The organism is Microtetraspora malaysiensis (assembly GCF_050947145.1).
Classification (GTDB): Bacteria; Actinomycetota; Actinomycetes; order Streptosporangiales; family Streptosporangiaceae; genus Microtetraspora_A; species Microtetraspora_A malaysiensis.
This window is the reverse complement of the sequence record NZ_CP191998.1, coordinates 6,159,971-6,273,952: the sequence shown is the minus strand read 5'-3', so window position 1 is coordinate 6,273,952 and position 113,982 is coordinate 6,159,971. Positions and strand designations below refer to the sequence as shown.

General features: G+C 69.6%; 106 protein-coding genes, 1 tRNA gene and 1 pseudogene (2 of these 108 only partly in view). 66 read left to right on the top strand and 42 right to left on the bottom strand.

The genetic code is table 11. The features are described from left to right. From scpB to ACQP1V_RS29575, 8 genes are all read left to right on the top strand, one after another. Positions 1-239, top strand: partial view of an SMC-Scp complex subunit ScpB gene (gene scpB, locus ACQP1V_RS29610; protein WP_067128708.1) — the 3' portion only. 352 nt of this gene lie to the left of the window's left edge; 239 of the gene's 591 nt are visible here — the last part of the coding sequence; the start codon falls outside the window, past its left edge; the stop codon is at positions 237-239. Next, positions 239-1,840, top strand: a complete 1,602-nt coding sequence (locus ACQP1V_RS29605; RefSeq protein ID WP_433413328.1) for a pseudouridine synthase — start codon at positions 239-241, stop codon at positions 1,838-1,840. Before scpB ends, ACQP1V_RS29605 begins: the two co-directional genes overlap by 1 nt. 84 nt (positions 1,841-1,924) lie before the next feature. After that, positions 1,925-2,284: a chorismate mutase gene (aroH, locus tag ACQP1V_RS29600; RefSeq protein ID WP_066946862.1), complete on the top strand. Its 360-nt coding sequence runs from the start codon at positions 1,925-1,927 to the stop codon at positions 2,282-2,284. A gap of 204 nt (positions 2,285-2,488) precedes the next feature. Beyond that, on the top strand, positions 2,489-3,580 hold the full coding sequence (locus ACQP1V_RS29595) for a prephenate dehydrogenase (protein ID WP_433413327.1): 1,092 nt from the start codon (positions 2,489-2,491) through the stop codon (positions 3,578-3,580). 166 nt (positions 3,581-3,746) lie between these two features. Next, on the top strand, positions 3,747-4,394 hold the full coding sequence (cmk, locus tag ACQP1V_RS29590; protein ID WP_387408970.1) for a (d)CMP kinase: 648 nt from the start codon (positions 3,747-3,749) through the stop codon (positions 4,392-4,394). An 85-nt stretch (positions 4,395-4,479) separates the two neighbouring features. Further along, complete coding sequence (der, locus tag ACQP1V_RS29585; protein WP_067128714.1) at positions 4,480-5,901, top strand: ribosome biogenesis GTPase Der; 1,422 nt, start codon at positions 4,480-4,482, stop codon at positions 5,899-5,901. Between the two features lie 126 nt (positions 5,902-6,027). Next, positions 6,028-7,275, top strand: a complete 1,248-nt coding sequence (locus tag ACQP1V_RS29580) for a sensor histidine kinase (RefSeq protein ID WP_433413326.1) — start codon at positions 6,028-6,030, stop codon at positions 7,273-7,275. Continuing rightward, positions 7,266-7,913: a response regulator gene (locus ACQP1V_RS29575; protein WP_067128719.1), complete on the top strand. Its 648-nt coding sequence runs from the start codon at positions 7,266-7,268 to the stop codon at positions 7,911-7,913. The genes ACQP1V_RS29580 and ACQP1V_RS29575 overlap by 10 nt, the downstream gene beginning before the upstream one ends. 7 nt (positions 7,914-7,920) lie before the next feature. On the opposite strand, the gene ACQP1V_RS29570 is transcribed toward ACQP1V_RS29575, so the two are convergent. The 4 genes from ACQP1V_RS29570 to ACQP1V_RS29555 all read right to left on the bottom strand — a co-directional run bounded on the left by ACQP1V_RS29570 (position 7,921) and on the right by ACQP1V_RS29555 (position 12,149). Continuing rightward, on the bottom strand, positions 7,921-8,376 hold the full coding sequence (locus tag ACQP1V_RS29570; RefSeq protein WP_433413325.1) for a hypothetical protein: 456 nt from the start codon (positions 8,374-8,376) through the stop codon (positions 7,921-7,923). Between the two features lie 154 nt (positions 8,377-8,530). Beyond that, on the bottom strand, positions 8,531-10,084 hold the full coding sequence (locus tag ACQP1V_RS29565) for an MFS transporter (protein ID WP_433413324.1): 1,554 nt from the start codon (positions 10,082-10,084) through the stop codon (positions 8,531-8,533). Positions 10,085-10,088: 4 nt separating this feature from the next. Next, the gene (locus tag ACQP1V_RS29560; protein WP_433413323.1) at positions 10,089-10,760 is read right to left on the bottom strand and encodes an LppX_LprAFG lipoprotein; all 672 of its coding nucleotides are present in this window, start codon (positions 10,758-10,760) and stop codon (positions 10,089-10,091) included. A gap of 309 nt (positions 10,761-11,069) precedes the next feature. Then, positions 11,070-12,149 (bottom strand): Gfo/Idh/MocA family protein, encoded by a 1,080-nt coding sequence (locus ACQP1V_RS29555; protein WP_433413322.1) that lies wholly within the window; start codon positions 12,147-12,149, stop codon positions 11,070-11,072. A gap of 90 nt (positions 12,150-12,239) precedes the next feature. Here ACQP1V_RS29555 and ACQP1V_RS29550 point away from each other — a divergent pair, with 90 nt between their 5' ends. Continuing rightward, complete coding sequence (locus ACQP1V_RS29550; protein WP_433413321.1) at positions 12,240-12,842, top strand: TetR/AcrR family transcriptional regulator; 603 nt, start codon at positions 12,240-12,242, stop codon at positions 12,840-12,842. 91 nt (positions 12,843-12,933) lie between these two features. Here ACQP1V_RS29550 and ACQP1V_RS29545 read toward each other — a convergent pair whose 3' ends face one another. The 3 genes from ACQP1V_RS29545 to ACQP1V_RS29535 all read right to left on the bottom strand — a co-directional run bounded on the left by ACQP1V_RS29545 (position 12,934) and on the right by ACQP1V_RS29535 (position 15,606). After that, positions 12,934-13,407: a MarR family winged helix-turn-helix transcriptional regulator gene (locus ACQP1V_RS29545; protein ID WP_433413319.1), complete on the bottom strand. Its 474-nt coding sequence runs from the start codon at positions 13,405-13,407 to the stop codon at positions 12,934-12,936. Positions 13,408-13,480: 73 nt separating this feature from the next. Next, positions 13,481-14,143 (bottom strand): 4'-phosphopantetheinyl transferase family protein, encoded by a 663-nt coding sequence (locus tag ACQP1V_RS29540; RefSeq protein ID WP_433215241.1) that lies wholly within the window; start codon positions 14,141-14,143, stop codon positions 13,481-13,483. A 71-nt stretch (positions 14,144-14,214) separates the two neighbouring features. After that, positions 14,215-15,606, bottom strand: coding sequence for an aminopeptidase P family protein (locus tag ACQP1V_RS29535; protein WP_433413318.1), 1,392 nt, complete (start codon positions 15,604-15,606; stop codon positions 14,215-14,217). 212 nt (positions 15,607-15,818) lie between these two features. Here ACQP1V_RS29535 and ACQP1V_RS29530 point away from each other — a divergent pair, with 212 nt between their 5' ends. After that, positions 15,819-16,247, top strand: coding sequence for a CBS domain-containing protein (locus ACQP1V_RS29530; protein ID WP_067129066.1), 429 nt, complete (start codon positions 15,819-15,821; stop codon positions 16,245-16,247). Positions 16,248-16,364: 117 nt separating this feature from the next. Here ACQP1V_RS29530 and ACQP1V_RS29525 read toward each other — a convergent pair whose 3' ends face one another. Continuing rightward, complete coding sequence (locus ACQP1V_RS29525; protein ID WP_433413316.1) at positions 16,365-19,706, bottom strand: S8 family serine peptidase; 3,342 nt, start codon at positions 19,704-19,706, stop codon at positions 16,365-16,367. A gap of 244 nt (positions 19,707-19,950) precedes the next feature. Between ACQP1V_RS29525 and ACQP1V_RS29520 the strand changes: the two genes are divergently transcribed. Further along, positions 19,951-20,205, top strand: coding sequence for a Smr/MutS family protein (locus ACQP1V_RS29520; protein WP_433413314.1), 255 nt, complete (start codon positions 19,951-19,953; stop codon positions 20,203-20,205). Between the two features lie 223 nt (positions 20,206-20,428). Then, on the top strand, positions 20,429-21,127 hold the full coding sequence (locus ACQP1V_RS29515) for a hypothetical protein (protein ID WP_433413312.1): 699 nt from the start codon (positions 20,429-20,431) through the stop codon (positions 21,125-21,127). 94 nt (positions 21,128-21,221) lie between these two features. Here ACQP1V_RS29515 and ACQP1V_RS29510 read toward each other — a convergent pair whose 3' ends face one another. From ACQP1V_RS29510 to dhaK, 3 genes are all read right to left on the bottom strand, one after another. Next, the gene (locus ACQP1V_RS29510; protein ID WP_067128736.1) at positions 21,222-21,596 is read right to left on the bottom strand and encodes a PTS-dependent dihydroxyacetone kinase phosphotransferase subunit DhaM; all 375 of its coding nucleotides are present in this window, start codon (positions 21,594-21,596) and stop codon (positions 21,222-21,224) included. Positions 21,597-21,659: 63 nt separating this feature from the next. Then, positions 21,660-22,313, bottom strand: coding sequence for a dihydroxyacetone kinase subunit DhaL (gene dhaL / locus ACQP1V_RS29505; RefSeq protein WP_433413310.1), 654 nt, complete (start codon positions 22,311-22,313; stop codon positions 21,660-21,662). A gap of 27 nt (positions 22,314-22,340) precedes the next feature. Continuing rightward, positions 22,341-23,333 (bottom strand): dihydroxyacetone kinase subunit DhaK, encoded by a 993-nt coding sequence (gene dhaK, locus ACQP1V_RS29500; RefSeq protein ID WP_433413308.1) that lies wholly within the window; start codon positions 23,331-23,333, stop codon positions 22,341-22,343. A 400-nt stretch (positions 23,334-23,733) separates the two neighbouring features. Here dhaK and ACQP1V_RS29495 point away from each other — a divergent pair, with 400 nt between their 5' ends. The 4 genes from ACQP1V_RS29495 (at position 23,734) to ACQP1V_RS29480 (ending at position 26,935) form a co-directional block, all read left to right on the top strand. Continuing rightward, the gene (locus tag ACQP1V_RS29495; RefSeq protein WP_433425989.1) at positions 23,734-24,081 is read left to right on the top strand and encodes a phosphatase PAP2 family protein; all 348 of its coding nucleotides are present in this window, start codon (positions 23,734-23,736) and stop codon (positions 24,079-24,081) included. A 104-nt stretch (positions 24,082-24,185) separates the two neighbouring features. Next, a complete protein-coding gene (locus tag ACQP1V_RS29490) occupies positions 24,186-24,326 on the top strand; it encodes a hypothetical protein (RefSeq protein WP_433413307.1) in 141 nt (46 codons plus the stop codon). Continuing rightward, positions 24,323-26,095 (top strand): thiamine pyrophosphate-binding protein, encoded by a 1,773-nt coding sequence (locus tag ACQP1V_RS29485; RefSeq protein ID WP_433413305.1) that lies wholly within the window; start codon positions 24,323-24,325, stop codon positions 26,093-26,095. Before ACQP1V_RS29490 ends, ACQP1V_RS29485 begins: the two co-directional genes overlap by 4 nt. An 84-nt stretch (positions 26,096-26,179) precedes the next feature. Then, positions 26,180-26,935, top strand: coding sequence for a lysophospholipid acyltransferase family protein (locus ACQP1V_RS29480; RefSeq protein ID WP_433413304.1), 756 nt, complete (start codon positions 26,180-26,182; stop codon positions 26,933-26,935). Between the two features lie 149 nt (positions 26,936-27,084). Here the strand turns inward: ACQP1V_RS29480 and ACQP1V_RS29475 are convergent, their stop codons facing one another. Beyond that, entirely contained in the window at positions 27,085-29,532 is a 2,448-nt protein-coding gene (locus ACQP1V_RS29475) for a M14 family metallopeptidase (protein ID WP_433413302.1), read from the bottom strand. 297 nt (positions 29,533-29,829) lie between these two features. Here ACQP1V_RS29475 and ACQP1V_RS29470 point away from each other — a divergent pair, with 297 nt between their 5' ends. The 4 genes from ACQP1V_RS29470 (at position 29,830) to ACQP1V_RS29455 (ending at position 33,360) form a co-directional block, all read left to right on the top strand. Continuing rightward, positions 29,830-30,624: an alpha/beta fold hydrolase gene (locus tag ACQP1V_RS29470; RefSeq protein ID WP_433413301.1), complete on the top strand. Its 795-nt coding sequence runs from the start codon at positions 29,830-29,832 to the stop codon at positions 30,622-30,624. A gap of 64 nt (positions 30,625-30,688) precedes the next feature. After that, a complete protein-coding gene (locus tag ACQP1V_RS29465) occupies positions 30,689-31,705 on the top strand; it encodes a serine hydrolase domain-containing protein (protein WP_433413299.1) in 1,017 nt (338 codons plus the stop codon). A gap of 285 nt (positions 31,706-31,990) precedes the next feature. Beyond that, positions 31,991-32,686 (top strand): VOC family protein, encoded by a 696-nt coding sequence (locus ACQP1V_RS29460; protein WP_433413298.1) that lies wholly within the window; start codon positions 31,991-31,993, stop codon positions 32,684-32,686. A 341-nt stretch (positions 32,687-33,027) separates the two neighbouring features. Continuing rightward, positions 33,028-33,360, top strand: a complete 333-nt coding sequence (locus tag ACQP1V_RS29455) for a putative quinol monooxygenase (protein WP_433413297.1) — start codon at positions 33,028-33,030, stop codon at positions 33,358-33,360. A 224-nt stretch (positions 33,361-33,584) separates the two neighbouring features. Here ACQP1V_RS29455 and ACQP1V_RS29450 read toward each other — a convergent pair whose 3' ends face one another. The 4 genes from ACQP1V_RS29450 to ACQP1V_RS29435 form a co-directional block, all read right to left on the bottom strand. After that, positions 33,585-34,685 (bottom strand): DUF222 domain-containing protein, encoded by a 1,101-nt coding sequence (locus ACQP1V_RS29450; RefSeq protein WP_433413296.1) that lies wholly within the window; start codon positions 34,683-34,685, stop codon positions 33,585-33,587. 146 nt (positions 34,686-34,831) lie between these two features. Beyond that, positions 34,832-34,996, bottom strand: coding sequence for a hypothetical protein (locus ACQP1V_RS29445; protein ID WP_433413294.1), 165 nt, complete (start codon positions 34,994-34,996; stop codon positions 34,832-34,834). Positions 34,997-36,542: 1,546 nt separating this feature from the next. Continuing rightward, on the bottom strand, positions 36,543-38,168 hold the full coding sequence (gene pruA / locus ACQP1V_RS29440) for an L-glutamate gamma-semialdehyde dehydrogenase (RefSeq protein ID WP_433413293.1): 1,626 nt from the start codon (positions 38,166-38,168) through the stop codon (positions 36,543-36,545). Beyond that, on the bottom strand, positions 38,168-39,079 hold the full coding sequence (locus tag ACQP1V_RS29435; protein WP_433413292.1) for a proline dehydrogenase family protein: 912 nt from the start codon (positions 39,077-39,079) through the stop codon (positions 38,168-38,170). Before ACQP1V_RS29435 ends, pruA begins: the two co-directional genes overlap by 1 nt. Before the next feature lie 83 nt (positions 39,080-39,162). Between ACQP1V_RS29435 and ACQP1V_RS29430 the strand changes: the two genes are divergently transcribed. Further along, complete coding sequence (locus tag ACQP1V_RS29430) at positions 39,163-40,233, top strand: PucR family transcriptional regulator (RefSeq protein WP_433413291.1); 1,071 nt, start codon at positions 39,163-39,165, stop codon at positions 40,231-40,233. Here ACQP1V_RS29430 and ACQP1V_RS29425 read toward each other — a convergent pair. From ACQP1V_RS29425 to ACQP1V_RS29415, 3 genes are all read right to left on the bottom strand, one after another. Beyond that, positions 40,187-41,854 (bottom strand): glycoside hydrolase family 16 protein, encoded by a 1,668-nt coding sequence (locus ACQP1V_RS29425; RefSeq protein ID WP_433413290.1) that lies wholly within the window; start codon positions 41,852-41,854, stop codon positions 40,187-40,189. The two genes, ACQP1V_RS29430 and ACQP1V_RS29425, sit on opposite strands and share 47 nt — an antisense overlap. Positions 41,855-41,983: 129 nt before the next feature. After that, positions 41,984-43,069, bottom strand: a complete 1,086-nt coding sequence (locus ACQP1V_RS29420; RefSeq protein ID WP_433413289.1) for a glycosyltransferase — start codon at positions 43,067-43,069, stop codon at positions 41,984-41,986. Between the two features lie 157 nt (positions 43,070-43,226). Further along, the gene (locus ACQP1V_RS29415) at positions 43,227-45,035 is read right to left on the bottom strand and encodes a SpoIIE family protein phosphatase (protein WP_433413288.1); all 1,809 of its coding nucleotides are present in this window, start codon (positions 45,033-45,035) and stop codon (positions 43,227-43,229) included. Between the two features lie 83 nt (positions 45,036-45,118). Here ACQP1V_RS29415 and ACQP1V_RS29410 point away from each other — a divergent pair, with 83 nt between their 5' ends. After that, on the top strand, positions 45,119-45,844 hold the full coding sequence (locus ACQP1V_RS29410; protein WP_245658162.1) for a GAF and ANTAR domain-containing protein: 726 nt from the start codon (positions 45,119-45,121) through the stop codon (positions 45,842-45,844). A 1-nt stretch (position 45,845) separates the two neighbouring features. On the opposite strand, the gene ACQP1V_RS29405 is transcribed toward ACQP1V_RS29410, so the two are convergent. Further along, positions 45,846-46,229: an STAS domain-containing protein gene (locus tag ACQP1V_RS29405; protein ID WP_433413287.1), complete on the bottom strand. Its 384-nt coding sequence runs from the start codon at positions 46,227-46,229 to the stop codon at positions 45,846-45,848. A gap of 217 nt (positions 46,230-46,446) precedes the next feature. Here ACQP1V_RS29405 and ACQP1V_RS29400 point away from each other — a divergent pair, with 217 nt between their 5' ends. From ACQP1V_RS29400 to ACQP1V_RS29390, 3 genes are all read left to right on the top strand, one after another. Next, positions 46,447-47,316, top strand: coding sequence for a SigB/SigF/SigG family RNA polymerase sigma factor (locus ACQP1V_RS29400; protein WP_084258671.1), 870 nt, complete (start codon positions 46,447-46,449; stop codon positions 47,314-47,316). Between the two features lie 116 nt (positions 47,317-47,432). Next, positions 47,433-47,846: an ATP-binding protein gene (locus tag ACQP1V_RS29395; RefSeq protein WP_433413286.1), complete on the top strand. Its 414-nt coding sequence runs from the start codon at positions 47,433-47,435 to the stop codon at positions 47,844-47,846. An 18-nt stretch (positions 47,847-47,864) separates the two neighbouring features. Next, a complete protein-coding gene (locus tag ACQP1V_RS29390) occupies positions 47,865-49,202 on the top strand; it encodes an NAD(P)/FAD-dependent oxidoreductase (RefSeq protein ID WP_433413285.1) in 1,338 nt (445 codons plus the stop codon). Between the two features lie 57 nt (positions 49,203-49,259). Here the strand turns inward: ACQP1V_RS29390 and ACQP1V_RS29385 are convergent, their stop codons facing one another. The 3 genes from ACQP1V_RS29385 to ACQP1V_RS29375 all read right to left on the bottom strand — a co-directional run bounded on the left by ACQP1V_RS29385 (position 49,260) and on the right by ACQP1V_RS29375 (position 51,041). After that, the gene (locus ACQP1V_RS29385) at positions 49,260-49,877 is read right to left on the bottom strand and encodes a CBS domain-containing protein (RefSeq protein WP_433413284.1); all 618 of its coding nucleotides are present in this window, start codon (positions 49,875-49,877) and stop codon (positions 49,260-49,262) included. A gap of 42 nt (positions 49,878-49,919) precedes the next feature. Continuing rightward, the gene (locus ACQP1V_RS29380; protein WP_433413283.1) at positions 49,920-50,165 is read right to left on the bottom strand and encodes a hypothetical protein; all 246 of its coding nucleotides are present in this window, start codon (positions 50,163-50,165) and stop codon (positions 49,920-49,922) included. A 450-nt stretch (positions 50,166-50,615) separates the two neighbouring features. After that, positions 50,616-51,041 carry a hypothetical protein gene (locus tag ACQP1V_RS29375; protein ID WP_433413282.1) on the bottom strand — a complete coding sequence of 142 codons (426 nt, stop codon included), beginning with the start codon at positions 51,039-51,041 and terminating at the stop codon, positions 50,616-50,618. An 89-nt stretch (positions 51,042-51,130) separates the two neighbouring features. On the opposite strand from ACQP1V_RS29375, the gene ACQP1V_RS29370 reads away from it, so the two are divergent. Beyond that, positions 51,131-51,204: transfer RNA gene (locus tag ACQP1V_RS29370), tRNA-Pro, on the top strand. A gap of 535 nt (positions 51,205-51,739) precedes the next feature. Here ACQP1V_RS29370 and ACQP1V_RS29365 read toward each other — a convergent pair. The 4 genes and pseudogenes from ACQP1V_RS29365 to ACQP1V_RS29350 all read right to left on the bottom strand — a co-directional run bounded on the left by ACQP1V_RS29365 (position 51,740) and on the right by ACQP1V_RS29350 (position 55,086). Next, entirely contained in the window at positions 51,740-52,291 is a 552-nt protein-coding gene (locus tag ACQP1V_RS29365; protein ID WP_433413281.1) for an HAD domain-containing protein, read from the bottom strand. Between the two features lie 607 nt (positions 52,292-52,898). Next, positions 52,899-53,036: pseudogene (locus ACQP1V_RS29360) on the bottom strand (integrase core domain-containing protein); the annotation flags it as partial. Between the two features lie 24 nt (positions 53,037-53,060). Then, entirely contained in the window at positions 53,061-53,213 is a 153-nt protein-coding gene (locus ACQP1V_RS29355; RefSeq protein WP_433413280.1) for a hypothetical protein, read from the bottom strand. Between the two features lie 643 nt (positions 53,214-53,856). Beyond that, positions 53,857-55,086 carry a CynX/NimT family MFS transporter gene (locus tag ACQP1V_RS29350; RefSeq protein ID WP_433413279.1) on the bottom strand — a complete coding sequence of 410 codons (1,230 nt, stop codon included), beginning with the start codon at positions 55,084-55,086 and terminating at the stop codon, positions 53,857-53,859. Positions 55,087-55,401: 315 nt separating this feature from the next. Here ACQP1V_RS29350 and ACQP1V_RS29345 point away from each other — a divergent pair, with 315 nt between their 5' ends. Further along, positions 55,402-56,757, top strand: coding sequence for an IS701 family transposase (locus tag ACQP1V_RS29345; protein WP_433413278.1), 1,356 nt, complete (start codon positions 55,402-55,404; stop codon positions 56,755-56,757). Between the two features lie 364 nt (positions 56,758-57,121). Here ACQP1V_RS29345 and ACQP1V_RS29340 read toward each other — a convergent pair whose 3' ends face one another. Next, positions 57,122-58,981, bottom strand: a complete 1,860-nt coding sequence (locus ACQP1V_RS29340; RefSeq protein ID WP_433413277.1) for an NAD(P)-binding protein — start codon at positions 58,979-58,981, stop codon at positions 57,122-57,124. Between the two features lie 933 nt (positions 58,982-59,914). Between ACQP1V_RS29340 and ACQP1V_RS29335 the strand changes: the two genes are divergently transcribed. The 12 genes from ACQP1V_RS29335 to ACQP1V_RS29280 are packed head-to-tail and all read left to right on the top strand — an operon-like array spanning position 59,915 to position 74,332. Further along, the gene (locus ACQP1V_RS29335; RefSeq protein ID WP_433413276.1) at positions 59,915-61,024 is read left to right on the top strand and encodes a ring-opening amidohydrolase; all 1,110 of its coding nucleotides are present in this window, start codon (positions 59,915-59,917) and stop codon (positions 61,022-61,024) included. A 12-nt stretch (positions 61,025-61,036) separates the two neighbouring features. Then, the gene (locus ACQP1V_RS29330) at positions 61,037-62,062 is read left to right on the top strand and encodes a dihydrodipicolinate synthase family protein (RefSeq protein ID WP_433413275.1); all 1,026 of its coding nucleotides are present in this window, start codon (positions 61,037-61,039) and stop codon (positions 62,060-62,062) included. A gap of 11 nt (positions 62,063-62,073) precedes the next feature. Beyond that, a complete protein-coding gene (locus ACQP1V_RS29325; RefSeq protein WP_433413274.1) occupies positions 62,074-63,015 on the top strand; it encodes a hypothetical protein in 942 nt (313 codons plus the stop codon). A 40-nt stretch (positions 63,016-63,055) separates the two neighbouring features. Beyond that, positions 63,056-64,303 carry a hydantoinase/carbamoylase family amidase gene (locus tag ACQP1V_RS29320; protein WP_433413273.1) on the top strand — a complete coding sequence of 416 codons (1,248 nt, stop codon included), beginning with the start codon at positions 63,056-63,058 and terminating at the stop codon, positions 64,301-64,303. Between the two features lie 2 nt (positions 64,304-64,305). Beyond that, positions 64,306-65,070 (top strand): ABC transporter ATP-binding protein, encoded by a 765-nt coding sequence (locus tag ACQP1V_RS29315; RefSeq protein ID WP_433413272.1) that lies wholly within the window; start codon positions 64,306-64,308, stop codon positions 65,068-65,070. Continuing rightward, on the top strand, positions 65,067-65,786 hold the full coding sequence (locus tag ACQP1V_RS29310) for an ABC transporter ATP-binding protein (RefSeq protein ID WP_433413271.1): 720 nt from the start codon (positions 65,067-65,069) through the stop codon (positions 65,784-65,786). The genes ACQP1V_RS29315 and ACQP1V_RS29310 overlap by 4 nt, the downstream gene beginning before the upstream one ends. 39 nt (positions 65,787-65,825) lie before the next feature. Further along, the gene (locus tag ACQP1V_RS29305; RefSeq protein WP_433413270.1) at positions 65,826-66,698 is read left to right on the top strand and encodes a branched-chain amino acid ABC transporter permease; all 873 of its coding nucleotides are present in this window, start codon (positions 65,826-65,828) and stop codon (positions 66,696-66,698) included. 47 nt (positions 66,699-66,745) lie between these two features. Continuing rightward, positions 66,746-67,744 (top strand): branched-chain amino acid ABC transporter permease, encoded by a 999-nt coding sequence (locus tag ACQP1V_RS29300; RefSeq protein WP_433413269.1) that lies wholly within the window; start codon positions 66,746-66,748, stop codon positions 67,742-67,744. Positions 67,745-67,754: 10 nt separating this feature from the next. Beyond that, positions 67,755-69,086 carry an ABC transporter substrate-binding protein gene (locus tag ACQP1V_RS29295; RefSeq protein ID WP_433413268.1) on the top strand — a complete coding sequence of 444 codons (1,332 nt, stop codon included), beginning with the start codon at positions 67,755-67,757 and terminating at the stop codon, positions 69,084-69,086. Beyond that, the gene (locus ACQP1V_RS29290) at positions 69,076-70,497 is read left to right on the top strand and encodes an amidase (RefSeq protein ID WP_433413267.1); all 1,422 of its coding nucleotides are present in this window, start codon (positions 69,076-69,078) and stop codon (positions 70,495-70,497) included. The genes ACQP1V_RS29295 and ACQP1V_RS29290 overlap by 11 nt, the downstream gene beginning before the upstream one ends. After that, the gene (locus ACQP1V_RS29285; RefSeq protein ID WP_433413266.1) at positions 70,494-70,961 is read left to right on the top strand and encodes a (2Fe-2S)-binding protein; all 468 of its coding nucleotides are present in this window, start codon (positions 70,494-70,496) and stop codon (positions 70,959-70,961) included. Before ACQP1V_RS29290 ends, ACQP1V_RS29285 begins: the two co-directional genes overlap by 4 nt. Next, the gene (locus ACQP1V_RS29280) at positions 70,961-74,332 is read left to right on the top strand and encodes a molybdopterin cofactor-binding domain-containing protein (RefSeq protein ID WP_433413265.1); all 3,372 of its coding nucleotides are present in this window, start codon (positions 70,961-70,963) and stop codon (positions 74,330-74,332) included. The genes ACQP1V_RS29285 and ACQP1V_RS29280 overlap by 1 nt, the downstream gene beginning before the upstream one ends. Positions 74,333-74,342: 10 nt before the next feature. Here ACQP1V_RS29280 and ACQP1V_RS29275 read toward each other — a convergent pair whose 3' ends face one another. Further along, positions 74,343-75,113, bottom strand: a complete 771-nt coding sequence (locus tag ACQP1V_RS29275; protein ID WP_433413264.1) for an IclR family transcriptional regulator — start codon at positions 75,111-75,113, stop codon at positions 74,343-74,345. Between the two features lie 235 nt (positions 75,114-75,348). Here ACQP1V_RS29275 and ACQP1V_RS29270 point away from each other — a divergent pair, with 235 nt between their 5' ends. The 7 genes from ACQP1V_RS29270 to ACQP1V_RS29240 are packed head-to-tail and all read left to right on the top strand — an operon-like array spanning position 75,349 to position 80,522. Beyond that, positions 75,349-75,555 carry a ferredoxin gene (locus tag ACQP1V_RS29270; protein ID WP_433425987.1) on the top strand — a complete coding sequence of 69 codons (207 nt, stop codon included), beginning with the start codon at positions 75,349-75,351 and terminating at the stop codon, positions 75,553-75,555. A 7-nt stretch (positions 75,556-75,562) separates the two neighbouring features. Further along, positions 75,563-76,768, top strand: a complete 1,206-nt coding sequence (locus tag ACQP1V_RS29265; RefSeq protein ID WP_433425985.1) for an NAD(P)/FAD-dependent oxidoreductase — start codon at positions 75,563-75,565, stop codon at positions 76,766-76,768. Between the two features lie 3 nt (positions 76,769-76,771). Beyond that, on the top strand, positions 76,772-78,079 hold the full coding sequence (locus tag ACQP1V_RS29260; RefSeq protein WP_433413263.1) for an aromatic ring-hydroxylating oxygenase subunit alpha: 1,308 nt from the start codon (positions 76,772-76,774) through the stop codon (positions 78,077-78,079). Next, the gene (locus tag ACQP1V_RS29255; protein ID WP_433413262.1) at positions 78,076-78,573 is read left to right on the top strand and encodes an aromatic-ring-hydroxylating dioxygenase subunit beta; all 498 of its coding nucleotides are present in this window, start codon (positions 78,076-78,078) and stop codon (positions 78,571-78,573) included. The genes ACQP1V_RS29260 and ACQP1V_RS29255 overlap by 4 nt, the downstream gene beginning before the upstream one ends. 34 nt (positions 78,574-78,607) lie before the next feature. After that, positions 78,608-78,808, top strand: a complete 201-nt coding sequence (locus ACQP1V_RS29250; protein WP_433413261.1) for a hypothetical protein — start codon at positions 78,608-78,610, stop codon at positions 78,806-78,808. 50 nt (positions 78,809-78,858) lie between these two features. Further along, positions 78,859-79,770, top strand: a complete 912-nt coding sequence (locus ACQP1V_RS29245; protein WP_433413260.1) for a VOC family protein — start codon at positions 78,859-78,861, stop codon at positions 79,768-79,770. Then, complete coding sequence (locus tag ACQP1V_RS29240) at positions 79,764-80,522, top strand: SDR family oxidoreductase (RefSeq protein WP_433413259.1); 759 nt, start codon at positions 79,764-79,766, stop codon at positions 80,520-80,522. Before ACQP1V_RS29245 ends, ACQP1V_RS29240 begins: the two co-directional genes overlap by 7 nt. Before the next feature lie 43 nt (positions 80,523-80,565). Here the strand turns inward: ACQP1V_RS29240 and ACQP1V_RS29235 are convergent, their stop codons facing one another. Next, positions 80,566-81,795 carry an IS110 family transposase gene (locus ACQP1V_RS29235; RefSeq protein WP_433413258.1) on the bottom strand — a complete coding sequence of 410 codons (1,230 nt, stop codon included), beginning with the start codon at positions 81,793-81,795 and terminating at the stop codon, positions 80,566-80,568. Positions 81,796-82,057: 262 nt separating this feature from the next. On the opposite strand from ACQP1V_RS29235, the gene ACQP1V_RS29230 reads away from it, so the two are divergent. From ACQP1V_RS29230 to ACQP1V_RS29215, 4 genes are all read left to right on the top strand, one after another. Further along, positions 82,058-83,530 carry an NAD-dependent succinate-semialdehyde dehydrogenase gene (locus ACQP1V_RS29230; protein WP_433413257.1) on the top strand — a complete coding sequence of 491 codons (1,473 nt, stop codon included), beginning with the start codon at positions 82,058-82,060 and terminating at the stop codon, positions 83,528-83,530. A 126-nt stretch (positions 83,531-83,656) separates the two neighbouring features. Next, a complete protein-coding gene (locus tag ACQP1V_RS29225) occupies positions 83,657-84,883 on the top strand; it encodes a CaiB/BaiF CoA transferase family protein (protein ID WP_433413256.1) in 1,227 nt (408 codons plus the stop codon). Continuing rightward, positions 84,880-85,623, top strand: a complete 744-nt coding sequence (locus tag ACQP1V_RS29220; protein WP_433413255.1) for an enoyl-CoA hydratase/isomerase family protein — start codon at positions 84,880-84,882, stop codon at positions 85,621-85,623. Before ACQP1V_RS29225 ends, ACQP1V_RS29220 begins: the two co-directional genes overlap by 4 nt. Before the next feature lie 173 nt (positions 85,624-85,796). Beyond that, entirely contained in the window at positions 85,797-86,924 is a 1,128-nt protein-coding gene (locus ACQP1V_RS29215) for an XdhC family protein (RefSeq protein WP_433413254.1), read from the top strand. A 140-nt stretch (positions 86,925-87,064) separates the two neighbouring features. On the opposite strand, the gene ACQP1V_RS29210 is transcribed toward ACQP1V_RS29215, so the two are convergent. Continuing rightward, positions 87,065-87,460, bottom strand: coding sequence for an amidase family protein (locus ACQP1V_RS29210; protein ID WP_433425983.1), 396 nt, complete (start codon positions 87,458-87,460; stop codon positions 87,065-87,067). 86 nt (positions 87,461-87,546) lie between these two features. Here ACQP1V_RS29210 and ACQP1V_RS29205 point away from each other — a divergent pair, with 86 nt between their 5' ends. The 3 genes from ACQP1V_RS29205 to ACQP1V_RS29195 all read left to right on the top strand — a co-directional run bounded on the left by ACQP1V_RS29205 (position 87,547) and on the right by ACQP1V_RS29195 (position 90,065). Next, the gene (locus ACQP1V_RS29205) at positions 87,547-88,002 is read left to right on the top strand and encodes a hypothetical protein (protein ID WP_433413253.1); all 456 of its coding nucleotides are present in this window, start codon (positions 87,547-87,549) and stop codon (positions 88,000-88,002) included. A 327-nt stretch (positions 88,003-88,329) separates the two neighbouring features. Next, on the top strand, positions 88,330-88,842 hold the full coding sequence (locus ACQP1V_RS29200; RefSeq protein WP_433413252.1) for a hypothetical protein: 513 nt from the start codon (positions 88,330-88,332) through the stop codon (positions 88,840-88,842). A 1,097-nt stretch (positions 88,843-89,939) separates the two neighbouring features. After that, the gene (locus ACQP1V_RS29195) at positions 89,940-90,065 is read left to right on the top strand and encodes a hypothetical protein (protein ID WP_433413251.1); all 126 of its coding nucleotides are present in this window, start codon (positions 89,940-89,942) and stop codon (positions 90,063-90,065) included. Between the two features lie 159 nt (positions 90,066-90,224). Here ACQP1V_RS29195 and ACQP1V_RS29190 read toward each other — a convergent pair whose 3' ends face one another. Next, positions 90,225-91,682 carry an IS1380 family transposase gene (locus ACQP1V_RS29190; RefSeq protein ID WP_433425981.1) on the bottom strand — a complete coding sequence of 486 codons (1,458 nt, stop codon included), beginning with the start codon at positions 91,680-91,682 and terminating at the stop codon, positions 90,225-90,227. 126 nt (positions 91,683-91,808) lie between these two features. On the opposite strand from ACQP1V_RS29190, the gene ACQP1V_RS29185 reads away from it, so the two are divergent. The 10 genes from ACQP1V_RS29185 (at position 91,809) to ACQP1V_RS29140 (ending at position 99,890) form a co-directional block, all read left to right on the top strand. Further along, on the top strand, positions 91,809-92,402 hold the full coding sequence (locus ACQP1V_RS29185) for a hypothetical protein (protein WP_433413250.1): 594 nt from the start codon (positions 91,809-91,811) through the stop codon (positions 92,400-92,402). Positions 92,403-93,121: 719 nt separating this feature from the next. Next, positions 93,122-93,517 carry a hypothetical protein gene (locus ACQP1V_RS29180; protein WP_433413249.1) on the top strand — a complete coding sequence of 132 codons (396 nt, stop codon included), beginning with the start codon at positions 93,122-93,124 and terminating at the stop codon, positions 93,515-93,517. A gap of 39 nt (positions 93,518-93,556) precedes the next feature. Next, complete coding sequence (locus ACQP1V_RS29175; RefSeq protein ID WP_433413248.1) at positions 93,557-93,727, top strand: hypothetical protein; 171 nt, start codon at positions 93,557-93,559, stop codon at positions 93,725-93,727. Beyond that, entirely contained in the window at positions 93,724-94,038 is a 315-nt protein-coding gene (locus ACQP1V_RS29170) for a hypothetical protein (RefSeq protein WP_433413247.1), read from the top strand. Before ACQP1V_RS29175 ends, ACQP1V_RS29170 begins: the two co-directional genes overlap by 4 nt. A gap of 100 nt (positions 94,039-94,138) precedes the next feature. Next, complete coding sequence (locus ACQP1V_RS29165; protein WP_433413246.1) at positions 94,139-94,612, top strand: hypothetical protein; 474 nt, start codon at positions 94,139-94,141, stop codon at positions 94,610-94,612. Between the two features lie 72 nt (positions 94,613-94,684). Then, the gene (locus tag ACQP1V_RS29160; RefSeq protein ID WP_433413245.1) at positions 94,685-95,737 is read left to right on the top strand and encodes a DUF4192 domain-containing protein; all 1,053 of its coding nucleotides are present in this window, start codon (positions 94,685-94,687) and stop codon (positions 95,735-95,737) included. 177 nt (positions 95,738-95,914) lie between these two features. Continuing rightward, positions 95,915-96,478 (top strand): hypothetical protein, encoded by a 564-nt coding sequence (locus ACQP1V_RS29155; RefSeq protein ID WP_433413244.1) that lies wholly within the window; start codon positions 95,915-95,917, stop codon positions 96,476-96,478. 199 nt (positions 96,479-96,677) lie between these two features. Further along, complete coding sequence (locus ACQP1V_RS29150; protein ID WP_433413243.1) at positions 96,678-97,229, top strand: hypothetical protein; 552 nt, start codon at positions 96,678-96,680, stop codon at positions 97,227-97,229. Positions 97,230-97,315: 86 nt separating this feature from the next. Beyond that, positions 97,316-98,338, top strand: coding sequence for a DUF932 domain-containing protein (locus tag ACQP1V_RS29145; RefSeq protein WP_433413242.1), 1,023 nt, complete (start codon positions 97,316-97,318; stop codon positions 98,336-98,338). A gap of 403 nt (positions 98,339-98,741) precedes the next feature. Beyond that, on the top strand, positions 98,742-99,890 hold the full coding sequence (locus ACQP1V_RS29140) for a hypothetical protein (protein ID WP_433413241.1): 1,149 nt from the start codon (positions 98,742-98,744) through the stop codon (positions 99,888-99,890). Here the strand turns inward: ACQP1V_RS29140 and ACQP1V_RS29135 are convergent. Then, a complete protein-coding gene (locus ACQP1V_RS29135) occupies positions 99,884-100,600 on the bottom strand; it encodes an HAD family hydrolase (protein WP_433413240.1) in 717 nt (238 codons plus the stop codon). The genes ACQP1V_RS29140 and ACQP1V_RS29135 overlap by 7 nt on opposite strands. 163 nt (positions 100,601-100,763) lie before the next feature. On the opposite strand from ACQP1V_RS29135, the gene ACQP1V_RS29130 reads away from it, so the two are divergent. Next, the gene (locus ACQP1V_RS29130; protein WP_433413239.1) at positions 100,764-101,249 is read left to right on the top strand and encodes a hypothetical protein; all 486 of its coding nucleotides are present in this window, start codon (positions 100,764-100,766) and stop codon (positions 101,247-101,249) included. Between the two features lie 667 nt (positions 101,250-101,916). On the opposite strand, the gene ACQP1V_RS29125 is transcribed toward ACQP1V_RS29130, so the two are convergent. The 9 genes from ACQP1V_RS29125 to ACQP1V_RS29085 all read right to left on the bottom strand — a co-directional run bounded on the left by ACQP1V_RS29125 (position 101,917) and on the right by ACQP1V_RS29085 (position 112,980). Next, positions 101,917-102,783, bottom strand: a complete 867-nt coding sequence (locus ACQP1V_RS29125) for a C40 family peptidase (protein WP_433413238.1) — start codon at positions 102,781-102,783, stop codon at positions 101,917-101,919. Beyond that, positions 102,774-103,625, bottom strand: a complete 852-nt coding sequence (locus ACQP1V_RS29120) for a replication-relaxation family protein (protein WP_433413237.1) — start codon at positions 103,623-103,625, stop codon at positions 102,774-102,776. Before ACQP1V_RS29120 ends, ACQP1V_RS29125 begins: the two co-directional genes overlap by 10 nt. Further along, the gene (locus ACQP1V_RS29115; RefSeq protein ID WP_433413236.1) at positions 103,622-105,985 is read right to left on the bottom strand and encodes a type IV secretory system conjugative DNA transfer family protein; all 2,364 of its coding nucleotides are present in this window, start codon (positions 105,983-105,985) and stop codon (positions 103,622-103,624) included. Before ACQP1V_RS29115 ends, ACQP1V_RS29120 begins: the two co-directional genes overlap by 4 nt. Further along, positions 105,985-107,475, bottom strand: coding sequence for a VirB4 family type IV secretion system protein (locus ACQP1V_RS29110; protein ID WP_433413235.1), 1,491 nt, complete (start codon positions 107,473-107,475; stop codon positions 105,985-105,987). The genes ACQP1V_RS29115 and ACQP1V_RS29110 overlap by 1 nt, the downstream gene beginning before the upstream one ends. Next, positions 107,472-108,658, bottom strand: a protein-coding gene (locus ACQP1V_RS29105) for an IS3 family transposase (protein ID WP_433412153.1) whose coding sequence is annotated in 2 segments (ribosomal slippage) — positions 107,472-108,386 and positions 108,389-108,658 — 1,185 coding nt in all. Because the reading frame shifts where the segments join, the coding sequence is not laid out codon by codon here. The genes ACQP1V_RS29110 and ACQP1V_RS29105 overlap by 4 nt, the downstream gene beginning before the upstream one ends. A 65-nt stretch (positions 108,659-108,723) precedes the next feature. Then, positions 108,724-109,035 carry a hypothetical protein gene (locus tag ACQP1V_RS29100; RefSeq protein ID WP_433413234.1) on the bottom strand — a complete coding sequence of 104 codons (312 nt, stop codon included), beginning with the start codon at positions 109,033-109,035 and terminating at the stop codon, positions 108,724-108,726. Continuing rightward, positions 109,032-109,970, bottom strand: coding sequence for a PrgI family protein (locus ACQP1V_RS29095; RefSeq protein ID WP_433413233.1), 939 nt, complete (start codon positions 109,968-109,970; stop codon positions 109,032-109,034). The genes ACQP1V_RS29100 and ACQP1V_RS29095 overlap by 4 nt, the downstream gene beginning before the upstream one ends. Continuing rightward, entirely contained in the window at positions 109,967-111,499 is a 1,533-nt protein-coding gene (locus tag ACQP1V_RS29090; RefSeq protein ID WP_433413232.1) for a conjugal transfer protein TrbL family protein, read from the bottom strand. The genes ACQP1V_RS29095 and ACQP1V_RS29090 overlap by 4 nt, the downstream gene beginning before the upstream one ends. Positions 111,500-111,687: 188 nt before the next feature. After that, positions 111,688-112,980, bottom strand: coding sequence for a hypothetical protein (locus tag ACQP1V_RS29085; protein WP_433413231.1), 1,293 nt, complete (start codon positions 112,978-112,980; stop codon positions 111,688-111,690). Between the two features lie 281 nt (positions 112,981-113,261). Here ACQP1V_RS29085 and ACQP1V_RS29080 point away from each other — a divergent pair, with 281 nt between their 5' ends. Beyond that, positions 113,262-113,783 (top strand): XF1762 family protein, encoded by a 522-nt coding sequence (locus ACQP1V_RS29080; protein ID WP_433413230.1) that lies wholly within the window; start codon positions 113,262-113,264, stop codon positions 113,781-113,783. Then, positions 113,780-113,982: the 5' end (the start) of a DNA-methyltransferase gene (locus ACQP1V_RS29075; protein WP_433413229.1), read on the top strand. The gene runs 829 nt beyond the window's last position; the window shows 203 of its 1,032 coding nt (coding positions 1-203); its start codon is at positions 113,780-113,782; its stop codon lies off the right edge, out of view. The genes ACQP1V_RS29080 and ACQP1V_RS29075 overlap by 4 nt, the downstream gene beginning before the upstream one ends.

The following is a 113,982-nucleotide window of genomic DNA, read 5'->3' as shown; positions in this document are numbered from 1 at the left end:
AGCCGGTCAGCCGGGCCAGGGTGGCGGCGGTCCGCGGCGTCAACAGCGACGGGGTCATGCGCACCCTGGTGGCGCGCGGCCTCGTGGAGGAGGCCGGCACCGATCCGGAGAGCCAGGCCGTGCTCTACCGGACAACGAGTTACTTCCTGGAGAGGTTGGGCCTGCGGGACCTCGGCGAACTGCCGGAGCTCGCCCCCTTCCTCCCCGACGATGTGGAAACCCTAGAGGAGCAGAAGTAGTGGACAGCAGGCGTACCCCGTCCGGTGATGGACGCGGTCGGAGCCGGAGCACCGGCGGGCGCGACGGCAGCACGCGAGGCGGATCCCAGGGCGGGTTCCGCGCCGGACGCGGCGGCGGGTTCCGTTCCCAGGCACCCCGTTCTGACAGATACGGCGACCGTGAGCGCCGGAACGACGACGACCGCGGCGGGTCCTTCCGCGCGGGCGACCGCCAGCCCGGTCGGGGCGGCGAGCGCGACGACTCCCGCGGGTTCTCCCGCGACCGCGGCCCCGCCGGGGCCGGCCGGGGCGAGCGGGACTCCTTCCGCGCGGGGCGGTTCGGCCGGTCGGCCGGCGACCGTGACCGTGACCGTGACGTCCGCGATCGGGATTCTCGTGAGTCCCGCGACTTCCGCGATCGCGACCGTGACTTCCGGGACCGTGACCGCGATCGCGGTTCACGTGACCGCGACTTCGGCCGGCGTGACGCCCGTGACCGGGACAGCCGCGACCGGGACGGGCGCGACCGTGAGCCGCGGGACGTCCGGCGCGACGACCGCGAGCGCGACGGGCGCCCGTCCGGATCGCGCGGGCGGTACGGCCGCCCCGAGGGCGAGCGCCGCGACCGCCGTGAGCGCCGCGACGACGTGCAGACCATCGGCCGGACCGGCGGCGGGGAGCGGGGCGGCTCTCGCGGCCGCTTCGGCAAGGACAGCTCGCGCCGTGAGCTGCGCGAGGGCGGGCGCCCCGACTTCCGGGCCAAGCCGGCGGCTGGGCGGCCCGGCGGCCGCGGGGCCGCTGCGGGCGAGAACCCGTTCAAGAGCGCCCGGCAGCCGCTCCGGGACCCGGACTTCTACGAGGCCGGCTACACCGACGAGCGCGACACCACCGAGGTGCCCGGCGGCGACCGGCTGCAGAAGGTCCTCGCCCAGGCGGGCGTGGCCAGCCGCCGCGCCTGCGAGGAGATGATCGGCGACGGCCGCGTCACCGTCGACGGGCAGGTCGTCCGCCGTTTCGGCGCGCGGGTCGATCCGTCCAAGCAGGTCATCCACGTGGACGGCAAGCGCATCCCGACCGCGTCCGACCTCGTCTACTTCGCGCTCAACAAGCCGATCGGCGTGGTGAGCACGATGGAGGACCCCGAGGGACGGCCGTGCCTGCAGGACTTCGTGCAGGATCTCGCCCCGCGTCTCTTCCACGTCGGCCGGCTGGACACCGAGACCGAGGGCCTGCTGCTGTTCACCAACGACGGCGAGCTCGCCCACCGGCTCACCCACCCCAGCTACGGCGTGAAGAAGAAGTACTGGGCGAAGGTCCCGGGCCCCATCCCGCGCGACCTGCACCGGGTGCTGCGCAAGGGCATCGAGCTGGAGGACGGCCTGGCCAAGGTGGACGAGTTCCACATCGTCCAGGAGCACGCCCAGCAGGCGCTGGTCGAGGTGGTCCTGCACGAGGGGCGCAAGCACATCGTCCGCCGCCTGCTGGAGGAGACCGGCCACCGGGTGATCGACCTGGCCCGCATCGAGTTCGGCCCGGTCAAGCTGGGCCGGCTGAAGCCGGGCACGGTCCGCGCGCTCACCCTGCAGGAGGTCGGCGACCTCTACGCGGCGGTCGGCCTGTAGCCTGACCGGACGAAAGACGGCGGCGCCCCCGAGCGGCGGAAAGAGCGGCGGAGCGGGAGCGCGGTGGAACGAGAAGGGGATGACATGGTGCGGGCGATCCGGGGAGCCATCCAGGTCGACGGCAACGATCGCGAGTCGATCCTGGCCGGGACGACCGAGCTGGTGACCGAGGTGATGGCGCGCAACAAGCTCACCACCGACGACGTCATCAGCGTGATCTTCACGGCCACGCCGGACCTGACGGCGGAGTTCCCCGCGCTGGCCGCGCGGAAGCTGGGCTTCCACGACGTGCCGCTGCTGTGCGCGAGCGAGATCGACGTGCCGGGCGCCCTGCCGCGCGTGGTCCGGTTGATGGCCCACGTGGCCACCGACCGGCCGCGGCAGGAGATCCAGCACGTCTATCTCCGGGGCGCGGTCGCCCTCAGGGTCGACATCGCCCAGTAGATCGCCCGGGCCGACGAGGCCGGCCCGGGCCCCCGGGAGGCGGGCACGCCGCTCGGGTGAAGCGAGCACCATAAGTTGGGCCAGGTATCGCAGCCGGAGAGGGCGGCACGGAACGCCTCGGGTACGACGGAGCCTGGCGACAGGGATCTGGACGGGCCTCCCGCGAGCCGAGGCCCTCACGACACGGCACGGTAGGGCAGCATCATGACTCCCATCCAGGACGGCACGATCGGCAGCGTTGTCGTTGTCGGCACCGGTTTGATCGGCACCTCCGTCGCGCTGGCGCTGCGCGAGCACGACGTGCGGGTCTACCTCGCCGACCGCGACCCCGCCGCCGTACGGCTGGCGCGGGAGCTTGGCGCGGGTGAGGAGTGGACGCCCGGCGTCACCGCCGACCTCGCGGTCATCGCCGTGCCGCCCCAGTTCGTCGCCGCGCAGCTGCTCGACCTGCAGAAGAACGGCGCCGCCCGCTGCTACACCGACGTGGCGAGCGTCAAGGCGCTCCCGGTGAGCGAGGCGGAGGAGCTCGGGTGCGACCTGGCCACGTTCGTGCCGGGCCATCCGCTGGCCGGGCGCGAGCGGTCGGGACCCGCCGCCGCCCGGGCCGACCTGTTCCTGGGCCGTCCCTGGGCGCTGTGCCCCAATTCCGGCACGTCGGCGGACGCCGTACGGACCGTGCGGGAGCTGGTGGCGCTGTGCGGCGGGAACGCCGTCACGGTGAACGCCGCCGAGCACGACCGGGCGGTGGCCGTCATCTCCCACGCCCCGCACGTGACCGCGGCGGCCGTGGCGGCGCGGCTGGCCGAGGCGTCGGAGACGGCGCTCGGGCTGTCCGGGCAGGGCGTGCGCGACGTCACCCGCATCGCGGCGGGCGACCCCGGGCTGTGGACCGGCATCTTGTCCGGCAACGCCGTACCGGTGGCCGAGGTGCTCGAACGTGTGGCCGCCGACCTCGCCGCCGCCGCGCGCTCGCTGCGCGGCCACGCGGGGGAGGGCACGGCCGTCTCCGAGGTGACCGACCTGCTGACCCGCGGCGTGGTGGGCACCGGGCGGATCCCCGGCAAGCACGGCGGCCCGGCCCGTACTTATACGGTCGTCCAGGTCGTGATCGGCGACCGGCCGGGCGAGCTGGCCCGGCTGGTGCAGGCCGCGGGCGAGACCGGGGTCAACATCGAGGACATCCGGCTGGAGCACGCGCCGGGGCTGCCTCTCGGTGCCGCCGAGCTGTACGTCCAGCCGGAGGCGGCGGCCGGGCTGGCCGAGGCGCTGCGCGCCCGCGGCTGGCAGGTGCCCTGACGCGGGGCCGACCTCCGGCGTCGTGGCCGCCTCGTGATCGTTGGCGCTCGCCGCCGATGCGCGGGGGATCGGCGAGTGCCGGTACTCTCGGGGGCGGACAACGGCAGAGTGCATCTTGACGCGCTCTTGAGGCAGAGGAGCGATCGTGTCGGGTCTGGTCGTCGCGATGGACGGGCCTTCCGGGTCGGGTAAGTCGAGTGCGTCGCGCGGCGTCGCGCGGGCGCTGGGGCTGCGTTACCTCGACACCGGCGCGATGTACCGCGCGGTCACCTGGTGGATGCTCCAGCAGGGGGTCGACCTGGCGGACGCGGACGCGATGGCGAGCCGGGCGGGCGACCCGCGGCTGGTCATGAGCACCGACCCGGACGCCCCGGGCGTCACGGTGGACGGCGTCGACGTGAACGGTCCGATCCGCGAAGCCGCGGTCACCGGGGCGGTGTCCGCGGTGAGCGCCGTCCCCGAGGTGCGCGCCCGGCTGGTCGCACTGCAGCGCGAGATCATCGCCGGGGCGCTCGCCTCCGGCGGCATCGTCGTGGAGGGGCGCGACATCGGCACGGTGGTGGCCCCGGACGCCGCGGTCAAGGTCTTCCTGACCGCCAGCGCCGAGGCCCGCGCCGCCCGCCGTACGGCCGAGCTGAACGGCACCACGGTGGCGGCGCAGAAGGTCGAGATGGCGCGGCGGGACAGACTGGACTCAACCCGGCGGGCGGACCCGCTGGCCAAGGCGGCGGACGCCGTCGAACTGGACACGACGCCGCTGGACCTCGACGAGGTGATCGCCGAGGTGCTGCGGCTGGTCAAGGAACGAGCCTGATCGCCGAAAGGGCCGGGATCCCCGGCCCTGACGGGCAGGAGGGCACGAAGCGAACCTGATCCTCTCCGGATCGGGAGAGGAAGCGATGAGCAGGGACGTGACGGGGGAATACGGAGACGAGGCCGGCTGGATCGAGGCCGAGCTCGCCGATCTCGCCGCAGACGAGGCCGAGGAGGCGCCCGACACCGGGCCGCTGCCGGTCGTGGCCGTGGTCGGCCGGCCCAACGTGGGCAAGTCCACGCTGGTCAACCGGATCATCGGCCGCCGCGAGGCGGTCGTCGAGGACGTGCCGGGTGTCACCCGGGACCGGGTCACCTATGAGGCGACCTGGCGGGGGCGCCGGTTCACCCTGGTCGACACGGGCGGCTGGGACCCGGACGCCACGGGCATGGCGCTCCGCATCGCCGAGCAGGCGCAGATCGCGGCCGAGCTGGCCGACGTGATCCTGTTCGTGGTGGACGCCAGTGTCGGCGTGACCGACTCCGACGAAGCGGTCGGCGCCGTGCTGCGGCGGGCCGGCAAGCCGGTCGTGCTGGCCGCCAACAAGGTGGACAACCAGCTCATGGAGCTGGAGGCGGCCGGGCTGTGGTCGCTCGGCCTGGGCGAGCCGCAACCGGTGTCGGCGCTGCACGGCCGGTCCAGCGGCGACCTGCTCGACGTGGTGCTCGACGCGCTGCCCGAGACGCCGCCGCAGACATTCGGCGCGCAGAGCGGCCCGCGCCGGGTCGCCCTGCTGGGCAAGCCCAACGTCGGCAAGTCGTCCCTGCTGAACAAGGTGGCGGGCGAGGAGCGGGTCCTGGTGGACCCGATGGCCGGCACGACCCGCGACCCGGTGGACGAGCTGGTCGAGCTGGGCGGCCGGACGTACCGCTTCGTCGACACGGCCGGCATCCGCCGCCGCGACCGCGAGCTCAAGGGCGCCGACTTCTACGCGGCGATGCGCACGCGGGCCGCGCTGGAGCGCTCGGAGGTCGCGGTCGTGCTGATCGACGCCTCGGACACGCTGACCGAGCAGGACCTGCGTATCATCAGCCTGGTGATCGAGTCCGGCCGCTGCATGGTCGTCGCGTTCAACAAATGGGACCTGGTCGACGAGGACCGGCGCTACTACCTGGAGAAGGAGATCGACCGGCAGCTTGTCCGCACGCCGTGGGCGCTGCGGGTCAACATCTCCGCCAAGACGGGCCGGCACGTCGAGAAGCTCACTCCGGCGATCGAGCGCGCGCTCGACTCCTGGGGGACGCGGGTGCCCACCGCGCGGCTCAACCAGTTCCTCACCGAGCTGGTGCAGGCCACGCCGCCCCCGGTGCGCGGCGGCAAGCAGCCCAAGATCCTGTTCGCGACCCAGGCGTCCAGCGAGCCGCCGAAGTTCGTGCTGTTCACCTCCGGCTTCCTGGAGGAGACCTACCGCCGGTTCATCGAGCGCCGGATCCGCGAGGAGTTCGGCTTCGCCGGGTCTCCGATCGAGGTCACGATGAAGATCCGGGAGAAGCGCAAGGGCAAGTGACCCCTTCGGTGCGCCCCGCCGCCGACACCGGCGGGGGCGCCGAGCCGGTTGGTAGGGCTGGCCCTACCAACCGGACGCCGGTGGGCAGGCTCGTCCGCCGGTCCGGAAAATCCTAGTTTGATTGACATGCGACGTTCTCTGCGCCGGCTCACCGCCGACACCGCCTACCTGCTGATCGGTTTCCCCCTCGCGGTCGCCGTCTTCTGCGTGCTCATCGTCGGAATCTCGGCCGGCCTGGGGACGGCGGTGACGCTGCTCGGCATCCCGGTGCTCGCCGTCACTCTGCTCGGGGTCCGCACTTTCGGTGACATCGAGCGGGTGCGGATCAGCGGCGTGCTCGGCAAGCCGGTGTCCCGGCCGCGTTACCCGGAGGCGCCCGCGGGTGCCGGCTGGCTGCGCCGTACGGCCAACCCGATCCTGAGCGGCCAGTCCTGGCTGGATGCGCTGCACGCGCTCCTGATCTTCCCCGTGGCGATCGGGACGTTCGTCCTGACCGTCGTCTGGTGGGCGTTGGCGCTGGTCGGCCTGCTGTACCCCCTCTACGGCGGGATCACCTCCAACATCCCGGGCAACCATCAGCTCCCCGAACTGCTCGGGCTCGGGACGGGATACGTCACCGACAGCGTCTTCTACGTCATCCTCGGGCTCGTCTTCGCGATCACCCTCGCCCCGGTCATGCGCGGCTGTGCCGTACTGCAGGCGTCGCTGGGCCGGACGCTGCTGAGCGGGGTGGCGGAGCTGCAGGAGCGCATCGAGGGGCTGACCGAGGGCCGCAACGCGGCCGTCCACGCGGAGGCGGACGCGCTGCGCCGGCTGGAGCGCGACATCCACGACGGGCCGCAGCAGCGCCTGGTGCACCTGGCGATGGAGCTGTCCCGGGCGCAGCGGGAGCTGCAGCGGGACGCGTCCGCGGCGCACGAGACCATCGGCCAGGCGATCACCGCGACCCGGGACACCCTCGACGAGCTGCGGGCGCTCTCCCGCGGCATCGCCCCGCCGATCCTCGCCGACCGGGGGCTGGCCCCCGCGCTGGCCGCCCTGGCCAGCCGGTGCACCGTACCGGTGGAGCTGGACGTGCAGGTCGAGGAGCGGTTCCCGGCGCTGGTGGAGAACACCGTGTACTTCCTGACCGCCGAGGCGCTCACCAACGTGGCCAAGCACAGCCGGGCCACCACCTGCGCGGTGTCCCTCATGAGGGTCGGGGACTCGCTGCTGCTCACCATCGGCGACGACGGGGTCGGCGGCGCGCACGTCGCCAAGGGGCACGGCCTGGCCGGGCTGGCCGACCGGGTCCGCGTGGTCGAGGGTGAACTGACCGTAAACTCGCCGGCCGGTGGGCCGACGATGATCATCGCGGAGGTGCCGTGCGCGTAGTCGTGGCGGATGACGCCGTCCTGATCCGGGCGGGCCTGGTCCGCCTCCTCGAGGAGTTCGGCTGCGAGGTGGTGGCGGCGGTCGGCTCGGGCGAGGATCTCGTGCGGGCCGTCGTCGAGCTGCGGCCGGACGTCTCCGTCGTGGACGTGCGGATGCCGCCGTCCTTCACCGACGAGGGGCTGCGGGCCGCCGTCGAGGTCCGGCAGAAGGTGCCCGGCACGCCGGTGCTGATCCTCTCCCAGTACGTCGAGGTCTCCTACGCCGACGACCTGCTGGCCGACGCCCGGGGCGCGGTCGGCTACCTGCTGAAGGACCGGGTCGTCGACGTCGAGGAGTTCATGGAGGGGCTGCGCCGCGTCGCCGGGGGCGGCACCGTCTTCGACCCGCAGGTGGTCTCCCAGCTCATGGTGCGCCGCCGCAGGGACGACCCCCTGGCCTCGCTCACCCCGCGTGAGCGCGAGGTGCTCGGCCTGATGGCGGAGGGCAGGTCCAACCCGGCGATCAGCCGCCAGCTCGTGGTCACCGAGGGCGCGGTCGAGAAGCACGTGCGCGGCATCTTCCAGAAGCTCGGCCTGTACGCCGAGGACACCGACCAGCACCGCCGTGTCCTGGCGGTGCTGGCCTACCTGCGCTCCTGAGCCGCCGTCAGGCGCGTGCGGCCGCGGGCGTGGCGGCGACGGCTCCCTTTGCGAGCGCCCGCGCCCGGTGGACCAGGACGGCGGTGACGCCGAGGACGGCGACCCCCACGAGGGAGTGGAACCCGAGGACGATCAGCCCGCCCGTGGTGCTCCGTTCGTCGGTGTGTCCGGCCATCTCGGCGAGTGAGAAGACGACGAAGAGCTGGATCGCGACCAGCGCGAACGGCGTGATCGACAGGGTGACCAGCCGGGCGCCGGCCCGGGCGATCGCCGCGACGATCGTGGTCAGCAGCGACAGCAGCGGGATGACCAGCTCGCCGACGATGATGTGGTAATCGATCAACGCGCCGGCCGATCCCGGCAGCGGCGCCGGCCGCTCGAACGCGCCGAACGTGACGAGGTAGAAGAGGACGAGCACGGTGACCAACTGGACCACCGTGCAGCCGTAGTAGACCTTGCGCATGGGGCTCCTCGGATGAGTGGAACGGGGCCCCGGGGGTTCGTGCGGACGGGGCGATCGCGCTCATCCTGCGCCGCGCCGTGTCCCGTCCGCACGGGTGCGACGTCCCTCCGGACCGGGAGGGATTCCGGGCCGTCCCGGGATCGTCCGGGGCCGGCTACGGTCGCCTGGCGGCCCGGCGGGGGAGAAGCAGGGCCCACAGCGCGCCCGCGGCGCACAGCACCGCGGTGATCAGGAAGATCTCGGTGTACTCCGCGTGCAGCGCCGAGTGCACCTTGGCCGTGTACTCGGCGAGCCTCCGGGCGTACTCGGCGGCGTCCACCCCGATCGGGAGCGGCGTGTCGAGGTGGGCGGTGAGCGACTGGAACCGGTGGAAGCCCCACGCGGACAGCGCGGCCACCCCCAGCAGCATGCCCATCATCCGGGCCACCACGACCGCCGCCGAGGCGACGCCGTGCCGCGCGGCCGGCACGACCCGCAGCACCGCGGAGGACACCGGCGCGACGACCAGGCCGAGCCCGAGCCCGGCGACGACCAGGTCGACGTCCATGCGCGAGCCCGCCGAGGCGAGGTCCAGCGGCCACTGGGAGATCCGCACGTAGCCGACGGAGGCGACGGCCAGGCCGCACGCGGCGACCGCGCGCTCGCCGAACCTCCCCGCCAGCAGGCCGCCGAGCAGCGCGGCGACGGCCAGCGCGACGAGGAACCGGGTCAGGACGAGCGCGCCGCCCACCGTGTCCAGGCCGAGCAGGGTCTGCGCGGTGAACTGCACGTCCACCAGCGTGACCAGCAACGCGGCGCCGGCGAGGAAACTCACGCCGAGAGTCGCGATCACCGGTCGCCGCGCCGTCCCCGACAGGTCGAGCAGCCGGACCGGCGAGCGGGCCTCCCAGGCGGCGAACGCCGCCGCCGCGACCAGCCCGGCCACCACGCACGGCACGCCCCACGGCGGGAGCACGCCGCTGTCGGGCGAGGGGTTGTACAGGCCGGCGACGAGCAGCCCGAGGGCCGCGGCGAGGAGCAGGCCGCCGATGACGTCGACCCTGGCCCCGCCGTACGGCGCCCGGCCGCTGGGAACGCCGCGCTGGACGGCCACCGCGGCGAGGGCGGCCAGCGGGATGTTGACCCAGAAGATGAGCCGCCACCCGCCGGTCGGCAGGCCCAGCCAGGCCGTACCGGCGGGGATCAGCGAGGCGAGGGCCACGCCGTACAGGGGGCCGAGGACGCTGCCGAGCTCCTGCGCGGCGCCCACCGCGCCCAGCGCCGCGGGGCGGGAACGTTCCTCCCACAGGTCGCCGATGAGCGCCATCGTGATCGGGAGCAGCGCGCCGCCCGCGACGCCCTGGAGCGCGCGGCCCACGACCAGCATGGGCACGTCCCCGGCCAGCGCGGTGACCAGCGAGCCGGCGGCGAACCCGGCCAGGCAGGCGTGGATGAGGGGACGCCTGCCGTACCGGTCGGACAGCCCGCCGAGCAGCGGCATCGCGGCGACGTAGCCGAGCAGGAACCCGGTCACGATCGGCGTGGCCCGCTCCAGGTGGTTCAGCGGGACCCCGGCGTCCCTGGCGACGTCGATGAGCACGGTGACCACGACGTACGCGTCGAGCGCGGCGAGCAGTACGGCGGTGCCGCCGACGCCGAGCGCGATCCTGCGGGCGGTGGGCGCGGGGGCGGCGGCGGGCACGGCGTCCGGCGAGGGGGAGGCGGTCATGCGGTCAGGACGCCGGCGGCGTGATCGTCACCGGCGCGTCGTAGTCGGAGAGGTTCACGACGACCTTGCCTCCGGTGAGCGGGAGGTCCATCTTGAGCAGCCGTCCGGTGGCCTTGTCGAGCCAGACGGTGCCGTTGACGCCCTGCGCGATGCCGGGGATCAGCTTGGCCAGGATCTGCTGGGAGAGCGTGACCGGGACGCGGTAGGCGTCCGTGCCCGCGACCTTCTCGACGGCCTCGGTCCGCGCGTCGACGGCGCCGGACAGCAGCGCGGGCAGCCCGGTCAGCACGGCGGAGGGGTCGTAGAGCGCGGCGAGCTCCTCGCGGGTCATCCGCTGGAAGCCGCCGGTCGGGCCCTTGAAGTGAACCGCGTCCCCGACCAGGACGAACTCCAGCTCCTGGAGTGAGCCCATGATGTCGATCTGGAGGATGCCCTTCGCGTCGCCCTCTTTGGTGAGGCTGCCCTCGGCGTGCTTGACCGTCACAGACGGATTGCCCTCGGTCGCGATGGTGAACGCGACCGTCTTGACCGCCGCCATCGCCGTGGCGGCCTTCTTCATCAGGTCGGGCCCGGCGGGCAGGCCGGCCTCCGCCGACCCCCCGCAGGCCGGCACCAGGAGGACGGCGAGGACGAGCCAGACGGTGCCTGCCAGGCGTCGTGTCAGGAGTCTTGTCACACGCGGATCGTAGCGATCGGGGCCGCGCCCGGCGCGGGGTCGCGACGTATCGGTTTGGCACCATGCCCGACTGCGGCCGGCATATCCGGCATACGGCCCACGCAGGGCCTACCGGGGGTCGGCCAGCATCGGAACGAAAAGCCGCGCCGGCGGGCTCGGCCGAGTTGAGTGAGCGCGGATGCTCGTTCCGATGCGTCTGAGCTGGGTCTTCGGGTTGGTGTCCTACTTTCTTGGGCTATGCCAGTTGTGTTCTTGAGTGATGAGGAAGCCTCCGCCCAGCCGGTGTCGGTGCGCGTCGCGCCGGGCGAGTTACGAGATTTCCCGGGCGATTCCATCGGCCGCGGACCGTTCGATGGCGGCGAGGAGCCGGTGGTGGCGCAGGGCGGTCTCGAAACTGGGGTGCGGCTGCCGGGCTTCGGCGATGGCCTGGGCGACCTCCTGGTAAAGGGCCGCGATGTTGGCCGGCGGGCCGGACGGGACGCCGGCGGGGACGGTGCGATAGGTGTCGGGCACGGTGAGGACCTCGTCTCCGATCCTGATGTCCCAGTCGCCCCAGTGGATGAACATCCCGGGCTGGGCCGGGGTGGCGGTCAACGTCCCGTCGCTGCCGACGAGCTTGAGAAAGAACCCGCCCTGGGTTGGCCCGCTGCCGCCGTGCACGGCGACGGAGGCGGTGGCGCCGCTCGTCAGCACTCCGTGCAGCAGCACGTGGCTGGGCGTGGAGTTGGGCACGGTCCGCTCCGTCCCGGCGACCAGCACGCGGTCGTGCGTGCGGGGCAGTCGTGCGGAGACTTCGGCCAGCGGGCCCGCGATCCGTTCGAGTGTGGCCAGGAAGTGGCCGGCCATGATGGTCAGGATGTTGGTTCCCTCCGAGGGGTCGAGGCCGAACACCAGGTTCGGCCAGATTCGACTGCCGCCCCAGGGCGCGCCCTCCGCTACCAGCGCGACCGATTCGAGGGTGCCGATCCGGCCCTCGGCCAGGAGGTCGGCAGCGAAGCGGGCGCTCGGGGAGTGGTGGCCCTGGAGGACGACCGCGTGGACGACGCCTGCGGCGGTGGCGGCCTCGGTCAGCTCGTTCGCCTCGTCGGAGTCGACGCCCAGCGGCCACTCGGACACGACGTGCTTGCCGGCGTTGAGCGCGGCCCTGATCACGGCGGCATGCCCGGAGGCTTTCACCGAGACGACGACCAGGTCGACGTCGGGGTGCGCGGCGAGCTCGCCTGCGTCGGCGAAGGCGTGCCGTACGCCGTGGGCGGCGGCCGCCCGGTCCGCGCTGGCCTGATTGGTGGTCGCGACCGCGATCACGTCGAACGCCTCAAGCGCGGCGAGTGCGGGTAGGTGCGAGCCGTCCGCCCAACCGCTGGCCCCGACAACTCCGACTCGGATCATGCGTCACCCCTTAGTTATGTACCTTCCGGTATAAAACTAGGGTGGTGCGACGCTCCCGCGCAAGAGGTAATGTACTGATAGGTATAAAACTTGGGAGAGAGCTCGGAGGACGGCATGCCCGGCGGACGCCCACGCTCGTTCGACGCGGGCACCGCACTCGACCGCGCGCTGGAGGTGTTCTGGCGGTACGGCTACGAGGGCACCTCGCTGACCGACCTGACCGCCGCGATGGGCATCAACAAGCCCAGCCTCTATGCCGCCTTCGGCAACAAGGAGGAACTGTTCGGCAAGGTCCTCGCCCGCTACCTCGACGGCCCCGGCGCCTACACCGTCGACGCGCTGGACGCGCCCACCGGCCGCGAGGCCATCGAGCGGCTGATCCGCGGAGCCGTGGACCTGACCGCGGGCGAGAACACGCCCCACGGCTGCCTGTGCGTCAACAGCGTGCACGCCTGCGGACCCGACGCGCACGCCGTGCGCCAGGACGCCATCGCGGTGCGCAAAGCCGGTGAGGCAGCGCTGCGCAGGCGGCTGGAGCGGGCCACCGATCTACCCTCCCGCTACGAACCGGCCGCCCTGGCCGCACTCGTCCACACGATCTCCGACGGCATCGCTGTCCAGGCGGCAGCCGGCCGTAGCCACGACGAGCTGCGACAGATCGGTGACTTGGCACTGCGCGCCCTGCTGGACTGAAAGCCCTCAGACCACCGCCGCGTCGCGTCCCGAGGCCCCCTGCCAGGCACGCAGAACGATCAGTCGTTCCCATGCCGCCGGGCGGCGACGGTCAGGAGGCCTTTCCGGAGCGGACCCGCTGGAGGTGGGCCACGATCGGGGTGTAGATCGTCTCAAGGGCGGTGACCTGGTCGGCGGTGAGCCGGTCGATGAAGTGGTGGCGCACGCCCGCCACGTGGTTCAGCGCGACCCGCTGGATGGTCTCCCAGCCCAGGGCGGTGAGCACGGCGAACGTGCCGCGCCGGTCGTCCTCGCAGTGCTCCCTCGTCACCAGCCCGGCCGCCTCCATGCGGGATATCTGGTGGGAGAGCCTGCTGCGCGACTGCACGGTGGCGTCGGCGAGGTCGCTCATGCGCATCCGGCGCCCGGGGCTCTCCGAGAGGTTGACCAGGATCTCGTAGTCGTTCAGCGACAGACCGGCCTCGTGGAGCTCGCGGTCGAGCTGGTGGGACAGCAGCCGGTGAACGGTCAGGTGCGTGCGCCAGGCCCGCTGCTCCTGAGGGGTGAGCCAGCGAGGGTCGTCCATGCCGACCAGCATAAGATCACGCCGCCCCGTGTCCCGCGACGAGGGCACACGCGGCACGACCCGAGGAGTCGGGTCACACCCGGGCTGCGGCCCGGCCGCCGAGGAGCCGCAGCCGGCCGGGGCTGTCGGTGATCGCGCCCGCGATGACGCTGCCCGCCGTCCACTCGAGCAGGTGCCTGCCCTCCCACTCCAGGGTGGCGGCGTCGTCGTCGAACGGCAGGCCGGACAGGTCGGTCTCCCGCAGCTGGTCGAGGGTGAGCTCGCCCCGCTTCACCAGGGCCTCCTTGCGCACCCACTGCCGGATGAGCTTGCGGTTGTCCCGTCCCACCAGGTGGGCCTCGGCCGGGCTGAGCGCGACGGCGGCCAGGCTCTGGTCGGCCGGACCCTCCGTGGCGTGCTCGGCGTCCACGCCGACCCGGCCGTGCCCCACCGCGGCGCACACGTACCCCCTGGTGTGGGACATGCTCACGGACAGGTCCGGCTCCTCCGCGAACCCCGGCCGGCCGTGCGGCCCGCCGCACTGCTCGCAGCGCTGCACCAGCGTGAGCAGGCAGGCGCGGGTGCCGAGGAACTCGGCCGCGCAGTGCCGTACGAGAAGGTGGGCGGCGACGAAGTCGAGCCGGTCCTGCTCGCGGTTGAAGCGGTCGGCGCGGGCACGCTCGGCGTCCGTGAGCGTCCCCCCGACCATGTCGAGGACCTCGTCGGTGTGGCCGGCGAAGATCAGGGGGGAGCGCACGGCCTCACCTTATTCGAGCATTGTGACCAACGCGTAAATCGCAGGCGTCCTGTTCGGCCGGGCCGGGGGGGTCAGCCGAGCAGCCCGGCCATCCACGCCTCGATCTCGTCCGCGCGCCTGGGCAGGCCCGCCGACATGAGACGCGCGCCGTCCGCGGTGATGACCAGGTCGTCCTCGATGCGCACGCCGATGCCGCGCAGCTCGGGCGGCAGCGTGAGGTCGTCGGGCTGCAGGTAGAGGCCGGGCTCGACGGTGAGCACCTGGCCCTCCTCCAGCACGCCGTCGAGGTAGGCGCCGGCCCGCGCCCCCGCGCAGTCGTGGACGTCCAGGCCGAGCATGTGCCCGCTGCTGCAGAGGGTGTAGCGGCGGTAGAGGCCGCTCTCCAGGTCGGGGTTGGACAGCACGCCCCAGTCGTGCAGGCCCTCGGCGATCACCCGCATCGCGGTCAGGTGGAACTCGCGGAACCGGGCGCCCGGACGCAAGGTCGCGATCGCCGCGTCCTGCGCCGCCAGGACGAGGTCGTACACCTGCCGCTGCAGCGGGCTGAACCGGCCGGACAGCGGCAGCGTGCGGGTGATGTCGGCGGTGTAGAGGTTGTCGCTCTCCACGCCCGCGTCCAGGAGCAGCAGCTCGTCGGGGTTCAACCGCCCGTCGTTGCGGATCCAGTGCAGCACGCAGGCGTGCGCGCCCGAGGCCACGATCGACTGGTAGCCGACCGCGTTGCCCTCCAGCCGGGAGCGCAGCCCGAAGATCCCTTCGATGTACCGCTCGCCGCGCGGGTGGGCGATCGCCGCGGGCAGCGCCCGGACCACGTCCTCGAAGCCGCGGGCGGTGGCGTCCACCGCGTGCTGCAGCTCCGCGACCTCCCACTCGTCCTTGACGAGCCGCATCTCCGCCAGGAACGTGGCGAACTCGCCGTCGCCCTCCCCGGGCGTCACCAGGGCGTCGATCGAGCCGTCCACGCCGCGCAGCACCCGTGCGGGCCCGGAGAGCGCGTCGGGCAGGCGGTCGATGTGGACGCACTCGATCTGGTAGAGCTCCCCGGCCTCGGCGAGGTCGGGGCGGCGGCCCACCCAGAACTCGCCGTACCGGCGGTCGCGGTAGAACTCCTGCCCCGCGGAGCGGGGCGAGCGCGGCCGCATGAAGAGGCGTGCCGCGCCGGACGGCTCGACCACCAGCACGTTGTCCGGCTCCTGAGCCCCCGTCAGGTACGTGAACGCGCTGTGTGCCCGGAACCGGTAGTCGTCGTCGTTGCTGCGGACCTTGAGCGTCCCGGAGGGGATGACCAGCCGCTCCCCGGGAAAGCGCGAGGCGAGCGCGGCCCGCCGCTTGGCGGTGTACGCGGCGAGGGGCAGCGGATGCGCGTCGGTCCGGCTGGTGTCGGCCCAGTCGGTCGCCATGAACTCCGCGAGGGCCTCGGTGATCGGAAGGTCGTGGCTTCCGGTGTTGAGCTTGTCCGTCATCGTTGTCTCCGGGTGGCGGGCATTAGTGGTATTTCACACATTACTGCTTGGGCGCTGGTCACCCGATTGTCCTCCATCGAGGCCGGACCGCTCTCCGGCGGGGGCTCGGTCCCGCAGCGGCCGGGCGTCACTGATCCGCAACGCGCATAGGGGGAGGGTGTCGAGGGCAATGGTCAGGGAAAACATGCCGGGCCGGAGCCGAGGTGGTGCCGATGCTGATCAGAACTGTTCTGCGGCGCAAGGGTACGGACGTGGTGACCGTGCCGCCGGACGCCACGGTCACCGAACTGCTGGCCGTCCTGGCGGAGCGGAACATCGGGGCGGTGGTCGTCTCGGAGGACGGCCTGGCCATCACCGGCATCGTCTCCGAACGCGACGTCGTCCGCCGGCTGGCCGACCGCGGCGCCGCGGTCTTCGACCTCCCCGTGTCCGCGATCATGACGACCGAGGTCCACACCTGCACCCCCGAGGCGAACGTGGACGAGCTCCGCCGCACCATGACGAACCACCGCGTCCGGCACGTCCCGGTCGTCCGCGAGGGGCGGCTCGCCGGCATCGTCAGCATCGGCGACGTCGTCAAAAGCTCCATCGACGATCTGGAGACGGAGAACGAGGCCCTGGTCGGCTACATCCGCGGCTGACCCGGCCCGATCGGAAAGGGGAGGGGCCCGGCGCGTGCCGGGCCCCTCCTCGTCTCGCGGATGGGATCCGGGTCGGGTCTCGCGGTCCGGCCGGGCGGCCGGACCGCGAGACCGGCCTCATTTGACGGTGATCTTGTCCACCTCCACGGTGACGCCGCGTACCTGCGGGGTCGAGGTCGCCGTCGTCACCTCGCCGGTGCCGGCGGACGAGCCCTGGACCGTGAACGAGTAGGTCAGGGCCCCGCCGGGCGCGCCCGGCGTGCTGGCGATTCGGTAGTCGCTGGTGGGCGCACCGGTGATCTGGCCGCCCGCCGTGCCGTCGGCGTTCTCCGCGCCGACGGTCAGGCCGTAGTCGTCACCCGGGTAGGGCGGACGCGCGGCCGGGTTGTAGGCGAAGCTGATGTCCTCGGTGCCGTTGACCCCGATCCACTGCTGGAAGACCCGTACGGCGCTGTCCCCGTACAGGCGGACCTGCCACTCGATGACCACCCAGCGGTGGACGCCGTCCGTCAGCGTCCCCGCGTACACGCCCGGCGCCCCGCGGCCGTCCAGGTCGGTCCAGTACGGCGCGAGCACGTTGTTGGGCGGGGTCGGGTCGGGCAGCGTCTGCGGAGCGTACGCGATGTCCGCCGAACCGGTCGTGCCGCCCGCGACGGTGTAGCCGTTCGAGACGACCCCGAGCCGCGTGTACGTCTTGCCGGCGTAGACGAAGGCCGGGACGGTGAAGTTGATCGCCTCCTCGTCGCCGATCGGCGTCGGCGTGAGGCCGAGGCTCGCCAGCGGGAGCCAGCCGCCCGCCGGGTTGGTCCCCGGAGCGATGCCCGGCCGGTCGGGCTGCCGCCCCGCGAGGGTGGTCTTCGCCGTGACGACGCGGTTCCCGGTCAGGGTCGCGCCGGTGGCCCCGGTGGCCTTCAGCTTCGTGCTGAGCGTGCTGACCGCGGTGACCTCGGCGTCCTGCAGGGTGGTGTTCTGCACGGACACGGTGCAGGTGGAGACGCCGGTGTTCTTCACGATCGTGTCGGGCGCGCAGGTCTGGTCGATCGGCACCGCGCCCTGCTGACGGTAGAACGCGACCGGCAGGTGCTGCGCCCGGTCGCCGTTGACCTGCTTGAGGTCCACCTGGCCGAAGTACTGCCCCTCGGGCAGGTCCGGCGCGGCGATGACGATGGTGATCGTGGCGCTCTTGCCGGGCTTGACGTTGAACACCGACGGGGACACCGTGATGCTCGCCCCGCTGACCGTGCTGCCGCTCGCGCGGTAGACGACCGTCTTGTCCGTCGTGTTGACGAGCGTACGCTTCGCGGTGATCACACCGGGCATGATCGGCGCGTTCACCGAGGGCAGGTTGAGGTCGATCCGGCCCATCGGGTCGGTCGCCGAGGCCGCGTAGTTGGCCGCGGTCTCGTCAAGGGTCAGCCCGGTGTCGGCGGCCTTGGACAGGTCGACCCGGCCGCCGCCGTAGTCGAACGGGTCGGCGGGCGTGGTCCGGTCCTGCTTGGTGACCTTCGTGGTGGCCGTCGTCTCCAACGCCGACTTGATCTGGCCGGGCGTCCAGCCCGGGTGCAGGGCCGCCATCAGCGCCCCGGCGCCCGCCACGTGCGGCGACGACATCGACGTGCCGGCGATGACCTGGTACAGGTTGCCGGGCGGACCTTCGAGCTCCGACTCCGGCGTCGGGGTGTTGCCGGCGAGGATGTGCAGGCCGGGCGCGGTCACGTCCGGCTTGAGGAAGTCGCCGCCGGGGCCGCGCGAGGAGAACGTGGTCATGGCGTCGCCCTGCCACGTCGCCTTCTCGCCCTGCGTGAAGGTCGCCGTCGCGCCCGCGTGGGCGGCGACGAAGGCGAGCAGCGCGTCGGTCTCCGGCTTGTCGATGTGAACGGTGGGCACCCAGTGGTTGTCCGTCATCACGTCGAGCGGCGAGGAGTTGTAAAGGATCATCCCCGCGGCGCCGCCCTTCTTGACCGCGGCGCCCTTGAGCACCCGGTTCGGACCCCGCTGACAGGCGACGATCTTCCCGGTGAACAGCCCGGCCGGAGGCGTCCGCACGCACAGCGCGTCGCTGTACGGCGGGGCCGAGGCGAGCACGATCGGCAGCGGCGTCCCCGCGCCCGACGTGATCGACGCGCCCTTGATCGTGGCGGTCGCGCCGTCGCCGGCGAGGGTGATCGTCGACTGGAAGGTGCGCGACTGGGTCGAGGCGGCCACCGTCGTGACCCACGGGCTGCGGTGGTCGGTCGTGTTCGCGCCCGGGCCGGAGTTCCCGGCCGAGGCGGACACGAAGACGCCCGCCGCGTACGCGTCGAGGAACGCCAGCTCGACCGCGTCGCTGTAGGGGTCCGACCCGCCGGAGATCGAGAAGTTGATCACGCGGACGCCGTCCGCGATCGCCTGGGCCACCGCGGCCGCGGAGTCGGACTGGTAGCAGCCCTCGGCGCCGCACACCTTGTACGCCGCGACGTGGGCGGCCGGCGCCACGCCGTGAATCGCGCCGCGGTCGATGCCGAGCGGGTCCGCGTGCTCGACCGGGCCGCCGGCCGAGGTGGTGGCGGTGTGCGTCCCGTGGCCGTTGGAGTCACGGGCGCTGTCGGGGTAGACCTCGCCGCCCACCTGCGCGTTGTACGTCGCGAGGAAGGGCTGGCCGGAGATCAGCTTGTTGTTGCAGACGAAGACGTCCGCCGTCGGGGTCAGCGGGTTGTCCCCGAAGGAGCAGGTACGCGGGGTGCCGTCGGCCTTGGGCGGGGGAGCGGGCAGGTTGCCCGGGTCGGCGAACGACGGGTGCTCGGGCCAGACGCCCGAGTCGAGGATGCCGACGATCACGCCCTTGCCGGACGATTTCGTCCCGCCGAGCCGGTTGTATATCGCGTCGGCGCCCATGAACGAGGCGCTGGAGTCGGTGAGCGGCTGCTCCAGCTTGTCCTGCTGCACCGCCGCGACCCCGGGGAGCTTCACCAGCTCGGCGGCCTTCTCGCCGGGCAGGGTGAGGGCCACGCCGCCGTACACAGTGCGGAGCCGCTGGCCCACCTTGGCGTCGGGGATCTTCTTGGACAGCTCGCCGAGGAAGGCGTTCTCGACCTCCTCGATGTGCTTGCCGTATTTGGCCGCGTCGGCGCTCTTGAGATCGAGGGACTTTCCGGTGACCGACGGGCTGGTGCCGGGCAGGCCCGGCAGGTCACCCTGGTACGCGGCGAGCGAGTCGTAGTCCAGCTTCACGACGACGTTCACCGGCGCCGACGAGCGCGACTTCAGCAGTTGCGCGTCGCTCTTGGCCAGCCGCCCGCTCGGCGACTTGGCCCCCTGGACGTGATCACCCGCGGTGAGCGCGGTGGCCGACCAGGATCCGGTGGGGTCGGGGGTGGGATCCGCCGTCGCGGACGCCGCGGGAACCGTGGCCGCGACGAGTGTGAGACCGCTCGCGACGGCGGCCAGGCGTAAGTAGGTGGACGAAGTCTTCCTTGGCACGAACACCTCCCATGAGGGCACTGCGCTGATCGCCGCCCGTGAGGTGGGTGTCGTGCACCGCCGCCCTGAACGCGCGGGAAGGCGTACGACCCTCCCCCTCGGGCGACGAGCGGCCAGCCGCCCCGCAAGGCGGCTGGGCCTGACTGGGAGTCTAACTAGAGATCAAAAATAGGTATAGATCACTATTTATGCCGACTTTATGTGGCTCCTTGGGTGGAAGTTGCCAAGTCGTACACTCGATCTCGTGAAGCTCAAACTTGATCTCCATGACATCTACAACAGCAGCCGCGAGATCGACCGGGCGCTGCACGGAGTGATCCAGGAGGCGGTACGGATCAAGGCGACACAGGTGGAGATCATCCCCGGAAAGGGATCGGGCCAGCTCAAGAAGAAGGTGCTGCGGTTCCTGGAGCAGAAGGAGATCAAGGCGCTCTATCACCGCATCGACAAGGACGCGAAGAACCACGGCCGGCTGTTCGTGTACTTCCAGTGGAAATGAGCGCACGAGGCGTCTACCGGGCGTAACCCTTGCCTCGGCGGGCTCGGCGGGCTCGGGGACACGGTGCCCGGCGGGAGCCCCGCTTCCGGGACGCCCGGCCAGCCCAGCAGGGTCGGTCAGCTCGCAGCGGGGATCGGCGATATTGCTCACCGTGTGGGCGTCTTGCCATACTCGGCCGTGCCGAGGGGGCGGCCTTTCCTTTACGAGAAAGGCGGAGAGACGGATGAGCGAGCAACCGACAGGCCGGTCGGACGGTCCGGACAGCGGTCCGCCTCCCGTCTGGGGTCAGCAGCCGGGGCCTGCCCAACCCGCCTGGGGACAGCAGCCGGGCCAACCGGGGCCTGGCCCGTACGCCTGGGGGCCACCACCGGCGGCGAGGCCGAAAAGCGGCCTGTCCAGGGGCTGCCTGATCGCGCTCGCGGTGGCCGGAGTCATCGCGGTCCTGGTTATCGGTGGCGCCGTCGCCGGTGGCCTGTTCTTGGCGAAGAAGGTCAACGACGTCGCGGGTCAGGGGTCGCCCGGATCCGACAAGCTGCCGCAGACGATCGACGGTCTCAAACTCAGCAAGGGGGGCGTGACCGGGTTCGCGTGCAGCCTCGGAGGGAGCACGATGAACGACGTTTCCGAGGACGGCAGGATCGGTTCGTACTGCTACGTCGCGGAGGAGGGCAGTGGGTTCGCCATGGCCCTCGCGGGCAAGGGCGAGGCCTTCGACATCACCGGGTCCTCGATGCTCTCCGCCGCCGGTGGCGGGGCAGAGCCGAAGAACGTCAACGGCGCCCGGTGCGCCCATGACACGGATGCCGCGACGGTCTGCGTCGCGAGCAAGGGGGACGTCTCGGCCCTCGTCGTGACCTCGGGTGACGTCGGTGAGGACACCGCGGCCAAGATCGCGGTGGTTGTCGCCGAGAAGGTCGGCTGAGCCGGCTCCACGCCGAATGCGCCCTGCCGGTGACCGCGCGGAGGCATGGTCCGCCCGATGAAACGGCTCGCGGCGGGGGCCGGGAGGTCCGGGGTCACAGCTTGCGGAAGGAACGGGCCTCGGCCGCGGCGGCGAGCACGCCCTCAAGCGAGGCGCCGCCCGCGGCGGCGACCGCCGCCGAGATGGCCCCCTCGACGAACGGCACGTCCGCGATCACCACGGAACCGGGGCTCTCCAGGAGCCGCGCGGTCAGCACCGAGCTGCCGAGATCCGGGATCAGGACCACGCCGTCCCCCTGGTCCACCTCGTCGACGGCCGCCGCGACCTTGTCCACGCTCGTGCCGACCCCGCCGTCGTCCGCGCCTCCCGCCGCCGCCACCGGCACGTCCACGCCGCAGACGCTCCTGGCCAGCTCGGCCGCCTCCGAGGCCAGACCGTGGCTGTGTGAAATGAGAACGATGCCCACCATCGCAGTCTCCTGTGCGCTCCTTCCGCGTTCCCGTGGGTCTGCCCCACGGTCGTGCTCTCCCGTTCAGGGGCGGCTCTTCGAGCGCGGCGATCGGCGGGTCGCGACGGCCCTGAGCGCGCCGACGATGAGCGCCGTCGAAGCCGCCCCCGGGTCCTCGTGCCCGGCGCTGCGTGCCCCGAGATAGCTGGCCCGCCCCTTGCGCGCCACGAGCGGGACCGTCGCCTTCGCGCCCTCCTCGGCCGCCGCCGCGGCCGCCGCGAACGCCACCTCCGGATCGCCGCCCCCGCCCACGCTGCGCGCCATCGCCCGCGCGGCCGGGGCCAGCGCGTCCACCATCGTCTTGTCGCCCTCCTCCGCGCCGCCCAGCCTGCGTACGCCCGCGACCCCCGCCTCCAACGCGGACGCGAGATCGGCGGCCGACACGTCGGCGGCGTCGCCGAGCGTCTTGCCCATCTCACGGAAGGCGGTGCCGTACAGGGGGCCGGAGGCTCCGCCGACCTTGCGGATCAGCGTGGACCCGGCCAGGACGAGCACGCCGCCCGGCGTGTCCGGCGGGCGGGCAGCCAGCGCCTCGGCGACGGCGGCGAAGCCCCGGTCGAGGTTGGTCCCGTGGTCGGCGTCGCCGATGGCGGCGTCCAGCCGGGTGAGATGGTCGCGACCGGCCCGTACGGCGGCCGTGATCTCCTCCATCCAGATGACGAAGAACCGCGTGTCCAAGGGGGACTCCTGAGGGTCGGGTGTCGGTCAGCGGCCCCAGCGCAGCGCCGGTGTCTCCACCGGAGCGTCCCACAGCCGGGTGAGCTCGTCGGTCAGCGCGCACGTGGTCACCGAGAAGCCCTGCATGTCGAGGCTGGTGACGTGGTTGCCGACCAGGCGGCGCGCGGCGGTCGCGCCCCTCTCCTCCAGGTACGCGGCCACCTCGGCGAAGACGATGTACAGCTCCATGAGCGGCGTGCCGCCCATTCCGTTGACCATGACCAGGGTCTCACCGGAGAGCGGGAGGTCGTCGTCGATCGCGTCCATCGCGATGCGGACGAGCTCGCGCGCCCCCCGGAGCGCGGCGCGGGTGCGGCCCGGCTCGCCGTGGATGCCGATGCCCAGCTCGATCTCCGTCTCGCCCAGCTCGAACGTGGGCCTCCCGGCGGCGGGGGTGGTGCAGGCGCTCAGCGCGACGCCGAAGGAGCGGCTGCGGTCGTTCACCTCCCTGCCGGCCCGGGCCACCTCGGCCAGCGGGGCCCCGGCCTCCGCCAGCGCACCGGCGATCTTCTCCACGAAGACGGCGGCCCCGGTGCCCCTGCGGCCGGCCGTGTAGAGCGAGTCCCGCACGGCCACGTCGTCGTCGACCAGGACCCGGGTCACCTCCACGCCCTCGTCGCCGCTGAGCTCGGCCGCCATCTCGAAGTTGAGCACGTCGCCGGTGTAGTTCTTCACGATGTGCAGCACGCCGGCGCCGCCGTCCACGCCGGTCGTCGCCCGTACGATCTGGTCGGGGACGGGCGAGGTGAAGATCTCGCCGGGACAGGCGGCGTCGAGCATGCCGTATCCGACGTAGCCGCCGTGCAGCGGCTCGTGGCCCGAGCCGCCTCCGGAGACCAGTCCGACCTTGCCCGGCCGGGGCGCGTCCCCCCTAAAGACGATCTTGTTCTCGACGTCCACCTTGAGCGAGGGGTGCGCCGCCGCGACACCGCGCAAGGTGTCGGTGACCACGGAGCCGACATCGTTGATGAGCTTCTTCATGTCGCCGTCCTCGTGTGGGGGGCCGTCTCCTTTACGCCTGCCCGGTCACACGGGACGGCACGCCTCGATTTCCCGGCGCAGGGCGACCGCGATGCATCTCAGCCCGCGGCGCTGTGGGAAGGTCCGCCACATGGGCGCTGGAGACGTGGCGTGCGAAGGCGCGCAGCGGGCCGCCTTCCAGGTGGAAGTAATGCCGTATGAACCTCTCCGCGGAACGGCGGGCGTCGGCGAACGCGGGATGATCGCGATCCGGCCGGCCGGAATGGCGGTGATCGCATTGCGGGATGTCCGCTGTCTCGTGATCGGGCAACTCCAGTGTCCAATCGGCTCGGCGTGGCCGTGCGGCACGCCCTCCGGCACCAGTTCGTTAACCGGGGCACCCAGGAGGAACGCGGTGACGATGGCTGCGAAGGCGGCGCGGCCTCGCGCCGGCGAGTCCCGACTCGCCCGGCTCGTCACCGAGGTCCTCAGCCCCTTCCACGTGGTGATCCCGCTTCCCGCGGCGGTGGGCTGGCACCAGTCCCATCCGGCCGCCACCGGGCTCCTGTGGGGCCTCTTCGCCGCCGTGGCGGGAGCCGTGTCCATCCTCACGGCGGAGTTCGGCGCGTGGGCGTGGGCCTGCTGGCCACTCGTGGCCTTGGCCGGCTGGTCGCGGATCGCCCTGCGCGACCACACGCCCGCGCAGGTCGTCGCGGGCGCGGTCGCCGGGACGGCCGTCTGCTGGCCCGTCTACGCCCTGATCGGCTGATCCGCGGCCTCCGTACGGACCGGGCGGAAGCGCGGATGATCTGGCGCTCACGACGGCGGGTGTAGGAGGATTCTGGGGATCTGCGACGGATGGGAGGCGGGCGCATGTCAGTGGTGCGGGATCTCGTGGAGGGCATCGGAGGCGTGGAGGCCGAGCACGTCACCGCCCGGGAGGCCGAGCACGGCCCACTGCCCGGCGACGGCCCCGACAGCTCGGCCCGCGTCGTCGCCCCGGTGGCGCGGTGAACGTCGCCGAGGCCGTGGGCGCGGTCCTCGCCTCGCTCGGAGTCGACACCGCCTTCGGCGTCGTCGGCAGCGGCAACTTCCACGTGACCAACGCGCTCGCCGAGCACGGCGTGCGCTTCGTGGCCGCCCGCCACGAGGGCGGCGCGGCCACCATGGCCGACGCGTACGCGCGGATGAGCGGCTCCCTGGCGGTGCTCAGCGTCCACCAGGGGCCGGGCCTCACGAACGCGCTGACCGGCATCGCCGAGGCGGCCAAGAGCCGCACCCCGCTGCTGGTGTTGGCCGGGGAGGCGACCGCGCCGCGGTCGAACTTCCGCATCGACCAGCCGGGCCTGGTGTCGGCCGTGGGCGCCCTCGCCGCCCGGGTCGACTCGGCCGAGAGCGTCGTCGAGGACACGGTCCTGGCCTTCCTCACCGCGCTGCTCGGCCGCCGCGCCGTCCTGCTCAACCTCCCCCTCGATGTGCAGGGCGCGGTCCTGCCCGACGACGTCGCCCAGGCCGTACGGGAGCTGCGGTCGAGCCGGATCGCCGACGTGGGGGAGCAGGGGAGCCGGGCCTGGGCCGCCGTCCGCGACCTGCGGGACCGCGCGTGGCGCGACCTCGGGGACGGAGAAGGCGAGCCGTCCGAGCCGGCGTCCTCCGACCTCGCGGAGCCGGTGGCGACGGGGCCGGCCCCGGCCGACTCCGTGAGCGAGCTGACCCGCCTGATCGCCGCCGCGCGGTGCCCGGTCTTCGTCGCCGGGCGGGGAGCGCGCGGCGCGAGCCGGGACATCGAGGTGCTCGCCGACCGGTCCGGAGCGCTGCTCGCCACGTCGGCGGTCGCGCGCGGGCTGTTCCGTGGCAGCCCGTGGGACCTGGACGTGAGCGGCGGCTTCGCCTCTCCGCTGGCGGCCGAGCTGATCCGCGGCGCCGACCTGGTCGTGGCCTGGGGCTGCGGGCTCAACGTGTGGACCACCCGGCACGGCTCGCTGATCGGCCCGGACGCGACCGTCGTCCAGGTCGACATCGATCCGGACGCGCTCGGCGCGCACCGGCCGGTCGATCTCGGCGTGATCGGCGACGCGGCGGAGACCGCGCGGGCCGTGACCGAGGCCCTCGGCGCCCCCCGCGACGGGTACCGAAGCCCCGAGCTGGCCGTCCGGGTCGCGCAGGAGATCCGCTGGCGGGACGTTCCGTACCAGGACGAGAGCGGGGGCGGGCGCATCGACCCGCGGACGCTCACGATCGAGCTGGACGACCTGCTGCCGGCCGAGCGGATCGTCTCCGTGGACTCCGGAAATTTCATGGGATATCCGACGATGTTCTTGTCGGTGCCGGACGCGAACGGCTTCTGCTTCACCCAGGCGTTCCAGTCGATCGGCCTCGGCCTGGCCACCGCGATCGGTGCCGCGCTCGCCCGCCCGGACCGCCTGCCGGTGGCCGCGCTGGGCGACGGCGGAGCCCTGATGGGCGTCGCCGAGCTGGAGACCGTGGTACGGCTCGGCCTGCCGATGATCGTCGTGGTCTACGACGACGAGGGGTACGGCGCGGAGGTCCACCACTTCGGCCCGGAGGGGCATCCGCTGGACACCGTCACCTTCCCGGCCGCCGACATCGCGGCCATCGCCAGGGGTTTCGGCTGCCAGACGGTGACCGTACGCGAGCGGGCCGATCTGGCGGGGGTCGCCGAGTGGCTGAAGGGACCGCGCGAGGCGCCCCTGGTGGTCCACGCGAAGGTGACCCGCGACCGGGGCGCGTGGTGGCTGGAGGAGGCGTTCCGCGCACACTGAACTGGACGGCCCCGCCCCCGGCGGGCGGGGCCCTCGTGAGGGGCCGGATCAGGAGGTTACGGTCGCGTAGGTTAGCGTTCGGTCATGGCTGAGATCGTGTATCCCCCGGTGATCCGGACCGCGCTCGTGCTCTTCAAGGCGCTGGATCTCAAGATCCGCATCGAGGGCGCCGAACACGTGCCCACAACCGGTGGCGCGGTGCTGGCCAGTAACCACGTGAGCTACCTCGACTTCATCTTCGCCGGACTGGCCGCCTGGCCCTCGCGGCGGCTCGTCCGGTTTATGGCGAAGAAGGAGGTCTTCGCCAACCCGGTGGCCGGGCCGCTGATGCGTGGGATGCACCACATCTCGGTGGACCGTTCCGCCGGGGCGGGCGCCTTCGGCGCGGCGGTGCGAGCGCTGAAGGACGGCGAGATCGTCGGCAACTTCGCCGAGGCCACGATCAGCCGGTCGTTCACGATCAAGGACATCAAGAACGGCCCGGTCCGGATGGCGGCCGACGCGGGCGTCCCGCTGATCCCGGTCGCCGTGTGGGGTCCGCACCGGCTCTGGACCAAGGGCCGCCCGCGCAGGCTGCTCCAGCGGCACGTGCCTGTCACGATCCTGGTCGGCGAGCCGATGCGCCCAGAGCCGGGCACACCGCTCGCCGACACCACGGCGGAGCTGCGGCAGCGGATGTCGGAGCTGCTCGACCGGGCCCAGCGGACCTACCCCGAGATCCCGCCGGGCGTCTGGTGGCAGCCCGCCCACCTCGGCGGCACCGCCCCCACCCCCGAGGAGGCCGCCGGCCTCGACACCTCCGCCAGGGCCCGCCGCGTGGAGCCCGACGCGGGCGTCTAGCGTGCCTCGGCCGGGGCGGCCACTTCGCTCGCTCCGCTCCCTCGATCCCGGGTGAACGTCGGCGGACAGCGCATGAGGCGGGCGGACCCCCGGGCGGCCGGTGAGGGCCGCCCGGGGGTCCGTAGATCCGGTGGGTACCGGGTACGGGGTCAGCGGCCGTCGCCGACCACGACCCTGGCCTTGTTGTAGTTCTTGCCGTTGCCGTCCGGCTTGTAGTTCTTCTCGGTGTTGCCGGCGATGTCCACGGCGAACCAGTGCACCTCGGTGGTCGTGCCGACGGTGATCTGCTGCGCCCCCTCACGCATCCCGGCCGCCGTCAGCTTCGGCGAGGAGAGAGTGGGCCGGCTGCCGTCCAGCGTGTAGTAGATGTTGGCCGGCTCGTCCACGGCGAACGTGAACGAGGTCGAGTCGGCGCTCTTTCCGGTGATCTTCAGCTCGGACGACGGCTGCTTGTGGTCGTTCGCGTACCCGCGGGCGACCTCGAGGATGGCGACCTGCCCGGAGGAGAACTCCATCGCCTCCTCATGGCCCTCGCCGAACGCCGGCTGGAAGCCCACGGCCTGGAACCGCTTGGTCGCCGGGTTGTAGACGTCCGCGCCGACCTCGAAGTCCCAGCCGATGATGCCCCGGTTGTACCAGTGCTCGTCGGCGCTGTTCCCGGCCGCCGAGTAGAGGACGTCCGGGACCGGCCCGGTGCGTCCCGGCCAGATCGCGGTGCCGCGCCAGGTCTGCACGGCGGAGAGGATGTGGCTGGAGGCGTTCCAGAAGAAGTTCTCGGTGCCGTAGTCCACCCGCGGCAGCAGCTCACGCCCGGCCGTCTTGTACGCCCCCGGAGGCCACATGAAGTAACCGCCGTAGGAGTGCGTGTTCATCGCGAACTTGATGTTCTGGAACTTCTGGGTCAGCCACACCTCGTTCTTCGCCTCGGGTTCGGACAGCTCGGCCGGACCGGCGAAAGTCTCGCCGGTGCAGGTCGTCGAGGCGCCGCTGTACCCGTCGAAGATCGACCCGACCGAGAAGTTCCGGTTCAGGTCCACACCCCAGGAGTTCCGCGAGGCCGGGTCCGCGGAATTGGCCTGGCAGTAGTTGATCATGTTCTTGCGCTGCATGTTGTAGTCGTAGAACGAGTAGTGCGCGCCGTCGGGGTTGACCGTCGGCAGGATGAAGATGTCGAGGTCGTCCACCAGCTTCTTGGTGTCGGAGTCCCCGGCGTAGTTGCGCAGCAGCCGCTCCGCGGTCTCCACACAGGTCAGCGGGGTCACCCACTCGCGCGCGTGCTCCTGGCAGTAGAGGAACACGCCGGTCTTCGCCCCGTCTCGCTGCTTGCCGATGCGCAGCGCCTTCATCTGGAACGGCTCCCGCGAGACGGAGGCGGGCGCCTTCAGGTTGTCGGTCAGCCGCGTCGCCGGTGCGGCGGCCACCAGGCCCGTGCCCGCGTTGCCCCGGTACGTCGCGGCGCCCACGAGCGCGGACGCGGCCGCGTCGCCGTTGATCGCGTCCACGACCTGTTTGGCCGTGCTGGACACCGCTCCCGCGGCGTCCGTGGCCAGGTTGACCACGATGTCCTTGCCCGTGACGGAGACGCCGAGCGGGGAGGAGGCGGCCTGCGGCTTCGCCAGCGCGACGCTGACGTCGTTGCCGCCCTCGTGCCCGAACGCCTTGGAACTGACGTACAGCGTGCTCGCCGCGACCGTGCCGAACTGCGCCTGCGCGGCCCGGCGGTACCCGTTCGTCTTGTACGGCAGGTTCACGATCTCCGCGAGCTTGGGGAACTCGCGGGCCAGGGAGGTGATCCGGTCGGTGACCTCGGTCGGGTCCATGTAGTGGTCGACGAAGTCCGCGACGTAGTGCTTGCCCGGCGGCTTGCGCGGCTGCCCCAGCCACTTGGTCACCGGGACCGTGACGGAGCCGCCGCGGTTGCTGGTGATCGTGGCCGTCGTCGGTGCCTGCGTGATCGACAGGGGAGTGCTGAAGCGGTGGTACATGTACGCCCCGGCGTCGGTGAACCGCGACATCGTGGCGGAGCCGCCGGAGTCGGGCGCGGTGCCGGGGCCGCTGTCCCAGGTGACGGTGAGCACGGTCTGCGCGTCGGTGGCGCTCGACTTCACCTCGACGGACAGGAAGCGCTGGTCGTCCAGGCTGGTGAACCACTCGGCGCGCAGCGGGGTCAGCGTGTCGGTCTCGGCCGTCGCCGCGGCCGCCGACCGCAGCGCCTCGGTCCGCTCGGCCAGGTTCTCGGCGTTGTCGGTCTGGTCGGATATCACGCCTTGGACGTCGAAGCCCTCGTCGCGCAGGCGGCGTGCCTCGTCGGGGCTGAGCACGGCGTGGATCTCGATGCCGTTGTCCAGGGGCTTCTTGTACTCGGCGAGGTCCACGCCCATCGCGTTCAGCCGGTCCACGTCCGCCTGGTCGGGGACGACGATCCGCATCAGCGCGACGCCGTTCTGGGCGGTGGTGGACTGGCGGTCCGGGACGATCTCGCCAGGGGAGGGGGAGGGTTCGGCGAGCGCCGGGAGCGCGCTCAGGGTGAGTGCCAGGGGCAGGGCGAGCGCGACGGCGACGCGGCGCGCCCTCCTGCGGTCCAGAGGACTCCTCATCAGAGACTCCTTCTCCGGCGTGCTCCGTCCGGGTAGGGGGTCAGCCCGGCGGGCGCACGCGAGTGGAAGAAGTCTTGATCGGCGACATATTGCCGTCAACACCCTGATATCACCGTGTTATATCGCTTTTGCTGTTATGAGCTGATATTCAGGATTTTGAGGGATAAATCGCCCTAGTTGGCAGAAATTCGGGTGGGCTGTGGCGTGGCCCGCTACGCTGGCCGTTTCGGGGCTGTTCCGGCCGCGCGGGACAGGACGACGCGGACATCGGGGACGCCCGGGAGAGGAAGGACGGCGATGCCCGCCGAACGCCACGCGGCCGTGCGCGGACTACGCCTCGCATACCTCGACTTCGGCGGGCCGGGAGAGCCGGTGCTCGCGCTGCACGGCCACTTCGGGCGGGCCCGCATGTTCGCGCCGCTCGCCGCCGCCCTCGCCCCCGGCCACCGCGTGATCGCCCTGGAACAGCGCGGCCACGGCCACAGCGAGCGGGACGGCGACTTCGCACCCGACGCCTACGTCGCCGACGCCGCCGCGTTCCTGCGCGACCTCGGCCTCGGCCCGGTGACCGTGCTCGGCCACTCCATGGGCGGCGTCGTCGCCTTCCGGCTCGCCGCCCGGCACCCGGACCTGGTCCGCGCCCTCGTCGTCGAAGAGGGAGGCGCGCTCAACCGGCCGCCGGACGCCCCGAACCCCGTCCTGGACGTGAGCGGCTGGCCCCGGCGCGCGGCCACGCTCACCGGGCTGCGCCGGGAGGTCGAGTCGCGGGGCATCCCCGACGCGAGCTACTTCCTGGAGAGCGCCGCCGAGCGCCCCGACGGCTGGGGCTTCCTCTTCGACCCCGCCGACATGATGGAGTCCCAGCGGGCGCTGATCGGCGACTGGTGGCCCGACTGGCTCGCCTCCACCTGCCCGGCCCTGCTCGTCCACGGGCGGGACAGCTTCGTCATGCCCACCGCCATGGCCGTCGAGATGGCCGAGCGCCGCCCCGGCACCGTGCTGCGCGAGTTCCCCGGCTGCGGCCACTGGGTCCACGATGACGACCCCGACGGCTTCGCCGACGCCGTACGGGAGTTCCTCGCCGCACTGTGACGGATGCGCCCGGATCGGTCATCGGGTGGCGAAATTCCGTTTTCCCCCGAATTGGAGGCATCCCATGTGGCAGCGGATCGACCCTGGAGCGGCGGGCTTCGCCCCCGATCTCGCCGAGCGGCTCGACGCCCTCATCGAGGAGGGCCGGGCGCCGGGCCTGCACGGCGTCGTGGTCGCCAGGCACGGCCGTCTCGTCCTGGAGCGCTACGGCAGAGGCGAGGATTACGCCTGGAACACGCCGCTCGGCGTGGTGGACTTCGGCCCCGAGACCCGCCACGACATCCGCTCGGTCACCAAGAGCGTCGTCGGCCTGCTGTACGGCGTCGCCCTCGCCGCGGGCCTGGTCCCGGAGCCGGGCGAGCCGATCCTGCGGCACTTCCCCGAGCATGCCGACCTCGCCGCCGACCCCGGGCGGGCGGCGCTCACCGTCGAGCACGCCATGACGATGACCCTCGGCCTCGAATGGGACGAGAGCGCGCCGTACACCGGGCCGGAGAACTCCGAGATCGCCATGGAGGTGGCCGAGGACCGTTACCGGTTCGTCCTGGAATGTCCGATCGTCGAGGAGCCGGGGAAGCGGTGGTCCTACAGCGGCGGCGCGGCCGCCCTCGTCGGCGGGCTCATCGCCCGCGGCGTCGGCCGTCCGCTGGAGGAGTTCGCCCGCGACGCGCTCTTCGCGCCGCTCGGCATCACGTCCTTCGAGTGGATGGCGGGGGAGGACGGCGTGGCGTCGGCCGCCTCCGGGCTGCGGCTCGCCCCGCGCGACCTCGCCCGGATCGGCCAGGCCGTGCTCGACGCGGAGGTGATCCCCGCCTCCTGGATCGCGGACATGCTGCGGCCGCGGGTGCCCACCTGGGACGGGTTCTCCTACGGCTACCTGTGGCATGTGGGACCCGACCGTCCGGAGGAGCCGTCCCTCCGGCGGGCCATGGCCGTGGGGAACGGCGGCCAGCGGCTCTTCCTCTTCCCCGATCTCGACCTCGTCGTGGCCGTCACCGCGGGCATGTACAACGGGGGCGAGCAGGACGCGGCGGCCCGAGCCGTCCTGGACGAGGTGCTCCTGCCGGCCCTGACCTCCTGACACCCGGTCTGGCACTCCGGCGGCCCCCTGGTCTGCCGGCCGGGTGGGGGCCGGCGGGGCTGGTAGATCTCGGTGCCCTTGTGGCGGCACGGTCCCGTGGCCGGGTGTCCGGGCCGGCTGAGTGGTTGGTGGGGTGTCCACGGACCTTGTCCGGGCCGGTCACTTCGCTGGAAGGAACCTGCGGTCCGCGCGAAGCCCGCTTCGCCGGGCCTTCCCTCCGGTCCTCGCTCCCTTTCCCGACTTCGGCGGCGGTGCGGAACCCCGATGGGCCGCGAGAATTCCGGCATGGAACAGAAGTTGAGCCGCCGGGAAGCCTCGGATTCGGTCAGCCACTTGGGATGGCGCTATCTGCTCGGCACTTTGCGCACGTCGGTCCCGGTCGGGTCGCTGGCTCGGGCGGTCGAGGTGGCCGCGAGTGCGGTCGCGGTGTGCGGTGACGACGCCGATCGGCACCTCCGCGTCGACCTCCGGCCAGACCGGGTCGTCCTCACCCTGCAGTCGCTGGACCTGGCGGGGCTGACCGCTCGCGACGTCGATCTCGCGCATCGGATCTCCGCCGCCATGCACGAGGGCGGACTACGGGCGGAACCCGAGATCGGCACGGGGGCACCGCGGTCGGTCCAGATCCTGGAGATCGCGATCGACGCGCTCGACATCGCGGCGATCCGGCCATTCTGGAAAACGGTGCTGGGCTACGCCGACGAGGCGGGAGCAGACGGCCCCGAGGATCCGGTCATCGACCCGGTCGGGCAGGGCCCGGTGATCTGGTTCCAGCAGATGGATCAGCCACGCTCACAACGCAATCGCATCCACTTCGACATCTGCGTCCCACACGACGAGGCTTCCCTGCGGATCGAGGCCGCGCTGGCCGCCGGTGGCCGACTCCTGTCCGCGTCCCGTGCCCCCGCCTTCTGGGTGCTCGCCGACATCGAGGGCAACGAGGCCTGCGTGACGACCTGGCAGGGGCGCGACGGCTCATAGCCGTTCGTTGACAGCGGAGATGTGGCCGGGCATGCCGCTCATCGCGCCGGGTGCATGACGGGGGCATCCGGACGGGGCCGCCCGGGACGCGAGCGGCTGTGGTTCGACCCGGTGGTCCCAGCCGGAACGATCGCCGCTCAGGGGTCTGATCGGATGGATACCGGCCAGGACAAACGCGGACGACCGCGGGGGCGAACGCCAGGGCCGGCAACCGCGGTCCCTTTGCCGGGACGTCCAGTGTCCTTGGGCATCGTGGGACGGCCCGGCCGTACGCGAATTGGTATGGTCGGCCGGTTCAGATCGGCTCGCCGCCGATGCCGCTATTCATGGGGACGGATTGCATGATCTTCATTACCGCCAAGTTCCGAGTGCTGCCGGAGCACGCCGACCGGTGGCCCGAGATCAGCGGTGATTTCACCCGGGCGACCCGCCAGGAGCCGGGCTGCCTGTGGTTCGACTGGTCGCGCAGCGTCGACGACTTGAACGAGTACGTCCTTGTCGAGGCGTTCCGCGACGACGCGGCCGGGGCCGCGCACGTTCAGTCGGAGCACTTCAGGGAGGCCCAGCGGACCCTGCCGCCGTACCTCGCCGAGACGCCCCGGATCGTCAACACCACGATCCCGCAGGACGACTGGTCCCTCCTCGGCGAAATGGCCGTGCCGGAGCGGGGCTGACTCCCCGGCCCGGACGGCATCCGTCCGGGCCCGCCCGCTCATGTGAGCCGCTCCATCGCACTGCCGCCGACGATATGGTCGCCGGTCGCCGGTCGCCGGTCGCCGGTCGCCGGTCGCCGGTCGCCGTCTGCGGCTCACGGCTCACCGTTCGTGGCTCATGGCTCGTGGCGCGCGCTGCTCGCGCCGTTCGCTGTTCGCGGGATGGCTGTTCGCGGGATTGTTGGTCACTGTCTGTCGGTCCAGCGTCGGGGGCGGAGCTTGGAATACCGGTGGAAGCGCATTGAGACGGTCCCGTCCCCTTGATCGATCACCTCTACCCGGTCGGGGTGGCGGGACTTCCATTTGTTGTCCGCGGCGCACAACGGTGCGAGGTTGTCCAAGTTGGTGCGGCCGGTCGGATACCACGGTTCGATGTGGTCGATCTCGGCCAGGTAGGCGGGGACGTCACACCCTTCGCGGCAGCAGGTCCGGTACATGGCCAGGATCGCTTCCCGCTGGTCGGCCGAGGCCAGCCGACGTGCCCGCCCGAAGTCCCGCATGATCCCGTCCGCGTCGCGGAGCACCCGCCGTAGTTCAGCGGTGTAGGCCATCCGGCGCGCATCCTGCGCCGGGATAGCCGTGCCGTCCTCCAGAAAGGCTGGCTCCTCCGACTGGCCGGTCAGGGTCTGCTCGGTCACCGACACGTGCATCACGGTCCGCCGCCCGCCCTGCGATAGGCGGATGGCGAGGGCGTCGGCCATGCGGCGGGGGCGGCTACGCAGGTCGGTGCTGTCGGTCTTCACCGCCAGCGGTTCCAGCCACGTCTTCAGCTGCATCTTCAACTCCGGGTCAAGCAGCCCGCGCAGGCGGCCCATCCCATCGGCGGTGTCGGAGATCGTCAGGTGCTGGCGTTCGGTCTTGGCCGCCGCCCGCGCCAGCCTCCCGTCCGGGTCGATCGTCTCGATGATGGTCTGGCCGGCGCGGGCCACGTCCTCCACCGTCGACGCCGACGCTTGTGCCAACCGCACCAGGATCGGTTCCGCCAGTTCGGTTTCGGCGTCATCCAGATGCCGGGTGGCGGACGCGATCGTCGCCGCATACCCGAACGACAGACGGCCGCAGGCGAACAGACCAGCGGTGCGGGGCAGGCGCGGCAGCTGCCGCGAGAGTGTGACACGTTCCCCTGCGCGGGCGGTGCGTGAGCCGGTAGCTGCTGCCAGCCATGCTCCGATCGACCGCCGCCCGAACAACTGGTGACCCTTCCCGGCCTCGGCTATCGGGAGGCGGGTAGCGATCGCGGCTTCGGCCAGGTCGATCGCCCGCGCCAACGCGACGATCTCCGCCATCGCCACCTCGACCTCGGCACCGGCCCCAGCCCCGGCGTCGGTGTCGGTTTGGCCCAGAACCTTCCCCGCAGCCGTGGCCAGCCGCTCGGCACGGGCGAGCAGGTCGATGACGTCGCGTCCGGCCAGGTTCAGATCGGGCCAGTCCGCTACCCGGCTATCACCACCAGCAGCATCCGGGCCCGCACCATCCTGGCCGTCATCGCCAGCACTGCCTGCACCAGCGTCTCGGCGGTCGGTGGCAGCGCCCCGGCCGACAGCGTCCTGGCCATCCCGACCAGCGCCCTGGCGAGCACCACCAGCGGCCGGGCCATCACCTTCTAAGCCCTGGCCAGCGCCCCGGTCATCAGCACCCCGGCCATCGGCGGCAGTATCCCCACCGGCCCACCGGTCACCGCGCCGAGCGTCACTTCCTTGCCGAGCCTCGTCCCAGCGGCGCCGGCCCTGTTCGTACGCGTCCTGCCGGCCCGAGCCGTTCCGCTGGCGATCATCCCGACCGGCCCGCAGGGGACGGTTCACGGACGGCTCCTCCAGGCTGGGGCGGCGGCCTTGCCAGATCCCATCCCAGGCAGACAGGTCGTCACGGTCGCACCCGGGCCGCGGTAGCTCGTCCCGACTGGAAGGGGCACCGCCATCGCTCCCGAGGCGCTGCGGCTCTTCCCCGCCGTCAGGCTTCTGGTCTTCTGGCGCGTCTGGGAGGCCGAGCAGCCGCCGCGCCCAGGACAGCGCGGGCGACCTCTGACCCCACGCCACGCTGCCTGGCCACGACGTCTCGCTCGGCTCGCCGCGTTGCCCACCTCGCCCGTCGGAGCGCGCCGTGGCGTCCGGCTGACCGCGTCGCGCGGCTCGCCCCTCGGGGCGGGTCGTGTCGTGTGGGGCGGGATGAGCGGCTCCTTCGCGGCCGCCGGAGCCGCGGGCGTGATCGAGGAGCCCGGAACTGCGAGCGCGGTCGAGGAGCACCGCCCCGTAAGAGTCACCGGAGAAACGATCCGATCCGATGAACGGCGTATGCCGCCTGGGCCCGCGCCGACGTGGGGATGCGGCGGGCGTGTCGGACGGCCGGGACGGAGGAGCGTCCTCCGGTCGGCGCGACAGCAGCACACCACCCGAAAGCATCATCTCTTCGCACCTCCCCTTCCGATCCGACGGTCGACCCTCTGCGAGGATATCGTTCACGCGTTCGATAGGCAACTCTAAGTAATCACGCTTGCACTATTTGTGACTATCGCGTACGGCATTCCGATTGGTGGGCATTCGCGAGCGCAGAGGTCACAGCGGCTCGCCACCGGAGGTCGGCTTCCCTGCCGTCGACGTCATCGCTGCCCGACTCCACGCGGAGAGGGGCACAGCCGCCGCCAGCATCGCTGACCCTGCCCGGCTTGGACACCTTGCACTCGCGCGCCAGCCCCAGCGCCAACCCCAGGACCGAAGCGTTCTCCTGCCGTGAGACCGAGTAACTGAAGGTCGGCGGCGGAATGGCTGCGGTAGTGGCCGCTCACCCATCGCCCGGCTCTTGCCCGAACCGGCCGGGTCGACCAGGACATTGATCTGACGGCCTGGGGTGAGTACCCCATCCACCGCGGCGGCCTGGTCGGCACGCGCAGTCCGCTCCACCAGGCGACGTCGGGCGACCCCGCACGCCCCTTCGACGATCCCGCACCACCGCCCGGGACCGGCGGTGCGGGTGCGTTTCTGCCGAGCCGAGAGAGGCCGTTTCTGCCGAGCCGGGAGAGGCCGGGACCCGTCGCCTGAACAAAACGAAGCGGGCCCGGATCTCGTGAGATCCGGGCCCCCTTCGGTGGGGCCGCCTGTCGAGGGTGACAGCTCGCGAGGGTGATCCCTTCGCGGCGGGCTCGACGGTCAGCCCATGTGCGGATAGCGGTGGTCGGTCGGCGGGACGAAGGTCTCCTTGATCGTGCGGGCGTTCACCCAGCGGATCAGGTTGAAGATCGACCCGGCCTTGTCGTTGGTGCCGGAGGCGCGGGCGCCACCGAAGGGCTGCTGGCCGACGACCGCGCCGGTGGGCTTGTCGTTGACGTAGAAGTTGCCCGCCGCGAACCGCAGCCGCTCCGACGCCGACGCGATCGCATACCGGTCCTGCGCGATGATCGAGCCGGTCAGCGCGTACGGCGAGACGCTCTCCATCTGGTCGAGCACCGAGTCGAACGCCGAGTCCTCGTAGACGTGGACCGCGAGGATCGGGCCGAAGTACTCCTTCACGAAGATCTCGTCCGTGGGGTCGGAGCACTCCAGGACGGTCGGCTTCACGAAATATCCGACCTCGTTGTCGTACGAGCCGGTGAGAACGTTGATCGCGTCAACCGACCTGGCCCGGTCGATCGCCTCGCGGTGCTTGGCGAAGGCGCGCGCGTCGATGACGGCGCCCATGAACGTGGACAGGTCGCCCGCCACGTCGCCGACGGTCAGCGACTCGGCGGTGGCGACGAAGTCGTCCCGCATCTTCGACCAGAGCGACCGCGGCACGTACGCGCGGGACGCGGCGGAGCACTTCTGGCCCTGGTATTCGAAGGCGCCCCGGATCAGCGCGGTGGACAGCACGTCCGGCGACGCCGACGGGTGCGCGAGGACGAAGTCCTTGCCGCCGGTCTCGCCGACCAGCCGCGGGTAGCCCCGGTAGCCCGTGATGTTCTCACCGACGGTGCGCCAGAGGTGCTGGAACGTGCCGGTCGAGCCGGTGAAGTGGATGCCGGCGAGCACCGGGTGGGTCAGCGCGACCTCGGAGACCGCCGTGCCGTTGCCGGTGACCATGTTGATGACGCCCGGAGGAAGCCCGGCCGCCTCCAGCAGCCGCATCGTGAAGTGCGCCGCGAACTGCTGCGTCGGCGACGGCTTCCACACCACGACGTTGCCCATCAGGGCCGCGGACGTCGGCAGGTTTCCGGCGATGGCCGTGAAGTTGAACGGCGTGATCGCCAGGACGAAGCCCTCAAGCGGCCGGTACTCCAGCCGGTTCCACACACCCGGCGACGACACCGGCTGCTCGGCCAGGAGCTGCCGGGCGTACGCCACGTTGAACCGCAGGAAGTCGATCAGCTCGCACGCGGCGTCGATCTCGGCCTGCTGCGCCGACTTCGACTGGCCGAGGATCGTGGCGGCGTTGAGCGTGGCACGCCAGGGGCCGCTCAGCAGGTCGGCGGCCTTCAGGAAGATCGCGGCCCGCTCGTCGAACGACAGCGCGCGCCAGGCCGGAGCCGCGGCGAGCGCCGAGTCGATCGCCGTCCGCACGTCGGAGGCGGTCGCCTCGGACGTCCGTCCCAGCAGGGAGGCGTGGTTGTGCGGCTGCACCACGTCGATGGCCGAGCCGCCGCCGAGCCGCTGCTTGCCGTCGATCGTCATCGTGAGCTCGAGCGGCGCGCCGCTCAGCTCCTTGATCCGGTCCTCCAGGGAGGCCCGCTCGGCGCTCCCCGGCGCGTAGCCGTACGTCGGCTCGTTGGCCGGAACCGGAACATTGCTGATCGCGTCCATCACTTACCCCTCAAAGACCGCAGGAAGAAGGCGACGTTGGCCGGGCGCTCCGCCAGGCGGCGCATGAAGTAGCCGTACCAGTCGTCGCCGTAGGGTACATAGACCCGGACCGTGGCACCGGCGCCCGCGAGCGCCTCCTGCTTGTCCGTCCGGATCCCGTAGAGCATTTGATACTCGTAGCTGTCCTGGCTCCGGCCGTACCGGTCGGCCAGCGTCTCGGTGATCGCGATGAGCCGGTCGTCGTGCGTGCCCACCATGGGATATCCCGTACCCGCCATCAGGATGCGCAGGCACCGCACATACGCCCGGTCCACCTCGGCCTTGCTCTGGTGCGCGACCGACGCGGGCTCCCGGTAGGCGCCCTTGACCAGGCGCACCCGTGAGCTGGAGAGGTCGCGGCAGTCCTCCTCGCTGCGGAAGAGGTAGGCCTGGATCGCCACCCCGGTGCCGGGGAAGTCCTCCCGCAGGGCGCGCAGGATCGAGAGCGTGGAGTCGACCGTGGTGTGGTCCTCCATGTCGAGCGTGACGGTGGTTCCGCAGTCCCGGGCGGCCGCGCAGATGCGCCGCGCGTGCTCCAGCGCCAGCGGCTCGTCGAGCGCCTGTCCGACGGCCGACAGCTTCACCGACACCTCCGCGCGGCGGCCGAGGCCGAGCGGGGCGAGCGCGTCGAGCAGGGAGACGTACGCCTTGGCCGTGAGGGCGGCCGCCTCCGTGTCACGGATCTCCTCGCCGAGGTGATCGATCGTGACGGTCAGGCCGGCGTCGGTCAGGCGGCGTACGGCGGTGACCGCGTCGCCGGCGGACTCGCCGGCGACGAAGCGGTCGACGACGCGGCGGGTGGGCGGAAGAGCCGAGACGGCGCGCCGCGCCAGCGGATTCCGCGAAGCCGCGAGAAGCAGGGAACCGAGCATGGCTCAAGCGTAGATCCGCAGTTCAGAGCCGGTCCACGGACAGGCGTCACAGCATTTTCAGACAAATGCACAATAATGATGGCATGCAGGAAATCGTCGATGAGATCGCCCGGTTGCTGGACGCGTCGGTCACGATCGAGGACCGCTCGTTCCAGCTCCTGGCGTACGGCGCCCAGAGCGGCGACATCGACGCCGTCCGCCAGGAGTCGATCCTGCGCAGGAGGGCCAGCGACGAGGTCCGGGCCCATTTCGAGGCGTACGGCATCGCCACCTCCACCGTCCCGGTCCGCATCCCCGGCCTGCCCGGGATGCTGGACCGTGTCTGCGTGCCGCTGCGGCACGGCGGCGTGACCTACGGCTACCTGTGGCTGCTCGACTCCGGCGCGCTGACCGACGCCCGGCTCGCCGCCGTGGCGCCGCTGGTCGAACGCGCCGCCTCCGTCCTGGCCAGGGAGGCGCGCACCGGACGGCCCCGGCTGTGGGACTTCTTCTCCACCGACCCGGCCACCCGGGCCGCCGCCGCGCTCCAGGTCACCGGCCCCGTCGCGGCGATAGCCGTACGAACCGTGCCGGACCGGGCGGCCGGGGCGATATGGCGGCTCCCGCGCGGCGTGCTCGCCGAGCCCGGCGACGGTCCCGAGCTCCTCACCGCCGTCCTCGCGCCCGCGTGGCAGGCCGGCGCCGTCGCCGGCACCCTCCAGAGCGCGTACGGCACGGCCGCCGGTGTCGGCGGGACCCGCGAGGACCCCGGCGACGCGTGGGAGAGCTGGGGCGAGGCGGTGCTCGCGCTCCGGATCGCCGAACATGTGCGGGGCGCCGGGCCGGTCGCGAGCTGGGCCGACCTCGGCGTGTACCGGTTCCTGGCCCGGCTGCCCAGGAGCGAGATCGCCGAGCTGGCCGTCGAGTCGGCCTCTCTGGGCGACCTGGCCGGCACAGTCGAGGCCTATCTCGACCGGGCCGGTCAGGTCCAGGAGACGGCGGCCGCGCTCGGCGTCCACCGCCAGACGCTGTACTACCGGCTGGGCCGCGCCGGGCAGCTCACCGGCCTCGACCTCGCCGACGGCCGGAACCGGCTGCTGCTTCACCTGTCGCTGAAGGCGGCCGCCCTCATCGCGGAGCCCGGTAGACACGCACCCAGTCGACGTCCATCGTGACCGTCGCCGGGGTGGACGCGTTCCGGCACAGGGCGCCGTCGCAGATCACGTCGTTCTGGAGGGCCAGGCCCATCGTCCGGTTCTTCGGCACCAGCGGGCCGGTGTAGTTCCACACCATCTTGCCGTCCAGCCAGAACGTCAGCCGGTCAGGCAGCCAGTCCACGGCGGCCGTGTGCCACTGGGTGAAGTCGGCGCGCATCGAACCGGCCGCCCGCTGCCCGTTGCTGCCGTGGACGAAGACGCCGCTGAGCTGGCGGGGGATGTCGCCGACCTCGACGAAGTCGACCTCGGCGTAGTTGGACGGGGTCACGTCCTCCGGCATCAGCAGCGCCACCGCGGAGTAGCCCGCGCCCGCGTCCGTCCGCAGCCGCACCTCCCACCGGCCGTACTGCTGGAGCAGGGTGCTCGCCACGCCGCCGGACAGGTCCTTGCCGCCGTAGACGCCGCCGGTCATGCGCAACATCCCGCCGGAGACGCTCGTCGCCCGCGCGGTACGGGGGTTGGTCCGGGCGTTCGGCGAGTCGTAGACCCCCCACTTGCTCTCGTCGATCCGCGTCCCGTTGAAGTCTTCGACCAGGATCGGCGCACCCCACTCGGGGCCGGTCGTCTGCCCCGCCAGAGTTCCGGTACCGGTCCCGGTAACGGTCGCGCCCGTGGCCCCGGTCGCGGCTCCGGCGCCCGCTGTGCCCGTTGTGGTTCCCGCGCCGGTTCCCGTCCCGCCTCCGGCCGCGGCTCCCGCCTCGGCGCCGGTGACGCCTGTGGCGCCGGTCGTTCCTGTTGTGCCTGTTGTGGTTCCCGCGCCGGTGGCCGTTCCCCCCGATCCGGTGCCGGGAGCGGGATGGATCACGGAGGAGCTGTCCGACTGGCCCACCGGAACCGGGGATCGGACACGGGAGGCGTCGGAACCCGCGGAGCCATAGGAGCCCGACCTGTCGGCACCTGTGGCGATGTTCGAGTCCGAGGCATCGGAACCCGCGGATCCATAGCCCTGCGCGTCGCCGTCCGCGTACTCGTTCTCGTAGGCGCCGCCGTAGCGGTCCGCGTACCCGTCGCCGGAGCCGCCCCAGTAGCTGCCCCAGTAGCCGCTCCGGTATCCGCCCGGGTACCCGTACGGGTAGCCGTCGTCCTGGGCGCGGAGCCGGTCGTCGGGGTAGCCGAGGGAGCCGTCCGGCCAGGCGCTGTCCGTGCTCGACCCGTACGGGAAGGTGTAGTCCGGATAGACCGTGACCCGGTCGTCCGGCAGCGTGAAGGAGCCGTCCCGGCCGGTGCGTCCAGAAGGGGGCCGAAGCGCGGCCTCCCCGGCGGAGGACCCGGAGGACGAAACGGTGGAGGATCCGGCGGAGGGCTCCGGCGGCAGCACGTTGGTTGCGTCGCGTTCCCGCACCCGTCTGGGCCGGTGGTCCACGGTCGCGGCCCGTGGTCTCGACCGGGAGGACGGCGTATCGGAGGCCGCCCGTGCCGCTCCGGCGGCGGGTTCCCCCTCGCGGTGGCGGCCGGACGCGGAGGCGGCGGCCGGGGATGTGGGCACTTCGGTGGCGGATTCGCCGGCGGCGGTGAGGACCGACGCGGGTTCCGCGCTCGCGCAGGCGGTGGCGGCGGCGATCACCATCGCCGCCGCCACGGCTAAGCCAGGTCCATGAAGTGACATGAACGCATCAAAGCACCGTTCCCACGTCAATTACAGGACCATGCCGGTTGGGCATCCGAGCAGCGTTCCCGGCGGATCCAGGACCTTCCGGCACGTGGCGGGTCAGGCGCAGGTCCGCTCGTAGACGCGGAGCAGCTCCATGCTGATCCGCTCCAGGGAGTACCGGGAGCGGGCGCGGTCGGCCGCCGCGTACCCCATCGCCGTACGCAGGGTCATGTCCCCGAGCAGCTCGCGGATCCGGATGGCGGTCTCGGCCGGACGGCCGGGCCGGGTGAGGAAGCCGGTGACCCCGTCGACCACGGAGTCCAGGTGCGCGCCCACGGCGGACGCGACGACCGGGATGCCGCAGGCCATCGCCTCCAGGGCGGCGACGCCGGTGGGCACGGTCGGGGCGAGGGACAGCACCAGGTCGGCGCTGCGCATCAGCTTGGGCATGGCGGTGTGCGGGACCGGGCCGAGCAGGTCCACGCGGTCGCCGACCGCGTGGTTCCTGGCGATCGCCCGGAGCCGCTCGATGCTGAGGTCGTCGCCACCGGCGATCACGAGCTCGGTGTCGGGGATGGCGGCCAGCGCGGCGATCGCGGTCGCCGCGCCGCTCACGGCGATCTCGCCGGGGTCGCTGCCCAGGCCGACGTGCAGGAGGCGCGGCCGGTCGCCGTGCGGGAACGCCGGTCCCTGGCGGCGGAATCGCTCGACGTCGATCCCGCTCGGGACGACCGAGATGTTGCGGCGGGGCACGCCCATCCGGATCAGCTCGGACTCCTCGTCGGCGCAGGTGGCGATCACAGCGCGGGCGTGGCGGCCGATCGCGCACTCCAACCGCCGTACCGGCGTCTGCCCCTCGTGGAAGTGCCCGTGGAACGTCTGGGTGACCGGTACGCCGAGTCCCTCGGAGCCCGCGATGGCGGCCAGGCCGCCCGCCCAGGAGTGCGCGTGGATGATGTCCGGCCGCTCCTTGTTCCAGCGGCTCTTGAGCCCGGCGCTGAAGTCGGGAATGTAGGGAAGCAGGTCGCTCTCGGACAGCTCGACGTCGGGCCCCGCCACCACCTGCTCGATGGCGACGCCCTTGGACGGCTGGCCGGTGGCGGAACGGGTGTAAACCGTCACCCGGTGGCCACGGCCGAGTTCGCGGGCGATAGCGGGAGTGTCGGACGTCAGGGCCTGCGCGGAAACAATGGCGATATTCATGGCACACCTCAAGCTAGAGAGCTTGGAAAAAGGGTGTACCTGCGTCTTAGGCACCATCTCCTTCGCTGAGTTTACCGCGCTCCAACTCGCGCTAAACCCCCAAATCGGTGGAAATCGCCCAGAATCGGTCTCTGGTGGCAGCCCACAGCGGCGCGGGTCAGCGGGAGCGACGGAGCGTGAGTACGGTCATCTCGTCGAGGACGCGGTCGCCGGAGAACTCCCGGTGGTCCTCCTCGATCGCCTTCACCACGATTCCCGGCGGCTGGCCAGCGCACCGGGCCAGCACCTCGGTGAGCCGGCCCTCGCCGTAGCTCTCGCCGTCCGGTCCACGGGAGCCGACCAGACCGTCGGAATACAGCAGGAGCGTCTCGCCCGGCGCCAGGGTCAGCTCCTCGGTCGCGGGGACCGCGCCCTCCTCGAACCCGAGAGGGACGCCGCCCCCTTCGGCGAAGCGGACGCCGCCGTCCGGGAGCAGCAGGGCCGCCGGGTGGTGCCCGGCCGAGGCGAGCCGTACCCGGCGGTCGCGCACGAAACCCACCGCCGCCATCACGAACAGGCCGGTGTTCTGGGCGACGAGCGCGTCGTTGACCTTGCGCAGCGCCTCGCCGGGGTCGTCCTCGCGCACGCTGACCACGCGCAGCCCGCCGCGCACCATGGCGGTGACCGACGCGGCCTCCTCGCCCCGCCCGGCCGCGCCGCCGATGACGAACCCCCAGCCGTCCCTGACCGGGAACACGTCGTAGAACTCGCCGCCGATCGCGCGCGGCCCGGAGCCCGGATGATAGACCGCGGCCGTCTCGAATCCCGGGATGTCCGGCAGCGTACGGGGGAGCACCCCGGTCTGGAGCGTCTCGGCCGCCTCCGACCTGCGCTGGAAGTCGCGCTGGGCCCGCATCGCCAGACCGAGCTGTGCCCCCGCCTCCTCCAGCATGGCGAGGTCGGCGAGCCCGAACGGCACGCGGTCGCGGAGCCGTACCAGCGTGAGGACGCCGAGGATCTCCCGGCCGGTCCCGATCGGTACGGCGAGCAGCGATCCCGCGCGCATCTCGTCGAGGACGCCGGGCCCGAGGAGCCCGTCGTCGGCCAGCATCTCGTGCGCGGTCCCGCTGCCGGTCTCCAGCACCTGGCCCACGACCGGCGCGCCCGCCGGGTCGAGCGCCTCGACCGCCCGCTGCAGGCGGGTGACCGGCTCGCTGGCCGGCGGGACCACGGCCGCCCGGTGCAGGGAGCCGTCGCGGACGACGTCGGCGATCACCCAGTCCGCGGTCTCGGCGCCGAGCAGCCGGGCCGCGCGGATGAGGGCGACCGGCTCGCGCAGGCTCTCCTCGTCCAGGAGCAGCCGGGTGAGCCGGGCGAGCAGGTCGTGCCGCCGCGCGGCGGTCATGGTGGCCGAGTCGTCGGGGACCGGCTCGTCCGGGCCGGACGCCTCCGGGAGCCGCACGCCGGCCGGCAGCGCGACCGCCGCGACCATCTCCCGCGGGTCGCCCGGCATCCGCAGCCTGCCGAGCACGAGCCGCACCGTGTGGGTGCGGCCCTGATGAGCCAGCCGGGTCTCGAAGGTCGCGCTCTCCTCGCCGTGCAGCACGGCGGTCAGGTGGGAGCGGAAGGCGGCGCGGCTGGAGGCGTCGACCAGCAGCGGGAACGGCCGTCCGAGCAGGTAACCGGCCGGGCTGCCGAGCAGGCGCGCGGTCTCGTCGTTGATCCGCCGCACCACGCCGCCGGTGTCCATGATGATCACTGGGACGGGAATCGCGCGGAAGATCTGGCGCAGCAGCTTGTGCTCGCGCTGGTTGCCACCGTCCCCGCGCCGGTGGCTCCTCCCGAGTTCCGCGAGCGCCGACCGGAGCAGTTCCTCCGCCGCCTCCAGCTCGTCGAGCGCGGGGCCGGGCGCGGACGTCTCGCGGAGCGCCGCGATGCGGGCGGCCATGCCGCTCAGCTCGCGTTCCAGCTCGGGTAGGTCGGTCAATATTCGCCCCCTTTCCTGCTTCGACGGTACGACACCGGACTCCGCCGATCGACGGGGTCCGTATGAAGGCGGAAAGTAGGGGAATGACGGGTCCTGTCATGGAGACGACTCCGAGTCTCGCCCGCGATCTCGCCGCCCTGGGCAGGGTGACCGAGGGCGTTTCGTACGAGAGCGTGCTGCGCGGCGTCACCGAGGCCGTGGCGCGCGGCGTCCCCGGATGCGCGGCGGGCACCGCCGAGCTGTGGCAGGAGGGGAGTGCCCTGCTCGCCGCCTCTCACAGCGAGCTGATCGCCTTGACGGACAGGGAGCGCGACCTGCGCGAGGGCCCGTCGCGGGAGGCGCTGGCCACCGGACGGCCGGTGCTGATCGCCGACGTGATGCGCGACCCGCGCTGGCCCTGCTACGCCGCCACCGCCGTACGGCACGGCGTGCGCTCGGTGCTGGCGCTGCCGATCGAGGTGGACCGCGCGGTGGTCGTCATCGGCCTGTACGCGGTGCGGCCCGGCGCCTTCGCCGGAGGAGGCCCCCTGATGACCATGCTCGCCGAGCAGGTCACCGTGGTGCTGTCCAACATCTGGGAGTACGACGACGTGGTGACGGGGGCCGCCCAGATGCAGGAGGCCCTGGCCGGCCGTTCGATCATCGACCAGGCCAAGGGCATCATCATGTCGGCGAGCGGCTGCTCGGCGGAGGCCGCGTTCGACGAGCTGAGGCGGGTGTCCCAGCACCGTCAGGTCAAGGTCGCCGACCTGGCCAGGCTGCTTGTCACCGAGCACCAGAACAAGCACCGTGGCGGACGCGCTGAGTGAGCTATCCGCGCTCTCCGGCCGCCGCGAAGGCGGCCAGCGCCTCGTCCAGCGTGTCGTAGAGCGGCAGCCGCTGGGAGAGGCCGGTCACCCACATGACCTTGGAGCTGGGGTATCGCACGCCGACGAGAGCGAAGTCGCCGCCGGCCGCGGTCGCGCGCTGCCAGTGGTGGACGATGAGCCCGAGCGCCCGCGAGTCCATGAACGTGACCCCCGCCATGTCGAGGATCAGGCTCGGGCCCTGATCGTCGGCGACGGAGTCGAGATAGCCGGAGAACTCCTCCCGCGTCGTGGCGTCGAGCATCCCGGTGACATGGACCGCGACGACGCTGCCCACGGGCGTGGCATGCGCCGTGGAGTGGAGGGACAGCGCCTCAGGCTTTGGCACCTCGCGCCTCCTAGAGGGACGGAGGCCTCACCGTGTGAAGCCTGTTCGGCAACTTTACTGGCGCTCAGGGGGTGGTGATACTTCCGACTTTGGGGGAATATCGGAGTAGAGGTCCAGCAGAGGGCCATGTCTCGATGTTGTAGCGAGGCGCGCCGTCTGCATGGGCTTGGTCCCGGCTCGGCGTCGCTCGTGACGCGAGTACGAGGAGATTTCCAAGATGGCTGCCGAGGTTCGAGTAGCGACCATCCCCCAGCAGGCCGGAGCGGCGAGCGGACGCAAGGCGTCGCCGTCGTCGCGGGCGAAGCATGCCCGCCCCGCCGAGCGGACGCACGACGAGGACCGGCCGACCGCCGAGGAGTTGCTCGCCGAGCTCGCCAGCGAGGACCTGCCGCAGGAGCGGCGCGAACGCCTGCGCGAGATGGTCGTCGAGATGCACCTGCCCATGGCGCGGGACGTCGCGCGCCGATATCTGCACCGCGGCGAGCCGCTGGAGGACCTCCTCCAGGCGGCCTACGTGGGGCTGATGAAGGCGATCAACGGGTACGACCCGAACCTTGGGCACGGCTTCCGCGGCTACGCCATGGTCACCATGACCGGAGAGGTGAAGCGGCACTTCCGCGACCGGACCTGGGCGGTCCGGGTACCCCGGCTCTACCAGGAGCGCCGCTCCGAGCTGAACCGGCTGGTCGCGGACATGACCCAGGAGCTCGGCCGGTTCCCGACGGTCGCCGAACTGGCCAAGAAGATGCGCATCTCCGAGGAGGACATGCTCCTCACGATGGACGCCTCCGCGGCGTACAGCACGCTGTCCCTGGACGCGCCCCTGGGCGCGGACGAGGACGCGGCCGCGCTGGGGGACGTGCTCCCGGAGGAGGACGACGCGCTGGCCACCCTGGTCGACAGGGAGGCCGTCAAGCCGCTGATCGACGAGCTGCCCGAGCGGGAGAAGCACATCCTGCTGCTCAGGTTCTACGGCAACCTGACCCAGGCGGAGATCGCGGCGGAGTTCCACATATCGCAGATGCACGTCTCGCGGATCCTCCGGAAAGTTCTCGACCAGCTCCGGTCGGAACTCGTCGCGGGGTGATCGCGCGGCCCCGCCCCGGGTGCGGCGGCGTCGGGGCGTCGCCGTCCCGGGGTATGTTCGAGTTCCGGCATCGTGTGGCGGACGGTGCGGATGTGCCCTGTGGGAGGCGTTACCCGGTGAGCGAGGACGACGTCCCCCTGTCCGCTCCCGACACGGCCAAGGAGCTCACGTTCTCCCTGGACGACCTGCCCGAGGTGCGGGAGTTCGCCGCCGTACAGGCGCGCAGCAAGGGGATGCCGGAGGACGCCGTCGGGGACTTCGTCGTCGCGCTGAACGAGGTGGCGACGAACGCGGTGACCCACGGGGCACCCGAGGCCCGGCTGCGCCTGTGGGGCGACCGTGACGGCCTGGTCGTGGACATCCACGACGAGGGCAAGGACTGGCATCCCGAGGGCTGGCCCGGACGGGCCGGCCCGCCCGATAACGCCACCAGCGGCATGGGACTGTGGGTGGCGCGCAAGCTCAGCACTGACATCTATCTCAAAACGGGGAGCAACGGGACAACCGTCACGATGCGTTTCGCGGTCTGACAGGGGTAGTAGCCCCGCATGACTGTTCCCCGCATACTCGTGGTCGGCGGTGGCTACGTCGGCATGTACGCGGCGCTGCGGTTGCAGCGCAAACTCCGCCGCGCCGAGGCGCGCGTCACGGTCGTCAACTACGACTCCTACATGACCTATCAGCCGTTCCTGCCCGAGGCCGCGGCCGGGAGCATCGAGCCCAGGCACGTCGTCGTGCCGCTACGCCGGGTGCTCTCGCGGTGCGAGATCCTCAACGGCACGATCCTGCGGGTCAGCCTTGCCGAGAAGACCGCGGAGTTCCGCCCGCATGAGGGGCCGGAACGAGTCCTCGGCTTCGACTACCTGGTGTTCTCTCCCGGGTCGATCTCACGAGTGCTGCCGATCCCCGGTCTCGCCGAGCGAGGGATCGGGTTCAAGACCGTGGAGGAGGCCATCCACCTCCGCAACCACGTCCTCGGCAAGCTCGATGTCGCCGCGTCCAGCTCGGACGAGCGGCTCCGCCGGCGGGCGCTCACGTTCGTCTTCGTCGGCGCCGGGTTCGCGGGAGTCGAGGCGCTCGGCGAGCTGGAGGACATGGTCAGCGACGCCGTGAAGTACTTCCACGGCCTGCGCAGGCAGGACATGCGCTGGTTCCTCATCGAGGCGACCGACCGCATCCTGCCCGAGGTGGGGCCCGACATGGGCCGCTGGACCGCGGAGCAGTTCCGCAGGCGCGGCATCGACGTGCGGCTGCGCACCCGGCTGCTGTCCGCCGAAAACGGGCACATCGTCCTGGACGACGGCGAGGAGTTCGACGCCGAGACGCTGGTGTGGACCGCCGGAGTCAAGCCGCACCCGCTGGTCAGATACGGTGACCTGCCGCTCGACTCCCGAGACCGGGTCCTCGCCAACGAGTTCCTGCAAATCCAGGGCGCCCGGTTCGCGTTCACCGCCGGTGACACCGCGGCCATCCCGGACCTCACCCGCCCCGGCGAGTTCTGCCCGCCGAACGCCCAGCACGCCGTACGGCAGGCCCGGCGGATGGCGGACAACATCCTCGCCACGATCAGGAGCCGGCCCTGCAAGCCGTACCGGCACAGGAACGCGGGCTCGGTGGCGGCACTGGGGCTGCGCAAAGGCGTCGGCCAGATCTACGGCCGGGAGCTGCGCGGGATCGTCGCGTGGCTGATGCACCGCACCTACCACCTGTCCCGGATGCCCACCTTCAACCGGAAGAGCCGCATCCTGGCGGACTGGACGCTCGCCCTGTTCTTCCGCAGGGAGATCGTGTCGCTCGGCGCTCTGCAACGGCCGCGCGAGGAGTTCGAGCTCGCCGCCCGCACCACCACCCCGCACCGGCCCGCCCGCGAGCCCGTCACCCACTGACCGCACTGTGCGCCTGGTCCCCGGCCTGGGAGAGGCCGGGGTGCTCGTCGGGCGTCGTCACTCGTTCGGCGGCGCGGCGCAGATGTCGGACAGCGCCGAGGTGGGGTCCCACTCCACCGCCAGATCGCCCAGGGAGACGATGCCGATCGGGTGCCCCTTCTCCACCACCGGGATCCGTCGGATCGCCTTCTCGCGCATCAGCCGTACCACGTCGTCGGCATCCTGATCCGGATCCACGGTGACGACGTGCGTCGAGCACAGCGCGCCGATCGGGGTCGCGCTGATGTCGCGCGTCTCGGCGACCGCCCGCACCACGATGTCGCGATCGGTGACCACCCCGCGCAGCCGGTCGCCCCTGGTCACGAGGACGTCGCCGATCGCCTGGTCGCGCATCAGCTTGGCGGCCCGCACCACAGGGGTGTCCTCGGGAAGCACCACCGGATCGGGAGTCATGACGTCGCGCGCCTTCTGCTTCTCGTGCGTCTTCTCCTGCGTCTTCTCGTGCGTCGCGATCCGCCCGGTGTCCCGCGTGGCCCCGGCTTCTTTGGGGGAGTAGACGGGGCCGGGGCCCTCGAACCTGCTGTGCCGTTCGGACTGTCCCTCGAACCCGGTGTCCTGCCGGACCGGCTCCTCGCCGGTGGTGACCCGGCCGGTGTCGTAACGGTCCTTCTTCATCAGCGATCAGCCTCCCTCATGTTGGAAACGGCGCGCTGGCCGTCAGATCGGGCGGGCGTGTCGACGGAGCGCTCCTGCACCTCGCTCGATTTCCTCGCGTACGCGGTGTGTACCTCCCGGCCCGGCCTTCTTCCGGCCGTCCCGCTCCCGCACCGTACGGTCGTGCTCCGAGCCGAAGCGCTCTTTCAGGAGGCGTCTGCGGTTGAGGGTGGTCATCACGACGTAACCCGCCGCCAGGATCATCACCGCGATGGCGATGACCACGACCAGCCATGCGACGGGGGTCATACAAGCCTCCAGAGATGAGTGCGTTGTCGCTTCGCACTGCCCTGGATGTGGGGGTCCAAGCGCACGCGACGGAGGAGCGCGACGGTCAAGCGCGCGTGATGCCAGGCTTCGCGGGTAGCCGGGAACGGCACTCGAAGAGCAGGGAAACCATGGGATTCCGAGCAGGTCTCGCGTTCATCGCGGTCGGCGCGGTTCTCGCCTAAGCTCCTGACGGCGGAGCCCGGTACGTCACTCGCGACCGCGGCGCAAGTGGTGGTCCTCCTCGTGAGGCGTGGACATGGGCGCCGGTTTCGACCAGCTTGACCGTCTCCTCGTTGCGCGGACGTCGCGCGTAGAGACCGCTCAGCAGCACTTCGCCGACGCCGATGAGGATCCAGCCGACAATGGGCAGGTCGATGCCGGGGACGTCGGTGAGCGGCGAGATCGGCTGTCGCGGCGCGCCTGCCGGTGCTATTCGGAGACGTCGACGACCGCCAGCGCCTCGGCGAGAACAGCGGCGACATGGGACTCCGCCGAGGCCGGGACCTCGTGAAACCCGTGCTCGGGGTCGTAGGCGATGTCGAGGCCGTTCTCAATGAGACGGTTGGCCCAGCGCAGCGCCGTATTGAGCTTCTCCTTCGGGATCGTACGGCCCTGCGCCACAGCGGACAGATTGCGGAGATTGGTGGCGGGACCGGATTGGTTGTGCTCGCGGCGGAGCTTCCAGGGAAGGGCCCTGCTGTGGTCGGTCATCCGCTTGGAGAGGCCGGCCGCTCTCTTGGCCTGGAGGATGCCGGACTCTGTCACGCCGAACCGGGCGGCGAGGTCCGCGTTCGACCACCCGGCCGCGGTCAGCCGAGCCAGCTCCTCGTGATCTACCAGCGGTTTTCTTCCCATGATCGACAGCTTAGGCCCGGCGAGGGTCTCCGTGTACGCACGTGGGCGGATTCTGCGCTAAGGTTGGTCTCGCTCGGGCAGCCGGGCAACGGGACGTAGCGCAGCTTGGTAGCGCACTTGACTGGGGGTCAAGGGGTCGCAGGTTCAAATCCTGTCGTCCCGACCGCGTTTACGCAGGTCGGAGCCGTGATCACGCAAAAGGTGATCACGGCCTTTCCGTTTCTTGTTGCTCGTTTGTTGCTCGGACGCGGCGTCAGTTGCTGACACCCTGGTGCCTGTCGTTGCCGCAGGCTGCCGCCTGTTCCAGGGGTTCGCGACCGTTTGTGGCAGCGGTTGTTCAAATGGATTCGAGGCGCACGGGCCATCGTCGTTGTGATCTACATCGTAAAGGCGTCCTGTCTTGAGCCCTCAGGGACCGGTCATGTGGACGTCGAGACCCTGTGCAGTACGGGATCAGTAAAGGCGCACGCGCAGCCCGGTGGTGGTGCCCGGCCGGGCCGCCGAGGTCAGTCCGTCCTGAGGCTCGGGTCCATCATTCAGGCGACAGAGGAAAAGGCGGATCGTCAATGCGCCATGGTCGTTGCCGAACCTCCGGGCTGCGGGAGGGAGGGGTGGCTGAGGCAAAGGCCGCCGAGAATCGTTGGCGTGTAGTCGCTGCTCTGCCCGTCAGTCATCGACAACACCGCCACTGAGGTGATTCACAGAGCTCGAAGCCATTGGTCGAGGGCTTCGAAGTCTTCCTCGGCGAGTCCTCGGGATGACTCCACGTGGTGGAGGAGAGCTTGGCCGCTATGGTGCGCGGTGACCCAGTCTCGATCGGCACCGGTGATCTCGTCGTCGACCCAGGCGAAAGGGCGTCCGGCCGCCCAGGTCACCAGGGTCCGGGTCTTCCAGTGGAGTCCGAACCATTGGTCTTGGCGTTCGTCCTCGTCGGACGACTCCGGCCAGTTCACGACAGGCAGTTGTGGCAGCCCGATCCGGGGTGCTATCTCGGCGTTCGCTTCGTCTCCCCAGGTTGTGGCCCAGACGAGCTCGCATGGCAGCGTGGCCAGCTGACGCCCCACCTCGGCGGTCAGCCGCGCCAGGCGCGAATCCGACGTGGTACCCCGTGCTTTCCGCTGCGGGTTCTCACCAAACGGGAGAAGCGGCCCGTCGACGTCGAGGAAGAGCAGCGGGCGTTCCGTGTGGTCGGTCTCCAGTACCCGGCGCTCGGCCCGATAGGCCGCAGCCTCCAGTTCGTCGGTATTCACCAACGACCTCCCGGCATTCCAGCATCCGCACTGCTGACTTGCTGGTCCCCTTCGCCATGTGACCGGCTCTCCCGGCCTCGGACTACTACGGGACCTCCGCCTCGCCTCTCGGTCACCAGTCGGCGACAGACCTGTCCCCGAACCGGACTGGCTGTCCGCATCAGGGACGACCGAGGACGGTTCCCACGTTCACCACATGACCGGTCGATCAGGGCGGTGCCCAGCTTTATCCCGACAGCATCGCCGCGACTACGCCGCAGACCTTCATCGCGGCCTCCGGGCCGACTGACGCTTCCGGCTCCGGAGACGATCCCTCGAACACAGAGGGGACCGAGCGCTGCAAACCGGCCCAGATCCGCCAGGTTCGAGCCGGCACAACCATTACGGGACTTCAGCCGCTGGTTCACTCGCGTTACACCTTCTGATCTCGCTTGCCGGACCCGGCCTGTCTGGCAGTGCCAGGCCGTCCCGGCGTTGTCGGGGCTGCTTTCCGCCCTCCCCGGTGTCCCCTGGATCAGGCTGCCCCCAGCTTCTATCGGGCTGCTGCGACAGCCCGGTGACGGTGGTCTTGCACCTCCGTGCGGTCAAATGGCGCCTCGTGGCGCACGTGCTCGTGGTTGTACCAGGTATAGAAACGCTGGCAGAAGGCGCGAGCGTCCTCGATCGAGCCGAAGCGGCCAGGGAAGTCCGGGCAGTACTTCAAGGTCTTGAAGCTCGCCTCGATATGCGGGTTGTCGTTCGATGTCGCGCCGATCAGTTCGTCACTCAGCTACCCGTCCCCGCCGTCGCGGACCAGCCCGGCCTGCTCGGCTGCCTCCACGTACCGGCGGGCGGTCTTACGGTCCACCCCGGCCTGCTGGGCGACCTTACGCAGCCCGGCCCCCGACAGCCACGCCCGCAGCACCTCTCGTACCCCGATCACCGAGACCTCCCGAAACGCCATCCCGAACCCCGCCAAATCGAACGACCTGGCGCGATTCGTAACCGGAAGTGATCGAACCCTCGAACCCGACACGCGGGGTGGTCCCACCACTGGCAACCGGGTGGTCCCACTCGTGGCAGAAATCCCCTCTCGGCGGTCCCATGAGGCTGGCCGGCGACACTCCCTGACGGTCGGAGACTGCGCACGTTAGGCGAAGCCATGGCCAAGGCCATGACCTGGACGGATGACATTATCGGCAGGCACAGAACTACGCCCGGGGCAGGACCACGACGCGCTCGCCCGGCTCGTCCTGGCGATCATCGATGGGCTGATGTGGTCCATCCTGATGCGTCCCTCCAGAGCCCACTCGGATCATCTCGCCGCCGTCGACGCCGCGGTGAACCCCGTCACCGGCCGCTCGAAATGCGCTGATTCGGTCGTACCGGCTGATCTCCGCACAGCGCTTTTCGCGTGTCCGCGCTCGGATACGCATGACGTGCTGATACCACCCCTGGTGTAGGCCCTTCAGTCGCTTGATCGTAGGCGCTGTTGCCTTCGGTTCCTTCTTCCTGTGCGCAGCCGTGTCTTTGCTGACGTTGCAGGTCAATAGGCCGCACGCCTACATGGGCCGGCTGTCCGTCAGCTACGCCGACGAGCTGCGCCCGCTCGAGACTCCCTGACCTCGGGGGCGCTTCACGTCCGTCGGTACCGGTCGCCCGGCGAGGCAGCCGAACACGAGCTGGAGCACGCACGCGCCGAGACCCGCGAGCAGCGGCAGCGTCCAGTTCCCCGACAGCTCGTGCAGGAGGCCGAAGAGGAACGGGCCGACCGCCGCCAGCGCGTAGCCGCTGGACTGGGCGACCGCGGAGAGCGCGGTCACCGAGGCTGGGTCCGGCGCCCGCAACGTGATGATCAGCATGGCGAGCGCGATGGAGGCGCCCTGGCCCACGCCGAGGACGACCATCCAGAGCCACGGGAGCGTCGCGGGAGCCAGCAGAATCCCGCTGTATCCGATGATGGTGAGGGTCACCGCCGCCACCACGTGCGGCACCTGCGACCGAACCTTCCCCGCGTGCACGGGCACAGTCAGCGTCGCCGCGATCTGGGCCAGGTTCGTCAGGCTGAGCAGGTATCCAGCCTGATCGGCAGGGAGCCCCGCGTCGCGGAAGATCGTGGGCAGCCACGCCAGCATGACGTAGAACGTCAGTGACTGCAGGCCCATGACCGCCATGAGGTACCAGGTCATTCTGCTGCGGAGCAGCGCCCGGTATGGCCGGTGCGCCGCGGCGCCGCCGGTCCCCGGAGGCTGGCGCAGCGCCTGCGGGGCCCAGAGTACCGCCGCAACGACCGCGAGCACGGCCGCCGACCCGGCCGCGGCCCGCCAGCCGAACTCGCGGGCCAGGGGGACCGTCACCGCCGACGCCCCGGCGGCCCCGGCCACCAGGCACGACACGTAGACAGCCGTGAGCGGTCCGACCCTGGTGGGGAAATGCTGCTTGACGATCGCCGGCATGGAGACATTCATGATCGCGATAGCCGTGCCGGCGATGGCGGCTCCGCCGTACAGGGCGATGAGGCCGTCGGCGCTGCGTACGGCGACGCCGGCGGCAAGCAGCAGCAACCCGACGAGCAGGGTGCGGTCCAGCCCGATGCGCCCGGCGAGCGCGGGGGCCAGCGGCCCGAGTAGACCGAGGCAGGCCACCATGACGGTGGTAATGGCGCCGCCCGTCGCCGCGCTCAGCCCCAGGTCGCCCATGATGTCGCTGAGCAGCGGAGATACTCCCGCGAGCGCCGGCCGGAGGTTCAACGCCGCGAGGGCGAACCCCGCGATCAGCAGCACCTGGCCCGGCTTGCGTAAGATTCCCCGATTCACGACGGAATAGTAGCCAGTGGCCCTTCGCGCGACCTTGGGTGGGTAGTGCACGGACCAGGGAACGAATCCGGGCCAAGGTTCGCACGACGCCCCACTGGAGAGCCGGGCCAAATGCATCGACGATGCGTCACGTGGGGCCGCGGCGACCTGTGATATCCGCAGTCAGCCAGATCCCCGGCACCCCGGATGCCCTTCGACCGGTGCTCTAATCTAGGGGAGTGTCTGATACGGCAGCTGTAGATCGAGATCGTGAGGCTGTGGTGATCGCGGGGGCGCCTGCGGGCATGAGAACGGCCACCAGCATCATGATCGTTTGTGAGAACAAATCCAGACGCGGTGGCCGCAAAGATCACCGTAGCGCATGAACACTGGCCGATCTGCTTCAACGGGCTAATGGACCGGATCGCCGACTGCTTCCCCCGCCGGGAAACCCGGATGACCTGCCGGAACATGATCGAAGCGATGCTGACGGTCCAGGAGAGCGCCAACTGCTGGACCCTCGGCGAGGCGATCGGTCACCGCGGCCCGCACGTACTGCAACGCTTCTTGTCCCGGGCCCGCTGGAATGATGACGCCGTCCGCGAACGGGTCGCCACCTGGGCAGTCGGCCAGCTCGGCGACGCGGGCGTGGTCCTCGTCGTCGACGAGACCGGTGATGAGAAATCCTCCACCGACGCCGCCGGAGCCTCCCGCCAGTACTCGGGTGCGCTGGGCGGGGTCGGCCTGTGTCAGGTGGCCGTGCACCTGTCGTACGCCACGGCGGCCGGGCACACCCTGATCGATCGGCGTCTGTTCCTGCCCAGCGGGTGGGCGGCCGATGAAGAACGCCGTGAGCTGGCCGGGGTCCCCGAGGAGGTGATGTTCGCGAGCAAGCCGCAACTCGCCGTCGACATGCTCGCCCGCCTGCCTGCCGGTGGCGTCACCGACGCCTGGGTCGCTGCTGATGAGGTGTACGGCGGCCGGGAAACCCGCACGGCGATCCGCGCCCTTGCCTACCGCTATGTGGTTGCGGTGAAGACCGACCACCGCCTGACCACCCCGGCCGGCTTCTTCACCGTCACCGACCTGGTCAAACGCTTACCCGCCCGGTCCTGGCAGCGGCTGCGGACCGGTAGCGGCACCAAGGGCGACCGCCACTACGACTGGGCGATGATCGACGTGCTCGCCGACGACACCCCCGATGGTCACCAGGCCGGGCAGAGCACCCTGTTGGTGCGCCGCCACCGCTACACCGGCACCCTGTCGTTCTATCGATGCTGGTCAGCCACACCCCGCCCGCTGCAGGAACTGGTGAGCGTGGTGTGCCGCAGATGGCGGATCGAGGAAGACTTCCAAGCCGCCAAAGGCCTGACCGGGCTGGACCAGGGACAGGTCACCGGCTGGACCTCCTGGCATCGGTGGAGCCTGATCAGCATGATCGCCTATGCGCTGTTGGCCGTCACGATCATCCTCGAACGCGACGGTACTGCCGAGACCGGGCAGGTCGAGCTCGTCCCGGTGAGCTGCCGTGAACTGGTGAAACTCCTTCGCCAGTTCACGCTTCCCTGTCCCCGGCAAGACATCGATCCCGATCATGCCCTGCGCTGGTCCCTGTGGCGGCGTCGCCATCAATATCGGGCAGCGACCTGTCATCGGCGGTGGAACGAGGTCACGGCGGCCCTGACCACGTGACCTCTGCCGCAGCACCTAACGATCTACAGCTGCCGTATCTGACAAATCATGCCCTGCTGCGCGCCGGGCAGCATTTGTCAGACACTCCCTAGCCCCCTCTGACGCCACGAAATCCGACGCCCGGTGGACCGGGCCTTCTTTTTATTTCGCCCCTTTTCGCAATATTTCGTGAAAAGGGGCGACTGGGTAATACTGCGGAGCATGGCGGTCAGCTTCGCGAAGAACACCCGGGGACTTGTCCCAGATCGGTGCCGTATCGAATGACGTACGGGTCCGCGCCCCGATCGGGGCGGTCGATACCGGCCCGACACCAGGTCTGCGTGGCCGGCGTATCACCGGGGTATCGGAACCCGGCGCCCGAGGATCAGTCGAGGTCCTTGACCGCCCGCCAGGCCTCGTCGATCGCCGAGTCCACGTAGGCGCGAGGCCCGGAGTCCGTGTTGGCGATCGCCAGGTTGCCGTACGGTCGGCGGGCCGTCGCGCTGGGCAGTGGGCCGTCCGGGTAGAAGGTCGCCCACGGCCTGCCGTACTCCAGGGCGTAGCCGTGAGCCCACCGGTTGACGGTGATCGCCTTGATGTCACGAGCCGGGTCGAAGCCACCCTGCCCCAGGCTGCGCAGCAGCAGTTCCCTGGTGGTGCGCTCGATCTGCTCGAAGGGAGTCTGGATCAGCTCGACGCGGCCCTTCACCGCGCCGATGCGCGGGTCCGGGTTGGGCAGGGCGCACGCCCGGGTGAGGTGCAGGACGATCGGCTCGTCGGGGTTGCGCGGGTGCTCGTAGCCGCCCATGCTGACCGGGAAGTCGAGCGAGGCGCCCACCCAGTACGACCCGGGGTAGCGGACGCTCTGGATGCCGAGATTCTTGAACGCCTTCCAGTCGCGGAGCACGACGTTGGTGTAGAGCAGCGGCAGCCGTACCGCTTCCTTCAGTGCGGCGCGCTGGTCCTCGGGGAGGTCGGGCACCAGGTAGGGGATCATCTGGTGCTGGCAGGCGAGGATCACCTTGGCGCCGTGGACCGAGCGGAGGCCGCCGTCCTGGACGTAGGAGACCTCGCCGTCGCCCGTGACCTGGACGACCGGGCTGGACAGGCGCAGCCGCACCTTCGAGCCCTTCACATCGAGCTGGTCGTAGCGGACCTTGGCCGTGACCAGCTTCTCCATCGTGTGCCCGGAAGCGGAGCGGGGAATCAGCGCACGGACCAGCGCCCTGGCCACTCCGGCGTTGCCGTCCGGGAAGTGGTAGATGTACTCGTCCTCGGCGTCCCAGAGCTTCCACGCGGTGGGCGAGCTGAGCCGGTGCGGCGTGGAGCTGTCGAGCTGGAGCCCGCCGAAGCCGGGGTAGCCGTCCCCCCACGCGTCCAGCGCACCGACCGCGTCGGCGCCGTAGCCCCAGTTGCTGCTCGGCATGGTCTGCACGTATTTGATCACGTCGGGGTGCACCTTGACGACCGTGCGCAGGTAATCGGTGTAGGTCAGGTCGGCCAGCCGGAGCTTCTTCTCCTCGTCCGACAACCCCTTCAGCCAGTCCTGGGAGTCGAGCCCGGCCAGGTCCTTCAGCGCGTCCGGGTGCAGCGGCGCCTTGGCCAGCCCGTCCTTGCCGATGGCCAGGTAGTCGCGGCCGAAGGTCTCCTGGTCGAAGAAGGTCGCCCGCTCCAGGCCCTTGTAGGTCTCCTTGTGGAAGTAGCTTTCGAACCGCTGCACCTCGATGCCTACGTCCTTCAGCAGGCCCTTGGCATGCTTCGAGTAGGTGGAGGGGTGGTCGAGCGACTGCGAGCCGCCGTAGCCGATCAGACTGCGCCCGCCCACCTCGAACTCGTTGCGTACGGCATGCCCGCCGAAGTCCTCGCCCACCTCCAGCAGCAGGATCGTGGCGTTGGCGTGCTTCTGCTGGTAGAACCAGGCCGCCGCCAGCCCGCTGAGCCCGGCGCCGACCACCACCAGGTCGTAGCGCTCTCCGGTCGGCTTGGCCTGGCCCATGTCGAAGGTGCCGTTGCGCAAGGCGTGCGGCACCTTCAGCATTGCGTCCGTCTGCCCTCTGAGCCCACTCTTCGAGGGCGGGTACGGCCCGGCCGCCGGCTTGTCCGCCGCCGCGGTCGATGCCGCCTGGGCGGTGCCGGCCGCAGCGCCGACCATGAGCCCGGCAGCGGCGGCGGTGAACACGACGCCGTTGAAGAAGTCTCGCCGGTTGATAGTCCGATCCATACCAAGTTCGCGATCAGAGAACATGGCATCTCCTTGATCTTGGGGGATGGCGAGGAGTCAAGCACTCGCCGGTTATACGCACAAGCACGGTGTGCGTAAGAAAGAACCGACAAGTCGTTACACGCTGTTAGATGCAACCGCAATATCCGTAAACCGAGCGAATCGGAAGTTTTGTTATTGTTCATGATCGCTCGCTCTTTTGTTTTGGCGACGCTAAGCGAAATCCGTAGAACAGGGCACCCGCGACCGGAGAACGAGGTCGCTCCCGATGAGGCGTGGCGTTCGCGCACGGTGTGCTCGATCACCGGCTTGTCGCCGACCGGCAGCATCTCCTTGGGCGTTGCCTTCGTCAGCGGCGGGAGGCGGGAGCTGAGTCGCGTGAGCGTGGCCCAAGCCCGAGCAGGGTCAGCGCCGGAGTGCAGGCCACATGCAGCCACCGTCGGGCCGATCCGATCTGGGTGGTCGTCTCATCGATGTGCAGCACGTGGACCATCGTCAGCAGCGGACGCCGAGACCGGAGAAGGCGTCGGCTGACATCGAGCCTCCGCCGTTGACGGCGAAACGCGACGGAGGTTCAGGGGGCGGCCTTTCTTCGGACGTTCGCGGCCGCCGTCTCGCCCGGTGACTCCCGGCTGGGTGGGCCATCAGGGTACGACGACCTGGTTCGTACACCTCCGGGCTGACCTTCAAATCCCGCTGGCATACCGGCTCTGCGGCGCTTCTGATGCCGCCCGACGGCGCACCGGCTGTGCGGCGCTCGGGCTCGGCGATGACGCCGTGCGGCGACATATCCATGCGCATCTCAGTTCACAGAGGGCGCCGCGGCGGCGATCCGATGAGCGGGGGAGCTCAGGAAGCCGACTCTCGGCAGGGCCTTGACAGGACCAGACGCTGGCACCAATATCTGAATACGATATCCGGATAACGGATGAAGTGCTCTCTGAATGAGGTGGCTCTTTGCATCGCGTAGTCGTTCACAAGATCCCCATGGCGGCGCCGAATGACATCTCCGGCCTCCGCTCGCTCGTGGAGTCAGGGGAGATCGTGGCCGCGAACATCGTGGGACTCATGGGCAAGACGGAGGGCAACGGTGAGGTGAACGACTTCACTCGCGCCTTCGCCGAGTCCACGTTCAAGCGGTACCTGGGTGAGCAACTGGGATGCACCGACGACGAGGTCGCGGAGCAGGTCTGCATGGTCATGTCGGGTGGGACGACGGGTCTGCTCAGCCCCCACGTCAGCGTCTTCGAGCGGGAGGACCTGCCCGACGACACGCCTCCGGTGGACTCCAAGCGCCTCGCCATCGGTGTCGCGCACAGCGTGGAGATCCTTCCCGAGGAGATCGGGAGGATCGAGCAGGTCTACAAGATCGAGGAGGCCACGCGCGTGGCCCTGAAGCACGCGGGGCTGGATCCGGCCGACGTCCACTTCGTACAGGTGAAGAACCCGAGCCTGACCGTCGACCGGATCAACGAGGCCCGGGCGCGTGGGAAGACGGTGGTCACCGACAACCTCGCCCTGTCGATGAACAGGTCGAACGACGCGGCCGCGCTGGGAGTCGGGCTGGCCCTGGGGGAGATCGAACGCGATCGCCTGACCCCCGAATCGATCTCGAAGGACTTCTCGCTGTATTCGACGGTCACATCGTCGTCCGCGGGGATCGAGAAGGTGCGCGCCGACGTCCTGGTCTTCGGCAACAGCGACAAGGCGGTGAGCGACTTCCGCATCGGTTCGAGCGTGCTCGAGGACATGCTCGACGCCGACGGCTACCGCCGCGCCCTGCGCGTGGCCGGCCTGGAGTTCGAGTTCAACCCGTCCGACGAGCAGCGCAAGCAGATCGTGAACGTCTACCAGAAGATCAAGGTCCCGGGCTCGGGATACCTGCGCGGACGGCGGTTCACGATGATGGACGACTCCGCGGTCGGCCGCAAGGCCTGCTACGCCATCGGAAGCGCCGTCGCCGCCACGGTGACCGGCGACCCGATGGTCTACGTCTCCGGTGGCGGAGTCGACGGACACCAGGGACCGCCCGGGGGCTCGCCCGTCGCCGCGATCGTCCGCCTCTGAGGGGCGGGAATCGTGAGTAAGTACCAGCCCGGGGAGGCGAGGGCGTGGGCGCGCGAGCAGCTCTCGGGGTGCTGCGGGTGCGTCATGCCGTCGTTCACCGACGACCTGTCCGACCTCAACGAAGCCGCGATCCGCCACGATGTCGCGCTCGAGAAGCAGCTCGGAATGTCGTCCGTACTCATCGTGTCCGAATGCGGCACGACCGAAGAGGAGTTCGCGCGCTTCGTCGAGATCGTGGTCGACGAAGCGGGGTCCGATCTGGCGACGGTGGTGCAGCTGGCGCAGCCGACCCTGGACCGAACCCGCGCCGCCGCCACGATGGCGTACTCGGCCGGCGTGGATCTCGCGCTGCTCTGCTACCCGCAGTTCTTCTACCCCCGCAGCGAAGACGACGTATTCGCGTTCACCAAGACCGTCGCCGACGAGACGCCGCTCGGCATCATGATCTTCGCGATGAACCTCTGGAACTTCGGCCGGCTGCACCCGGCGGGATTCTCGATGGATCTCCTGCGGCGTTTCGTCACCGAGATCCCCAACGTCGCGGCGATCAAGAACGAGATCGGCATTCCCGGCGCGGGCGGGATCAGCCACGTCTTCGAGAGCTTCCGGGACGAGGTCCTGGTGACCGATCCCATGGAGACGAACATGCCGGCCTGGGTGAAGCAGTACGGCCAGCGGTTCATGGGCACGTCCAACTACGAGTACTACGCGGACCAGACGCCGCGCATCCTGAAGCTCCTTCAGAACGCCGACACCTACGAAGAGGGAATGGCGGCGTGGTGGAAGCTTCATCCCGCGCGGCTCGCCAACGCGGCCGTCACCGCTGAGATCAGTGCGGGCACGTCGACAGTGCATCGTCTCGTGTGGAAGTACCAGGGCTGGCTCATGGGCTTCAACGGCGGCCCCGTACGACCGCCGACACCACGAATCAACGACGCGCAGATGACTCGGCTGCGCTCCGCCGCGTTGGCGAGCGGACTGCCGGTCACCGACGACGAGGACCACCTGTTCTTCCGCGGCCGGGTCGCGGCCGGTTAAGGAGACACCCAGTGCGTGTACTCACCGAAGCGGATGTGACAAGGGCGGCCGACATCGGCATGGCGCTCGCATCAGCGGAGCGCTGTGCCGCCGCCGTCGCCGGTGGTCAGGTCAGCGCTTCCCGGGCGCAAGTGAACGGGGACGGCGCCTGGATCAGGTCGCTGGTCGCCATCCTGCCCGAATCGGATGTGATGGGGTACAAAGTCCTTCTCGGCGGTCAGCGCGGCGGTGCTCGTTTCTTCTGCCAGCTCTTCCGGGTGTCGACCGGCGAGCCCCTCGCTCTGATCGACGCCGCGACGATCACTCGGCTGCGGACGTCGGCGCACGCCGCGATCGCCGTCGCCCACGCGTTTCCCGATGAGGCCATCACGGTCGGCGTCGTCGGCTCCGGCCATGAGGCGCAGCAGGCACTTCGCACGATGGCGCACAGGTCACGTGTGAAGGCCGCCTCGGTGTGGAGTCCGAGGGAATCGAGCAGGATCGGCTTCGCGACGTCGATGTCCGATGAGCTGGGTATTCCGATTCGGCCCGCCGAGTCGGTGCGGCAGTGTCTACGCGACGTCGACGTGGCCTACACGGCGACGACGTCCGGAGGCCAGGTCGTCGTGCGACAGGACGACCTGACGGGAGTCCGGATGCTGTCGACGATCGGTTCGACGACCCCTCGCCAGCGCGAGATCGAACCCGCGGTCTTCACCGGCGCGGGCCGGATCGTCGTCGACACGATGGACTGCCTGACCGATTCCGGAGACCTGCTCGCGTGCGCCGACGAAGCTCCGTCGAGCCCGATCGCCGTGGAGCTCCTGGGCCACTACCTGGAGACCGAGCCACTACCGAGCACGGGCCTGCTCGTCTACAAGTCGATCGGCAGCGCCGAGCAGGACATCCTCCTCGCTCTGGACGTATTCACCGCGGCGTCGGACCGGGGCATCGGAGCGACGCTGCCCGGATGACCCGAGCCACGGTGTGGCACTCACGAAACGAAGGCATTACATGGAACTCCATACGCGCCCGCAACGGGCGATCGACGACCTTCTCGAGCTCCGGCGGCGAACCAGCACCGCGGCGGGTGCCCAACGAGTGGCCTGGACGGAGACATGGGACTCGGCGAGGCGGCTTCTCCGTGAGAGGCTCGCCGAACTCCCGGTCGACGTCAGCGTGGACGAAGCCGGGAATCTCTGGGCGTTACTCCCCGGTGATTCGCCCGATGTCGTCATCGTGGGCTCGCACCTCGACTCGGTTCCCGATGGAGGCTGGCTTGACGGTGCCTATGGGGTCATGGGAGGGCTGGAAGTCTTGCGGGCCGCCGCGGAGCAGGCCTCGCGGCCGTACTCCTTGGCCCTCGTCGACTGGGCGGACGAGGAGGGCGCCAGGTTCGGGCGCAGTCTGTTCGGCTCGGCCGCCGCGGCCGGGACGCTGGATCTAGACAGCGTCCGTGATCTCACGGACGCCGACGGGCAGCGGCTCGTGGACGTCCTGGAGAGTTATGGGATCAGCCTGGACAAGATGAGCGCCGCGCGAGCTCGGCTGGCGAGGGCCGTGGCGTATCTGGAACTGCACATCGAGCAGGGCCCGGTGCTCGAGCACGAAGGTCTCCCCATCGGGGTCGTGCAGGGAACCGTCGGCATCGAGCGGTACGTGGTGACGTTCGAGGGGGTCGCCGCCCACGCGGGTTCGACTCCCATCGATCGCCGGCACGACGCGATGATCCCGGCGGCTCGGACCGTTCTCGCGGTCCGCGAAACCGCTGAGCGCAACAGTGGAGTGGGGACGGTCGGCTCGGTCGTCGGCGAACCGGGGATCGTCACCGCCACCGCGGAGCGCGCGACCCTCCTGGTCGACCTGCGGCACATCGACGCCGAGCGTCTGGCGGCCATGCTCGCGGACGCCAGGGAGGCCGCGGAGAAGGCCGCCGCCGCCGAGGGCTGCCGCCTCCGATGGGATCGGCTCCTCAGCCTCGCCCCGCAGCCGTTCGACCCCCGGCTTGTCGAGCGGGTCGCGGACGCCTGCACGTCGGTGTGCGGTGCCGCCTTCGAGCTGCCCTCGGGCGCGCTGCACGACGCCACATCCATCGCGCCGCATGTGCCGACGGCGATGCTCTTCGCCGCGTCCATCGACGGGCTCTCGCACAACCGGAGCGAGGACTCCCGCTACGAGGATCTCCGCGACGGCGTGGCGGCCTTCGGCCGTCTGGTCGGCAGCGTGTTGACGTCCCGTCCCCGACCGGACCAGGGCAGTTAGCCATGGACGGCTTGGCGGCAACCCGGGTCGGCCTGAGTTTCGGCGGCATCCGGGTCCTGCACGACCTCACGCTGGAGGTCCCGGCCGAACGGGTCACCGCGTTGATCGGGCCGAACGGCGCGGGCAAGACCTCGTTCTTCAACTGCGTGAGCGGGCTCTATCGGCCCAGCGCGGGATCGCTGACCTTCGACGGGCACGATCTGGTACGGCGCAAGCCACACCGGGTCGCCGGGATCGGTATCGCCCGCACCTTTCAGAACGTGGCCTTGTTTCCCCGCCTGACGGTCCTGGAGAACGTGCTGTGCGGCGGGCATCTGCAGTCTCGCGCAGGGATGATCGCGTCCGCGCTCAGATTTCCCCCGGCCGTCCGTGACGAGCGCCGACTGGTCCGTGACGCCATGGACGCGTTGACGAGGCTCGGTCTCCAGGACCTCGCCGATCACCAGCCGGGCGACTTGCCGCTCGGGACGATGAAACGGATCGAGATCGCCCGAGCACTTGTGGCCAAGCCGCGGCTCCTCATGCTCGACGAGCCGGCGAACGGGCTGGACGGCACGGAGGTCGAGGAGATGGCTCAGCTCATCCGGGACCTGCAGGCTGACCTGCGTATCGCGATTCTGCTGGTAGAGCACCACATGGGCATGGTCATGAAAATCTCCGACGACGTCATCGTGCTGGACCAGGGCCGGGTGATCGCGCAAGGCGATCCCCTGGTCGTCGCGAAGAACCCGACGGTCGTCGAGGCGTACCTGGGGGGGACCTCATGAGCGCCGGGAACAATCTGCTGGAGGTCAGGGACCTTTCCGCGGGCTACGGTCACGTGACAGTCGTGCGGAACGTCGACTTCGTCGTCCACGAGGGCGAGGTCGTGGTTCTCCTCGGTTCGAACGGTGCGGGGAAGACGACGACGCTCCGAGCGCTGTCGGGGCAGATACCGGCTCGGGGCAGCATCCGTCTCGACGGTAGGGAGATGGCCGGCCGCCGGGCGGAGGCCGTCGCACGCAGCGGTGTCGCGCATGTTCCCCAGGGCAGAGGCACCTTCGTCGATCTCACGGTCGAGGAGAATCTGCGGATCGGGGGCTACAACCTGAGCCGCGACCGGCTGCGGGAGTCACTCGCCCGGTGGTTCGACTTCTTCCCGCGGCTGGCAGAGCGCAGGCGGCAGACCGCCGGGCAGATGAGCGGTGGCGAGCAGCAGATGCTCGCGATCGCACGCGCGCTGATGTCTGATCCACGTCTCCTGCTCCTGGACGAACCTTCGCTGGGACTGGCTCCCAAGGTGATGGCCGAGCTGTTCGAAACCCTCGCCAGGCTCAACGAGTCCACGGGGCTCAGCGTCCTAGTGGTCGAGCAGAACGCCCTGCTCGCCCTTCGGATCGCCGCCCGGGCCTATGTGCTCGAGTCGGGCCGGATGTCGCCCGCATGGGCGGCGAGCGAGCTCGTCGAGTCGGACACGGTACGCCGTGCCTACCTCGGCCAATAGGCAAACCCTCGACAGGAGCCACAACGCATGCAGTTACTCATGCAGCAACTGGTCAACGGCATCGCCAACGGATGCATCTATGGAGCGCTGGCGCTGGCCCTCGTCCTCATCTACCGATGCACCCAGTTCGTGAACTTTGCCCAGGGCGAGATGGCCACGATGTCCACCTATCTGGTCTGGTCGCTCACCACGCTCGGACTGGGGATCTGGCCTGCGTTCCTGATCGCCGTGGTCGCCTCGATGGCTGTGGGAGCTCTTCTCTACCGTCTCGTTTTCAAACGCTTCGGCGTAGATGATCATCTGGCGCTGGTGATCGTCGCCATCGGACTGTTCTTCATTTTCAACGGTCTCACGCAGTTCCTCTTCGGCGCCGACGGCCAGGCCATGCCCGCCATGTTCCCGACGTCGGTGATCGACCTGGCCGGTGTCCGGGTGCCGGCGGCCGTACTGGGCGTCCTGGGGGTGCTCGCCGCTGTCAGCGTCGCGCTGTGGGCGATGTTCAAGCACACCAGGGTAGGGCTCGGATTCCGCGCCGTTGCCTCCAACCAGGACTCCAGCAGCCTGTCCGGCCTTCCGGTCCGACGTCTGCTCGGGGCCGGCTGGGCCTTGGCGGCGGGTCTCGGCACGCTCGCCGGCTGTCTCCTCACGGCCCTGGGCGTGTTCCTGAACCCGAACATGATGGTCTCGGTGCTGGTCTACGCCTTCGCGGCCGCCACGCTCGGTGGATTGGACAGCCCCGCCGGCGCCGTGACCGGTGGCCTGCTCCTGGGCGTGCTGGAAAGCCTGGCCGCGGCCTACGTGCCGGTCATCGGATCAGATCTGAAGCTCGCCGTCGCCTTCGTCGTGCTCGTCCTTGTCATGCTCATCCGGCCCACGGGCCTGTTCGGTCGTCAGGTGGTGGTGCGGGTATGACGCCGTCCTCGAGTTCTCGGCGCGTCAAGAGGGGGCTCGGAGCGCTGGTGATCGTCGTCGCCCTGGCGTACCCGTTCCTCAACGAGCCGCCCGCGGTCGAACGGCTGGGTCTCGTCCTCGTCCTGTCGATCGCGGTCGTGGGCCTGAACCTGCTCACGGGCTACACCAACCAGATCTCCATCGGGCACAGCGCGTTCTTCGGCGTCGGCGCCTATGCGGACGCCATCCTGGTGAGCAAGGCGAACTGGCCGCATGTGGCGGCGCTTCCGGTGGGCTTTCTCCTGGCCTGCCTGGCCGGTGTGGTGTGCGGTCTGCCGGCCCTGCGAATCCGCGGCATTCACCTGGCCGTGGTCACCCTCGCCGTCGCGACGGTCTTCCCGGCCATCGTGACCCGGTTCGAGGGCCTCACCGGAGGAAGCCAGGGGATCGTCGTTCCCGCGTTGACCGCTCCCTCGTGGACCGGCCTCGCCGACGACCAGTTCGCGTACCTGGTCGCGCTGGCGGTTCTCCTCATTTCCATGCTGGTGCTGCGCAACATCGTCAGCAGCAAGGGCGGCCGGGCACTGGTGTCCTTGTCGGACAACGAGATGGCCAGCCAGTCCATGGGCGTCAACGTCGCCGTGATGAAGGTGACGGCATTCGGGCTTTCCGCCGGGATGGCCGGAGTCGCCGGCGGGCTGTTCGCGGCGACGCATGGCTTCGTCTCGTCCCAGACGTCCTTCCTGACTCTGCTGGGCTCGATCCAGTTCCTGACGGCGATGGTGGTGGGCGGAGTAGCCAGCTTCGTGGGGCCGGTGATCGGAACCTATGTGACTCAGTTGGTGCCTGATCTGCTGTCCCAGTTCAGCCCGGGCCTCTCGCAGGTCCTGTACGGCGTCCTCCTCGTGCTGCTGATGCTCATCGCACGTGACGGCCTGGTGGGCCTGGCCAAGCGCGCATTCACCCGGCTGAAGCGCAGCCGAGGACCTCGCGACGCGCTCGGACCGAGCGAAGAGCCCGCGCCCCCGAGAGCCGTTCCCGTCTCGACCAACTCCTCACCCGAGTAAAGGGGAAGAAATGACCGTCGCTCGCAGAGCATGTGCTCTCGCTGCTGCCACGGCGATGGTGGCGACCATTGCCGGCTGCGGAAGGACCAGTACGGATTCCCGCCAGGACGGCGACTCCGGTGACCACGTCGTCTCCATCGCGAAGTGCCAGGACTACCAGCCCACGGCCGGTATCACCAAGGACAAGATCCTTCTCGGCTCGAGCTTCCCCAGCTCCGGCCCCCTGGCGGTCCTGGCGAAGCTCGCTCAGGGCTACCGCGCGTACTTCAAGTACGTCAACGCCAAGGACGGTGGCATCGGCGGACGCAAGATCGAGGTCGTGAGCTACGACGACGCGTACGACCCGTCCCGCACCGTGAGCAACGTCAACCGCCTGATCAACGAAGACAAGGTCTTCGCGCTCGTCGGCGTGCCCAGCACCCCCGGGAATTTCGCGTTCTGGGACCGGACGGAGGCGAGCTGCGTCCCGAACCTGATGGCGTCGACGGCGGCCGCGGATTACGCGACCACGATCAAGCATCGGTGGACGTTGAACGGTCTCGTGCCCTACCACACCGAAGGGCAGGCCCTGGCCCAGGCTCTGCATGAGCACTCCGGCGCGAAGAAGGTGGCGGTCCTCTACCAGGCGGGCGACTTCGGCGGCTCGATGCTGAAGGGCGTCGAGGCCGAGAGCAGCGCTCTGGGGATGACCGTCGTGAGTAAGGAGTCGTTCCAGGCCACCGACCCGTCGGTCACGACGCAGATCACCAGCCTGGCCGCGACCGGCGCGGACGCGCTGGTCGTCGTCGCGGCGGGCACCCCGTGCGCGCAGGCGCTCGACGCGGTGAGCAAGACGTCGTGGAAGCCGCAGGTCGCGGTGTCCTACACCTGTACGTCGCGGGCGCTGATGAAGCTGGCCAGTCCGGCGGGCAGCGAGGGCATCCTGAGCGTCACGCCCTTCAAGGATCCCTCGGCACGCCGCTGGAGCTCCGATGAGGGCGCCAAGACCTACCGCGAGTCCGTCAAGACGTATGAGCCCGACGCCGACCCCGAGGACTCCTTCGTCGCCAATGGCTGGTTCTATGGGGAAGTGGTGTACGCCATCCTGAAGAACGCGCGCAGCCTGACCCGCCAGGACGTGATGGACTCGGCGCTGAGCTTGTCCGGTGTCACCGCATCCATGGCACTGCCCGGCGTCACGCTGACCACGGGCTCCGCTGACGCGACCCCCGTGGAGAGCGTGCAGCTCCAGCGGTACGACGCGGCGACCCACGAGTGGCAGTTCATGGACGGCGGCTCGCCGCTTCAGGACGGCCAGACGAAGATCCTCACCTTCGACTATGCCAAGTCGAGTGCCCGCTAGCGTCCCCGGCCCGCCAGCGGCCGCCCGCAGCGAGCTCGTCAGCGCCCGTCATCTGGCGGACGCACTCGTCGCCGGAGAGCTGTCCGCCCGAGAGGTCCTGGACAGCCACCTCGCCACGATCGAGGCGACCAACCCACAGGTCAACGCGATCGTGACGCTCGACGGCGAGGGCGCCAGGCGGCGGGCGGCCCAGCTCGACGCGCTGCACGCCACGTCCGGGCCAGTGGGCCCGCTGCACGGATTGCCGGTCGCCATCAAGGACACCCACCCGACGGCCGGCATGCGGACCACGTTCGGCAGCCCCGTGTTCGCCGACCACGTACCCCAGAGCGACGCCCTGATCGTGGACCGGCTGAAGCGCGCCGGCGCCATCGTGGTCGGCAAGACCAACACACCGGAGTTCGCGGCAGGGTCCCAGACGTACAACGCTGTGTTCGGGGCGACGCGGAACCCCCATGACCTGACGAAGACCGCAGGAGGGAGTTCGGGCGGCTCGGCCGCCGCCGTCGCGTGCGGGATGGTGGCCCTGGCCGACGGCAGTGATCTCGGGGGATCGCTGCGGAACCCGGCCAGCTTCTGCAACGTCGTCGGCATGAGGCCGAGCCCCGGCCGTGTTCCCATGTGGCCGGCGTGGAACCTGTGGGACACCTGCGCCGTCCAGGGGCCGATGGCCCGCTCCGTCGCGGACGTCGCCCTGGCGATGTCGGTCATCAGCGGACCCTCCCGCATGACGCCGACCTCGTACGCGGACCGGGCCGACTTCGCGGCTCCCCTCGACGTGGACACGAAAGGGCTCAAGGTCGGGTTCGTCTACGACCTCGCCGGCCTGCCGGTCGAACCACGCGTCGTGGACGTGCTCCAACGAGCGCAGCGCGTGTTCGGCGAGACCCTCGACGGCGATTGCCGGGTGCGGGCGTTGCGGCTCGACGGGGCCGTCGACGTCTTCCGCACTCTGCGGGCCGCCATGTTCGCCGCGCGATACGGGCATCTCATCGGGGAACCGCCCGGCGTCCTCGGCGACGACGTGCGCTGGAACATCGAGCAGGGTCTGGCACTCAGCGGCCTCGACCTGACTCGGGCGCAGGTGGAGCGCGGAAGGTTGTACCGGGAGTGCCGCGACTTCTTCGAGGAATTCGACGTCCTGGTGACCTACACGTCACAGGCGCTCCCGTTCGACGTGGAAACCCCCTATCCCCGGTCCGTGGCCGGAGTGGCGATGCGCGACTACCTGGAGTGGATGGGCAGTTGCGCCGTGCTCTCGGTGCTCGAGACCCCGATAGTCGCGGTGCCCGCGGGGTTCACGAGCGACGGGCTCCCCGTCGGTGTCCAGATCATGGGAGCGCCAGGGGACGATCTGCGGGTGTTGCAGGTGGCGCATGCGTTCGAAACGGCGAGGGGTGATCTCCTGTGAACGTCATTTTGCAGGTCAACGGAGTGACCGCCGAAGTGGATGTCTCCGTCGACACGCCACTCCTTCAGGTGCTGCGTGACCGGTTGGGGCTCACCGGCACCAAGGAGGGATGCGGCGTCGGCGAGTGCGGGGCATGCACGGTGCTGGTGGACGGGAAGCCGGTGATGTCCTGCGTCACGCTCGCCACCCGCGTCGCGGGCTCGGTCGAGACGATCGAGGGCGTCGCCGCCGCGGAGCCGGAGCTGTGCCGGTGGTTCGCCGACTGCGGGGCCTCGCAATGCGGCTTCTGCACTCCCGGTCAGATCGTGCACGCGGCCGCGCTCCTACGTCAGGGTCTCCCGGAGATGACGGAGGACCTGCGTCGTGAGCTCTCCGGCAACATCTGCCGCTGCACGGGATACCAGTCCATCGTCGAGGCCGTACGCGCGACGGACGCGGACGGCCGACCGGCAAGGAGCGAGTGATGGGGATCAGTCGGCACGCGCGTCACCCGGAATGGGACGCGCGCACGAGCGGGGCCGCCGCATACACCGCGGACTTCGAGATGGAGGGGATGCTGCACGGCGCCCTGGTGCGCAGTCCCCATCCGCACGCCCGCATCGTCTCCATCGACCCGAGTGCCGCGCTGCGCATGCCCGGTGTGCGGGTCGTGCTCACAGCAGCCGATCTTCCGGATCGGCTGTACCAGGACTACGGCGTCACCGACCGTCCCGCGCTCGCGGTCGGCCGCGTCCGGCACGTCGGCGAGGAAGTCGCTCTGGTGATAGCGGAGAGCGAGGAGTCGGCCCGGGCGGGAGCCGCCAAGGTCAAGGTCCGCTACCGGCGCCTGAGGACGGTGGATTCGGCCGAGGACGCGCGCTCGGGACGAGCCGTCCCGCTGCACGCCGGGCAGGCCGGCAACGTGGCCAAGGAGGTGACACGCGAGTACGGCGACATCGCCGCCGCGCGGAGCCGGTCCACCACGACCAGACGGGCGCGCTACCGCTATCCGAACCAGGCGCACGCCTGCATGGAACCCAGCGTCGCCCTGGCCTGGTACGACCGGGACAGCGGAGTCCTGAACCTCCAGACGCCGACTCAGGCCGCGCGCAACATCCAACGCGAAGTCGCGCACATGCTGGACCTGGATCTGGAGAAGGTCCGAATCCAGCGTGCCGCGGTCGGCGGCGACTTCGGTTCGCGGGTTCGCGCGTCGGACATCGAGGTTCTTGCGGCGGCGGGAGCTATCCGGACGAATCGGCCGGTGCGGATCCGGCTGAACCGCGCCGAGGAGTTCGCGTACACGAAGCACCGGTTCGACTTCGAGATCGACCTCGTCTCGGGAGTGGACGACGACGGAGCTCTCACCTTCAGAGAAGCGGACGTGGTCGTCGACTGCGGCGCCTACACCCATGCGGGTGGCAACGAACTCACGCAGGCCACCGGTCTGCTGACGGCGCAGTACGACCTGGGCGGGGCCGCCGCGCGGGGGCAGGCGGTCTACACCAACCGCCGGCCGGGCGGGTCCTTCAGAGGAGCCGGGCTTCCCCAGGCCGTCTTCGCCCTGGAAAGCCAGATGGACGAGCTGGCGGAGGCGCTCGGTGTCGATCCGGCCGAATTCCGATCGCGCAACTTCAATCGGCCGGGAAGCCCGACGCTGAACGGGTGGGAGCCCGACACCCTCGCTCTCGACGAGTGTCTGCGTGCAGTTCAGGCGGAGCTCGACTGGGACGAGGCACGTTCCAAGGGCGGCCGTGGTCGTGGGGTGGGGATCGCCGCGGCGATCCACGTGACGGGTGCGGTCGTGAGTGAGGCGTCGAGCCGGGCCGGCGCCGTCGTGAGCGTCGACGGCGAAGGCGCGGTCACGGTCCGGACCGGCTCATCCGACCCCGGAACGGGGCAGTACCTCGTGGCCGCGCAGGTCGTCGCGGAAGAACTCGGTGTGCCGACGGCGACGGTCCGGGTGGAGGCGATGGACACGGCGACCACGCCGTACGACCCGGGCGCCGGGGCCTCGCGGGGGACGTACACGACGGGACGCGCGGTCCACCGGGCCGCGTCCGAGCTGGGCAGGAAGCTGCGGGAGACGGCCGCGGCGAAGTTCGGCGTGTCCGCCGACGAGGTCGTCCTTGACGCGGGTCTCGCCCGGGTGGGCCAGGAAGAGGTGAGCCTGGGAGACCTGGTCGGGCTCTGCCCCGACCAGGTGGACGGCGAACTGAGCGTCTCGGCGGAGTCGACCGCCGAGATCCCGATCCTGAAGAATCCGCTCGGCAAGGGAAACCTCGCGCCGTCGTATGCGTGCGCGGTCCACGGTGTCGAGGTCGACGTCGACCTCGACACCGGCAAGGTCACGGTGCTGCGCGTCGTGGCGGCGCACGACTCCGGAACGATCGTGAACCCTCGACAGGCGGAGGGCCAGGTGGTCGGGGGTGTGGTGATGGCGCTCGGCGCCACCCTCGGCGAGGAACTGATCCTCGAGGGCGGCAGGGTCGTCAACAGCGGCTATCAGGACTACGCGCTGCCGAGAGCCGCCGACGCGCCCCCGGTCAAGGTCGTCTTCGTCGGCGCACCGGACCGGCACGGGCCGTACGGTGCCAAGGGCCTGGCCGAGGTAGCGCTCTCCCCGACGGCTCCGGCGGTGGCGAACGCGATCGCGCACGCGGTCGGGCTGCGCATGCGGCACCTGCCCATCACACCCGACAAGATCGTCGATGCCGCGGTCTCCGAGAGGCTGCGGCCGGGACACCGGCATGTTCCCGTCTGGCGCAGACCCGGCCGGTGGTGGATCGCGGCGTTCCGGTGGTTGTACCCGCGTGGCATGCACTTCCTGCTGCACAGATTCGGCACCTCGATGGCACGCCGCCCGGACCCCGTGGAGGTTCAGGCTCTCGAACGGCCCCGCGACGCCGCCGCTGCCGTCGCCCTGGCGTCGCGTTCCCCTCGTCCCGCGTTCATCGGCGGGGGTACGGACCTGCTCGTCGCCCGGCAGCAGGGATTGGCGGGGCCCGCGACGCTGATCGATGTGACGCTCTGCAAGGAGCTCACCGGCATCGTGACCGAGGCGGACGGTTCGCTCAGGATCGGCGCGGCCGTCACCCTGTCCGACCTTGAGGCGGCCTGCGACGCCTCCGGCCTTCCGGGTGACCGGATGCTCGCGCAAGCCCTCAGATCGATCGCCTCCCGGCAGATCCGCAACGTCGCCACGGTGGCGGGCAATCTCTGCCAGCAGAAGCGTTGCTGGTTCTACCGCAACGGCTTCGACTGTTACAAGCGTTCGGGGCCGACGGCCCCGTGCTACGCGGTATCGGGAGACCATCGGTTCTACCACGCGGTGCTCGACGGCCATCGCTGTCAGGCGACGACGCCGTCCGACCTGGCTACGGCGTTCGCGGCCCTCGATGCCACGGTGACGATCCAGTCACCGACCGGATCGCGGGAGATCCCCGTCGCCCGGTTCTACCGTGGCCCCGGGGAGACCGCACTGGCCGACGACGAACTCGTGCTTCATGTGACGGTTCCCCGGCTTTTCCGCGAAAGCCCGGCGGACTTCAGGAAGCTCGGTCTCTGGTCGGGTGACTTCGCGGTCGTCTCCGTGGCGACCTCGCTCCAGTTCGATACGGAGAACGGCGTGGTGAGTGACGTGCGGATCGCCATGGGGGGTGTGGCGCCGACCCCGTATCGGCCTCATCCCGTGGAAGACGCGCTCAGGGGTCGGTCGATCGATCCGGCCGCCCTCCAGCACGTCGTCGCGCTCTGGGAGCGGGAGGCGCATCCGCTCGAGAGGAACGCGTGGAAAGCCGGCGTCGCCACGGCTCTGGCGGTCCGATCTCTGCAGGAGTGCCACGGAGGCCGGTAGGCGGGCCCGGTCAGTTCGCGGTGATGCCCATGTTCAGTGGGTTCCATCCCAATGAGTTGGCGATGGTCGCCGCGAGGTTGGCGACGAGCACCTCGTGCTCTTCGCGCTGTTGCGGGGAGTTCAGCGAGTCGGACAGCAACGTGCATCCGACGGCAGCCCGCACCGATCCATCCCGATCGAGAACGGGGTATGCGATCGATCCGATGCCGACCTGGAGGTCGTCGTGGACGATCGCGTATCCCTGTTCGCGAATCTCCGCCAGATGGGCCCGGACGGCGTCGGGATCGGTCACGGTGTTAGGGGTGAAAGCCGGCAGCGGATCGGCCAGGTACGCGTCGACGAAGTGCTCCGGCTGCGAGGCGAGCAGGACGTATCCGTACGCGGTGACGTGCAACGGAACCCGGTACTGGTCGCGGTACCGGCGGATCATGGGCGCGCCGGTGTTGTGCTGCGCGAAGAGAGTGACGGCGCTTCCGTCGATGCGCTCGCACAGCTTGAGCATGCCGTTGACGCTGGTCACGGCGCTTTCCAGGTGCGGGAGGGCCACCCGGAGCACCGGGTGGTCACGGATGTAGGCGGTCGCGAGCATCCATGTCATCGGCCCGATGAGGTATTCCCCGGAGCCGGGATCGCGCACGATGTGCCCGTCGGCGCACAGCTGCGAGACCGTCCGGTACACCGTCGCCCACGCGACGCCCATCTCGCGGGCCAGGTCGGCCGGGCGCATCGGTCGTTCGGCGAGCAGGCGCAACACTTCGGTCGCCCGGCGCAGTCCTTTCACGGCCGGCTCGTTTTCGGTGGCGGATCTCGCGTCCGGCCCTTGCGGCCCAGGCTTTGCCATCCTCATTCGACTCCTGACTAAAGAGATCCCACGGTGTCATCACTTGCCCGGGGTTCATAGGGGCATCGAGCCCGACTTGATCCACTTACGAGGATAGCGCGACCAGATACCTTGACAGTCATTCACTATATGACTAGCGTCATCACTATTCGGATACACACTGCGCGAAGTGAAGATGAGCGGAGTAAATGTGGCGATTGAGATAGATATTGCGAAGTGTGACGGTTACGCGTCGTGCATCCTCCTTGCGCCCGAGGTCTTCGATTTCGACGAGACGCGCAACATCGCGGTAGTCAAGGCCTCGTTGCCGGAACAGCTCGACCTGACGGAGATCGACGAGGCGATCCGGAACTGCCCTCGCCGGGCGATCACGAGAGTCTGACGTGGAAATGCAGTCGATCGCCGTTGTCGGCGCCTCTCTCGCCGGTGTCACCGCAGCGGAGGCTCTGCGCGAGGAGGGCTTCGACGGCGTCATCACGCTCGTCGGCCAGGAGTCGTGCCTGCCGTACGACCGGCCGCCGCTCAGCAAGCAGGCCATCCAGGGAGCCGAACAGGTGGAACCCGCCGGCTTGCGCACCCGAGCGGAGCTCGACGCGTTGGACGTCCGTCTTCGGCTCGGGGTCCGGGCGAGTTCCCTCGCACCTGCGTCCGCTGGTGGTCGGCACAGAATCGGCCTGGCGGACGGGGACCGGCTCGACGTCGACGGCGTGATCCTCGCCACGGGCGCACGTGCCCGCTCCCTGCCCTTCACCGAGCCGGCCACGGGCGTCCACCTATTGCGCACCTACGGCGACGCCGTCGGCATCAGACGCGACTTCGAACGGCGGCCGAGGGTCGTTGTGGTCGGCGCCGGGTTCCTGGGCATGGAAGTGGCGGCCAGCGCGCGGGCCCACGACCTCGACGTCACGGTGCTCGAGGCCGCTGACCTGCCGATGGTCGGCCCCCTCGGCCGCACGCTCGGCAGGTGGGCCGAGGCCGTTCATCGGCAGCGGGGTGTGCGGCTGATGTGCGGTGTCCAGGTTGCCGGCTTCGTCGGCACGACCCGGCTGCAGGGCCTGGTGCTGGCGGACGGGACGCTGATCGAGGCCGACATGGCCGTCGTCGCCGTCGGAGCGGAGCCGAACACGGCGTGGCTCGACGGCAGCGGCATCGAGTTCGACGGCGGTGTCGTCTGTGACGAGCACTGCGCGACCCGGGTGGACGGCATCTTCGCGGCCGGCGACGTCGCACGGTACTTCAGCCCACGGATGGGGAAGCGGGTCCGCTCGGAGCACTGGGCCAACGCCGTCGAACAGGGGCGGGTGGCCGCGCGGAACCTGTTGCGTCCGCGGGACCGATGGGACGCGTGTCAGGCGGTGCCCTACTTCTGGTCCGACCAGTACGACGTGAAGATCCAGTTCGTGGGAGAGCGGCTGCCGGACCAGGAAGCGGAACTCGTCGAAGGATCGTACGAGTCCGGCAGATTCGGGGTCGTCTTCCGCCACGGTGACACGGTCACCGGTGCGATGGCCGCCAACCTTCCCGCCTTCGCGGCAAAGCACCGCCGCCTTCTCAAGTCACGCTACGCGGCCACTACGACGCAAGGGAGATTCTGAACAGTGCCAGAGATCAGTGTGGGTTCAGCTCGCCGGCCGCCGGTGGACATCCCGAAGTCGGCCTACGCCGACGACCAGGTCGCCGCAGCCGAAATCGAGCGCGTCTTCAATCGCTCATGGGTGTTCGTCGGCTTCGAGTCGGAGATCCCCGAGCGAGGTGACTACGTCCAGCGGCGGCTCGGTTCGGACCAGGTTCTCCTGACGCGCAGCGAGGCCGGCTCGGTGCATGTCCTCCTGAACGCGTGCACCCACCGTGGGACCGCGCTGTGCGAGGCGACGCTCGGCAACACCGCGCACTTCCGCTGCAGCTACCACGGCTGGACCTTCGCCAACGACGGGCGGCTGGTCGGCGTACCCGGCCTTCGAAGCCACTACTCGCGCGACTTCGACAAGGCACGTCTCGCACTGAGGGAGGCACGAGCCGAGTCCTACCGCGGATTCGTCTTCGCCACCTGGGACAGGGAGGCCCCTCCGCTCGCCGACTACCTCGGTGATATCCGGTTCTACCTGGACGCCCTGCTGAACATCTCCAGCAGCGGCTGGGAGGTCGTCGCTCCGCCGCAGCGCGTACGAGTCAGAGGCAACTGGAAGTACTTCCAGGACAACACGTCGGGTGACGGGTACCACCTGCAGACGACGCACGCGCTGGCGTTCGAGCAGGGTGTCTTCGACCGCGACCCCGGCGTCGAGCGAGACGCCCGTGTGGTCGCCACCGACGGGGGGCACGCGCTGCGCATCGGCTACGGCCGCCGCGAGACGCCGGACTTCTGGCTGGACGGCATGCCGCTGGACGAGCTGCCACACATCGCCGAGAACCTGACGCCGCAGGAGCGGGAGGTGCTCGACAAGAGCGAGTTCATGCATGGCGGGATCTTCCCCAACGCCGCGTTCATCACCAACTCGCAGTCTGAGAAGGTCGCCGACCTGGGGGACGTCACGACGCGTTTCCTCGTCTGGAGACTGCACCATCCGCTCGGTCCGAACGAGACGGAGATCTACTACTGGGTCCTGGTGCCGCGACACTTCCCCGACGACTGGAAGCGGGTGTCGTACGCGATGCAGGCGCGGGTCCAGTCCGCGGGAGGCCTGTTCTTCGAGCACGACGACTTCGAGAACACGTTCCGTCTGGACGCCGCCAACCGGGGATCCCGCGCCCGGGCACTCGACCAGGACCTGAGCCTGGGGGCCGACTTCGAGATCCAGCGGGACATGGACGGCTGGCCGGGCCAGGTGCAGCAGCAGGGCATCACCGAGCACAACCAGCGCGCCTTCTATCGCCGGTATGTCGAGATGATGGGAGATGCGCTGTGACATTCGACGACGATCGCGCAGCGGAGAGATTCCTGATCCGCGAGGGCCGCCTGCTGGACGAACGCCGCTACCACGACTGGCTCGACCTGCTGACCGGCGACTTCCATTACTCGCTGCCGCTGCCCATGGTCCGCGAGGACCCGTATCTGCCGCGGTACCACGAGCGCGCGGTCTTCTTCGAGGCGACGAAGACGGGCCTGTCGCTGAAGCTGGGACGCGTCGGCGAGCGCACGGCGTGGTCGGACCGGCCGCACAACTTCACCCGGCGGTTTCTCTCGAATGTGGAGACGGAACGCGTCGACGAGGACCTCCTCCTGGTCAAGAGCAATGTCCTCGTGACCGTGATTCCGTCGGGCGAAGAGGCGACCATCACGAGCGCGGGCCGCGAGGACCTGCTCAGGACGAGCGCGGACGGCACATTCATGCTGGCTCGCCGCACGGTCTATCTGGATGTCGAGGTCCCGACCGATGTCCAGCTCTCGTTCGTGTTCTAGGAAGGGTACGCAGATGCGAGCGGAGACTTCGGACGTGGTTCTCCGGCTTTCCAGTGAGTTCGAGGCCGTGCAGGTCCGGCTGGTGGCCGTGGGCAACGGGCACCGTATCGAGATCTTCGAAGAGCGGTCCGGGCGCACCGCGCTTCTCGACGCGACCGTCTTGGCCGCGATCGCCAAGCTCGGGGTGGGCGACTTCGAGCGCATCCTTTCCGCGTCCGTGGAGGGGCCGGGGTGATCAGAGCCCGGTCTTGATCAAAACGAGCAAACACCGATCAGGAGTCTCTGTTGGGCATCACGCACCTTCGCTCGGTGGGGCTGGCCGTACCCGACTTCACCGCGGCCTCCGGTTTCCTCAGCGATCAATGGCGTCTGGAGGAGACGGGCGGCGACCGGGAGATCCGCTACTTCGGCGCGGTCGGCGCCGAGGAGCCGTACTCCCTGAGATTGCGGCGGGCCGACGATCGTCGCATCGACTACATCTCGTTCGGCGTGGACACCGTCGCCGAGACCGAGCGGCTCGCCGAACGACTGGCCGGCTCGGGGATGACGCTGGCATCGGAACCGGGAAAGCTCGACCAGTTGGGCGACGGCTACGGATTCCGGTTCTTCGATCCCAACGGCCACGTGGTGGAGCTGAGCACGAACGTGGCCTCCAAGGAGGCACGTGAGATCGCGGAGCGGGACTCCACTCCGGTCAAGATCAGCCACGTGGTGCTCAACGCGCAGGACATCGAAGCGACCGCCGAGTTCTACGTGAACTTCCTCGGCTTCAGGGTCTCGGACCGGCTCACGGACAGCATGATCTTCTTGCGCTGCAACCGCGACCACCACGCCATCGCGTTGCACAAGGCCCGTCACTCGTCGCTGAACCACATCTCATGGGAGCTGCGCGGGGTCGACGAGTTCATGCGCGGGGTAGGGCGGCTCGTTCGCGCGGGCCAGAACCTGGTGTGGGGTCCTGGCCGCCACGGGCCGGGCGACAACACGTTCGCCTACTTCACCGAGCCCAACGGCTACGTCATGGAGGTGACGACCGCTCTCGCCCAGGTCGACGAGACGACCTGGGAGCCTGCGGTCTGGGAGCGGAAGCCGGAGGTCTCCGACCAGTGGGGTCTGGCCGGGCCGATCCCCGAGCGGGCCATCGCCGCCATGGACTCCCGGCCCGACCCCGGCCTGTGGAACGCGCCGCCGTGCTGAGCGTCGTCATCACCGGAGGCTCGTCCGGCATCGGGCTGGCGGTTCTCGACGCGCTGCTCGAGACCGGGGCCTCCGTGTGCTCCCTTGATCGTGTCCCCAGCGGACGGGAGTCCGGCCGGCTCGTGGAGGTCATCGGCGACGTGACCGACCCCGAGGCGCACACCCGGGCCGTAGGCGCCGCGCTCGCCGCGTACGGCAGGCTCGACGCCTTCATCGGCAACGCCGGAGTGCACGACGGCGGCGCGTCCCTGGAGACGCTCTCCGGCGCCGACCTGCGCGGGCTGGCGCGACATCTGTTCGACGTCAACGTGATCGGTTTCCTCCTCGGCGCCCAGGCGGCGATATCACCGCTCAGGGAGTCGAGGGGAAGCATGATCTTCACCCTCTCCGACGCCGCGTTCCAGGCCGCGGGCGTCGGGGCGGGTGCGTGCTATGTCGCCTCGAAGGCCGCGGGCCTGGGGATCGTGCGGCACCTGGCCGCGACGTACGCTCCCGAGATCCGAGTCAACGCGGTCGCGCCCGGGGGAGTCCCCACCAATCTCCACGCGGTGCAACCGGGTGGAGAAGAGACCCGGCGGCTCAGCGTGGACCCCGAGGCTCTGGCGGACAGGGTACGGGCGATAAACCCACTCGGGGTGGCTCTGCGGCCTCATGAGATCGCGGAGTACTACCTGTTTCTGCTGTCCGGTGCCGGTAGGGCGATGACCGGGCAGGTGCTACGGCCCGACGGCGGCCTGTCCGTGCGTAGCTGACACCCGACCCAGACATGTGAAAGACATCCCAGGAGCTTGAATGTCAAGCCGTAGCACTCTGGACGTGATGCGACCAAGCGGTTGCTTCGTCGTAGAGCGTGCCGGTTTTCAGGCAGCCGTGCAAGATGCCGACGAGCCGGTTGGCGAGCTGGCGCAGGGCGGTGTTGTAACCGACTCCACGGGCGCGTTGCTTGTCGTAGTAAGCGCGGGCACCGGGCGAGGCACGCAGCGCCACCGAGGCCTGGGCCATCAGGGCATCGATGAGCCGGTCGTTGTGTACGAACCGGGCCAGGACACTCTTCTTCTTGCCCGAGGCCCGGGTGATAGGACTGGTGCCCGCGTAGTTCTTTCGGGCTTTGGCGCTGGCATAGCGGTCACGGTCGTCGCCGAACTCTGCGAGCACCCGGGCGCCGAGGATCAGTCCCAGCCCGGGCTGGGAGACGATGATCTCAGCGGCCGGGTGCCGGCCAAACCACTCCTCCACCTGCCCCTGCAGGGTCTTGACCTGCTGGCCGATGACGACCAGGACCGCGACCAATGCTCGTACCGACATCGCATAGGCCGTGGCGACCACCTCGGGCTGGCCCAGATGCTCGGTACGCAGCGCCGCCTGGATCTCGCCGGCTCGTGCGGCAAGGTCGCCGCGGCGGCGGGCGCGCTTGAGGGCCGCACTGATCTGGCCGACTGTCAGTTTCGCGGCCGAGGCAGGGTCAGGGGCCTTGGCCAGCAGATCGAGGGCCTCTGCGGCGTCCAGATCCTCAAATGCGGTCAGGGCAGCGGGGAAGTACTCGCGCAGCGCATGCCGCAGCCGCTGCCCGGCTCGGGTCCGTTCCCAGATCAGCGTCTTGTGGGTGCGGGCGACGACCTTGATCGCCTCCGCTTGCGCGCTGTCGCCGGCGATCGGGCGCAGCTGGTGGGAGTCGGTGCGGACCATGTCGGCCAGCATGTGCGCGTCGGCCGCGTCGCTCTTGGCGCCCGAGGTGCCCAGCCGCTCGCGGTAGCGGGCGGCCTGCAACGGGTTGACCGCGAACACCGTGTAACCGGCCGCGACCAGCGCCAGCACCCACGGACCCCGATCGGTCTCGATCCCGACCAGTACCTCCACATCCTCATCCGCGGCCTCACCGATCTGCTCGGCGATCATCGCGTGCAGCCGGGCCATCCCCGCCACGCCCTCGGGCAGGCGGGCCTTGGCCAACCGGCGGCCCGAGGCATCCATCACCTCCACATCGTGATGCGCCTCGGCCCAGTCATCCCCAACGAACAGTCGCAACAGCTCTCCCCACCCAGAACACGATCACAAGCAGCAGCCGGCGGGAGAACCATCAGCGACCTAATCAAGCAGTGCTCACACCGACACCGTCAGTGGGCAACGACATCCCAGCAGCGATCAACTCTCCCGGCCAACCAGCGGGGGCACTGTCTTTCAGCAGGACTCCAAGTCCAGGGACCAGAAGTGCTCACCCGCCGGATGGCTACCAACCACCGAGTCTGCCGCAAGGCGACTCGCTAACACTGATTAGGGACACGGCATCATGACGGAGACCAGCGGCCCGACCTCGGTGCTCATTCCGGGCCGCCACCCGGGTCTGTACATCGGAGGGGACTGGGTCACGCCGAAAGCCAGGCGAAAAGATCTGGACATCGTCGATCCGGCGACCGGCGGAGTTTTCACCACAGTGGAGAGCGCCGGGGAAGAAGACTGCGCCGCGCTGGTGGACGCCGCCGAGTCGGCCCGTCGAAGCTGGGCGGAGATGCCGCCCAGGGCCCGCGGCGAGATCCTGCGGACGGCTTGGCAGCTCATGATCGCGGAGTCTGAGAGATTCGCCGAGCTCATCGTGAGGGAGAACGGCAAGGCCTGGGGCGAAGCGGTGGCCGAGGTCGCCTACGCGGCGGAGTTCTTCCGATGGTTCGCGGAGGAAGCGGTCCGCTGCGAAGGGGACATGCGCCGGTCGCCCAGCGGTACCAATTGGATCATGGTCACCAGGGAGGCCATCGGAGTGGCCCTGCTGATCACGCCATGGAACTATCCGGCCGCGATGGCGACACGGAAGATCGCGCCGGCCCTGGCCGCGGGCTGCCCCGTGATTCTCAAGCCCGCCGCGGAGACGCCCCTGACCGCCATCGCGCTCGTGGAACTGCTGGCGCGGGCCGGTGTGCCCGACGGAGTCGTCAATCTGATCACGACGGACCGGGCCGGCGAGGTCGTGCGGACCCTGCTCAGCGACCCGCGAGTACGGGCTCTGTCGTTCACCGGTTCGACGGAGGTCGGTCGCATCCTCCTCGCGGAGGCCGCGCGCAACATCGTGAAGTGTTCGATGGAACTGGGCGGGAACGCGCCTTTCCTCGTGATGGCGGACGCCGACCTGGAGGACGCCGTCGAGGGCTTCATGCTGGCGAAGCTGCGCAACGGCGGATCGGCCTGCACGGCCGCGAACCGGGTCTTCGTGCACAGCTCGCTGGCCGGCGACTTCACCGAGATGGTGGTCGAGCGGATGAAGGGCATGCGCGTCGGACCGGGTCTGGACCGTGCGAACGAGCTGGGCGCACTGGTGAGCGAGCCGGAGATCGACAAGATCAGGGGTCTCGTCGCCGGGGCCGAGCGCGCCGGAGGACAGGTCGCGACCGGCGGATTGTCTCTCGGCCGCCCCGGGTACTTCTTCGAGCCGACTCTCATCACGAACGTGCCCGTCGACGCGGAGATCCTCGATGTCGAGATCTTCGGACCCGTCGCGCCGGTTGTCACATTCGATGACGTCGAATCGGCCATACGGTGGGCGAACGACTCGCAGTCGGGTCTGATCGCGTACGCGTACACCAGGGATCTGTCGTTGGGCATGGAGTTGTCCCGCCGGCTCGAGGCGGGAATGGTGGCGCTCAACAGGGGTGTCATCTCCGATCCGGCGGCCCCCTTCGGAGGGATCAAGCACTCCGGTCTCGGCCGGGAGGGATCCGGCGAGGGGATCCATGAGTTCCTGGAGACCAAGTACACCGCCATCCCCTTCTAGTGGCCGGTCGCCCGACCTTGGCCGAGTGATTCGCGGTCCGGCCGACGGCGCCGGACGGCAGGCGGCGGTTCGCCTCTCGCGCCGCCGGAGACGCCGGCAGTGCCGGTTCATCAGATCGGAGATGAAATGCCTGATTCCGGAGCGAGCTCACCCTGGCTGGAACACGAGGGCGCGCTCGAAGGCCTGCGGGTGCTCGACCTGTCTCGCATCCTGTCCGGCCCGTTCTGCACGATGATCCTCGCGGACCTGGGCGCAGACGTGATCAAGGTGGAGAACGTCGAAGGAGGCGACGACACCCGCTCGTGGGGGCCGCCGTTCCAGGGAGAGGACGCCGCGTACTTTCACAGCGTCAACCGGAACAAGCGCGGCATCGCGGTCGACCTCAAGGATCCCCGCTGCCGTGAGCTGGTCGGGCGGCTGGCCGCCACGGCGGACATCGTGGTGGAGAATTTCCGTCCCGGCACGACCGCTCGCCTCGGCCTCGGATACGAGCAGGTACGGGCGGCCAACCCCGGTGTCGTGTACGTCTCGGTGTCCGGCTACGGACAGACGGGACCCATGTCGCGGGAGCCCGGGTACGACGCGATCGCCCAGGCGCTGTCCGGGGTGATGAGCGTGACGGGCGAGCCGGACGGCGCCCCGGTGCGGGTCGGCGTTTCCGGGGCCGACCTCGCCGCGGGCATGTGGGCCTGCATCGGGCTGCTCGCCGCGCTGCGTGCCAAGGAACGAACCGGTGAAGGACAGTGGGTGGATGTCTCGTTGCTCGACGGTCAGATCTCCTGGCTGACCTATGTGGCCGGAGGGTACTTCGCCTCGGGGAAGGTGCCGCGCCGCTACGGGTCGGCTCATCCGACGATCGTCCCGTACCAGGCCTTTCCGACCGCGGACGGCTACCTCATGGTGGCCGCGGGCAACGACGGTCTGTGGCGGCGTTTCGCCCGTGCCGTCGGGATCGGCGACCTCGCGGAGGATCCGCGGTTCGCCTCCAATCCAGATCGTGTGCGCAACCGTGATGAACTGCTTCCGATCATCGAGGCGGCGCTCGCCCGATGGCCGGCGCGGGAATGGGGGATGAGGCTGGCCGATGCCGGTGTCCCGGCCGGTCCGATCAATACCGTCGACCAGGCGCTCGCGCACCCCCAGGTGCGGGCACGGAACATGATCGGCGAGGTCGAGCATCCCATCGCGGGCACCATCTCGATGGTCGCGTCACCCCTGAAGCTCTCCGCCACCGCGACCGCCATCCGTACGGCCCCGCCTGAGCACGGCCAGCACACCGACGAGGTGCTCGGCGCGATGGGTCTCGGCGCGACCGAGCTGGCCGAACTCCGTGACAGGGGAGCGGTGCGATGAATCGGGAAAGCGCGGGCGAGCGAGTGAGCGTGGTCGTCGGCGATTCGATCGTTGAGATCATGGTCGGCTCCGGGCGACGTCGCAACGCCCTGAGAGCCGCGGACTGGGACCTGCTGACGGGCCACTTCGATGCGGTGTCGCGGCTGCCAGCGGTGCGCGCGGTCGTGGTGCGTGGAGCCGAGGACACCTTCTGCGCCGGCTCTGACATCACCGAGTGGATCGATGCCGAACCCCGGGCGGTCGACGACTCGTTCGAGCGTATGGAGCAGGCGTTTCGAGCGGTCGAACGCTGCCCGGTCCCGGTGATCGCCCAGGTCCAGGGTGTCGCCGCCGGCGCCGGATGCCAGCTCGCGCTGGCCTGCGATCTGCGGGTGATGGCCGACTCCGCGCGCATCGGGATGCCGATAGCCCGGCTGGGGATCCTGCCGAGCCCCGCGTTCGCCGCCCGTCTGGTGCACCTGGCGGGCCCGGCACTGGCCCGCGAGTTGCTCTACACCGGAAGGCTCCTGAGCGCGCGCGAAGCAGCCGCCGCAGGCTTGGCGAACGCGGTCGTGCCCGACGCCGACGTCACGGAGCACGTCGCCGGGCTGCTCGCCCGCATCGCGGACCAGCCGGCCGTGGCTGTCCGCGCCGCCAAGCGGGCCGTCACCGAAGCCACCGGTGAGTTGCCGCAGCGCTCCCTCGGACCTGCGGCCTCCTACGGCGACCTGCAAAGCGGGATCACCCGGCTCATCGGCTGACCGTGTCTTCTGCTGTCGCGGCCATCATGTTCGCCTCCGGACTCGGAGCTGCGGCGCCCGCGTTGCTTTCCGCCTGCGTGGTCCGACGACAGCATCTTCACAGCGGCCGATGTCGCCCGCCATGCCGTGATCGAACCGATCACGCTGTCCGGCAGAGTTGGAGGTAGACAAGCATGCGTGAGGTGCTGCGGGAGCTCGTTGCCTGGTGGCGGGACGGCCATACCGTTGCTTTGGCCAGCGTGGTCGCGACTTCCCGTTCGGCTCCCCGGCCTCCGGGTGCGGCGATGCTCGTGGGACCCGGCGGGGAGGCCGTGGGCAGTGTTTCCGGCGGCTGCGTCGAGGGCGCGGTCTACGAGCTCGGTCAGCAGGCCGTGGCGAGCGGGGCGCCGGCGCTGCACCGGTACGGCGTAACCGACGACGAGGCGTTCGCGGTCGGTCTGACCTGCGGCGGGATCATCGACGTGTTCGTGGAGCCGGTCTCGCCCCAGACGTTCCCGGAGCTGGATGGGCTTGCCGCCGACGCCGAAGCGGGCCGGCCGGTGGCGGTCGCCACGGTGATCGCGCACCCTGACCAGGTACGGGTCGGTCGGCGCCTGGTGCTGCGTTCCGGTGCCTTCACGGGGACGCTCGGGTCGGAGCAGGTCGACAACGCGGTGGCTGAAGACGCATGGGGACTGCTCGCCGCGGGACGGACCGAGACGCTGGAGTACGGCCCTGTCGGGCAGCGCCGCGGCGAGGGCATGCGGGTCTACGTGAACACATTCGCCCCACCTCCGCGGATGCTGGTGTTCGGTGCGATCGACTTCGCGTCGGCGTTGGCGAAGGTCGGATCCTTCCTGGGCTACCGGGTGACGGTGTGCGACGCGCGGCCGGTGTTCGCGACGGTGTCGCGGTTCCCGTCGGCGGACGAGGTGGTGGTCGAGTGGCCGCACCGCTACCTGGCCCGGGAGGCCGCCGGGGGGCGCGTCGACGGCCGTACGGCGATCTGCGTGCTGACCCACGATCCGAAGTTCGACGTGCCGTTGCTCGAAGTCGCCCTGAGGCTGCCGGAGGCGGGCTACGTGGGCGCGATGGGCTCACGCCGTACACATGACGACCGGATCAGGCGGCTGAGGGAAGCGGGAGTGACCGAAACGGAGCTGGGCCGGCTGTCCAGTCCGATCGGACTCGATCTGGGCGCCCGTACTCCCGAGGAGACCGCGCTCAGCATCGCCGCCGAGATCACCGCGCTGCGTTGGGGCGGACGGGGACAGCGGTTGACGGAGCTGCAGGGGCCGATCCACCACACCGTGAGCTCATAGGCGCCCGGGACCGGCGTCCCCGTCAGGGGGAATCCGCTGCCGGCTTACGGCATCCCGCGGCCCAGATCACCTGCACCGACTCCGCGGGTTGCGCACGCCACGTAGGAGCGGTCACACACGTCGCAGGGCACGCAAGCCTGTCAATCACACGGGGCGGTGGCGGAGGAGTGGGACCGCCCGGCCGTCTGGAAGGCGTACGCGATCTGGAGGAGCTCCAGGTCGCCCGCCGGACGGCCGACGAGCTGGATCCCCACGGGCAGCCCGTCGTCGGTGAATCCGCACGGCACCGAGATCGCTGGCAGTCCGGTCGCGCTGATGAAGTACGCCGAGCGCATCCAGTCCAGGTAGCTCGTCTGGGGAACCCCCTCGATCGAGGTGGGCCACGGAAGCTCGACAGGGAAGGGCGGAACCTGGCTGACGGGCAGAGCAAGCACGTCGAAGTCCTGAAAGAAGCGCGAGACCTCGGCATATAGCCGGACACGCTGCTCCTCCGCCCGGGCGAGATCGGCCCCGGAGAGGGTGAGACCGGCCTCGATGTTCCACAGTGTGTCGGGGTTCAGCGCGGCGCAATCCTCCTGACCGAACCATTGGGCGTGCTGCGCATCCCGCAGATGGCTGCGAGTTGACTCGCACCGCCAGTGTTACTGGCCCGATTCTGTCCCTTTTTGGCACCCCACTAAAACTGTTCCAGTTCCTTGCCGGGCTTTCGCCTCGTCTAGATGCGAAAAGCCTCAACGGGGAAGTGCAGAAATGGGCAGTTCGTCAAGGCGGCAAATGCGAAGCGGACCGCTGGCGGCCGATAACGGTGTGCTATGGACTGGAGAAGGGTGAGCACTTCGGCGATGGCGGCACGACGATCGGAAACACATTTCTCAACGATGTGCCGCCATCCGAATTGCGTAAGGAAGTCCTGTATCACGAGCTCCAGCACACCACGCAGTTCGAGTTCTATTACAAGAAGTTTAATTTCTGGCCGACCTTCCTCGTCTATTACACCTACGGGACGGGCTTGTCGCGCGGCTGTGCGAACGTATATGAACGGGAGGCCGATCTGCAGGGAAATCTCTATCACTGTTAGTCTTCCCGCGTCGAAGTATCGGAAGGGCGGCGCTGGTGCACTTTCCTGCCCGTCAGCCCGGGAACCGAAGTGCGGCCTTAGGGTGGCCGATACCTCGAAGGAGATCCTCCTTGACGGCTGTGTCCGCTGAGAATAGCGGACACAGCCGAGATTCCGGATAGGAGCGGTGAAAGGTTTTGGGAGAGTAGCTTCCGGGGCTAGGCGTACAGAAAGTACTGCCGATCCCTGTGTCCTGATCATCGGCATGCTCGCTACTGAAAATACTCCAGGCCTGAGCTGCGTCTAAGGGTGATATTGTATCAATGCTAGGGAGGTTCTCGCGTAATCATGAGAGACCGTCGCTTCCGGTATGGTGCCGGGCTCGTACTGCTCGTCGTGTCAATCTGCGTGATCGCATTAGCGGCCTGCGTTCCGACGCTCGGGGATCCTCCAGTGCGCCCGGTGGGGATCGGCCTATCCGGGGACGGTCAATTGCGGTTTGTTGTCGCCCTCTGCCCCGGCGAACAGCTGGCATCCTTTGAGGTGACCGACCACTCCAATGAACAGCTCATTTGGAAGGTCTCTCAGCCGATCGGTGCGATGAGGCAGGGTGGCGAGGTCGTTCTTGGTGATTCCAGTGGGTTCGCGACCATCGTGATGAAACTGTCACCGTCCGTTCCGGAGAACATCGATGCTACGGCCCGATTGACCGACGATTTCACCTTCGGGTCCGCTTTTCTGCGCAATGGGATACCGAAGGATATAGCTGGAACGGATTACGTGTTGGATCGGAATAAGCAGAAAGTGAGTGCACAGGAGTTTGTTCGGCAGATTCGCAGTGAATACTGCCGCTCCCGGTGAGGTTCTGATTTAGGCCGTGTCCTCGAATTGAAGGCGGTCGCGGTGGAACGGAACGGTTGGCCGCGAAGCCGGCACGTTCCGCACCCATAGCGGGACGAGATTGAGTGCCACCTGCGCGATCTACTCGCCCAGCTCATCCTGTCCTCCCTCTGTGAGGGATGTATACAGAGGCCGCTTACGGAGGCCAAGATGGTTCCTCTGCCCGTTGTGAATTTGCGCTCCTGGCGATGGGATGACTGCGGGAGAAGGCCGGCACGTAGCCGAGCCAGCGCTATTCGAGAAAGTGGCGCGTGGTTGCCGTCCGCCTATCTGCCGTGATCCAGGAGAACGGCGTTTCGGCCTCGACGAGCCGGATAATCCTCGCGCAGCTTTGGGCATGGACGGGCTTGTCGTGCCTCCGAGGGCGCGAGCGGGATCGCCTGATCTCGCTCGCATTCCGAACTGCCGCCTGGGCCACCAAACAGGCGTACTGATGCCGCGCCTCCCTTCGTCCCAGCCTCGCGGACTTGTCTCGGGCCTCGTCTGGATAGCGGATGGGAGCGAGTGTGAACTGCCCATCCAGTCCGTAGCCGTTGAGCCGGTCGGACGACCAGCCGTCGGCCGATGGGCGGCCGGCTGAGAGTGGCTGAGGGGAAGTTCCAAAGGCACGAGGTCAGGCTGCGGTGCCCTCGGCCTGTCGCCGACTCGACTGACAGGCGGGGACCGCGTAATCATGGGGCGGGGAAAACTGTTTTATACGAGTTCCCGGTCTTTAATTAATCGGATCGCACCTCCAGTATTCTTATTTCAGCCATCCGGATTCTGTTTTGGATGCTCTCGTTCGCCGGTCGTCAAATTTTACACCTTTCGAAGGTGTGTCGATCTGTCGTTATTCTGGGAAAGTATTGCAAAGGCTCGCCGAATGTCATTGATTTGGTCGCCGTTCCGATGTTCAATTGAACTGACAAAAGAAAGGCGTGGCACGAATGGTGTGCTACGTTGGATCGGATCGGAGAAAAATCATGGCGAACGGAATTCCCGGAAAGTGTGTTCCCGCGAACGTTCCGGGGGAGAAGCTAACGCCGGAAGACATGGTGCGCGTGACTTCGGGAGACTGGGTGGAGATTCAGAAGCTGGCGCGCGGCTACTGCCGTACGGTCGATGCCACGCGGTCCCGCAAGCGGATGGACGGGAGCGCGACCGTCGTCAACCTCGATGACTCACGGGGTGGTCATCCTCCCTGATCAGCTTCGGCTGACGGAGGTTTCCGCCTGATCGTCACGTTCGTTGCGGGCGACTGGTACGGCGGCCTGCCCGAGACGCTCGGGTGGACGGCGGTTCCACGGGCCGCGACAGGACCGCAACTGCTCCTTTCTGGGATCGACGAGACACGTTCAAGCTGGTCATGTGGGTGCCGGAAGCGCGCACAGGCGCGCCCAGCACGTCAGGAACGCCTGTCTCCACGGCCAGGTAGCACTGATCTTCACGATGCGGCGGCGGGCGTGGGAGACGAGCCGGGCGGGCAGGTGCCACAGGCAGTACCGCATCGTCTGCGGTTCGGCCCGAGCCAGCTCGGCGTCGTCGTACAGGCCCAGCAGGCGAGTCCAGGCGTCCAGATCGGCGGCGATGTTGGCCGCCAGCACCCACCCGACATTCACGTTCCAGGTCTTGGACGGCAGATTACGCAAGCCCATGGCCTTGCTGGTCCGCACCCGGTCCTCCACGCTCGCGTGCGAGCGGTGCAGCACGTCGATGAACTGCGCCTGATGGCTACCGGGCACGCCCCGCATCCCCCGCGGGCCCATGTTGGTCGCGATGATCGAGTACTTCCACCCGGTCTGCTTCTCCAACGCCGTGAGCTTCGCCGCATGCCGGCCCGAGGGTTTGCCCCGGCGCACCAGCAGACGCACCTTCCACATCCCGGCGCGGGCGTTGACGCCGGTCAGTTCGGCGACGCCGGCCTGAGGATGCACGGTGCCGTCCTGGCGTAGCGCCGCCTCCCACGCCATCGTGGGCAGGGCGGCGATCGCCGCCTCATCCACCTCGGTGATCGTCCATCCGACGGTGAAGCGCACCGTCCGCCGCGTGGTGTTCAGCTTCTCCAGCCGTTCCAGCAGGTCATGGGTGGCGCCCGCACCGTCGATGCGGATCAGCAGCTTGGCCCGCCACCGGGCGGGGATCTGCTCGATCGCCGCAGCCAGCACCTCCAGGTGATCGGCCACCGTGTTCGAGCCCGCCGACCCTTTGCGCAGCAGCATCGCCAGCGATTCCTGGGTGTTGGCACACCACGCACCCAGCGGATGAAAACCCCAGGTCTTCTTGAACGTGGCCGCCGCGCCTTCCTTGGGCGAATGCGCGGTGATGAGGGTCGCGTCGATGTCGATGACGACCCACCCGGTGAGCACTTTTCCGGCCACCTGCAGCCAGGGGAATCCGGCCTCGCGCTGCGCGATCAGCGTCCACACGTGCCGGCGCACCCGCGCCCTGGCCCGCGCGATCCAGATCCTCAGCCGCTCGCCTTCACCGACCGGTTCCAGGCTCCGCCGCACGGTGGAGTCCGAGGGTGGGGCCCCGAACAGCGCCTCTTGGTGGGCCAGCAACACGATCTGGCGCATGCTGGTGGCCCCGAGCGTGATCGCGACCGCCAGTTGGATGAGCACTACGCCCCGGTCCCATACCGGCACGGTGCCCAGTCGGGCGAACACGGCGCCCAGTGCCCCGGTCAACCCTGTCTGATCAGCGCATTTACGTAAGAGCACGGCTCCGGCGTGCCCTATCAAGCCCTTGCCGTCCACGCGTACGGACAAGCGGCGGTCCCATGCCGTACTGTTCACCCGGAAGGTGCGTCCGTTCTCTGCGATCTCGTGATCTAGGCAATCCGATCATCGCAGGCCGGAGGCACCTTCTTTCATTATTGATCTTCAGTGCGAAATGCCGACTGAATAGCCGAGGTCAAACAGGGGCACGCACCGTACGGCACGGATGACGTGTCGGACGACGTCACGCAAGACGCCGTCCTACTGTTCGCGCAGCGTCTGCGGGACATCATCGCGTCGTGCCGGACGGCATCGGAGAGTACGGCCGCCGAACCCGCGTGGGTCTACGTCCGGCGCGATGGCGGCGAGATGGTGGTCACGCGGACGACGCTACGGCGGTGGGCGGTGCGAGACGCGGCTGCGCGGAACGGCTATCGGATCGATGTTCCCCCGGGAGAGATCGACGCCACGCCCGGCGTTCAGCTCATGCGCGGCCTGCCGCACGCTGAGAACGTCACGCACGCGGCCGTGTCGTACTGCGTGGCGCAGAACAGTGCGGCCATCTTTAGGCAGGCGTTCGGCGACGGCCGGGACTTCCCGGTCATCGCTGAGGCCATGGACATGGCATCCCAGGCGGACGACCTGGGGCGTGCGGGCATCCTCAGCAGGATCGCTCAGACGCGGTACGGGGGCGCGTACGGTTCCCGCCGTAACGTGATCCGGGTGCGCGACGCCGCGCGGGCGGAATGGCTGGAACTGTCAGAGCGCCTTGACGACGCCAGAAGCGCGATAGCTCACAGCGGCACCGAAACCGTGGGCGACTGACGTAAGGTCGGAAGAAAGGGCTCCAGAGGCCGCTCTGGGGCCTTTTCTCTATGGCCCTTTCTTATGGGGCAGTGCGTGCTCTCGTGAGAAGTAAAGCGGTGAAGAATCTTGGAGGTGGCCGGACGATTGGACGGTCTCGCCATCCGTATTTATATGAGAGCGAAATTCGCCGGTACACGCCTGGCGCGGACGGTGCTGTGACGTTCTCCTGCGCTGTTCCCCGGCCTCACTCACTTACGCCGTGAACAGCTACGGTGGTCGGAATGTCGACCGTTCGCCCGGATGCTCAAATTGAAGGGAGAGCGCACCGGGAGCGGACGGTCGGGCCATTCCGGCCACCGTATTTAAATGAGAGTGTTCGCGCCGTTGTACGCGCCGCGAACGCCTCGACTCGCCGTGTGCGGAAGCCTTCGCTGCTCTCAGGACGACCCGTATCTGAGGGGGCACGCGTCGACGGATGAGATAGCCGCCGCGCTCACGGCTCTGGTCGCAGACGGCCTTCAGGCACGCACGTTCGGGGCGGTCCGGACCGGCTGCTGGGCTGATGGGAAGGCCGACGCGCGCGGCCAGCGGTTCCGGGCCAGGCCGTCCGGCTGGCCCGATCTCAGCATTCCAGTGCACCGGGGTTTCGTGTTTCTCCTGGCGCGAGTCCGCGATCCCGGCCGGGGCGGCACCACAGGCTGCTCCGGACGGACAACCACTGTGAGAGGAGCGTTTCTGTGGAGGCGAATTCTGCCGCTGATCCGGGATGGGCCGTGGGGGACCTGACCGTGTTCACCGGTGGCCGGGTGATGCGGGTGATTGCGATCGGCGCGGTGCGGGCGGACACCACGACGTTGATTCCGGCTGCTGACCCGTCCAGGGAACCCGAGTACGGGGTGACGGCCACGCTCACGCCGATGCCCAAGGACGCTGAGATGATCACCTGTCTCGGCTGCCTGCGGAACACTCATCTCTGGATCGACGCCACGCACACCAACCGGTCATCCGGCGCGCGGACGCGGTTGATCCGCTGCTCCCGCTGCTTCGTCGACGCGCTGGACTACCGCGACTGCGAGATCCACGCGACCAGTACCACCGTGCGACCGCATCATCTGGCGCGCCGCGCCTGGTAACGCCGACTGTCGCACCTCACTCACACCTTTGGAGTCGCCATGGCGATGACGCACGCCCGCCAGCAGGCCGAACACCACCTGATCGACATGCCGCCCGTAGGGCACGGCGGACTGTTCGAGCAGGCCATGGCCGAGGCCCGGTGCGAGGCCGCGCAGCGGTTCCTGAAGACGACGGAGAAGCTGGCCGCCGCTGCAGAGGCCCAGGCATGAACGAGTCCTTCCACTTCCTCGCATGGTCCTGGAATGTCACGATGGCCAAGTCGTACGCGACGGGTCGGAAGCCCACCGGGCGGCTCGCCCCTGACGCGTGGCGCGGCTACTTGGGTGCGATCCGGATCGAAGACGCCCGCATCGGGGCCGTCGATCTGTCCGTCCCGCTGATCGCCGTGCCGATCCCCGATGCCGGGCCGTTCATCATCGACGGCTGGCACCGCATCGCCTGTGCCCTCCGCGACGGTGTCTCCGAACTCCAGGTGGTCCTGCTGACCGCTGAGGAGGAGTACGCCTGCCGCAGGGGGTGACAAGTTCCCTGCCGTCCGGATTCGCTGACCGCCACCGCTCGGCGGCCGTTTCGCAGCTGGGCCGCCGGGTGCCATCAAGAACCTCAGGAAGTGATCACGTATGGAGTCTCTGGAGTCCTTCGTCCGCCGCAACGCCTGTACGACGCGCGAGCGCTACGACTCGGCCAAGGCCGAGCTGATCAGCCAGCTCGATCAAGCTCATCGACTCACCTCGGAACGGCTGTACGATGCCGCCTTCTCCCAGGCCTTGCACGTCTGGTGGGACATGGTGCTGATACACGTCGACAGCTACGGTCTGGACATCACGCACGCCGTCCGGCACGTACACGCCTGGGTGACTCGCTGCCTGGCCGGTGAATCAAGCAGGACCAGGCCTGACACACCGTTCGACTACGCCGTCGCCCACGCCAGCCAGGCAGCGGCCTGCCGATTCCTCTCCGATATCGAGAGCCTCACGCCCTGCGTGAGCGACGACTGCGAGATCAGCCTGTACGACTCTCGCGATGCGCTCGACTACCCCGACCGGCGGATCTTCCTCGGCCCGCGTGGCGGGGTGCGGGTCGAGCGCTGCTGAAACCCCCTCCTGCCCTGCCCTTACCGGCCCTCGGCGTCCCGCCGAGGGCTTCGTCATGTCTGGAGGTTCCTCATGACCACCATCCCGACCATACGGCTGTCCTCACCCGCTGATCTCATCGCCGTGGTGCCCTACCTGCTCGGCTTCCACCCGGAAGCGAGCCTCGTGGCGACCGTGCTCGACACCGAAAACCACACCGTCGGCGGAACGGTGCGCTTCGACCTGCCCTCCGACCCGGCCGACACGCCAAGGCTGGCACGGCACCTGACCGGCATCCTCACCCGCAACATGGCACGGCAGGTGATGCTGATCGGATACGGCACCGGCGCCCAGGTCACGCCCATCATCGACGCCGTCACCGACGCGTTGAAGGCAGCCGGGATCGAGATCGTCGACGCGCTGCGCGCAGAAGAGGGCCGCTACTGGTCCTACACGTGCACGGAGGCGGGGTGCTGCCCGCCTGAGGGCGTCCCGTACGAGCCGACCGCCAGCGCGGCCGTTGCAACCGCAGTGTTCGCCGGGTTCGTGGCGCGCCCGGACCGGGCGGCGCTGGCCGACACACTGGCTCCCGTCGAAGGGCAGGACCGGGACCGGGTGAACGCTGCGACCCGCGCCGCCTGCGCCCGCGTCCGAAGCCTGCTCGATGCCGATCACGACTGGTACCACGAGGGCGCCGACCGGATCGCCGCCGCCCTGGAGTGCGCACAGGCTGAGCAGGAACTGGACGCCGATGACGTGGCCTGGCTCGGCATCCGCCTGACCGCCATCTTCGTCCGCGACGCCGCGATGACCTTCATCGGACGGTACGACCAGGAGACGCACGTCCGGTTGTGGGGCCAGATCGCGCGCAGGGTGCCGCCGGAGTTCGCCACCGCCCCGCTCTCGCTGCTGGCGTTCACCGCATTCGGGTCCGGGGATGGTTCGCTGGCGCGCGTCGCGATCGAACGGGCGTTGTCGATCGATCCGGGCTACCGGCTCGCGCACCTGATCAGCATGGCCCTGGACCACGGGCTTCCTCCGTCGATCACCTCGGAAGTGAACTGCGCGGACATGGCCGGGGAGATCGAGGCACAGGCACGGCGATACCCGCAGGGCGCGCGCCCGACCCTCCCCGAGGGATGGTGAGCCCGGATGAGGCGAGTGCTCCCGCGCTCGGCCGCACTGATCGGTATCACCGAACACGTCCTGGATCGCAGCCGACGGCTGCCGCTGTGCCCAATGCGGCACTCCCTGCCGTGAGATCTACCGGTTCCTCGCCTAACTCGCGCAAGACAAGTGACATCACGAAAAGGAGGCTTCGCCGTGGAAGCTGCCGACATCGACGATCTCGTCACCCAGATCGCCGGGCACCTGGACGGGTTCAGTCCGCTGATCCGGCCCGGCCATCCCGCCTACCTGATCGGTTCAGACGAGGCCCGGCTCGTCGTCCACCCGCGGTGGAGACAGGAGGGGCGCGTCATCGTGCTCGGGGTCTACCCGGACGGAAGCGGTGCTCTCTTCCCGGACCTGCGACGGCATCAGATCACCGTGACCGCGAACCGAGGCGCCGAACACGTCGCACGGAAGATCGCCCGCCGGCTACTGCCCAGCTACCTGCGCGATCTGGCCGCCTGCCGGGAACGGCTACGCGGCAGGACAGCCGAGAACATCACGCGGGCTGATCTTGTCGAGACCCTGCAAATCCTGCTCCCCGGGGCGACCGTCAACGAGAAACAGCGGGAGACCATCGTGCGATGGCGGCGCGGCGCGGCCTTCGGATCCTTCGCGGTGTACGGCGAGGGCGCCAGCACCTCGATCGAGATCCGGATGGCCGATCGCGAGCTGACGGAACGCCTCGCCTACGCCATCCACGAGCGCTTCTCCTGACCGCCAGAAACAGGAACAGACCCTGCCCTTCGTCCCCGACGGCGAGGGGCTTTCGCTTTTCAGGGCCTTCACGGCCCGTGTACCCGACGGGCCGGGGAGCTGCGCGCCGCGAGGTGCTCAGCGCGAGAACGAGGTCACCTCCTTCCCAGCTGCCCGGCCGCTCTCCCACAGACACCGATTCGAAGAAAGGACGTGCACGGTGAACAGGCAGGACATGGAGGAGTTCGCGACCAAGCTCGCGCCCTTGCTGGACGGCTTCACCGCCGAGATCGCCGAAGATCAGCCGGTGTATCTGGTCCGTCGGGATGGCGCATGCCTGGTCGTCCACCGGGTGTGGAAGCGCCCGGAACGCGTGAAGATCATCGCTGGACACACGGGCGGAGAGGCCGGATACGGCCTTGCTCGCCACGAGATCACCGCCGCCGTCGCGCGAGGCCCGGAACGGGTCGCCGCCGACATCAAACGGCGACTGCTCCCCACGTACGAACGAGATCTCGCCATCGTCCGGGAACGCCTGACCGAGGCTGCGGTAGCGGATGCTCAGCGGGCCCGATTCGCCGGCCGCCTGCGCCGCCTCATCCCCGCCGCACACGTTGCGGACGAAGGGCGGTGGCTGGTTGCCCGCTGGCACGTCGGCACCGCCACGTGCGTGCTGACCGCGTCCGGGGAGGCGTCCGCCTGCCGCATCGAGATCGACGGGGCTGACCACGACCTCGTCGCGCGCATGGCCCGCGCCCTGACCCAGGAGTGAATGGGTCCAGGAAAGCCCTGCCTCACGCAACACGAGCGCACCGGCCCCGGCCGGTGCCTTTTCGTTTCGAACCAGAAGGAGAAGACATGTCCAGGGAGTCTCTGGAGTGGCTGAACGCCAACACGCTGATCGGCTTCACCGGTAAGCGCGGCACCGCCTGGCACTACCGCGCCAGCATGCAGGGCGAGGAGCCGAACCACTACGTCGGTCCCATTCCGGTCGACGACGTCAAGCGGCGGCTGTTCGGCTGGCAGGCCCTCTCGCGACCGATCTACGTGGAGGATCCGCGCGGCGGGCTCGAGCAGGTCCCCGACCGGCAGGCGATCCTGCGCAGCGACAACGGGCACGTCATGGGGATCTTCTCCGATGGCTACGAGCCGCACCCCTACGTCGAGTGGCTGATCAACAACGTCTCCCGGCTGCTGGACGCCGATCTGTCGATCGGCTCGGCCGGTCTGCTGAGAGGCGGGGCGGTCGCCTGGGTGTCGGTCGAGGTCCCTGACAACATCGTGACGCCCGAAGGAGTCGAGTTCCGGCCCCACCTGTTCGCGGCGACGTCGTTCGACGGGTCGCTCGCCACAACCTTCAAGCGGGCGGTGACCAACATCGTGTGCGACAACACCATGGCCGCCGGGCTCGCCGAACGCGGCCAGCAGGTCAAGATCAAGCACTCCAGGCACTCCAAGCTGCGGCTTGCCGAAGCCCGCGACGCGCTGAACATCGTCTACGCGCTGGCCGACGAGTTCTCGGCAGCGGTCCGCGCCCTATGCCGGGTGGAGGTCACCGGCCGGCAATGGGAGAAGTTCCTGGACGCCCACACGCCGATGCCGGATCAGCGAGGCCGTAGTCGCACCATGGCCGAGAGCAAGCGCGACACCCTCACCAAGCTGTGGAATCACGACCTGCGAGTGGCTCCCTGGCGGGGCACGGCGTGGGGAGTGGTCCAGGCGATCAACACCTTCACCCATCACGAGCAGAACATCCGCGGTGCCGTCCGAGCCGAACGCAACATGCTCAGGGCGGTGACCGGCGGCATCGACGAACTCGACCAGGGCACCCTGCGCATCCTGTCCAGCGTGATGGATCGCCCGCTCGTCGCCGTTGCCTGATCCACACAGTCCGCCGTACGGCACCCGCCTCGAGGGGCGGGACCGTACCAGTCCGGAGGGAACCGTTCATGATCGAACGGCGTGCCGTGATGCTCCGTCCAGGCCGCGCGCGGGTGAAACGAAGCATGCCCCGGCCGAGGGAGTGGCGTTCGAGGAAGAAGGCCGAGCGGAGGTTTCACCGCCGGACGCGACGGCGTTCCTTCGTATCGGATGTATCGTCGCCATTCGATTAGCGATACATTCACGGGCGCGCCAGATTTGGCACGCCTTCGTCGCCTCAATATCGGCACAAGAAAGCCCGTACGTTCCGCCGCGAAGTCCTGGGGGTGTTTGTCCGATGATGTCGTCTTGGTCTGCTCGTATCAGGGCCGAACGCAAGGCGCGCCTGTGGGACGTGCACACGATGGCCCGCAAGCTGCGCGAGGCCGCGGGGAGGGATTCGGATGCCCTGCCGGATCACGAAACGCTTGTCCGGTCCATCCGCCGGTGGGAATCGGGAAAGATCGGCACCCCCAGTGAGCGTTACAGGTTGCTGTTCGGCAGGGCCCTGCAAATGGACGAGAAAGCGCTCTTCTCGGAAATTTCCGAAAATGGGGACGTCGTTTCGCTGCTGGTATCTCCAGCCGTTGGTGCCGGGGCGGTGCTGCCTCCCGGGTTCACCGTGGAGTCGGTCGAGGCGTTGCTCGATCGGCTGTACCGCCTGGACGCGGAGTTCGGCGGGAATGAGCTGTGCGAGGTTGTGGCAGGCCAGGCGCAGGCGGCGGCCGATCTGTTCGGCTCGCCCGCCCTTCGAGCGGACGAGAGACGTCGCCTGTATCTGGCCATGGCGGGCCTCACCCAGATCGCGGGCTGGCTGTCCATCGACGCGAGCAGGCATGCGGAAGCCAGCCGGTATCTCACCGCCACCATCTACGCGGCGCACGAGGCAGACGATCTCTCCCTGGCTGGGCATGCCCTCGGCTACATGAGCCTGCATGCTCTCTACCGCGACCAACCGAGCAAGGCGCTTGCCCTGGCTCGCACCGCGACCGATCTCACCAGAGCGGGGGCATCGCCAGGTGCTCGCGTGAGCGCGCACAACCGCGTCGCACGCGCCCTTGCCCGCCTCGGTGAGGTCGACGCGTGCAGGCGCAGCCTGGATCTGGCACAGGCCGCGTACGCCGGCACGGCAGGTGAGGAGGAGCCTCGCTGGGTCGGATACGTGGGGGAGATCGAGCTCTCCGCCCAGCGCGGCGCCTGTTTCTTGGACCTGGGGCTGGCGGGCGAGGCGATCTCGGAAATCGAGTACACGATCTCACTCGTACGGTCGAGGACGCCGGAGCACGCCAGAGATCTGGCGCATTACACGATCCGGTTGGCCGCCGCGTATCTGAGCAAGGGGGAGGTCGCCCATGCGGCGGTCATGGGCGGGAGCGCGCACCGGATGTCCTCCGCCGTCGGTTCGGCACGGGTGCGAGAGCGCTTCACCGAGTTCATGGACGACCTGTCCGCCCACAAGAAGGTGCCGCAGGTGCGTGATCTCGCGGAAGAGGTGTGGGCGGCGTCCTACTGAGCCCCGTTGGTCACGCCGAGAACCGCGCGGATGACAGCGGGAGTGTCGCTGAGGTCGGTGAGAACGACCTCGGCACCCGCCTCGCGCAGGACGTCGGCCCCGCACGAACCGGTGGCGACGGCGACCACTCGCGCGCCACCGAGGTGCCCAGCCAGGACGTCGTTGGGCGTGTCCCCGATCAGAACCGTGTTGCCCGCGGTGAAGGCGCGCCCGTACTTCGCGGTCGCGCGTTGCTGCGCCAGCCGTACCAACTCCGGACGCTCCTCGTGGTCCATCCCATACGCGCCCGCGTCGAAGTCCACGAACCGGTCGAGGTCGAACGCCCTGAGCTTGCCGATCGCGATCGGCTCCATGTTCCCGGTGAGCACGGACTGGACGACGTCCGGGCGGTCGGCGAGCGCGATTAGGACCTCCCTCGCTCCGTCGAGCACCCGGGCGCCGGTTCTGATCGCTGGCTCGTAGGTCAGGAAGGACTCGGCCAGTGCGACGCCGAAGGACTGGAGGAGGTGATCGGAAGCCTCGATGTGATGCAGGCGCAGGGTGTCCGCCGCGATTGCCCGTTCGGTACGGCCCGCCATGTCGGCGAGCTGCCGCATGACCTGGCCGGTCGCGGACCGGAAGGCGTCGGCGTAGATGTCGCGACTGAGGCCGCCGATGGTGATCAGGGTGTGGTCGATGTCCCACAGGACCAAGGTTCTTCCGGCGCTCACCGTACGAGCCTAGCCATCGCGGGCGTACGGTTTCTGGGGATCAGCATGGCCGAACGGCTTCCGCCTCGAACTTCGCGGCGCACCGGCACCAGAACCCGCTAGCGTTCACTGCCCGGGCACCCTGCTTGGACGGGGCGTTCGACGGTGCGGTGGGAGGGGCCAGATGAAGGCTGAGACGGCGGATCTGCTCTTCGAGGTGGTGGGGCGCCTGGAAAAGAGCATCGCGGCCCACGACTGCCCGGCGATTGTCGCGATCGAAGGCGAGCGCAAGCTGGTGCTGAGTGATTACGACTATCTGCATGACAGCGCAACGGCGGCGGCGTTCGAGGAAAGAGGGGCGGGGAAGGCGCGAGAGATAGGTGCCACCCGCTGGGTGCTGGCCGTTCCGCAGGTGTGGATCTTCAGGCCACCGAGCACGATCGCCCTGCGTGCCGTCTCGAACCATCCGCTCCAGGAGGGCGAGCAGGAAGCCATCACGTGGATGAGCTTCGACCGCGAGGACGGAGTGGACTATGGCCGGGTGGCGTACACGCGCCGGCCAGACGGGGAACCTGTATTCGAAGAGCCGGAGATCTTCGAGGTGGGGATCCGGCCACGAGAGACGATGCCGGGGTTTCTCCTGCTCCAGCGGTGCCTGGGCGATGAGTGAGGGCCGGCTCCCTGAAGAACCGGCCCTCTGACCAACTCCGACCATCTGACAAAAGAAAGGCTGAGATCGGTCATCCACGAGCTTATGGCCTGCGCCGAACCAGTGCCATGATCCTCGGCGAGCGCGTCGCGATCCTCACGGATCCACGAGATACGGAAACCGACCGAGCAAGCTGCCTACCGCTTGATCCAGATGGATGGGTTGCACTCCTTGAGGCCGTTGCGGCGGTTGCAGAGCTTGAACACGGTGATGTATCCGAAGATGACGGTGTCTTCTCGCAGTCGCCGCCCTTCTCGTCCTTGACGGTGTGCATGAGCAGGAAGGAGGTCGCGTATTCCGCCCAGACCTCGGAGCCATCGTTGCTTGTGTTGCACACCGTGATGTGTTTGCGGTCTGAGCTGACCTTCACGGAGCCAAACCAGTCGCGGCCGTGCCAGCCGTCGCCTCCCGCTGAGGCGGCAGGGGCCATCGCGATCAGGAAGAGCAGGGTGGCCAGGATTGTGGCGAGCTTTCGCATGAGTGACTCCATTCGTGTGTTGGGCGTGGTGTGGCCGCACTCCGGCCCATACGGGGCCGAGCGCTGGGAGAAGAGATCAGGAGTGGCGCGATCAGCGCCGTGCCGGGGATCCCGGGACGGGTTCCACCGCGATGCGGTCTGTAGTGGGCGTCACGTGGGTCGGATGATGCCGACGAGCGCGCGTTCTCGGCTGGGCACGCCGGCCCAGGTGTCGATGCGTACGGTGCTGCCGGTGAACGGCGCGTGCACCATGCGGGTGGCGTCGATCGCGATGCCGACGTGGTCGGGACCGGGAATGGACGAATTGGTCTCGTAGAAGATCAGGTCGCCCGGCTGAACCTGGGAGCGTGGGACGCGAACCCCTGCCCGCCACTGCTCGTAGGTTGTGGTGCCGATCCGCACGCCTGCCCTTGCCCAGGCGTATTCGGCCAGACCCGAGCAGTCGAACCCCTTGGTCCGGGCGCCACGCCCGATGCCGTAGCTGGGGCCGCTCCGCCCGCCGCCGCCCCAGGAGTAGGGGATGCCGCGCATGGCCAGTGCCGCCTGTACAGCGACCACGCCACGGCCTGCCCCTGCCACCGCATCGACGGGAGGGTTTTCAGTCGGCAGTTCGGCGCACAGCTCGGCGGCAACCGAGGTGATGACCTGCTCGGCCTGCTTTCTGATCCGGGCGGGGTCGGCGTCGGGCATCTCATGGGCCAGGGTGGTGGAGATGTCGTCGACGATCAGATCGCGCGGGATGCCGAGTGCTGCGGCTGTTTCGATGCCGCCGCGTATGTCTGCGCGTATGGCGGGAGACAGGGCGGACTTGGTCGGTTTGCTCTCTTCGGCGCCGGGGGTGGACGGCGGCCCTGCGGCCTCGGCGTAGTGGCACATCGTGTCGGAGATCCCGGTCCTGGCGGCCGTGGCCGCGTACCTGGCGCCTCCGGCCAGGCTGCCGACCAGGACGATTCCGGAGATGAAGGTTCCGCCCGCCGCGAGGATCTTCGCGAGGCTGGTCTCTGCGATCAACGGCATCCCTCCTCGTTGTAGGTCGCCGGCTGGGGCCAGTGATCGGCGAGTTCGGCGAGGCGGAGCCGTAGGTCCCGCCGGTCATGCGGTCGCCAGATCGCCCCTTCGGGTCCGTCAGGTCCGGTGACGGCGGTAGCGCAGGGGACGGCCATCTGAGCCGCCCGGAGCTGGAGCCGGCTGTGCAGGCTGCTCTCCCTGCGTGCCGAGGTGGTCAGGAACAGGACAGGGGTGGTGATCCCGGTGACCGCGGCGAGGGCGGCGTAGCCCGACAGCTTCGCCAGGACCCGGTCGAAGGTCTCCGTGCCGGTGTCGTATTCGAGGAAGAAGTCGAGCGTGCGGCCGTCCTCGGTCCATCTGCCGTAGGCGTCGGGGCGTACGTGCTTGCCCCACTGGACGGCGCAGCGGGTCTCGGTCCACCACGCCTCCAGGCGGCATCCGCTGGTGCGGCGGGCGGTGCCGTACAGGCGGGCGAAGACCTCGTTGGTTCCGATGGTGTGGGCGAGCCGCTGGCTGTAGGCGATCGACAGGGCCCGGTCGCGGCGGTAGCCGAACTCGGGTAGGTCGATGCCGTCCTCGGTGGCCAGTACGGCCGCGCCCGGCTCGCCGAGAACGTAGTGCCAGGGCGCGGACCCGGTCGGCGGCTTGGGCCGGAAACGGTCCAGGACGCCAAGGCGGTGCAGCTTGACCAGACGGTGCCGCGCGGTGGTCGGGTCGCTGAAGGCGATGTGCGCGATCTGGTGGCAGGTCAGCACCTTGTGCGTCCAGACCAGGCGGATCAGATGGCGGTCGCGGCCGGTCAGCCGGGTGGCGAGCGAGGCCAGGACGCTGGAGGTGTAGTGCTCGTTCATTCGATTTCTCCTTTTCTGGGTTGCTGCCGTGGGTCGTCGGTCGGCAGGGCTTCGGGGCGGGCACGTGTACGGCCATGGGCCTGGGCGGCGGCGGCTCGTACGCGCCCCGCGAGCTCGGGGTCGGGCGCGGGAAGGGGCCGGGTGCGGAGCGTGAACGGCGCGGTCTCGGCGGATCGGACAACCAGGCGGGCGGCGGCCTGGAAGGCGCCCAGGTTGGCCAGGTCGTGCCGGGTGAGGTAGGGGCTGAAGTGGTGCTCGTTCTCGCGTGCGTCCTCGGGCGAGAGCGAGAAGTAGACCTTGTTGCGGGCGTCGGAACTGATCGCCTGCCGGAGGTCGCGCGGGAGCTGGGCCAGGTGCTGGTGGGCGAGCACCAGCGACAGCCGGTAGGCGCGGGCCTCGGCAAGCATGTCCGACAGCGCATGCGGAAGGTTCAGGAAGTTCTGCGTCTCGTCCACATAGAGCGCGGCCGGGGCCCGGGTACGGCCGAGCCGGGCGCGATGGGAGGCCGCCTGCCAGACCTGGGCCAGCAGCAGCGAGCCGAGCAGGCGGACGGTGTCGTCGCCGATGACGCCCTTGGGCAGCCGGGCGAGCAGGATCCCGCCGTCGAGCATGTCGCCGACGTCGAAGGTGGACCGCGCCGAGCCGAGGATGTCGCGGACGAACGGGCGAAGCATGAACGCTCGAAGCTTGTTCATGATGGGCGCGGTGACGTGCGCCTGGGCGCGCTCTGACAGGTGTTCGTACCAGTTCCAGAACCCCAGCAGGAAGCCGTCGTTCACCTGGTCGACGAGCTGCCGTCGGTAGACGGGATCGGTGAGCAGCGCGGGGATGTCGGCCAGCGTGCCGCCGTTGCGGGAGAGGGTGAGGGCACAGCCGCGCAGGATGTCGTCGCTGCGCGGCCCCCAGGAGTCGGCGTAGATCTTGTGGAAGATGCCGACGATGTTGTCCACGAGCGTCTCCCGGTCGGCTCCGTCCAGAACGTTGAACGCGGGCCTGGGATGGCGGTCGTCGGGGTCGATCAGCGCGATGCGCTGCCCGGCCTCTTCGGGGATGAGTCCGAGGAGATCGGTGATGAGGTCGCCTTTGGCGTCGATGACGGCGACGCCGCGCCCGGCCTGGATGTCGGAGAGGATCATGTGGGCGAGCAGGGTGCTCTTGCCGGTGCCGTTCGGTCCGAGGACGTGCATGTGATGGCAGGAGTCGATGACCCGCAGCGCGACCGGCCGCTCATGTCCTGCGTCGGCGAACCCGAGCACCTTCCCGCGCTGAGCGATCTGAGGTGAGGGCGCGACCGTGTTCGCGCCCGCCCGCTGGAGCCCGGGTACGGCGGCGTCCATCGGCAGGTGCGCGAGCGTGGCCAGCTCGGGCACTGAGAGGAGGAACCCGCGCCTGAAGCGCCGCGAGGCGAGCCGATGTGCGGGCAGCGGCAGGCGGTGTCGTTCGAGCCGGTTGTGCCCGGAGAAGAGGGCGAACGCGGAGGCGATGGCATGTGCGCGGCCCCGGATGGCGCTGCGCCGCACCTTCGCCACACCGCCGTCGTCGGCCTGCACGGCGTAGCGGACGGCGACCTCATACCGAGGTTGGAGTGCCTTGTCCCTGATGGCGCGGGCTTCGGCGTACTCCTCCAGCCGCGTGGCCCGGTCGCCGGAGCTGAGGTGGCCGGAGGTGATGTGTGCTGGGCCGGGCGAGATGAGGTTGAGAACGCCCCGCAGCAACGCCGCTGACGCGCCGGCGGTGCCGTGGGTTAGGCGGTGGCCGGTGGCGGGCCGGGCGAGGATCTGCACGGCGGTGTGCTGCCAGGTGGGCATGCCCACTCCGGCGCCGAGCAGGGCTCGAAGTGGGTCGTGGTCGTGATCATGCCGGAGCGGGAGCCGCTCGCTACGCGCGATCCGGAATTGCCCGCCTGTCACCTGCCCGGTCAGCGGCACGGGGGGACCGGCTTCCTGTACGGCGGTGCGCGCGGACGGCCACGCGGCCTCGATCGCGTGCTCGACGAGGTGCTGAGGGACGTTGCCGGGAACCCACAGCCGGATCCGGACACCGCCTGTGCCGAAGACGTACTCGAAGGCCAGATGCGGCTGGCCGAACAGGATGCGTTTCCACGCCGGACGCAGCAGCCCGAGCAGGTTGCCCCAAAGAGCCTCCGCGCCGGCCATGTTCGCTTCAGGCGGGGACAGGACCTCCACACACCGCGCCCCCTCGGTCATGACGTGGTGGCGGAGCCGAAGAAGCGCGGACCTGCCCAGCCCGGTCACAAGCACGGCGGCCGGACTCAGGACAGAGAGCTGCCAACCGTGGACGTTCAGCCAGGACAACACCACGTCCACGACGGCGTCCGCGTCATAAAGGTCCTGTGGCATCACAGGTCGTCCTCCTCTTCGTACTCGTACTGGGCGAGGTCCTGAGGTGAGGAAGTGACGAGGCGGTGTTCCTGCTCGCTGGCCAGGACGCGGAAGGCCACGCGGGACGCTCCGGCATTGGCGGCCAGTAGGCCGGTGCCGGGCTCGGCGGACAGCAGGAGCTGCCGCTCTCCGTCGGAGAGGCGGAAAGCGTCGGTGACCGCGTCGATGGCCTGTGGTGCCTGCCGGAGCAGGATCTGCGTGGCGGAGTTGGCGATGATCGCCTGGCCGACGTCGGAGCCGAGCAGGTCGGCGGCGTCCTGAGTGACGACTGACAGCCCCGCCCAGTGCTTGCGTGCGGCCTTGGCCATCCGGAGCAGGAACTTGGCGCCTTCCGGGTCCTTCATGAGCAGCCAGGCCTCGTCGACTACGACCAGGCGCGGGCGTCGGTTGTGCGGGTTGGAGACTCGCCGCCAGACCGCGTCCAGGGTGAGCAGCGTGCCGACGGCCTTCAGCTCTTCTGGCAGGTCACGGAGCGAAAAGACGATCAGATGAGAGTCGGGCCGGGTGGTGGTGTGCCCGTCGAAGAGCTGCCGGTGACTTCCCGTCACGTACGGAGCGAGCCCCGCCGCCACCTCTGCCGCCTTGGGATCGCGATCTTCGGTAAGCGCGCTTACCAGATCGTGCATGAGGGGTGGGCGCTTCTTCCAGGTGCGCTGGTCGAAGGTGATCCCCGCCTGCTTGTACGCGGCGAGGATCGCCCGGTCCAGCGCGGCCTTGCTCGCCTTATCGAGGGGGCCGCCGAGCATGACCGCGACCAGCGTGTGCAGGAACAGCGACCGCCGGGTCAGCGGATCACCATCCCTGCGGTTCTCCTGGGGAAGGTCGAAAGGGTTGAGCCGAACCTTCGGCGCGCCCAGGTGGAGGTAGGCACCGCCGACAGCCGCGCACAGCCGTGCGTATTCGTCTTCCGGGTCGATGACCGCGACCTCGACCCCGGCGTACAGCGAGCGCAGCGCCTCCAGCTTGGCCAGGTAGGACTTGCCGGCTCCGCTGCTGGCGATGATCGCCGAGTTGTGGTTGGGCTGGGCGAACCGGTCCCAGGCCACCAGGGAGGCGCTGGCGGCGTTCGCGCCGTACAGCACCGCCGTCGGGCCGAGTTCGGCGGTGAGGTCAGGGCTGGTGAACGGGAACGCCGCCGCGAGCGCGGGAGTGTCGAACGTACGACCCATGGCTAGGTTGTCGAAGGCCAGCGGCAGCGAGGACACCCAGCCCTGGAGCTGGCGGAAGGCGACTTGCCGGGCGTCCAACAGCAGGGAGGCAGCCAGCGCTCGGACCTGGGCGCACGCCTCGTCCAATTCCTGCTGGCTGCCCGCGTGGACGGTCAGGTAGATGGAAGCGCGGAATAGCTTGGCCTGCCCGCGCGCGATGCGAGAGGCGAGGTCCTGAGCGTCCTCGGCAGCGACCTCCGTCCCTGGGCTTCCCCCCGGGGCGTGGACACCCGGTTTCATGCAGCCAGTTCGGCCACTCTAACAAGCCGATCTTCATAGACGGCCGGGGGTAGGTTCCCGGTCGCCGAGTGCCTTCTCCGGTGGTTGTACCAGGCGATCCAGCGGAAGATCTCGGTACGGGCCTCTACCTCGCTCGACCAGCGGCGCCTGCCCCGGCCGTGCAGCAGTTCACGCTTGAGCGTGGCGTTGAATGCCTCCGCCAGGGCGTTGTCCAGGCACGTCCCGGTCCTGCCCACCGATCGGCGGATCTCGTACTTCTCACACAACTTCGCGAACTCGGCCGAGGTGTACTGACAGCCGCGGTCACCATGAAAGATCACCCCGTCGACCTGGCCGCCTCGCGCTCCGACCGCCGCCGTCAACGCGTCGCTGACCAGCTCGGTCCGCAGATGGTCGGCGATCGACCAGCCGACCAGCCGCCGCGACCCAATATCGATCACCGTCGCGAGATACAGCCACGCGTCACCGACCGGCAGATAGGTGATGTCCCCGCACCACCTCCGGTTGACCTCACCGGCCGTGAAGTCGCGTTTGAGCAGGTCAGGGACCGGCGGAGCGAGCTCGTCAGGGATCGTGGTCCGCCTGCCCTTACGCAGATGCAGCCCGACGATGCCGTTCACGCGCATCAACCGGGCCACCCGCTTGGCGTTGACGCGCTCACCGTCATCACGCAGGTCCGCCGTGATCCGCGGGGAGCCGTTCGTCCCACCCGAGGCGCCATGAAAGCGCCGGATCTTCTCCACGATCCGCTCGTCCTCAACGACACGCGCCGCTCGGGCCGGCTCCCGCCCCAGCCAGGCATAGAAGGCGCTACGCGCCACGTTCAGCACCCGGCACAGCCGCTTGACCCCGTAGACGAGGCGGTGGACGGAGATGAACTGCAAGCGGCCGATCAACGATCCATCTCCTTCGCAAAATACGCGGCTGCCTTGCGGAGGATCTCCTTTTCGATCTCCAGCTCGGCCACCCGCTTACGCAGCCGCGCCAGTTCCTCGCGTTCACTGCGGGCCAGCCCGACTCCGGCATCGGACTCCTGCTGTTCGGCCTCACGCACCCACACGCGCAGGGTCTCGCGGTTCATCCCCAGTTCCCGCGCGACATCCGCGCAGGTCCGGCGCGACTCGCGGACCAGCTTTACCGCGTCCTTCTTGAACTCATCGCCGTACTTCGACGGACGTGCCACCCGACAGTCTCCCCTTCATGGAACGAGGTCCAATTGTCAGGGGTGTCCACGCCGAAGGGGGAACCTCACCCGGGATCGAGCAGCCGGCCGTGCTGTTGGTCGCTGCGCAGACCGGACTCCAGCCGTGCGAGCTGTCTGCGCAGCCGGTCGGAGGCGACCAACGAGGGGACCGGGTCGATGTGCAGGGACACGTCCAGGCGGCCGGGGTAGGTGAGCAGCGGCTCCAGCCAGCCGGGCGTGACCTCGCGCGGGTATCCGCTGATGGCCAGGGTGGCGCACAGTCCGCTGCCGACGTGGAGTTCTCTCGGCCGGACTTGGACCGCGTCCGGGCCGAACCCGCTGCCTGCGGACCTTGTGTGTCTGCGGGAGAGTCTCACCAGCGGTCTCCTCTCGTGATGACCTCGCCCGGCGTGGCGAACTCGCCATCGGGCAGAGGCGGGGCGGTCGGGTCGAAACAGGAGGCCAGCAGCGCGCTCGTGGCCTGCGCGTCCAGGAGCCGTGCGGTGAGCCCGCACGCCGACAGCAGCCGGGCGGCCTCCTCCAGGCGTCGCAGGGCGCGGGCCGCTGCCGCGTCACGGCCGTTGGCCCCGGTGGATGGTTCGCGGATGATCAGCAGCACCTGACGGCGCAGCAGGTCGTGCCGGGCGGAGATGTCGGCGAGGAAGTCCGCGTGCTCGTGCGCGGCGGCGGTCAGCGCAGGGTGGGGAAGTCCTTGGGCGTTCTCGACCAAGGTGGCGACCGTCTCGGTGAGGTCCACTCGTTCGGCGCGGACCAGGATCTGCGCCGGACCCGACAGCGAGTTGAGCCAGCGCCCGAACACCGCGATCAGCGCATCCTGCTCGTCCGGGGTCCGGAGCGCGAAGCTGACCGTGGACACCTCCGCGACCGCCGCGACGCCATCCGGACCCAGGTCGATCAAGCCGTCCCCTGTCAGACCGCGGGCGGGAAGGCGGAGCGGTGCGGGCCGCTGGCCGGAGCGGGCGGCTATCCAGGATGGGACCGGAGGAACGCCCTCTGGCGCGGAGATGAGGGACTTGGGGGAACGCTGGTGGCGGATCGCGGCCAGCAGGTAGTGGTCCAGCGGCATGCCGTCACGCCGCCCGATCGCCAGCAGGACGCCGAGTATCCCCACCGGGAGGGCGACTGCGGCACACACCACCAGCGGCACGCGATCGCCCACGAGTAGGTAAGCGGCGTAGAGAAGGCCTCCGGTGCCGCCGAGGATGGCCACCTGCCGGGCGGTGAAGCCGCCAACGATCCGATCTTCCTGTTCCACATCGGCGGGGATGCGGACTGGCTGCACCCAGCTCATCGGCCGTCACCTCCTGAGTTGGGGCGCGGCTTGGTGGGTGGGGTACGGCGGTCGCCGGGGCCGTTGGGCCAGTCGGTAGGAGTCGTGGGAAGAACTGGAGGACGGAACACGACCGGCGGGACCGGAGGTCGGGCGGCTCGTGGTGTTGAGGGGCTGTTCTGGGTGCGGAGCCGGTACATCTGGGCCAGTCCTGCGGGGCCGTTGGCGTAGTAGGTCTCGCGCGGGTAGCCGTACACCGGTGTGGTCCGGGGCACCGGAGGCGAGGCCTGCGGCGCGGGACGGTACTTGCCCTGCACCGGCGGAGCGGATGGAGCGTGCTTGACCGGCGCGGCCTCCCAGTCCTGCGGGCGGACCGGACGGCAGACACCAGTCGGGGCGTGTTTTACCGGGCCGGTGCCGCCCCCGGCAGCGGAAGCCGTTGCCGCAGCGGCGGCAGCCGCACCGGCAGGACCACTGGCAATCGCGGGAAGCACTCTGCCGGTCATGGCAGATGCCGCGAACGTCCTCGCAGAGCCGGAGGCTCTGCCACCTCGCTCGCCGCGGCCGAGGTGGAGGGCGTTCAGGACGGGCGAGGTGAGCTTGTACGCCAGGGCGTACTTGACGATCCGGATGACCGACGAGCCCCGGCCGGCCGTCTGGGCGAAGATCCTCCGGGAGATCCACGTCGGGATGCGGATCAGAATGATCAGCAGGCAGAGGGTGAGCACCAGGTTGACGAGTTGCCCGGTGGGGGCGACCCCGAGGAGGAGACGGCCGTCCTGGTTGAAGAACACCCGCACCGCAAGGATCAGCGTGAGTGACTGGGTGACCTGGATGAGCAGGAGCCCGGTGAAGGCCCGCCACCAGAACCGGGCCAGCCCGTCGGTGTAGGGCAGGGCGAGGCAGGCCAGTGCGAGCGGTGCGGCGACCACCAGCAGCAGGACCAGCGCGGCCCGCGTGACGAACGCGATCAGCAGGACGACGAGCAGGACGACCGTGACCAGGGCGAGCAGGATGAAGAAGATCTGCTGCTGTCCTGGGTTGATCATGTGGACGAGGAAGGTCGTCGCGGCCCGCCGCCCGTCGAAGTCCTGTCCGAGCAGTGCCCGCGACAGGGCATTGGCCAGCTCGATGACCTTGCCGCAGATCGTGAAGCTGGTATTCACGGCGAGGGCCGCGACGAACAGGCGGGGCAGGACCTCCTTGACCGCGTAGCGGGTCTGTACGGTCTCGTGCCCCATCGCGACGATCGCGCCGATGGTGGCGAGCAGGACGAAGCCCGCGTTGGCGATCAGGGCGTTCGCCTTCCACAGGTCGAACACCCTGCCGCTGCCCGACACGTCCGGAGTCGCGAGCAGAGTCGCGGCCAGCAGGTCGAGCAGTGGCTTGATCGCCAGCGCCACCAGGTTCCCGAACCAGGAGTTGATCTGGTCGTTGACCCAGTCACCGATCCCGAACCCGAACCCCGAGCTCTTCGGCAATGGGATGTCAGCCAGATGGGACGGGGAAGGGGAGGGCGTCGGAGTGGCGGCCCTCGCGGCGACAGCCATGGCGGCAAGGCCAGCGGTGACGACGGCAGCAACGACGGCCAGCCGCATCGTCGTGCGCGGAAGTGAGAAGTGAACCGCTGCCGCCCGAGCGGCAAGGCGAGTGGTAGGGGCAGCAACGGCGCGGCGGCTGCCATCACGGACACCGGTCCGGCCGACCGGGAGGGGGCAGAGGAGAGCGGCCATCGCGCTCACCCGCCTACGACGCGCTTGAGGACGCTCACGAACAGTGGAGCCAGTACGGCCAGCGCGTAACCGAATGCCGCCGCTTTCAGCGCCGCCTTCGCCTTCTGGACCTCGCCGGGGTCGCCGCCGGCCACCAGGTAGCGCAGCCCGCCGATGGTCAGCATCAACGTGGCCAACGTGGCCAACAGGCCGATCAGCCAGCCCCGCAGGTTGTTGAGGACCGCGTTCAGATCCGACGGAGTGGCAGCCGCCGCAGAGGCGGCGAACGCGCCCGTTGCCACGGCGGCAACCACCAGGAAAACGGCTGCCGCTATGGCAAGGCCCCAGAGGACGATGTAACCCAGAGCGGGTCTCATGCGCCGGGAGCGACAGCCGATCGGGCGGCGCGCCGCGCCCTGTCGTTCAGGGCAACGGAGGCGGGCGGCAACGGATGGGTGGTTGGGGGAGATCCGCGCGGAGCCAGGGGTAGTGCCCCTGCCTCCCTTCGGGTCGGTTGCCGTTTCTGCATCCGGAGTTCCCTGGCTCCGCGCGGAAGCCATGTGCACCGCTTCATCCACGTCTGCGGATGAAGGAGTGAGCGAGGGGGAGGTCGGGGGTTCGGTTTCCAGCCACCACAGGCCGTCGGCCCGCGTCACGTCACGGCGGTGCTCCGGCTTGCGGACCGGGCCGAGCTCCCGCAGGGGCACGTCCTCCAGCCGTGACAAGCTGATCAGCTCCGCGTCCAGCTCGCTCAGCACGCCCTCGGCCACCGCGTCGATCAGCACCAGGTCCGGATGGAACCACGGGCGTGGCGGTGGAGGCGGCTCGCCCGTCAGCCGCTGTCGCTCGGCTTTGCCGGTGATGTAGCGCAGGGTGTGCTCACCGGCGCAGCGGGCCGCCTCACACAGACGAGGGCGGACGTCGGGCAGGTCGAGATCCACGCGGTGAAGGGCCCGCAGGTAGCCCGCCAGGATCGCGATGTCGATGTCCACGGGGTCGCCGTAGGACATTTCACGGGTCAGTGACAGCGCGATCGTGCGGAGTGCAGGGATCGCCATTCCCACGGCCGCGACGGTCCACGTGGATCGGGACTGACGGGCGCGGGCGACCAACTCCCGCCAGACGGCGTCCCGGGCGTCGTCGGCGACGTGCCGGCTGGTGAGCAGCACCCGAAGCTCCAGCAACCCGACCGGCCCTCGCGGCAGTCCGGGAGCGAGCGTGGCGCAGTCCAGGGACAGACTCCCGGGACCCGTCGTCAGCAGCCGGAACGAGGTCTCCGCGGTGTCCAGGGGCGACTCGGTGACGTGGTGGGCGCTCATTTCGTGCTCCGGATCGAGAGAAGTTCGTGGTCTCGAAACCGGTGTACGCACCGCCTCAGAAACGGCTCAGAGAAAACCGCACCTGATCGCTCAGGAATTTCTCAGAACCTCAGAACCAAGTGCGCATCTGAGCGCCTCAGCGGCCCCTGAGCATCGCCTTCTGAGCCCTGGTGGAGGCATCTGAGCGAGCTCTGAGCCTGCTGCTTGCCTGGTCACACGCACCCAGAGCCGTGCTGACGGCCCTGGGATGCACATCCGGAGAAACGTGTCCCGACAAAACAATGGAGAACTGGAATGAGATCCAGGAAAACGCCTACGGCGGCTGGCTGAACAACCCGGAACGGCGGAAGAATCCGCGGCTGGTGATTTCGCCGGTCACGATCCGAACCGCACGCGCATTCGTCGCCTGGACCCACCGCTACCTCGCCCCGCCAGCCGACGCTGAGTTCACCACCAGCGTCCAGACCGGCACCGGAACCCTCGTCGGCGTCGTGTTCGTCGATCGGCCCACCGAGTGGGTCTTCGACGACGGTGGCACCGCCGAGGTCATCTGCCTGGCCACCGACGGCACGCCCAACGCCTGCTCAGCGCTGCTGGGCGCCGCCTGGCGAGCCGCCCGGGCGGAGGGCTACCGGCAGCTGATCGCCTACAGCCGCATCGACGAGCCCGGCGCCAGCTTGCGGGCCGCCGGGTTCCGCCTCGTTCCTCGCACGCTCACGTGGCAGGACCGCTCCCGCAGCCCCCAAGGCTCCGACGGCGTGGCCCGCGTGCTGTGGGGGATCCGCACCGGGTGCCGCCGATGACCGCGCAGCGCGAGCCCTACTGGAGCGACGAGCACGCGGCGATCTACAACGGCGACGCCTGCGAGGTGCTTGCCAAGATGGGCGACCGCCTGGTGGGCTGCCTCGTCACCAGCCCGCCCAACTGGGGGCTGCGGCACTACTGCGACGGCCAGTACGGCCAGGAGCCCACGCCTGAGGAGTACGTCGACAACCTCCGGGC

Bases quoted from the DNA above. Each gene is read 5' to 3' on its own strand.
- aroH (WP_066946862.1), top strand. From the start codon at position 1,925: ATGGTGCGGGCGATCCGGGGAGCCATCCAGGTCGACGGCAACGATCGC.
- ACQP1V_RS29595 (WP_433413327.1), top strand. From the start codon at position 2,489: ATGACTCCCATCCAGGACGGCACGATCGGCAGCGTTGTCGTTGTCGGC.
- cmk (WP_387408970.1), top strand. From the start codon at position 3,747: ATGGACGGGCCTTCCGGGTCGGGTAAGTCGAGTGCGTCGCGCGGCGTC.
- der (WP_067128714.1), top strand. From the start codon at position 4,480: ATGAGCAGGGACGTGACGGGGGAATACGGAGACGAGGCCGGCTGGATC.
- ACQP1V_RS29580 (WP_433413326.1), top strand. From the start codon at position 6,028: ATGCGACGTTCTCTGCGCCGGCTCACCGCCGACACCGCCTACCTGCTG.
- ACQP1V_RS29570 (WP_433413325.1), bottom strand. From the start codon at position 8,376: ATGCGCAAGGTCTACTACGGCTGCACGGTGGTCCAGTTGGTCACCGTG.
- ACQP1V_RS29565 (WP_433413324.1), bottom strand. From the start codon at position 10,084: ATGACCGCCTCCCCCTCGCCGGACGCCGTGCCCGCCGCCGCCCCCGCG.
- ACQP1V_RS29555 (WP_433413322.1), bottom strand. From the start codon at position 12,149: ATGATCCGAGTCGGAGTTGTCGGGGCCAGCGGTTGGGCGGACGGCTCG.
- ACQP1V_RS29545 (WP_433413319.1), bottom strand. From the start codon at position 13,407: ATGGACGACCCTCGCTGGCTCACCCCTCAGGAGCAGCGGGCCTGGCGC.
- ACQP1V_RS29535 (WP_433413318.1), bottom strand. From the start codon at position 15,606: ATGACGGACAAGCTCAACACCGGAAGCCACGACCTTCCGATCACCGAG.
- ACQP1V_RS29530 (WP_067129066.1), top strand. From the start codon at position 15,819: ATGCTGATCAGAACTGTTCTGCGGCGCAAGGGTACGGACGTGGTGACC.
- ACQP1V_RS29515 (WP_433413312.1), top strand. From the start codon at position 20,429: ATGAGCGAGCAACCGACAGGCCGGTCGGACGGTCCGGACAGCGGTCCG.
- ACQP1V_RS29510 (WP_067128736.1), bottom strand. From the start codon at position 21,596: ATGGTGGGCATCGTTCTCATTTCACACAGCCACGGTCTGGCCTCGGAG.
- dhaK (WP_433413308.1), bottom strand. From the start codon at position 23,333: ATGAAGAAGCTCATCAACGATGTCGGCTCCGTGGTCACCGACACCTTG.
- ACQP1V_RS29495 (WP_433425989.1), top strand. From the start codon at position 23,734: ATGGCTGCGAAGGCGGCGCGGCCTCGCGCCGGCGAGTCCCGACTCGCC.
- ACQP1V_RS29490 (WP_433413307.1), top strand. From the start codon at position 24,186: ATGTCAGTGGTGCGGGATCTCGTGGAGGGCATCGGAGGCGTGGAGGCC.
- ACQP1V_RS29480 (WP_433413304.1), top strand. From the start codon at position 26,180: ATGGCTGAGATCGTGTATCCCCCGGTGATCCGGACCGCGCTCGTGCTC.
- ACQP1V_RS29475 (WP_433413302.1), bottom strand. From the start codon at position 29,532: ATGAGGAGTCCTCTGGACCGCAGGAGGGCGCGCCGCGTCGCCGTCGCG.
- ACQP1V_RS29470 (WP_433413301.1), top strand. From the start codon at position 29,830: ATGCCCGCCGAACGCCACGCGGCCGTGCGCGGACTACGCCTCGCATAC.
- ACQP1V_RS29465 (WP_433413299.1), top strand. From the start codon at position 30,689: ATGTGGCAGCGGATCGACCCTGGAGCGGCGGGCTTCGCCCCCGATCTC.
- ACQP1V_RS29460 (WP_433413298.1), top strand. From the start codon at position 31,991: ATGGAACAGAAGTTGAGCCGCCGGGAAGCCTCGGATTCGGTCAGCCAC.
- ACQP1V_RS29455 (WP_433413297.1), top strand. From the start codon at position 33,028: ATGATCTTCATTACCGCCAAGTTCCGAGTGCTGCCGGAGCACGCCGAC.
- ACQP1V_RS29450 (WP_433413296.1), bottom strand. From the start codon at position 34,685: ATGGCGGAGATCGTCGCGTTGGCGCGGGCGATCGACCTGGCCGAAGCC.
- ACQP1V_RS29445 (WP_433413294.1), bottom strand. From the start codon at position 34,996: ATGGCCCGGCCGCTGGTGGTGCTCGCCAGGGCGCTGGTCGGGATGGCC.
- pruA (WP_433413293.1), bottom strand. From the start codon at position 38,168: ATGGACGCGATCAGCAATGTTCCGGTTCCGGCCAACGAGCCGACGTAC.
- ACQP1V_RS29435 (WP_433413292.1), bottom strand. From the start codon at position 39,079: ATGCTCGGTTCCCTGCTTCTCGCGGCTTCGCGGAATCCGCTGGCGCGG.
- ACQP1V_RS29430 (WP_433413291.1), top strand. From the start codon at position 39,163: ATGCAGGAAATCGTCGATGAGATCGCCCGGTTGCTGGACGCGTCGGTC.
- ACQP1V_RS29420 (WP_433413289.1), bottom strand. From the start codon at position 43,069: ATGAATATCGCCATTGTTTCCGCGCAGGCCCTGACGTCCGACACTCCC.
- ACQP1V_RS29410 (WP_245658162.1), top strand. From the start codon at position 45,119: ATGACGGGTCCTGTCATGGAGACGACTCCGAGTCTCGCCCGCGATCTC.
- ACQP1V_RS29400 (WP_084258671.1), top strand. From the start codon at position 46,447: ATGGCTGCCGAGGTTCGAGTAGCGACCATCCCCCAGCAGGCCGGAGCG.
- ACQP1V_RS29390 (WP_433413285.1), top strand. From the start codon at position 47,865: ATGACTGTTCCCCGCATACTCGTGGTCGGCGGTGGCTACGTCGGCATG.
- ACQP1V_RS29385 (WP_433413284.1), bottom strand. From the start codon at position 49,877: ATGAAGAAGGACCGTTACGACACCGGCCGGGTCACCACCGGCGAGGAG.
- ACQP1V_RS29380 (WP_433413283.1), bottom strand. From the start codon at position 50,165: ATGACCCCCGTCGCATGGCTGGTCGTGGTCATCGCCATCGCGGTGATG.
- ACQP1V_RS29375 (WP_433413282.1), bottom strand. From the start codon at position 51,041: ATGGGAAGAAAACCGCTGGTAGATCACGAGGAGCTGGCTCGGCTGACC.
- ACQP1V_RS29340 (WP_433413277.1), bottom strand. From the start codon at position 58,981: ATGTTCTCTGATCGCGAACTTGGTATGGATCGGACTATCAACCGGCGA.
- ACQP1V_RS29320 (WP_433413273.1), top strand. From the start codon at position 63,056: ATGGAACTCCATACGCGCCCGCAACGGGCGATCGACGACCTTCTCGAG.
- ACQP1V_RS29315 (WP_433413272.1), top strand. From the start codon at position 64,306: ATGGACGGCTTGGCGGCAACCCGGGTCGGCCTGAGTTTCGGCGGCATC.
- ACQP1V_RS29310 (WP_433413271.1), top strand. From the start codon at position 65,067: ATGAGCGCCGGGAACAATCTGCTGGAGGTCAGGGACCTTTCCGCGGGC.
- ACQP1V_RS29305 (WP_433413270.1), top strand. From the start codon at position 65,826: ATGCAGCAACTGGTCAACGGCATCGCCAACGGATGCATCTATGGAGCG.
- ACQP1V_RS29295 (WP_433413268.1), top strand. From the start codon at position 67,755: ATGACCGTCGCTCGCAGAGCATGTGCTCTCGCTGCTGCCACGGCGATG.
- ACQP1V_RS29280 (WP_433413265.1), top strand. From the start codon at position 70,961: ATGGGGATCAGTCGGCACGCGCGTCACCCGGAATGGGACGCGCGCACG.
- ACQP1V_RS29270 (WP_433425987.1), top strand. From the start codon at position 75,349: ATGAGCGGAGTAAATGTGGCGATTGAGATAGATATTGCGAAGTGTGAC.
- ACQP1V_RS29265 (WP_433425985.1), top strand. From the start codon at position 75,563: ATGCAGTCGATCGCCGTTGTCGGCGCCTCTCTCGCCGGTGTCACCGCA.
- ACQP1V_RS29230 (WP_433413257.1), top strand. From the start codon at position 82,058: ATGACGGAGACCAGCGGCCCGACCTCGGTGCTCATTCCGGGCCGCCAC.
- ACQP1V_RS29225 (WP_433413256.1), top strand. From the start codon at position 83,657: ATGCCTGATTCCGGAGCGAGCTCACCCTGGCTGGAACACGAGGGCGCG.
- ACQP1V_RS29220 (WP_433413255.1), top strand. From the start codon at position 84,880: ATGAATCGGGAAAGCGCGGGCGAGCGAGTGAGCGTGGTCGTCGGCGAT.
- ACQP1V_RS29215 (WP_433413254.1), top strand. From the start codon at position 85,797: ATGCGTGAGGTGCTGCGGGAGCTCGTTGCCTGGTGGCGGGACGGCCAT.
- ACQP1V_RS29200 (WP_433413252.1), top strand. From the start codon at position 88,330: ATGAGAGACCGTCGCTTCCGGTATGGTGCCGGGCTCGTACTGCTCGTC.
- ACQP1V_RS29175 (WP_433413248.1), top strand. From the start codon at position 93,557: ATGGCGATGACGCACGCCCGCCAGCAGGCCGAACACCACCTGATCGAC.
- ACQP1V_RS29170 (WP_433413247.1), top strand. From the start codon at position 93,724: ATGAACGAGTCCTTCCACTTCCTCGCATGGTCCTGGAATGTCACGATG.
- ACQP1V_RS29165 (WP_433413246.1), top strand. From the start codon at position 94,139: ATGGAGTCTCTGGAGTCCTTCGTCCGCCGCAACGCCTGTACGACGCGC.
- ACQP1V_RS29160 (WP_433413245.1), top strand. From the start codon at position 94,685: ATGACCACCATCCCGACCATACGGCTGTCCTCACCCGCTGATCTCATC.
- ACQP1V_RS29145 (WP_433413242.1), top strand. From the start codon at position 97,316: ATGTCCAGGGAGTCTCTGGAGTGGCTGAACGCCAACACGCTGATCGGC.
- ACQP1V_RS29140 (WP_433413241.1), top strand. From the start codon at position 98,742: ATGGCCCGCAAGCTGCGCGAGGCCGCGGGGAGGGATTCGGATGCCCTG.
- ACQP1V_RS29130 (WP_433413239.1), top strand. From the start codon at position 100,764: ATGAAGGCTGAGACGGCGGATCTGCTCTTCGAGGTGGTGGGGCGCCTG.
- ACQP1V_RS29125 (WP_433413238.1), bottom strand. From the start codon at position 102,783: ATGCCGTTGATCGCAGAGACCAGCCTCGCGAAGATCCTCGCGGCGGGC.
- ACQP1V_RS29120 (WP_433413237.1), bottom strand. From the start codon at position 103,625: ATGAACGAGCACTACACCTCCAGCGTCCTGGCCTCGCTCGCCACCCGG.
- ACQP1V_RS29115 (WP_433413236.1), bottom strand. From the start codon at position 105,985: ATGCCACAGGACCTTTATGACGCGGACGCCGTCGTGGACGTGGTGTTG.
- ACQP1V_RS29110 (WP_433413235.1), bottom strand. From the start codon at position 107,475: ATGAAACCGGGTGTCCACGCCCCGGGGGGAAGCCCAGGGACGGAGGTC.
- ACQP1V_RS29095 (WP_433413233.1), bottom strand. From the start codon at position 109,970: ATGAGCTGGGTGCAGCCAGTCCGCATCCCCGCCGATGTGGAACAGGAA.
- ACQP1V_RS29090 (WP_433413232.1), bottom strand. From the start codon at position 111,499: ATGGCTGTCGCCGCGAGGGCCGCCACTCCGACGCCCTCCCCTTCCCCG.
- ACQP1V_RS29085 (WP_433413231.1), bottom strand. From the start codon at position 112,980: ATGAGCGCCCACCACGTCACCGAGTCGCCCCTGGACACCGCGGAGACC.
- ACQP1V_RS29080 (WP_433413230.1), top strand. From the start codon at position 113,262: ATGGAGAACTGGAATGAGATCCAGGAAAACGCCTACGGCGGCTGGCTG.